At 57.8% G+C, this 115,343-nt stretch carries 97 protein-coding genes (1 of these 97 running past the window's edge); 52 read left to right on the top strand and 45 right to left on the bottom strand.

The window, feature by feature from the left end:
- The 5 genes from C8D82_RS05815 to C8D82_RS05795 form a co-directional block, all read left to right on the top strand.
- A protein-coding gene (locus C8D82_RS05815; RefSeq protein ID WP_116883336.1) for a right-handed parallel beta-helix repeat-containing protein crosses the window boundary here: on the top strand, nucleotides 1-1,401 show its 3' portion. The gene continues 459 nt to the left of window position 1, outside the view; the window shows 1,401 of its 1,860 coding nt (coding positions 460-1,860); the start codon falls outside the window, past its left edge; the stop codon is at nucleotides 1,399-1,401.
- Between the two features lie 15 nt (nucleotides 1,402-1,416).
- Nucleotides 1,417-3,087: a sialidase family protein gene (locus C8D82_RS05810; protein WP_116883335.1), complete on the top strand. Its 1,671-nt coding sequence runs from the start codon at nucleotides 1,417-1,419 to the stop codon at nucleotides 3,085-3,087.
- On the top strand, nucleotides 3,084-4,307 hold the full coding sequence (locus C8D82_RS05805; RefSeq protein WP_116883334.1) for an MGH1-like glycoside hydrolase domain-containing protein: 1,224 nt from the start codon (nucleotides 3,084-3,086) through the stop codon (nucleotides 4,305-4,307). Before C8D82_RS05810 ends, C8D82_RS05805 begins: the two co-directional genes overlap by 4 nt.
- Nucleotides 4,304-7,561 carry a hypothetical protein gene (locus C8D82_RS05800; RefSeq protein ID WP_116883333.1) on the top strand — a complete coding sequence of 1,086 codons (3,258 nt, stop codon included), beginning with the start codon at nucleotides 4,304-4,306 and terminating at the stop codon, nucleotides 7,559-7,561. Before C8D82_RS05805 ends, C8D82_RS05800 begins: the two co-directional genes overlap by 4 nt.
- A 201-nt stretch (nucleotides 7,562-7,762) precedes the next feature.
- On the top strand, nucleotides 7,763-8,482 hold the full coding sequence (locus tag C8D82_RS05795; RefSeq protein WP_207776072.1) for a D-lyxose/D-mannose family sugar isomerase: 720 nt from the start codon (nucleotides 7,763-7,765) through the stop codon (nucleotides 8,480-8,482).
- Here the strand turns inward: C8D82_RS05795 and C8D82_RS05790 are convergent.
- The gene (locus C8D82_RS05790; protein WP_116883331.1) at nucleotides 8,461-9,339 is read right to left on the bottom strand and encodes an AraC family transcriptional regulator; all 879 of its coding nucleotides are present in this window, start codon (nucleotides 9,337-9,339) and stop codon (nucleotides 8,461-8,463) included. The genes C8D82_RS05795 and C8D82_RS05790 overlap by 22 nt on opposite strands.
- A 177-nt stretch (nucleotides 9,340-9,516) precedes the next feature.
- Here C8D82_RS05790 and C8D82_RS05785 point away from each other — a divergent pair, with 177 nt between their 5' ends.
- From C8D82_RS05785 to C8D82_RS05775, 3 genes are all read left to right on the top strand, one after another.
- A complete protein-coding gene (locus tag C8D82_RS05785; RefSeq protein WP_116883330.1) occupies nucleotides 9,517-12,201 on the top strand; it encodes a hypothetical protein in 2,685 nt (894 codons plus the stop codon).
- 378 nt (nucleotides 12,202-12,579) lie between these two features.
- Nucleotides 12,580-13,323, top strand: coding sequence for a prepilin-type N-terminal cleavage/methylation domain-containing protein (locus C8D82_RS05780; protein WP_207776071.1), 744 nt, complete (start codon nucleotides 12,580-12,582; stop codon nucleotides 13,321-13,323).
- 10 nt (nucleotides 13,324-13,333) lie between these two features.
- Nucleotides 13,334-15,100 (top strand): sialidase family protein, encoded by a 1,767-nt coding sequence (locus C8D82_RS05775; RefSeq protein ID WP_116883329.1) that lies wholly within the window; start codon nucleotides 13,334-13,336, stop codon nucleotides 15,098-15,100.
- On the opposite strand, the gene C8D82_RS05770 is transcribed toward C8D82_RS05775, so the two are convergent.
- Nucleotides 15,101-16,126, bottom strand: a complete 1,026-nt coding sequence (locus C8D82_RS05770) for a GntR family transcriptional regulator (RefSeq protein WP_116883328.1) — start codon at nucleotides 16,124-16,126, stop codon at nucleotides 15,101-15,103. It lies immediately after the preceding gene.
- Nucleotides 16,119-17,165: a GntR family transcriptional regulator gene (locus C8D82_RS05765; RefSeq protein ID WP_116883327.1), complete on the bottom strand. Its 1,047-nt coding sequence runs from the start codon at nucleotides 17,163-17,165 to the stop codon at nucleotides 16,119-16,121. Before C8D82_RS05765 ends, C8D82_RS05770 begins: the two co-directional genes overlap by 8 nt.
- On the opposite strand from C8D82_RS05765, the gene C8D82_RS20610 reads away from it, so the two are divergent.
- Entirely contained in the window at nucleotides 17,148-17,405 is a 258-nt protein-coding gene (locus C8D82_RS20610) for a hypothetical protein (protein ID WP_133245079.1), read from the top strand. The two genes, C8D82_RS05765 and C8D82_RS20610, sit on opposite strands and share 18 nt — an antisense overlap.
- Before the next feature lie 459 nt (nucleotides 17,406-17,864).
- On the opposite strand, the gene C8D82_RS05760 is transcribed toward C8D82_RS20610, so the two are convergent.
- From C8D82_RS05760 to C8D82_RS05745, 4 genes are read right to left on the bottom strand one after another with little or no spacing between them, the layout of a single operon-like run.
- Nucleotides 17,865-19,337, bottom strand: a complete 1,473-nt coding sequence (locus C8D82_RS05760; RefSeq protein ID WP_116883326.1) for a hypothetical protein — start codon at nucleotides 19,335-19,337, stop codon at nucleotides 17,865-17,867.
- 3 nt (nucleotides 19,338-19,340) lie between these two features.
- On the bottom strand, nucleotides 19,341-20,891 hold the full coding sequence (locus C8D82_RS05755; RefSeq protein WP_116883325.1) for a hypothetical protein: 1,551 nt from the start codon (nucleotides 20,889-20,891) through the stop codon (nucleotides 19,341-19,343).
- A gap of 23 nt (nucleotides 20,892-20,914) precedes the next feature.
- Nucleotides 20,915-21,661 (bottom strand): type II secretion system protein, encoded by a 747-nt coding sequence (locus tag C8D82_RS21080; RefSeq protein WP_165832856.1) that lies wholly within the window; start codon nucleotides 21,659-21,661, stop codon nucleotides 20,915-20,917.
- Nucleotides 21,662-21,675: 14 nt separating this feature from the next.
- A complete protein-coding gene (locus C8D82_RS05745) occupies nucleotides 21,676-22,743 on the bottom strand; it encodes a substrate-binding domain-containing protein (RefSeq protein ID WP_116883324.1) in 1,068 nt (355 codons plus the stop codon).
- A 260-nt stretch (nucleotides 22,744-23,003) separates the two neighbouring features.
- Here C8D82_RS05745 and C8D82_RS05740 point away from each other — a divergent pair, with 260 nt between their 5' ends.
- Together C8D82_RS05740 and C8D82_RS05735 are read left to right on the top strand one after the other, a co-directional pair.
- Nucleotides 23,004-24,479, top strand: coding sequence for a mechanosensitive ion channel (locus C8D82_RS05740; RefSeq protein WP_116883323.1), 1,476 nt, complete (start codon nucleotides 23,004-23,006; stop codon nucleotides 24,477-24,479).
- 236 nt (nucleotides 24,480-24,715) lie between these two features.
- Entirely contained in the window at nucleotides 24,716-25,507 is a 792-nt protein-coding gene (locus C8D82_RS05735; RefSeq protein WP_116883322.1) for a sugar phosphate isomerase/epimerase family protein, read from the top strand.
- A 77-nt stretch (nucleotides 25,508-25,584) separates the two neighbouring features.
- Here the strand turns inward: C8D82_RS05735 and C8D82_RS20605 are convergent, their stop codons facing one another.
- Nucleotides 25,585-26,442, bottom strand: a complete 858-nt coding sequence (locus C8D82_RS20605) for a helix-turn-helix domain-containing protein (protein WP_165832855.1) — start codon at nucleotides 26,440-26,442, stop codon at nucleotides 25,585-25,587.
- A 103-nt stretch (nucleotides 26,443-26,545) separates the two neighbouring features.
- Between C8D82_RS20605 and C8D82_RS05720 the strand changes: the two genes are divergently transcribed.
- The 3 genes from C8D82_RS05720 to C8D82_RS05710 are packed head-to-tail and all read left to right on the top strand — an operon-like array spanning nucleotide 26,546 to nucleotide 31,158.
- Nucleotides 26,546-27,832, top strand: coding sequence for an FAD-dependent oxidoreductase (locus C8D82_RS05720; protein WP_165832854.1), 1,287 nt, complete (start codon nucleotides 26,546-26,548; stop codon nucleotides 27,830-27,832).
- Nucleotides 27,829-28,668, top strand: a complete 840-nt coding sequence (locus C8D82_RS05715; RefSeq protein ID WP_116883319.1) for a DUF1559 family PulG-like putative transporter — start codon at nucleotides 27,829-27,831, stop codon at nucleotides 28,666-28,668. Before C8D82_RS05720 ends, C8D82_RS05715 begins: the two co-directional genes overlap by 4 nt.
- A gap of 18 nt (nucleotides 28,669-28,686) precedes the next feature.
- Nucleotides 28,687-31,158, top strand: a complete 2,472-nt coding sequence (locus C8D82_RS05710) for a LamG-like jellyroll fold domain-containing protein (RefSeq protein ID WP_116883318.1) — start codon at nucleotides 28,687-28,689, stop codon at nucleotides 31,156-31,158.
- Between the two features lie 16 nt (nucleotides 31,159-31,174).
- Here the strand turns inward: C8D82_RS05710 and C8D82_RS05705 are convergent, their stop codons facing one another.
- From C8D82_RS05705 to C8D82_RS05695, 3 genes are read right to left on the bottom strand one after another with little or no spacing between them, the layout of a single operon-like run.
- Nucleotides 31,175-32,551, bottom strand: a complete 1,377-nt coding sequence (locus C8D82_RS05705; protein ID WP_116883317.1) for an MFS transporter — start codon at nucleotides 32,549-32,551, stop codon at nucleotides 31,175-31,177.
- Nucleotides 32,552-32,570: 19 nt separating this feature from the next.
- Nucleotides 32,571-33,278, bottom strand: coding sequence for a type II secretion system protein (locus C8D82_RS21075; RefSeq protein WP_147835301.1), 708 nt, complete (start codon nucleotides 33,276-33,278; stop codon nucleotides 32,571-32,573).
- 39 nt (nucleotides 33,279-33,317) lie between these two features.
- Complete coding sequence (locus C8D82_RS05695) at nucleotides 33,318-36,443, bottom strand: heparinase II/III domain-containing protein (RefSeq protein WP_116883316.1); 3,126 nt, start codon at nucleotides 36,441-36,443, stop codon at nucleotides 33,318-33,320.
- A gap of 155 nt (nucleotides 36,444-36,598) precedes the next feature.
- Between C8D82_RS05695 and C8D82_RS21070 the strand changes: the two genes are divergently transcribed.
- Nucleotides 36,599-36,763, top strand: coding sequence for a hypothetical protein (locus tag C8D82_RS21070; RefSeq protein ID WP_165832853.1), 165 nt, complete (start codon nucleotides 36,599-36,601; stop codon nucleotides 36,761-36,763).
- 53 nt (nucleotides 36,764-36,816) lie between these two features.
- Nucleotides 36,817-37,959: a GntR family transcriptional regulator gene (locus C8D82_RS05690; RefSeq protein ID WP_116883315.1), complete on the top strand. Its 1,143-nt coding sequence runs from the start codon at nucleotides 36,817-36,819 to the stop codon at nucleotides 37,957-37,959.
- Here C8D82_RS05690 and C8D82_RS05685 read toward each other — a convergent pair.
- From C8D82_RS05685 to C8D82_RS05660, 6 genes are all read right to left on the bottom strand, one after another.
- Nucleotides 37,940-40,027 carry a glucosidase family protein gene (locus C8D82_RS05685; RefSeq protein ID WP_116883314.1) on the bottom strand — a complete coding sequence of 696 codons (2,088 nt, stop codon included), beginning with the start codon at nucleotides 40,025-40,027 and terminating at the stop codon, nucleotides 37,940-37,942. The two genes, C8D82_RS05690 and C8D82_RS05685, sit on opposite strands and share 20 nt — an antisense overlap.
- The gene (locus C8D82_RS05680; RefSeq protein ID WP_165832852.1) at nucleotides 40,024-41,415 is read right to left on the bottom strand and encodes a family 43 glycosylhydrolase; all 1,392 of its coding nucleotides are present in this window, start codon (nucleotides 41,413-41,415) and stop codon (nucleotides 40,024-40,026) included. Before C8D82_RS05680 ends, C8D82_RS05685 begins: the two co-directional genes overlap by 4 nt.
- Before the next feature lie 19 nt (nucleotides 41,416-41,434).
- The gene (locus tag C8D82_RS05675; RefSeq protein ID WP_116883312.1) at nucleotides 41,435-42,925 is read right to left on the bottom strand and encodes a glycoside hydrolase family 71 protein; all 1,491 of its coding nucleotides are present in this window, start codon (nucleotides 42,923-42,925) and stop codon (nucleotides 41,435-41,437) included.
- Nucleotides 42,926-42,974: 49 nt separating this feature from the next.
- Entirely contained in the window at nucleotides 42,975-43,706 is a 732-nt protein-coding gene (locus C8D82_RS21065; RefSeq protein WP_147835303.1) for a prepilin-type N-terminal cleavage/methylation domain-containing protein, read from the bottom strand.
- A gap of 131 nt (nucleotides 43,707-43,837) precedes the next feature.
- A complete protein-coding gene (locus C8D82_RS05665; protein WP_116883311.1) occupies nucleotides 43,838-44,929 on the bottom strand; it encodes a winged helix-turn-helix domain-containing protein in 1,092 nt (363 codons plus the stop codon).
- 152 nt (nucleotides 44,930-45,081) lie between these two features.
- A complete protein-coding gene (locus C8D82_RS05660) occupies nucleotides 45,082-47,211 on the bottom strand; it encodes a glycoside hydrolase family 36 protein (protein WP_165832850.1) in 2,130 nt (709 codons plus the stop codon).
- 264 nt (nucleotides 47,212-47,475) lie between these two features.
- Between C8D82_RS05660 and C8D82_RS05655 the strand changes: the two genes are divergently transcribed.
- The 4 genes from C8D82_RS05655 (at nucleotide 47,476) to C8D82_RS05640 (ending at nucleotide 52,443) form a co-directional block, all read left to right on the top strand.
- Complete coding sequence (locus C8D82_RS05655; RefSeq protein WP_116883309.1) at nucleotides 47,476-49,065, top strand: ribulokinase; 1,590 nt, start codon at nucleotides 47,476-47,478, stop codon at nucleotides 49,063-49,065.
- Complete coding sequence (locus tag C8D82_RS05650; RefSeq protein WP_116883308.1) at nucleotides 49,058-49,756, top strand: L-ribulose-5-phosphate 4-epimerase; 699 nt, start codon at nucleotides 49,058-49,060, stop codon at nucleotides 49,754-49,756. The genes C8D82_RS05655 and C8D82_RS05650 overlap by 8 nt, the downstream gene beginning before the upstream one ends.
- Nucleotides 49,743-51,170, top strand: a complete 1,428-nt coding sequence (araA, locus tag C8D82_RS05645) for an L-arabinose isomerase (protein WP_116883307.1) — start codon at nucleotides 49,743-49,745, stop codon at nucleotides 51,168-51,170. The genes C8D82_RS05650 and araA overlap by 14 nt, the downstream gene beginning before the upstream one ends.
- 133 nt (nucleotides 51,171-51,303) lie before the next feature.
- Nucleotides 51,304-52,443, top strand: coding sequence for a uroporphyrinogen decarboxylase/cobalamine-independent methonine synthase family protein (locus C8D82_RS05640; protein WP_116883306.1), 1,140 nt, complete (start codon nucleotides 51,304-51,306; stop codon nucleotides 52,441-52,443).
- A 974-nt stretch (nucleotides 52,444-53,417) separates the two neighbouring features.
- On the opposite strand, the gene C8D82_RS05630 is transcribed toward C8D82_RS05640, so the two are convergent.
- A complete protein-coding gene (locus C8D82_RS05630; protein WP_116883304.1) occupies nucleotides 53,418-55,829 on the bottom strand; it encodes a homocysteine S-methyltransferase family protein in 2,412 nt (803 codons plus the stop codon).
- 244 nt (nucleotides 55,830-56,073) lie between these two features.
- Here C8D82_RS05630 and C8D82_RS05625 point away from each other — a divergent pair, with 244 nt between their 5' ends.
- The 30 genes from C8D82_RS05625 (at nucleotide 56,074) to C8D82_RS05475 (ending at nucleotide 95,211) form a co-directional block, all read left to right on the top strand.
- On the top strand, nucleotides 56,074-57,201 hold the full coding sequence (locus tag C8D82_RS05625; protein ID WP_116883303.1) for a GntR family transcriptional regulator: 1,128 nt from the start codon (nucleotides 56,074-56,076) through the stop codon (nucleotides 57,199-57,201).
- Nucleotides 57,202-57,690: 489 nt separating this feature from the next.
- Nucleotides 57,691-58,374 carry a type II secretion system protein gene (locus C8D82_RS05620; RefSeq protein WP_206212575.1) on the top strand — a complete coding sequence of 228 codons (684 nt, stop codon included), beginning with the start codon at nucleotides 57,691-57,693 and terminating at the stop codon, nucleotides 58,372-58,374.
- A 25-nt stretch (nucleotides 58,375-58,399) separates the two neighbouring features.
- Nucleotides 58,400-59,485 carry a hypothetical protein gene (locus C8D82_RS05615; RefSeq protein WP_116883301.1) on the top strand — a complete coding sequence of 362 codons (1,086 nt, stop codon included), beginning with the start codon at nucleotides 58,400-58,402 and terminating at the stop codon, nucleotides 59,483-59,485.
- Entirely contained in the window at nucleotides 59,482-60,330 is an 849-nt protein-coding gene (locus C8D82_RS05610; protein ID WP_165832849.1) for an MBL fold metallo-hydrolase, read from the top strand. Before C8D82_RS05615 ends, C8D82_RS05610 begins: the two co-directional genes overlap by 4 nt.
- Nucleotides 60,327-60,752 (top strand): hypothetical protein, encoded by a 426-nt coding sequence (locus C8D82_RS05605; protein ID WP_116883299.1) that lies wholly within the window; start codon nucleotides 60,327-60,329, stop codon nucleotides 60,750-60,752. Before C8D82_RS05610 ends, C8D82_RS05605 begins: the two co-directional genes overlap by 4 nt.
- 113 nt (nucleotides 60,753-60,865) lie before the next feature.
- Nucleotides 60,866-61,186, top strand: coding sequence for an NHLP leader peptide family RiPP precursor (locus C8D82_RS05600; protein ID WP_116883298.1), 321 nt, complete (start codon nucleotides 60,866-60,868; stop codon nucleotides 61,184-61,186).
- A gap of 11 nt (nucleotides 61,187-61,197) precedes the next feature.
- On the top strand, nucleotides 61,198-61,515 hold the full coding sequence (locus C8D82_RS05595) for a hypothetical protein (protein WP_116883297.1): 318 nt from the start codon (nucleotides 61,198-61,200) through the stop codon (nucleotides 61,513-61,515).
- Nucleotides 61,516-61,533: 18 nt separating this feature from the next.
- A complete protein-coding gene (locus C8D82_RS05590) occupies nucleotides 61,534-61,845 on the top strand; it encodes a hypothetical protein (protein ID WP_116883296.1) in 312 nt (103 codons plus the stop codon).
- Nucleotides 61,846-61,871: 26 nt separating this feature from the next.
- Nucleotides 61,872-63,167, top strand: coding sequence for a radical SAM/SPASM domain-containing protein (locus C8D82_RS05585; protein WP_116883295.1), 1,296 nt, complete (start codon nucleotides 61,872-61,874; stop codon nucleotides 63,165-63,167).
- The gene (locus tag C8D82_RS05580) at nucleotides 63,139-64,191 is read left to right on the top strand and encodes a GNAT family N-acetyltransferase (protein ID WP_116883294.1); all 1,053 of its coding nucleotides are present in this window, start codon (nucleotides 63,139-63,141) and stop codon (nucleotides 64,189-64,191) included. The genes C8D82_RS05585 and C8D82_RS05580 overlap by 29 nt, the downstream gene beginning before the upstream one ends.
- The gene (locus tag C8D82_RS05575) at nucleotides 64,115-64,456 is read left to right on the top strand and encodes an NHLP leader peptide family RiPP precursor (RefSeq protein ID WP_165832848.1); all 342 of its coding nucleotides are present in this window, start codon (nucleotides 64,115-64,117) and stop codon (nucleotides 64,454-64,456) included. Before C8D82_RS05580 ends, C8D82_RS05575 begins: the two co-directional genes overlap by 77 nt.
- A gap of 19 nt (nucleotides 64,457-64,475) precedes the next feature.
- A complete protein-coding gene (locus C8D82_RS05570; protein WP_116883292.1) occupies nucleotides 64,476-65,834 on the top strand; it encodes a hypothetical protein in 1,359 nt (452 codons plus the stop codon).
- Complete coding sequence (locus tag C8D82_RS05565) at nucleotides 65,807-67,738, top strand: RiPP maturation radical SAM C-methyltransferase (protein ID WP_116883291.1); 1,932 nt, start codon at nucleotides 65,807-65,809, stop codon at nucleotides 67,736-67,738. The genes C8D82_RS05570 and C8D82_RS05565 overlap by 28 nt, the downstream gene beginning before the upstream one ends.
- A gap of 12 nt (nucleotides 67,739-67,750) precedes the next feature.
- A complete protein-coding gene (locus C8D82_RS05560) occupies nucleotides 67,751-69,076 on the top strand; it encodes an NHLP bacteriocin system secretion protein (protein ID WP_116883290.1) in 1,326 nt (441 codons plus the stop codon).
- Nucleotides 69,077-69,079: 3 nt separating this feature from the next.
- On the top strand, nucleotides 69,080-71,242 hold the full coding sequence (locus C8D82_RS05555) for an NHLP family bacteriocin export ABC transporter peptidase/permease/ATPase subunit (protein WP_116883289.1): 2,163 nt from the start codon (nucleotides 69,080-69,082) through the stop codon (nucleotides 71,240-71,242).
- A 7-nt stretch (nucleotides 71,243-71,249) separates the two neighbouring features.
- Complete coding sequence (locus C8D82_RS05550; protein ID WP_165832847.1) at nucleotides 71,250-73,970, top strand: NHLP bacteriocin export ABC transporter permease/ATPase subunit; 2,721 nt, start codon at nucleotides 71,250-71,252, stop codon at nucleotides 73,968-73,970.
- A complete protein-coding gene (locus C8D82_RS05545) occupies nucleotides 73,967-75,196 on the top strand; it encodes an ABC transporter substrate-binding protein (protein ID WP_116883287.1) in 1,230 nt (409 codons plus the stop codon). The genes C8D82_RS05550 and C8D82_RS05545 overlap by 4 nt, the downstream gene beginning before the upstream one ends.
- A 122-nt stretch (nucleotides 75,197-75,318) precedes the next feature.
- Nucleotides 75,319-77,979 carry a valine--tRNA ligase gene (locus C8D82_RS05540; RefSeq protein WP_116883286.1) on the top strand — a complete coding sequence of 887 codons (2,661 nt, stop codon included), beginning with the start codon at nucleotides 75,319-75,321 and terminating at the stop codon, nucleotides 77,977-77,979.
- A gap of 179 nt (nucleotides 77,980-78,158) precedes the next feature.
- Complete coding sequence (locus C8D82_RS05535; RefSeq protein ID WP_116883285.1) at nucleotides 78,159-79,154, top strand: LacI family DNA-binding transcriptional regulator; 996 nt, start codon at nucleotides 78,159-78,161, stop codon at nucleotides 79,152-79,154.
- Between the two features lie 164 nt (nucleotides 79,155-79,318).
- Nucleotides 79,319-81,508: a hypothetical protein gene (locus tag C8D82_RS05530; protein ID WP_116883284.1), complete on the top strand. Its 2,190-nt coding sequence runs from the start codon at nucleotides 79,319-79,321 to the stop codon at nucleotides 81,506-81,508.
- Between the two features lie 79 nt (nucleotides 81,509-81,587).
- A complete protein-coding gene (locus C8D82_RS05525; RefSeq protein ID WP_116883380.1) occupies nucleotides 81,588-82,301 on the top strand; it encodes a prepilin-type N-terminal cleavage/methylation domain-containing protein in 714 nt (237 codons plus the stop codon).
- Nucleotides 82,302-82,429: 128 nt separating this feature from the next.
- On the top strand, nucleotides 82,430-84,730 hold the full coding sequence (locus C8D82_RS05520; RefSeq protein ID WP_116883283.1) for a sodium:solute symporter family protein: 2,301 nt from the start codon (nucleotides 82,430-82,432) through the stop codon (nucleotides 84,728-84,730).
- Nucleotides 84,731-84,778: 48 nt separating this feature from the next.
- The gene (locus tag C8D82_RS05515) at nucleotides 84,779-86,542 is read left to right on the top strand and encodes a glycoside hydrolase family 36 protein (RefSeq protein ID WP_116883282.1); all 1,764 of its coding nucleotides are present in this window, start codon (nucleotides 84,779-84,781) and stop codon (nucleotides 86,540-86,542) included.
- A 102-nt stretch (nucleotides 86,543-86,644) separates the two neighbouring features.
- Nucleotides 86,645-87,442, top strand: coding sequence for an alpha/beta hydrolase (locus tag C8D82_RS05510; RefSeq protein WP_165832846.1), 798 nt, complete (start codon nucleotides 86,645-86,647; stop codon nucleotides 87,440-87,442).
- A 50-nt stretch (nucleotides 87,443-87,492) separates the two neighbouring features.
- Nucleotides 87,493-89,490 (top strand): glutaminase domain-containing protein, encoded by a 1,998-nt coding sequence (locus C8D82_RS05505; RefSeq protein ID WP_116883280.1) that lies wholly within the window; start codon nucleotides 87,493-87,495, stop codon nucleotides 89,488-89,490.
- Nucleotides 89,491-89,777: 287 nt separating this feature from the next.
- Entirely contained in the window at nucleotides 89,778-91,361 is a 1,584-nt protein-coding gene (locus C8D82_RS05495) for a glycosyltransferase family 2 protein (RefSeq protein WP_116883278.1), read from the top strand.
- On the top strand, nucleotides 91,348-92,037 hold the full coding sequence (locus tag C8D82_RS05490) for a type II secretion system protein (RefSeq protein ID WP_116883277.1): 690 nt from the start codon (nucleotides 91,348-91,350) through the stop codon (nucleotides 92,035-92,037). The genes C8D82_RS05495 and C8D82_RS05490 overlap by 14 nt, the downstream gene beginning before the upstream one ends.
- Before the next feature lie 139 nt (nucleotides 92,038-92,176).
- Nucleotides 92,177-92,701 carry an ATP-dependent zinc protease family protein gene (locus tag C8D82_RS05485; RefSeq protein WP_165832844.1) on the top strand — a complete coding sequence of 175 codons (525 nt, stop codon included), beginning with the start codon at nucleotides 92,177-92,179 and terminating at the stop codon, nucleotides 92,699-92,701.
- A 15-nt stretch (nucleotides 92,702-92,716) separates the two neighbouring features.
- A complete protein-coding gene (locus C8D82_RS05480) occupies nucleotides 92,717-94,249 on the top strand; it encodes a 7TM domain-containing protein (protein ID WP_116883275.1) in 1,533 nt (510 codons plus the stop codon).
- A complete protein-coding gene (locus tag C8D82_RS05475; protein WP_116883274.1) occupies nucleotides 94,246-95,211 on the top strand; it encodes an alpha-L-glutamate ligase-like protein in 966 nt (321 codons plus the stop codon). Before C8D82_RS05480 ends, C8D82_RS05475 begins: the two co-directional genes overlap by 4 nt.
- A gap of 51 nt (nucleotides 95,212-95,262) precedes the next feature.
- Here C8D82_RS05475 and C8D82_RS05470 read toward each other — a convergent pair whose 3' ends face one another.
- Both C8D82_RS05470 and C8D82_RS05465 read right to left on the bottom strand, forming a co-directional pair.
- Entirely contained in the window at nucleotides 95,263-95,583 is a 321-nt protein-coding gene (locus C8D82_RS05470) for a CD225/dispanin family protein (RefSeq protein WP_116883273.1), read from the bottom strand.
- Nucleotides 95,584-95,643: 60 nt separating this feature from the next.
- Nucleotides 95,644-95,988 carry a DUF4190 domain-containing protein gene (locus C8D82_RS05465; protein ID WP_116883272.1) on the bottom strand — a complete coding sequence of 115 codons (345 nt, stop codon included), beginning with the start codon at nucleotides 95,986-95,988 and terminating at the stop codon, nucleotides 95,644-95,646.
- 176 nt (nucleotides 95,989-96,164) lie between these two features.
- Here C8D82_RS05465 and C8D82_RS05460 point away from each other — a divergent pair, with 176 nt between their 5' ends.
- Nucleotides 96,165-96,749, top strand: a complete 585-nt coding sequence (locus C8D82_RS05460; protein WP_116883271.1) for a phage scaffolding protein — start codon at nucleotides 96,165-96,167, stop codon at nucleotides 96,747-96,749.
- Nucleotides 96,750-96,771: 22 nt separating this feature from the next.
- Here the strand turns inward: C8D82_RS05460 and C8D82_RS20600 are convergent, their stop codons facing one another.
- From C8D82_RS20600 to C8D82_RS05390, 21 genes are all read right to left on the bottom strand, one after another.
- Nucleotides 96,772-97,062 (bottom strand): hypothetical protein, encoded by a 291-nt coding sequence (locus C8D82_RS20600; protein WP_133245077.1) that lies wholly within the window; start codon nucleotides 97,060-97,062, stop codon nucleotides 96,772-96,774.
- A gap of 392 nt (nucleotides 97,063-97,454) precedes the next feature.
- Complete coding sequence (locus C8D82_RS20595; protein ID WP_133245076.1) at nucleotides 97,455-97,961, bottom strand: hypothetical protein; 507 nt, start codon at nucleotides 97,959-97,961, stop codon at nucleotides 97,455-97,457.
- Nucleotides 97,962-97,968: 7 nt separating this feature from the next.
- On the bottom strand, nucleotides 97,969-98,202 hold the full coding sequence (locus C8D82_RS20590; RefSeq protein ID WP_133245075.1) for a hypothetical protein: 234 nt from the start codon (nucleotides 98,200-98,202) through the stop codon (nucleotides 97,969-97,971).
- Nucleotides 98,195-98,788: a hypothetical protein gene (locus C8D82_RS20585; protein WP_133245074.1), complete on the bottom strand. Its 594-nt coding sequence runs from the start codon at nucleotides 98,786-98,788 to the stop codon at nucleotides 98,195-98,197. The genes C8D82_RS20590 and C8D82_RS20585 overlap by 8 nt, the downstream gene beginning before the upstream one ends.
- Nucleotides 98,788-99,348, bottom strand: coding sequence for a hypothetical protein (locus tag C8D82_RS20580; RefSeq protein WP_133245073.1), 561 nt, complete (start codon nucleotides 99,346-99,348; stop codon nucleotides 98,788-98,790). The genes C8D82_RS20585 and C8D82_RS20580 overlap by 1 nt, the downstream gene beginning before the upstream one ends.
- Before the next feature lie 2 nt (nucleotides 99,349-99,350).
- The gene (locus C8D82_RS20575) at nucleotides 99,351-99,896 is read right to left on the bottom strand and encodes a hypothetical protein (protein WP_133245072.1); all 546 of its coding nucleotides are present in this window, start codon (nucleotides 99,894-99,896) and stop codon (nucleotides 99,351-99,353) included.
- Nucleotides 99,883-100,125 (bottom strand): hypothetical protein, encoded by a 243-nt coding sequence (locus tag C8D82_RS20570; protein WP_133245071.1) that lies wholly within the window; start codon nucleotides 100,123-100,125, stop codon nucleotides 99,883-99,885. Before C8D82_RS20570 ends, C8D82_RS20575 begins: the two co-directional genes overlap by 14 nt.
- The gene (locus tag C8D82_RS05445; protein WP_133245070.1) at nucleotides 100,125-102,272 is read right to left on the bottom strand and encodes a hypothetical protein; all 2,148 of its coding nucleotides are present in this window, start codon (nucleotides 102,270-102,272) and stop codon (nucleotides 100,125-100,127) included. Before C8D82_RS05445 ends, C8D82_RS20570 begins: the two co-directional genes overlap by 1 nt.
- Nucleotides 102,273-102,300: 28 nt before the next feature.
- Entirely contained in the window at nucleotides 102,301-103,080 is a 780-nt protein-coding gene (locus C8D82_RS05440; RefSeq protein WP_116883267.1) for a hypothetical protein, read from the bottom strand.
- 60 nt (nucleotides 103,081-103,140) lie between these two features.
- Entirely contained in the window at nucleotides 103,141-103,500 is a 360-nt protein-coding gene (locus tag C8D82_RS20565; RefSeq protein ID WP_133245069.1) for a hypothetical protein, read from the bottom strand.
- Between the two features lie 36 nt (nucleotides 103,501-103,536).
- The gene (locus C8D82_RS05430) at nucleotides 103,537-103,953 is read right to left on the bottom strand and encodes a hypothetical protein (protein WP_116883265.1); all 417 of its coding nucleotides are present in this window, start codon (nucleotides 103,951-103,953) and stop codon (nucleotides 103,537-103,539) included.
- Nucleotide 103,954: 1 nt separating this feature from the next.
- Nucleotides 103,955-104,656, bottom strand: coding sequence for a hypothetical protein (locus C8D82_RS20560; protein ID WP_133245068.1), 702 nt, complete (start codon nucleotides 104,654-104,656; stop codon nucleotides 103,955-103,957).
- Nucleotides 104,656-104,967, bottom strand: coding sequence for a hypothetical protein (locus tag C8D82_RS20555; protein ID WP_133245067.1), 312 nt, complete (start codon nucleotides 104,965-104,967; stop codon nucleotides 104,656-104,658). The genes C8D82_RS20560 and C8D82_RS20555 overlap by 1 nt, the downstream gene beginning before the upstream one ends.
- 84 nt (nucleotides 104,968-105,051) lie before the next feature.
- A complete protein-coding gene (locus C8D82_RS05420; RefSeq protein WP_165832843.1) occupies nucleotides 105,052-106,866 on the bottom strand; it encodes a phage major capsid protein in 1,815 nt (604 codons plus the stop codon).
- Between the two features lie 41 nt (nucleotides 106,867-106,907).
- Entirely contained in the window at nucleotides 106,908-108,029 is a 1,122-nt protein-coding gene (locus tag C8D82_RS05415; RefSeq protein ID WP_116883262.1) for a phage portal protein, read from the bottom strand.
- Nucleotides 108,013-108,390 (bottom strand): phage portal protein, encoded by a 378-nt coding sequence (locus C8D82_RS22085; protein WP_165832842.1) that lies wholly within the window; start codon nucleotides 108,388-108,390, stop codon nucleotides 108,013-108,015. Before C8D82_RS22085 ends, C8D82_RS05415 begins: the two co-directional genes overlap by 17 nt.
- A 5-nt stretch (nucleotides 108,391-108,395) precedes the next feature.
- Nucleotides 108,396-108,890, bottom strand: coding sequence for a hypothetical protein (locus tag C8D82_RS20550; protein WP_133245066.1), 495 nt, complete (start codon nucleotides 108,888-108,890; stop codon nucleotides 108,396-108,398).
- Nucleotides 108,891-108,924: 34 nt separating this feature from the next.
- Nucleotides 108,925-109,515: a terminase gpA endonuclease subunit gene (locus C8D82_RS05405; RefSeq protein WP_116883260.1), complete on the bottom strand. Its 591-nt coding sequence runs from the start codon at nucleotides 109,513-109,515 to the stop codon at nucleotides 108,925-108,927.
- Nucleotides 109,516-109,519: 4 nt separating this feature from the next.
- The gene (locus C8D82_RS20545) at nucleotides 109,520-110,461 is read right to left on the bottom strand and encodes a hypothetical protein (protein WP_133245065.1); all 942 of its coding nucleotides are present in this window, start codon (nucleotides 110,459-110,461) and stop codon (nucleotides 109,520-109,522) included.
- 220 nt (nucleotides 110,462-110,681) lie between these two features.
- On the bottom strand, nucleotides 110,682-111,029 hold the full coding sequence (locus C8D82_RS05395) for a hypothetical protein (protein WP_116883258.1): 348 nt from the start codon (nucleotides 111,027-111,029) through the stop codon (nucleotides 110,682-110,684).
- A gap of 85 nt (nucleotides 111,030-111,114) precedes the next feature.
- A complete protein-coding gene (locus tag C8D82_RS05390) occupies nucleotides 111,115-112,326 on the bottom strand; it encodes a DNA cytosine methyltransferase (RefSeq protein WP_116883257.1) in 1,212 nt (403 codons plus the stop codon).
- Between the two features lie 231 nt (nucleotides 112,327-112,557).
- On the opposite strand from C8D82_RS05390, the gene C8D82_RS05385 reads away from it, so the two are divergent.
- Entirely contained in the window at nucleotides 112,558-112,854 is a 297-nt protein-coding gene (locus C8D82_RS05385; protein ID WP_116883256.1) for a hypothetical protein, read from the top strand.
- A 54-nt stretch (nucleotides 112,855-112,908) separates the two neighbouring features.
- Here the strand turns inward: C8D82_RS05385 and C8D82_RS20540 are convergent, their stop codons facing one another.
- Genes C8D82_RS20540 through C8D82_RS05370 form a run of 4 tightly spaced genes read right to left on the bottom strand, consistent with a single transcriptional unit; the run spans nucleotide 112,909 to nucleotide 114,890 of the window.
- Entirely contained in the window at nucleotides 112,909-113,151 is a 243-nt protein-coding gene (locus tag C8D82_RS20540) for a hypothetical protein (protein WP_133245064.1), read from the bottom strand.
- Nucleotides 113,152-113,181: 30 nt separating this feature from the next.
- Complete coding sequence (locus tag C8D82_RS05380) at nucleotides 113,182-113,670, bottom strand: hypothetical protein (protein ID WP_116883255.1); 489 nt, start codon at nucleotides 113,668-113,670, stop codon at nucleotides 113,182-113,184.
- Nucleotides 113,671-113,691: 21 nt separating this feature from the next.
- Entirely contained in the window at nucleotides 113,692-114,204 is a 513-nt protein-coding gene (locus C8D82_RS05375) for a hypothetical protein (RefSeq protein WP_116883254.1), read from the bottom strand.
- 11 nt (nucleotides 114,205-114,215) lie between these two features.
- Nucleotides 114,216-114,890: a hypothetical protein gene (locus C8D82_RS05370; protein ID WP_133245063.1), complete on the bottom strand. Its 675-nt coding sequence runs from the start codon at nucleotides 114,888-114,890 to the stop codon at nucleotides 114,216-114,218.
- Nucleotides 114,891-115,343: the final 453 nt, after the last annotated feature.

Raw genomic sequence — 115,343 nt, 5'->3', positions numbered from 1 at the left:
CCGGTGCTGCCGCTGTGGCTGGAACGGCCCGGACAGGTCAAGGCGATCTTTTTCGACGAAAAGACCACCCGGATGCTGCCGACCCGGCTGGACTGGGTCTCCAGACTCGAACCGCTGGGGAGCCGCAGGTACCGGGCCGAAATCCGCAACAACAGCCCGTTCGTCGATCCCGGCATCGTGAAGGAGGGGGACACGCTGGTGCTGCCTTACCGGGGCTACCGGCAGGCGGTCGCACTGGTGGACTGTTCGGGGATCACGCTTGAAAACGTGACCGTCTACGGCTCCGGCCAGATGGCGTTCACCGAGGAGGGCGGCGAAGGGGGCAACGCCTACCGCCGCTGCCGGGTGGTGCGCCGTCCCGGCACGAAGCGGCTGATCGTCTGCTCCGCCGATATCTTCCACTCGACGAAGGTGGCGAAGGGGCCGCTGATCGAGGAGTGTGAGTTTTCGTGGGGCTGCGACGACCTGATCAATATCCACGGGATGTTTTCGCTGGTCAGCCGCCAGACCGCGCCGGACGAAGTGCTGGCCGCTTCGATCATCGCGCCGGAGAAGTTCGAGGGCGAAAAGCTCCGGTTCTACACCTTCGGTTCCCTGGCCCCGAAAGGGAGCGCGACGGTGGTGAGCGCCGTGCTCGAAAAAGACCCCGCCGCCCGCGCCGACGCGGCGAAACTGCCCGGAGAAATGGAAGCCGCCGGGATGCGCAGCGCCGGTTTCTACGGCCGGGAGTTCTTCCTGTACCGGCTGAAGTTCGACGCGCCGGTGAAACTGGGGCGGTACGACCTGCTGGAGAGCTTCGGCCACTCCGGTAACGGCGCTCGGATCGTGAACAACTACTTTCACGACGGCTTCACGCGCGGCATCCTGTGCCGGGGCGACGGCGTGACGATCGAAAACAACCGGATCGAGCGCATGATGATGTCCGGCCTCTACATGGCCAGTGAAAACTACTTCCTCGAAGGCGCCGGGCCGTCGAATGTGTCGATCCGCAACAACGAATTCCGCGAGGTCTGCATGAGCATGCAGGGGCGCAAGCACCACCTTGAAGGGGCGGCGATCCTGGTCTACTCCGCCGCCGCGGACTGGCACGCGGCGCGCGGCGTGCAGTTGTGCCGGGACATCGCGATCGAAAACAACCGGATCGTCACCGCGGGCACTTTCGGCATCTTCCTGGCCAACACCGATGGCGGCAGGATCGCGGGCAACACGATTGACGGCGCGTTCTTCGAGGCGATTCCGCCGGACGCGGACCGGCTGATCCGCGCGAACGCCGCCGCGATCTACCTGACCGAATCGAAAAACGTCGAAGTTTCCGGCAACCGGATTTCCAACTCCGGGCCGGATGTGAAAGCTCCGGTCCTGTATGGTCCCGGCACAATGGACTGCGGTCCGCAAAAATAGCAGAGGTTTGCAACCATGACTCTCCCGATCTACGATCCCGAAGTATCCTATAACCCGATCTACTGCCCGCGCAACGGCAAAAAGCCGTATCTGCGCTACAATCACGACGTGGACATCGTCCGCTTCCAGGGGAAGTTCCTCGCGTCGTGGAACGCGAACGAAACCGGGGCCGAAGGCGTGCCCGGCCAGTTCAACTTCCTGTCGGTGTCGGAGGATTTCATCCACTGGTCCACGCCGGTGAAGCTCTTCACCGCCGCCGCCGGCTGCCGCAATCCGGTCGAATCCGACAACCAGTGGCAGCCCGCTTTCATCAACTGGCGTGACGAAACGCTGTTCTGCGCGTGGTGCGACTACAAGGCGCGCCGCACTTTCGTCGCGCATTCGAGTGACGGGCTCCACTGGGAGAATGTCGAGGTGCCCGCTGCGCCGCCGGAGCTGGAGGGGCAGGTGGTCGGCTTCCCGACCAACCACGGGCTGCTCACTTCGGACGGGGCGATGCTGTTCCCGGCGAGCCTGCCGTATGTCGCCGATCAGTACGTCGTCGGCGACACCCGCTACGCCGCGCACCTGATCAGCCGCGACGGCGGAAAGTCGTGGCACTGGAGCCGTCCCGCCGAGGCGGTGGGCTGGGAGGAGCTCGGCGAGGACCCGGAGCGGCTGCCGGGCGCGAAATACCTCGGATTGTGGGAGCCGATGCTGTTCGAGCAGGGGAACGGCCGGATCGGGATGCTGATCCGCAACTCCAGTTCGCAGGACAACCGGGAGCTTGACCCGTTCATGAAACCGCACTGGATGATCCTGTACGCCGAAAGTGCCGACGGCGGCGAAAGCTGGCCGAAGTGCCGGCCGGTCGAGGTCGATTCGATCATCTGCCGCAACTACGCGGTCAGTCGCACCGGCGGCCCGGATACTCTGCTGATGGTGATGAACGACTGGGTGGTGAACCTGCCGTCGCGGATCGACCAGGACCGCTATTTCCTGTCGCTCTATGCGTCGCCGGTCTGCGAACCCGATCTGCTGCTGCCGGGGCCGGTGGTGCAGCCCGCCGGGGGGAGGGCGTTCTATCCGAACGGTTTCGCGCATGACGGCAAGCTCTATTTGGCCTACACCTATCCCAATTCGATCATGGGGGCGGTGGTGCAGGAGCTGCCGGATTTTTCCGGCCCGTTCCTGATGCCGCGCGGCGGCCGCACCGGCTTGATCGTGGACCGGAAGTGCGGCGTCGCCCGCTTCGGCCATCGCTGGGCGACGCTCGGCGTGGTGCTGACCGAATCCCAGACCCGCGCCGACGCGGTGACGGTGTCGGGGGAGTTGGAGCTGTTCTACCGGCGCGAGGAGGATTTCCCGCTGCTGACCGTCGGCGGCAAGACCCGTGACGGCGGAACGCTGCTGACCGAATGGTGCCCGGAACGGGCGCAGGACCTGCTGGTGTTCCGCGACGCCTCCGGGGAGAAGCTGGAGCTGGCCGTTCTGGAGATGCGCAAGGCTTTCCGTCTCGCGGTCACGCTGGAACGCGACCGGCTGCTGGTGCGGCTTGACGGCGAAACGGTGCTGGACCGCCCCGGCCGCATTCTGCGGAAGTTCGCGTTCGGCGGGCTGTATGAAACGCCGGAGTGGCCGATGGGCCGCGCGATGGTGCAGGAGGTCCGCCTGAAGCTGGATTCGGTGGAGGTGTCGGCACGATGACGGATCATCCGGTCGAACGGGCGCTCGGTGCTGAAACGTTTGCCCGGCTGCGCGCCCGGCTGCGGGAGACCAACGCGCTGATCCGGGAGCGCGGCATCCGCGAATACGAGGGGCGGCGCCTGGTCACCGGATATTCGAGCAGAGAGTTCTACGACTGGGACCTCTATTTCGAGAACCTTTATCTGGCGGCGTTCGGCGTCGCGGAGTTCTGCCGTTCCAATCTGGAGGCTTTTCTCGCGCGCCAGCTGGTGAACGGCTTCACCGCGAGGACGCTGCTGAAAATCCGCCCCTATCAGCAGTTCAAGCCCTTTCTGGCGCAGATCGCGCTGCTGTACTGCCGCCAGACGGAGGATTGGAGCTGGCCGGACGGGGCGTTGTGGGAGCGGCTGGTCCGCTATCTCGACTACTGGTTCTGGTACTGCGACTTCGACAAGAACGGCCTCGCGGTGTGGGACAGCGCCGACCACTCCGGCATGGACAACCAGATCCGCCGCGCCGGAGCTTACGGCGAACAGCGCGTGGAAGGAGTGGATCTCAACTGCTATTTACTGCGCGAACTGGAGGCGATGGCGATTCTGGCGGAACGGCGCGGCGACGCTCCGGCGGCGGAGAACTATCGCGCCCATGCCCGGGGGCTGCGCGAGACGGCCGGGAGGGTTTTCTGGGATGACGGAGCCGGATTTTTCTTCGACCGCGACGAACGCAGCGGCGAACGCATCCGGGTGAAGTCGGCTGCCGGATTCATTCCGCTCTGGACGGGGGCTGCGTCGCCGGAGCAGGCGGAACGGCTGGTAAAGGAGCATCTGGCCAACCCCGCGGAGTTCTGGCTCGCATGGCCGGTCGCGTCATGGGCCGCCGATGAGCCGGATTACGGTCAGGAACTGCACGACTGGGGCTGCAACTGGCGCGGCACGACGTGGATTCCGGTCAACTATATGCTGATGCACGGGCTGATCCGCTACGGTTTCCGGGAGTTGGCGGAGACGCTGGCGCGCCGCTCGCTGGAACTGGTGCTGAAAAATCCGGCGACGCGCGAATACTACAACGCCGAAACCGGCGCCGGGCTGGGCCTCGATCCTTTCTGGGGCTGGTCCAACCTCGGCTGCCTGATGCTGCCGGAGCTGCTGCTGGGGCTTGACCCGACCGATCAGGAGCGGCCTTTCCCCGCCGGCTGGGCGGCCGGGCTTTTTGAACTTCCATTCACGGAGGAGAAACCATGAAAAGAGTGCTTTTATCCGCGATGCTGTTCGTCGCGGCGGCAGCGGGCGGCGCTCCGCTCGCCTGGCAGGATTCGGAGTTCGCGCGCGTCGCGGAGACCGACGGGGAGTTCAGCCGGGTCGTCTACCGGAATCCCGAACGGAAATCCTTCACCCTGAAACTCGCGAAGCCGCTGGAACTGGCGCGGGACGTGCATCGGGTCACCTTCTGGTTCGCGCGGTTGAAAGGGGATTTCGAGCTGAGTTTCATCATCCGCGACGCCGCCGGCAAAGAGCATCTGCTCGGCGGCTACTCGTCGCGCCCTTCGTTTCACACGATTCACTACGACGCGATGCACGAGTTTTCGGTCTGGTGCTTCTATGAGAACAAAACCGACTTCTTCACGCCGGAGAATGTGACCGAACGCATCCGCGAGGAGGTGTTGCCCGGCATCGCGCCGATCGTGGAAAAACGGCTGTGGCCGAGGCCGTTCGAGCTGGTCGGGCTGCGTATTCAGCCCGCTCCCGGCCCGCAGACCGACGAGGCCAGGCACGATGTGGAGAACATCCGCGCCGGGCGCGGCGAATTCTGGCTCAAGACGCCGGAGTTTGTGACCGTCAACGGACTGGATGCGAAATACAACTGGTTCATGCGCGACCGGCTGCGCGCCGGGCTGGATGCGCACCGCCCGAAAATCTTTCCGGACGACCTGACCGGCGAACAGGGGAAAATCCGCTGCCGGATCGAGGTTTCGCCCGGTTACCAGCAGCCCGCCGTCTGGCGCGCCGAACGGGTGTTCGAGATCGACAAAAGCCGTCCGGTCGAACTGTTCAGACAGGCGGTCGAACTGCCCGAACTGGCCCCCGGCATCTACGAGGTGAAGGGCAAAACGTGGCGGGAGGACGGCAGCTTCGCGGAGGCGCGGCTGATGCGCCTCTATGTGAATTTCGGCAGCAATGCGCCGGAGGTCGCGCCGCTCGCTCCCGCCGGAACGTATTGGGAGAGCGGCCGCAAGGATCACGTGTTTCCCGCCGGGACGCGGCAGGCGGAGCTGGTGCTGAGAAACGCCGGAAAGAACGATTGCCGGATCGAGGTGCGCGACTGGCTGAAGCGCCCCGTCCGGTTCGAGGTCGTGCAGCGGCGGCCGGAGTGGAAGGTGCGCATCCCGGTCGAGGACGGCACCGACTACACGATCGCCGCCGACCTGCTGCGGGAGGGCAGGGCGGTCGACCGGGCCGAACTGCATTTCGGCGTCGCATCCCCTCCGGCTCCGGCGGAAATCCGTCCGGTTCCGGCGAATGTGACTCCGTATTGCGACTACTTCAAAACGGGCAATCTGTCGGTCGCGGCCGATTACTGGGAGGAGATGTTCTACTCCAACTGGGAATTCGGCGACTGGCCGAGGATCGATTACGAGTATGTGGTCGAACACTTCGACCGCTGGATCGACCGGCAGGTCGCGCCGCGCAGGAAGAACTTTTCCGCCGTCACCCTGAAACCGATCTGGCACGGCATGGAGCCGCTGCCGGGCGTGTTCCGGTTCAGCGAGATGGACCGGCGGATCCGGTTCCTGCGCGACCGCGGCATGAAGTACAATTTAATGCCGATGCCCGGCTCCGGCATGCCCGAAGTGCCGTGGTGGTGGCCGGACAACCAGCCGGTGCTGACCCAGTACGGCTATCCGCTGAACTATGGTTCGCGGGCGTGGTTCGGCCTGCAGAAGATGCCGACCCGGATGCCGTTCCAGAGCTTCGACGCAGCCTACCGGACCGGCTTCCGCACCTATTTCGAGGAGCTGCTGAAACGTTATGCGGCAGACGACAACCTGCACAGCTACATCCTGATCTACCCGAATTTCATGGATTACCCGTGGGGACGCGAGCCGACCTATGTCGATTATTCCCGTGCGGGGCAGCAGGGGTTTGCGAACTGGCTGAAGTCGCAGGGGCGCAAACCGGAGCCGATGCCGCGCGTGTTCACGCTCCCGGATGTCGGTGCGGGCGAAACCGGCCCGATGCTCAGCTCCGGGATGCGCGACTTCATGGAGTACCGGTTCAGCATCTACACCGAAGTCTACCGTGACGTGATCGCGCTGATCCGCAAATACGATCCGGTGCGGCCGATCGTGCTTTACAACCGTCACATGCCCAACGCGATCGAACCATTGCTGCCGGTATTGCGCGGCAAGGGCGTCGCATTCCAGCACGAGGATTCGCCGTGCGTGTCGTCGCTCGGACTGGCCAGCATGTGTTATCTGGCCGGAGTGCCGTTCCAGCGCGAAAACCACCAGTTCGTGCCGACCAGCACGCTGACGATCGATTCGGATATCTTCTACGGCAGCGTCTACCGCGAACCGTGGCTGTGGACTTACCGCTGGCACAGCCGGATGAAGGGGGACGGGCTGCGGGCGCTGCCGTCGCTGGATTATCTGGCGGCCTGTTACCCGGCGATCCGGGAGTGGATCGCGGCGGAACCGGACGAGCCGGAGGTGGTCGTGTACGCGAGCAAGACCGACCAGCTTTTCCGCAAGCGCGATACCACCTTCCAGAACATCACCGGCATCGAACCCTTCCTCGACCTCTTCAGCTACAAGCAGATACCAGTCCACATGAAGAGCGAATACACCCCGTGGGTGAAGCTGGACCGGTTCAAGCTGGCGGTCGTCAACGCGCCGCTGCTGCGTGAAAGCGCGATGCTGGAATTGGCGGAGTATGTGAAAAACGGCGGCAGGCTGCTGCTGATCGGCAACGCGGGGGAGTTCTGCTATGAAAAGCCGGAGCTGCGCCACGAGCTGACCCGGCTGCTCGGCAGGGAGAACCCCGACGTATTCCGCATTGCGGCGAAGAAGAATCCGCTGCCCGCGCCCGGCGGCGCTCCGTTCGGGGACTGGTTCTACGACCCGGAAACCTATGAAACGGTATTGGAGGCCGCAGGCGTGAAGCGCCGGATCCGGCTCGAACACCCCGACGGCACGCTGGACCGCGGCTTCGAGACGGTGCGGAAACAGAAGGACGGCGTGATCTACGCGGCGGTTCAGCGCCGTTCCGCCGGAGGCTCGAAGGCAATCCTTGACGAAGCCGCGGCGGAAAAGAAGTACGGCCGCGCCGCTACCCGTGTGGTGTTGTCCGGCCTGCCGGACGGCGATTATCTCGTGGAGAAGTTCCACCGGGAAGCCAGACGGATCGGTGTGCTGAAAAGCGTCGGAGGCCGTCTGGCCTTCGATGCCGACCCGGTGCGCATCGGTGAACTCCAACTCTACCGGATCACTCCGCAGTGACGGGGGTAATATCCATCAGTTTATGGGGGCTATGGGCAGTACTCCGCACCGGCAAGGTGCCGGCGCCGGGGGCGGTTTTGAGATTTTTGCTGTGCAAAAATCCCAAAACCGGGGTATATTAGCAATGTGCCGAGAAAACGGCACGGCTTCTTCCTCACAACGACATGGTCAGGAATGACAAATGATACAGGAGAAAACATTATGCTGAAACGTTCGACGATCAATCAAAGCATCGAAATCGCCCGGAGGGTATTCGCGGCGGCGGGACTGCATTTGCCCGCTTTCGCGACATGGAGCGTGGAGGAGTGGGACCGGTGCGGCCGCGAGGCGGATGAAATCCGCGACTGCATGCTCGGCTGGGATGTGACCGACTTCGGTTCGGGGGATTTCGCGAACATCGGGCGTACGCTGTTCACGCTGCGCAACGGCCGCCACAACGATTCGCGCTACCCGAAAACCTACGCCGAGAAATTCATCCTCGATCCGGAGGGGCAGCGCGCCCCGGCGCACTTTCACCGCAGCAAACGCGAGGACATCATCAACCGGGGCAACGGCCTGATCGTATTGGAGCTGACCGCTTCGGACCCGGAAGGCAACCCGGCGGGCGGCACGCTGCAACTGGCGGTGGACGGCGTGGCGCGCACGATCCGTTCGGGTTCGCGCGTCGCGCTGAAGCCCGGCGAAAGCATCTGCCTGCCGCCGCGCACGATCCACCAGTTCTGGGGAGAAGGCGGCGACGGCATGGTGATCGACGGCGTGAAATACGGGGTGTCGGGCGAAGTGTCGAGCGTCTGCGACGACCGCTCCGACAACGTTTTCATCCACGGCGGCAACCGCTTTCCGGAGCTGGACGAGGATGAGCCGCGCCGCTATTACCTCTGCCAGGAGTATCCGGCGGCTCAGCCGCCATGCCTTCGGTAGGTTGCCGGGGGCTGGATGAATATCCGGCGGAACTGCCGGGTGAAATAACTCAGGTTGTGAAATCCGGTCATTGCCGCGATCTCTTTGACCGGCTTGCCGGTATGGGTCAGTGCGGCGGCGGCGCGGCAGAGGCGTTGCCGAATGATGTACTCCTTGAGCGGCAGGCCGTGCTTTTCCGTGAAAAGTCGGTAAAGATGACGGCGGGAGATGCCGACGGTCCGGGCAATATCGTCGGCGGTAATGCGGCGGGTCAGGTTCTCTTCGATGTAATGGTCGACCAGTTCAAGCGGATCGAGGCTGCAACCCGCCTGTTGTTCTTCGTGAAGCTGCGCGGAAAAGTTGCCTGCGAAAAACTCCAGCAGGATTTCCGAGAGCAACAGCCGGAGCCGTTCCGCCCGGAACTGGCACTGTGACCGGAACAGGAGTTCAAGTTGCTCCGTCAGCTTTTGAACGGTGCCGCCGTCGATTTCCAGCAGCCGTTTTCTCAGGCTCCGCTGCAGCGCGGCGGAGTCGTTTTTGATTTTCAGCGCAAACCCCAGCAACAGCGAACCGTCAGCCAGCGTCCGGCGGCGATGCGGCAGGCCGGGGGCGATCAGAATCCAGTCGAGTCCGGGATGGTCGAGCGTGACGCTCTCGCCGTCGGGCTTTTCACCGGAGTAGTGCATCCTGCCGGCGAGCAGCAGCGAAAGCTCATAATGAGGGTGACGATGCTCAAATGTGTCAATTCCGGCATCGTCCTGCGTGTAATGGCACAGACCGGATTGCAGGATCGTTCCGCCGAACCGCAATTCGATTCCTCCCCGCAATGCTTGCAACAGAAGCCGGTTGCGTTCGATGATCTCTGATTGCGGCAGCATTGTTTCTTCCCTTTCGTCTTTTTTCAATATGCACGCAGCCGATGAAAAAACAAGTGAAAATGGCACGATTGTGTTAAATATGTCACAAAAACGGTCTTGGTGAATGAGGATTTCTGAGGTATAATAACAGTGAGAAACAGATCTGTGCCGTTGGAAACACAAATACAAGGAGTATCTATGGTCCGGATTTTATCACTGCTGCTGCTCGCAGCGGCATGTACCGCGGCGGCGCTTACCGTCGATCCGGCTTTGTCCGAGGGCCGGGTTACCGGGGAACTGCTGCCGGGCTGGCGGGAAAATTCCGGCTGGGCGAAAGCGTGGGTTCACTATACCGTGGAGCGCGAGAACGGCCGGGAGTTTCAGCGCATTGATGTGCGGAGGCTTGAGAACGGTTACTGCCAGTTCGATTTCCGGCTGCCGCCGGATTTCGAAGCCGGAACCTGGCGGCTCAGCTTTCGGGCCCGGCTGCAGGGGAGGGCACGGCTGAACACCGGAATACGGATGGTGAATGCGCCGTTTCGATGGCTGTTCAAGGAGGCGGTTTCTCCTGAACAGGAGTGGGGGACGTTTTCACGGGTATTCACGCTGCGGAGCCTGCCGAAGGGTGAGCCGCTGTCGATTTTCATGCAGCTCAACGGTACGGCGACGCTCGACCTGAGGGATGTCGAACTGGTTCCGGCTGAACTGGAAGCGGGAGAGGACGGCAACCTGTTCCGACAGCATTCGCTGGCGCTCGGATTGCCTGCAGCATGGAGCTGGCAGAACTGTTTTTCGGAGGGCGACCATGTCACCTTTTCCGAAGAAAACGGTGAAGTCGGCCCCAGCGGCATGCCGCCGCTGAAGATCGAAGTGCGTTCCGGGGTGATGACCAGCTACGATTACCGCGACTCGGTCACCGTCTGCAGCGCCCCGCTGCTGACTCCGCCCGCCGGACGCAGACTGACTGCCGGAATGATGTTGAAGGGCGCCACTTCCGGCGAGCTGGCCGTCCGGTGCGGCAGCCGGATGATTGCCCGGCGACCCTTTGAATTGAAACCGGAAGAGGGGTGGAAACGGGTCGCGGCGGAATTTATTCCTTCGCAGGCCGGCATCCTTACGGTCGAACTGACGTTTCGCGGCACGCTGTGGTGCGACGCCCTTTATGCGGGACTCCCGGAACGGCTCGCCGAAGCTGCAAGGGAGGGGTGGACGGAGCTTGCCCCGGAAAAAGGAAAAACGGCGGCTGCCGGGATTGTATTTGCCGGTGAACCGGTTCGGGTGCGGCTGCTGTCCAAAACCGCCCCCGGCGCGAAGGAGCTGGAGGTGAAGGCGGTCAACCTTTATGGGGACGCAGTAAGCCGCCGGATTCCGTTCCCCGGCGACCGCAGCGTGCTGCGGAATACGTTGACGCTGGAACTTCCGGCGGCGCGCCGGCTGGGGCCGTGGCAGGTGGAGGCGATCCAGCTCGACGTTTCCGGAAAACCGGTTGACGTTCCGGCTGTGGAGCGGGTGGTCAATGTGCTGCCGCGCCCGGTGTACTGGGGAAAGGATGCTCCTGACTCTCCTTTCGGCATTCATGTTCAGCCGGTCAACCGCCATCTGACTATGGCCAAAGCGATCGGAGCGAACTGGGCACGGCTGCACGATGCCGGGGTTCAACTGCTCGGCTGGGCTTATCTGGAACGGAAACCCGGCGAATGGAGCTTCGACGACGACGGCGTGCGACGTTACCGGAAACATCATCTGAAGCTGCTCGGCGAACTCACCACCGCCCCATCGTTCCGCAGTCACGCGGTAAACAGCAGCGTGCCGTATCCGACATTGCGGCAGTCGGTGACTTCTCCGTACTTCCTGCCGCTCTCCATGCGGGAATACGGGGAATATTGCGAGCGGATCATCACACGTTACGGCGGGAGCATCGACGCATTCGATGTCTGGAACGAACCATGGCTGCCGTTGTTCTTTCATATCGATTATGTGAAGAAACTGCCGGGAAATGCGAGGCGCTGGGCTTCCTTCGGCGGCGGCTTCTACCTGAGTCCGGACGATCCGGCCGCGGAGTTCTACAAGATGCAGAGACAGGTCCGGCAGGCCGTCCGCAACTCCGGCAGCCGGGCGCGGGTGCTCGGCGTGAACACCACCGACGGCCTCGGTCATGAAGGCCGGGTTCCCGGCCGGGAGTTTTCACAACGGATGGCCGAGCTGGGGGCGGCGGAGGATTGTGACGCGATCAGCTATCATCAGTACCTGACCCGGCTGGTCGGTTTCCCCGGCGATGAGGTGGAGCAGGGATACGAACGGGCGATCGGTCCGATCCGGGAGCACCACGGCAAGCTGCCGCGTCCGGTCTGGTTTACCGAGGGGTCGCCGCTCAATGAACCCTGCGACGGCTTCTACCGGACGATTCCGCCGGGGGCGTCCCGGTCGGAAATCTTCGATACCGGCGACCGGGTCGTGCGGTTCGTGACCGCGCTGCTCGGGTGCGGGGCGGAGAAGGTATTCCTGTATTCGATGGGATTGCATAACGGTTACGGCACCTTGAATCCGCATCGGCTGCTGATCACCGCCGCCGGGGAACTGCATCCGTCGGCCGCCGCCTACGCGAACTTGACCTCCGTGCTGGAAGGCAAGGCATTCGTCCGGCGGCTCCCGGTCGGCATACTGGTTCACGCTTATATTTTCAGCGACGGGCGGCGGAGTACGGCGGTGCTGCTTCCCGATCCCGCCTGCCGGGAGGCGGCGTGGAAGCCGGAACCGTCGGAGCAATGGCACGCTTCCGACTTGTTCGGCAACGCTTTTGTCGCCGGTTCGCCCTATGCCTCTTTCGTGACCGGAACCGGTTCCGCCGATGAATTGGAAAACTATCTGAAACAGGGGAAATGACAGGATGAAAAACAAATCCGCATTGATTGGAGCTTCCGCAATGAAAACTCATCAAAGATGCAATTCCCTTCCGTACGCCCAATTTACGCTTATTGAGCTGCTCATGAACACAACTTGTAAAATATACAATCAGTTCGCGGCTGCCGCTCTGCGTAAAAGAGAGGGGTTCGGGGGAGAGAAAGCGGCGATGAGCGCCGCGTCTCTCCCCGTACCAGACATCCCCAACTTTTCACATATTCCCGGCAAGCTCTTACGCCTCCGCCAATGCTCTGCAAGCGGCAAGCCGGAGCAAAAACTATTAGGGCTTTGCGGCTCTTCTTCCCACCGCCAACCGGTCGCGTCTTTACACTGCACCGCCCTGTACGCAGCACCGGCACCTTGCCGGACGCAGGGGGGGGCGGCGGACACGCCCCCGCATCGGGCCACGTAAGGCTGTTCACGCTTATTGAACTGCTCGTGGTGATTGCAATCATAGCGATTCTGGCGGCAATGCTGCTGCCGGCGCTGAATCAGGCTCGTGAAAAGGGGCAGAGCATCAAATGTCTGGCTTCCATCCGGCAGCTTGCCGGAGGGCAGACGATGTACCGGATGGACTACGACGATTATTATGCTCCTTCGCGTTACGGTTATTTCACCACTCCGAAAAAGGTGATGCAGAATCCGGAATTTCTCGCTCCTTATCTCGGATTTGCCGCCGGGACCGATATGAATGAGATCATGGCCCGGGGCGGGGTGTTCTGGGGATGTCCGTCGTGGCATCCGGCGACCAGATCACGCAGCTATACCGGTTACGGCCAGAATATGCGCTATCACAGCAACGGCGACTCCGTCACGATGGTCTCTTATGACGAGAGCAGCACCACGATGCCGTTTTACAAAGGCAGCCGGATCCGGCATCCGTCGAAGCGTGCGCTGTATGGCGATGCAACAAACTGGCTGATTTCGACCTATCGGGAGGGCAATGCTTCGGATCAGTTCAATTTCAGCTTTGACGGCAGCGGCCGTTCCGCTGATCCGACCCGTCATATGGGGCGGGCCAACTACTCGTTTTTCGACGGTCATGCCGAAAGTATCGGCGCACCGAACGCCTATCTTTATTTCTTCAAACCGGAACGTTTATAAGGAGAATTTTATGACACGCTCTGATTGGAGGCTGCTGGACAACGGCAGCCGGATTCCCGCTGAAAACTATGCCGACCAGCCCTATGTGGTCAGAACCGGCGACGGTGCGTGGCTGTGCTGTGTAACCACCGGCTCCGGTAATGAAGGGGCGCAGGGGCAGCATGTGTGCACCTGCCGCAGCACCGATCTCGGCCGCACCTGGTCCGAACCGATTTTCGTGGAGGAGCCGGGTGATGTGGAGAACTCCTATGCGGTGATGCTTAAGGCCCCGTCGGGCCGGGTGTTCATTTTCTACAACCGCAACACCGACAATGTCCGCGAGGTTGAGAAGCATGACCGGAGTGGCACATTCACCCGGGTTGACTGTCTGGGCAGCTTCGTATTCAAATACAGCGACGACTGCGGCCGCAGCTGGAGCCGGGAACGGTATGAGATTCCGTTCCGACTGTTCGACTGCGACCGGAACAATGTCTACGGGGGGCGGATCCGCTTCTTCTGGAATGTCGGCCGGGCTTTCGCGTTCGACGGCGCGGCGTGGGTTTCGCTGATCCGGGTCGGGGAGATGGGGGAGGGGTTTTACCAGCGTTCCGAGGGATCGCTGTTGAAAAGTCCCGATCTGTTCGATGTGGAAAACCCCGGCGAGGCCCATTGGATCACCCTGCCGGACGGCGGGACCGGATTGCGGACTCCTCCCGGCGGCGGGCCAATCGCTGAGGAACAGTGCTTCGTGCCGCTCGACGATGGCTCTCTCTATGTGACCTGCCGCACCATCGACGGCTATCCGGTCGAAGCGTACAGCCGGGATGGAGGGCGCAGCTGGCCGGAACTGCGCTATATGCGCCGGGCAAGCGGCCGCGCCGTAAAACATCCACGCGCCGCTAATTTCGTCTGGAAATGTTCGGAAGGACGCTATTTGTACTGGTTCCACAATCACGGTGGCCCGTTCATCCGCCGTCGGCCGCAGGCCGCTTACGAGGACCGCAACCCGTCGTGGCTGCTGGCCGGCATTGAAATGGATTCGCCGGAGGGCAGGGTGATCCGCTGGGGGGAGCCGGAACTTCTGCTTTACCACGATGACCCAATGGTCCGGTTCAGTTATCCTGATCTGATCGAGCAGCAGGGGCGTTACTTTGTGACGGAAACCGAAAAAAATCTGGCCCGTGTCCATGAAATTCCGGCGGATTTCCTTGAAACGATGTGGGCGAGAGTACGCGGCGAATCCGTGACTCCTGATGCCGGAATCCTGTTCGAGGCTCCCGGCGGGAGCCGGTGCGGCGCGCCGCCGGAGCTGCCGGAGTTTTACCGCCGCGATTATACGCAGCCTAACCACGGCGGGATGCTGACCTCCGACGGCTGTGCTTTTGAAGTCGAGCTGGCCGGAACGGTTCCGGGGAGTTTGCTGGAGGGGCGGGACGACGACGGGCGCGGCATTGCTCTAGAGCTTGATCCGGAGTTGCGTATCATATTGACGCTGGACAATGGCAATGAAGAGTGCCGGATGCGGAGCGAACGGATCTCGGAGCTTGCTTCGGGTGACATTCTCACCGTGAATGTGGACGGCGGGCCGGGAATTGTCAGCTTCGTGCGCAACGGGGTCTTTCTCGACGGCGGCGAAGAGCTGCAGTTCGGCTGGCGGCGGTTCAACCCGCGTCTGATCCGGCGGTTCAGTCCCGCACCGTGGCAGGTCGGACAACAAGTGAGGCAATTGCGCGTTTTCGACCGGGCGTTGATGACGGCCGAATGCCGCTGCCGGGAGTATCCGGCGGCGCAGTTGTAACTATTGTTCCCGGCAGGTCCGGCCGGGGATCAGCCGGGCCTTTACCGGCGTGTAGCAGAACGGACGGCCCTCCATCCGGGCCTGAAGTTCCTGGCTGATCTGGCCGGCGACTTCGGCCGGATCGATTTCGAGCCGGGTCAGCGGAAGCGGGAAGAACGGCTCCACGCCCCGGTTCACATGGGTGACCAGCCCGAGCGTCTCCGGAATCCGGCGTCCGGCGTCGAATGCGGCCTGAACCGCCGGCACGTACAGCGAATCCTCCAGTACGATCAATGCGTCGCACTCCGGGCGGGCGGCGAGGTGGCGCCGGACGAGCCGGTAAGCCTCCGCCGAACCGGACAGCGGATCGGCGGCGCAGAGGGTGACTTCCGTCTCCGCCGGAATCCGCGCGTGTTCCAGATCCGGCATCCGGCCGGGGAAAAGGGCGAGTGGATGCCGGAATCCGTGCTTTGCCAGATAGTGTCCGGCCTGTTCGAGCAGGTCGGCCGCATCGAGGCGAAAGAGGCAGCTTGAGAGCGGCAGCGGGCAATTGCGCAGCAGGGCCTGCCGGATGTTTTCGGGGATGCAGAATTCGATCGCCGCGTCGAGCTGGCCGTACTCCCGACGGAACGGTTCAAGTTCCTGCTCCGGCGTTTCCGAGTCGCGGACCGGAAACAGCCGGTAATTCCAGCCGGAATCGTCGGCGCGTTCGATCAGCAGCCGGAGCAGCGTGCCGAAAAACAACTGGTCGGGACGGGTGAAGATCCTCCGCCCGAATATGATCCCGACGCTTTTCTGTGCGAGGCCGCGGCGGATGAAGCTGCCTCGCCCGGGGGCGCGCTCCAACAGCCCCTGCCGGGTCAGGAGCCGCATGCTCTGCTGGATGGTTTCGCGGTTTACGCCGAACTGCCGGGCCAGTTCGGCGGTGGAGGGAAGCCGGTCGTTTTCCTTCAGACTGCCGTCGCTGATCTTCCGCTCGAAGTACGCGGCGATCTGGCGGTAGACCGGAGCCTGCCGGGTCGGTTTGAACTGCAGGGGGTTATTCATGTGCTTCTCCGCAGGTTCGGCCGGGAATCAGGCGGGGGCGGAGCGTGGGGCGCAGTTCGGGTTCTCCCCGCAGCAGCGCCTGCAGCTGGTTCCAGACCTGAAGGGCGACGTCGGCCGGATCGATTTCGAGCCGGGTCAGCGGCAGCGGGAAAAAGGGTTCCAGCCCCTTGTTGACATGGGTAATCAGCTTCAGTTCGCTGCCGATGTGCCGGCCTGACTGACAGGCGGCGGTCACCGTCTGGCGGAACATCGCATCTTCGGTGATGAAAAGCCCGTCGCAGCCGGGATGGGCCGGAAAGAATGCAGCGGCGGTGCGATAGACCTGTTCCCGGTCCGCATCATGGGGATCGACCGGCACGAAGTGGGCCCGCAAATGCGGATAACGGCCCGGATCGAGCTGCCGGATGCCCTGCCGCCACTCCGGTGCGGAGGAGTGCAGCACCAGCACTTCACGGCAGGCGTGACGGTCGAGATAGGCCAGCCCCGGCTCCAGCAGAGAGGGAACGTCCAGCTCGAACGGGATTTTCGGAGCAGGCACGCTGCAGGCCTGCCATAAATACTGCTCGATGAGCCGGTTGGCGCAGAGTCCGAGGACGATGCGGATCTCTCCGGCGCTGACCGCCTGCTTGAGGTCGTGGAAGCCCTTGTCGTACTCGGCGGCTTCGCCGGAGGCGAACAGGCGGCTGCTCCAGCCGCTTTGCCGGATCAGGCCGGTCAACTCCTCCAGCAATACCGCATGGAACAGCCGGTCGGGGCGGTAGAAGATTTCGCGTCCGAAAACGATGCCGACACAGCGCCCGGCAAGGCCGTGGCGGATAAAGGTGCCGCGCCCCGGAATCCGTTCGAGCAGGCCGCGCCCGGCCAGTTCCTTCATGGCGGCCTGCAGCGTTTCGAGATTGACTCCGAAGCTCCGGGCCAGTTCGGCGGTGGAGGGAAGCCGGTCGTTTTCTCGGAGCCGCCCCTCCCGGATTTCCTGCTCGAAATGATCGGCGATCCGTCGTGGAAGCGTCCGGGAGCGTTGATGTATCGGATGCTGCATGCTTCAACTACTTTCTGCGCAAGTTGTCATGCTTCAATCTATCATGATTATGCCCCGCTGTCAAAGGATTTCGGCAAGAAATTCTTTTTTTCAAGGCAGATGGCGGCAAGGTGGCGCTGCCGGGTGCGCGCTCTACACCCTTCGGGAGCGCGCGGCGGCTGGCTCATGCAGGTGAAGGTTGGTCTCCATAACCGTTTTTCTTGCACAAGTAAGCGCGGCAAGCGCCGCGAGCGAATGTGAGGGAATTATTTTGCAGCAGCAAAATAACGAGGAACATCGTGACGAAGCCGAACGCAGTGAGCGAAGCCCCCCCTGGCGTAGCCCGCAACGCGGGCGTTGAAGGGGTTGACGGGCGCAGCCCGGCAAGTAAGCGGCGAAGCCGCGCCCGCGAGCGGAAGTGCTTCGCAACCGGACCGGCCTCTGCCACCGGCGAGGGGGGCCGGGGGACGTGCGCGACGTCCCCCGGAGCCATCCGCAAATCGAAGGTCCCTTGCTCACTACCCTCCGGGCACCTTACCTGTTCTTGCGCTCAGGCAAAGCAGTCCCTCCGGACGCCATGCCTGTTATTGCGGCAATGACGAGTCAACCATAAAACTCACGTGTGACTTGAAAACGGAGAGAGATGAATCTCCGCACTCCAAAGACGCTTTGCGTCGGAGGAGCAAGCGCTTCGCATCACGTACGATCCCGAAAGCGGGATCACTTCAATTCGAGGAGCGTGTAGAATGCCGGGCGGCGCAGACTTTTCTCATTCAGGAACTTATCGCTGTAACGATTGCTTTCTTCTTCCGCCAGCGGAACTTCCAGTGTGACGCCGTCCGGGAGTGTTTGTACGGCAAGATCGCGCCTTTCGCCGAACACGCCGATGCGAACCGCAGAGTTCACCTGTTCGGTTTTCAGACCGGGAAAGGTCAGTTTCAGAACTTCAAGCCCTTCCTTCTCCTGATTTTCGCGGGTTTTCGCGTCGAAGTTGACCGCAACCAGAATTTTGTTGCCGAAACGGAAGCCGCTGATGCGGTCGCCTTTGTTGGCGAAGTCGAGCTTCGGGATGCTGACGATGCGGTCGTAGGCGGCAAGTTCTTCAGAACCAAAAATATCGGCCAGCGTCTCCAACGCCTTGCCGTGGGGTGTCAGGGTGGTTCCGGCGAGGAGGCACTTGCCGTAACCGTAGGCTTTCGGATCGTCGGGACTGCCGAAAGCGAAGAAAAAGAGCTTGTAACGGTCGATATTCTTCCAATTGTGGGTCAGGCCCCGGTAGAGCACATTCGGATAAATCTGCGCGACCGCGTAATAATTGCGGTGGAAGACGATTTCAGTCTGCCATACGCCGATGCCGGGATTGCCGTTTTCGGCGGCTTTGCGCCGCAGATAGTCCATACACCACTCGGGAAAGTAGTGTATGTCGATCACGTCGAGGGAATTCCACGCCTTCGCTTTGGTCAGGTCCCGCGCCAGTGCGTCGACGGCGCCGCAGCAGGGGTAGCCGCCGTAGACGACCTTGCCGCCCAGATCGCGGATTGCTTCGGCGGCGGGGAGGTGGATGTTTTTCAGATATTCCAGCATTTCGCCGTCGTAGAAGCCGCTTTTCGGATGGGCTTCGTTCCAGATCTGGAAGTATTCGAGACGGTACGGCTCGGCCCGCAGATCGGAGACCACGCGGCGGATGAACGCCTGCCACTTCGCGATATTTTCGGGGGCGAGCGGGATGCGCGGGTTGCGGACCGTTTTGTCGATCGGATTGCCCGCTTTGTCGGTCCTGGGAACCCAGCCGCCGTTCTTTTCCTTTTTGAATTCCCGCAGCCGGTATTCGTTGCCGCCGAGCTTGTTGTAAACCTTGCGGCTGTCGCCGCAGGTGAATACGTACTCGCCGTCCCGCGACGCCCAGCCGGGAGCATAGCCGAGCATCGGCAGCATTTTGACGCCCCGGTCGAGATTTTTCCTTATGCTGGAATAAACCTTTTTGAGATAGGCTTCATTGTATTGGCCTTCAACGGGTTCGGCGGCGTTCCACGCGATGTCGATGCGGTTCCAGCCGGCAAGGGTGTCCCAGTAAGGCAGCTTCAGGCTGCCGTCTCCTCCCTGGCAGACGCCGGAGAAGTCGCGGAAGGTCACGGCCGGGGCGAGCAGCGTGCTGCCGAATAGAAACGCGAACAGGAAAAAACGGTGAAGCATGGATTATTCTCCCCTGAGTGTGATTACGGTGTAGAACACCTCAGGCAGGAAGTTTTCCGGCATATCGGTGTAACGGAATTCCTTGCGGTCGGGTTCGCGGACCGGGACGTTCACCGCGCTGCCGTTCCCATCCTTTTCCAGACGGTCGGTCAGGTCGATGCGAGTGCCGTACATGCTGACCCGTTCGATTTTGGCGACGCGGGCCGGATCGAGTTCGGGGTACTTCAGGCGCAGCAGCGGGTTTTCGTAGTCGATGTGGATGGTGTCGAGATCGCCGTTCCAGTCCACGAAGATTTTGGCGTTGTTGTTGGGCAGCATGTGGACGGCGGAGACGATCCGGTTGCCTACCCGGAAGTTCTCAAGGCTGCTCAGCCGCTCATCCAGTTCCGGCTTCAGCGCCGGAACGCTGCGGACCGGTCCGTAGAGTTCGAGCGGCGCCCCGCCGAGGACTCCGGCAAGGGTTTCGAGGCTGCGGCCGCTGTAATTCAGCTCCCTGCCGAGCAGCAGGCCGCGCCTGTAGCCGTAGGCCTTCGGATCATTCGGCGTGCCGTAGGCGAAATAGAAGAGCTTGTACTTGTCGCCCCGGTCCCAGCCGTTTTCGAGCGCCCAGTGGAGAACGCGCGGGTAAAGGTTGCCGATGAAGTTCGCTCCGGCGGTGAAACCGAGTTCGGTCTGCCAGATGCCTTTGTCCTCGTACCCGCGTTCTTTGAGCGCCCGGGCCAGGTACTCCATTCCGGCGAGCGGGAAGTAGTGCAGGTCGAACACGTCGATCGAATCCCATGCGTTATGGCGGTCGAGGTATGCGACGAATTCGCTGATCGATTCGCCGCAGATCCAGCCGCCGTAGACGACCTTGCCGCCGAGTTCATGGATGATCTTCGCGGCGGGCAGGTGGACGTTCTTCATATAGGTGTCCATGTCGCCGTACCAGAAGGAGCTCATCGGATGGGCTTCGTTCCAGACCTGAAAGTATTCAACGCCGTACGGTTCGGCTTTCAGCGCGGTGACGGTTTTGCGCACGAACTGTTCCCAGTCGGCAATCTGATCGTCCGGCACGAACCGCTGGCTCATCCGTCTGGCGCTCACTTTGCGCTTTTCGATCAGGATTCGCTCCGGTCTGCCGTTGACCGTCTCCTTGTTGTAACCGGCCACGTCGAAATCGCCGTCGGGACGGCGGTTCACGGTGTAGACGCGCCCGCCCAGTTCGAACTCCTGTTCCGGGATGCCGTCGGCGGTCCAGCCGTTCCCGTAGTCGAGGATCGGCAGGAACTTCACGCCTTTGGCTTTCGCCGCCAGAATCCGCTGGCAGTATTTTTCGAGGTAGGCGTTGTTCCACTTGCCGCGCTGCGGCTGGAAGCTCTGCCATGAGAAGTCGAAGCGGTCCCAGCCGAGGGCGGTTCCCCACAGCGGCGCGGAGTTGACCGAACCGTGGCAGACGCCGGAAAAGTTCACGAAGGTGCGGTCCGCCGGAACCGGCTGAAGCGTATCGGTCGAGGCGCAGGCGCCGAGCAGCAGCGCCGCCCCCGCGGCAAAGGGAGTCAGGAGTTTATGCATGGTTTTCCTCTTGTTGAAAAAGATTACTTGCGATTGTAGCAGCCCATATAATGGGCTTCCCAGTGGTTGGAATTCGTCGAGGTCATTTTCATCATTTTAGCCTGGGAGATCGTCAGTGTTTCCGCATGGCCGTCCTGATAGAGAATGTTTCCGGCGTGTCCGTTATGCGCCCACTGCCAGCCTCCGGTGACTTCATTGGTTCTGGCGTTGTATTCGCGAAGACAGCCGTCCGCAATATAGGAGTAGCCGGGCTTTTGTTTCTTAAGGAAAATATAGATCGTTCTTCCCGGATAACCAAGGTTGACCGATTGCGTGGTCTGGGGATCGTAGGGCGCACCCTCTTTCGGAAGCAGGTAGTTGGAGGTGATGCCGTCGCTGCCGGTGTTGTCGTCGTACTTGTTGGACTGCTTGCTCTCCCACATTTTCGTCTGGTTTTCATAGCGGTTTTTCCGTTCGGTCGGACAGTAGAATGCCTTGGGGGCGGCGAGGTAGCCGATTTTATGCAGAAAACCCAGCCCGGCCGGCCAGCCGCCGGCATTGTTCCGGTACATCAGCGTGGAATCCCGGACCCAGATGATCGCTCCCTTGTCGTCGGCCGCGTAAGTAGCCGTCGCGATGCCTATCTGTTTTAAATTGCTCAGGCACGAAGCGGTGCGCGCCCGGTCGCGCGCCTTGTTCAGGGCCGGCAGCAGCATCGAAGCGAGGACCGCTATGATTGCTATTACAACCAGCAATTCAATCAATGTGAAGTTGGCGGCTCGGTTTCTCATTGCAATGCTCCTTCTTATTTGATGGCGGCAAAGGCCGCGGTTGAGTTTCGGACTGTCAGTTGCGGCTTGACCAGCTTGCGTTCATAGTCGAGCTGGGAGGCGGCCGCAAGGTTGCTCTTGAGAATACGGATCGTCTGCCGGACCATTTCGGAGATGTCGGTGCCGAGCGCGGTCAGGGCGGGGGTGAAATAGTCGAGCCGCCACGACTGGCCGATCGCGACCACGCTGAGCTCCTGCGGAATCCTGAGCCCGGTTTCAAAGCAGGCGCGGTAGACGCCGCTGGCCGAATCTTCGCACAGCGTGAAAAGCCCGGTGAAGTCCGGACGCCCGGCGGCGAACCGTTCGCGGAGGACACGGTACACTTTTTCCGGGCTGAAATCGCCGCTGCGGATGTCGCAGTCGATCACCTCGCAGCCGACGCCGTGCAGTTCGCAGAACTGGCGGAATCCCTTGATGCGCGAGAAGATACTCTCCGACTTCGGCTGCGAGACCGCCACCGCCAGCGAGCGGTGTCCAAGCTCAATCAGGTGGTGGGCGGCTTTGGCTCCGGCGTATTCGTTGTCGAGGCCGACGCAGTTCACGGCGATTCCGGCGAGGTCACGCGCGAAGATCACGTAGGGGAGGCGGTACTGGTTCATCCGCCGGATATTTTCGGCGGTCAGCTTCTGCGAATCGGCGACCAGCACCAGCGCGTCGATCTTGGTCTGCGGCAGGCTCTCCGGGGCGCCGACGCGCCAGTCGTAGCGCAGGACTTCGAGCTGATAGCCGAGTTCGGAAGCTAGGTCGAAGAAGTGGTGTTCGATGAATGTGTACCAGTCCGACTGCCAGTGCGGCATCGCCAGACAGACCACCGGCGGCGCGTCCTGCCGGTATTTGAGCACTTCGTCGGTGATCTCCATCTCCTTGCCGGTGTTCGGCTTGAGCAGTCCCTCGTCGATCAGCCTGCGGGTGGCGGCGGTCACCGTGGCCTGGCTGACGGAATAATCATTCATGATCGTGCGGAACGAATAGAAGGCGGAACCCGGCTCGCAGCCGATGATCCGGTTCTTCAACTCTCCGTAAAGCCGGTCCGATTTGGTCATTCTGTTTTCCTGAGCTTGTAGTAACGGGTGATTTCTGTATTTACTATAATTATACCATATCGATACAGTAAAGTCAATAGGAGAAGTCAAAAAATCGGAATAATTTGTGATGAAAATCTTCGAAGCGGCATAAGCATTATTATAAATTTTTCGTTTTATGATGCCATTGCTTTTACTGATTGGTTGAAAAATATCTTTTATGGGTTATATTAATTACCAGTTCACTACTAAACATCATAACAACAGAGGAGGAAAAGTATATGCAGGATTTTTTCAAGCAGATCTGGCAGGTTATTGTCGACAGTAATCTGTTGAATGTCGTCGGAGCCGTTCTGATCCTTCTGATCGGCTGGCTGATCGCTCTTTACGCTTCCCGCAGGATTTCCGGTTCATTACAGAAGCTGACCGTCCGGAAAGATATTCTGCCGGATGGGGCGGAAGTGCCGCGGATCAGTCACGCCGACACCCTTACCGGCAAAATCATCTATTACGTCATTATGATTTTTGCGGTGCTGGGATGCTTTTCCGTGCTGAACCTGAATGCGGCGGCCGCACCGCTTCAGGATTTCATTTCCACAGTCGCGCAGTATGCGCCCAATATCGTCGGCGCCCTGCTGCTCGCCGCCGTCGCCTGGATTGTGGCGGGAATCGTCCGCTCCGTTACGAAAGTGACATTGCTGAAAAGCAAGCTCAACGAACGTCTTGCCGCGCAGATCGGCGTCGAAAGACCGGAGGCGGTGGCCGAATATGCCGCAGGAACGGCCTATTGCACGGTTTTTCTCTTTTTCCTTCCGGCCATCCTGAATGCGCTGAAGATTTATGGGATCACCCAGCCGCTTCAGGCGATGTTTGAAAAGGTGCTGACCTATATCCCGAATCTGCTTGCCGCGGTTGCGATTCTCGTTGTCGGGCTTTTTGTCGCCAACCTGATCCGGAGGGCGGTTTCCGGGCTGATCGTGATCAGCCGCCTGAATGCGTTCGGGGAAAAACTCGGCGTTTCCAAGCTGTTCGGCAACGGCGGGCTGGCTTCGATGGTGAGCATCGTCGCGTATGTTCTCGTGGCGATTCCGGTGGTGATTTCCGCATTGACTGCGCTGAAAGTCGAGGCGCTGTCCAGCTCCGTATCCGGTTTTTTCGACAAGCTGCTGAATGCGACCGGCGATATCATCGGCGCGTCGCTGATTGTCTTCTGTGCGGTTCTGGCGGGGGGCTTCGTTTCCGGACTGCTGGCGCGGCTGGTTGCCGATTTCGGTTTCGACCGGCTGATTGCCGGAATGGGATTCCGCCGGGAAGGTGATGAAAACTCCGTTGCGCCTTCCGCGGTGGTTGGAAAACTTGCATTTCTCTGCATTGTGGTCCTGGCGGTGCTTGCCGCCTGCGAAATCCTCGGTTTTGAACAACTGGCCAACCTGATCCGGACTCTGGCGGCATTCGGCGGCAACGTGCTGTTGAGCATCGCGGTCCTGCTGATCGGTGTCTGGCTGGCGAACTTTGCGGCCGATTCGCTGAAAGGGAAATGCGGCGCCGTGATCGTCGCCGCCGTCCGCGTGGGCGTGATTGTCTTTACGGTTGCCCTGGCCATCGGCAATATGGATATCGGCGGGACCATTGTGGAGATTGCTTTCGCGCTGATTCTCGGCGCGGTCTGCGTTGCCGCGGCCATTGCGTTCGGCATCGGCGGCCGTGAGGTTGCCGCCCGGCTGCTTGGCGACTGGGCGGAAAAACTGAAAAAGTAATTCCCGGTTCAAACGGATGGCATTCTCCGGCGTTTTTTCTGAAACCGCCGGAGAATATTTTTTTGTTCCGGACTCTCCGCATTCCGGGCCGGTATTGGAAAAGCACCCCGGTTCAGACGGATTTTTCCGGAGTTTTGAACAATAATTCCATGCGACGCCTTGAAAAATGGAGATGGAGAAGTATCTTTCCGATGGAATTGGGAAGATAAGTACCGGAACATGAAGGAAGTTTTTTGATGCAGGATCAACACCGCTGGGGTATTTCCACGCTGGGGTGTCCGGAGCTGTCGCTGCCGGAGGCCGCCGCGCTGGCGGAACGCTTCGGGTTCCGGCTGCTGGAGCTGCGCGCGCTCTCCGGCAATTGCAAACTTGCCTCTAACCTGAAACTGCCGGAAAATGCCGGAGAGTTCCGGCGGCTGGCCGGGGAGGGGCGGATCACGCTGCTGGGCAGCGGCTTCGGACTCTCCGATCCGGAGGCGGATTTCTGCGAACTGGAGGAGCTTTCGGAGATCGCCGACGCGGCGGGCATTGCGCATATCCGGATTTTCGGCGGGATGCCGTTCGAGCATCCGGTGGACGATGCGGCGGTCGCCGCCGCCCGGCGGAACCTGAAACGCTATCGGGCGCTGGGACGCCGCTGCCGTCTGGCGCTGGAAACTCACGACGGCTACTCTTCGGCGGCGAAGTGCACCGAACTCTTCCGGCGGCTGGGCGAACCGCTGCCGGTGGTCTGGGATGTGCATCACACGGTCAACATCGGCGGAGAACCGTTCCGGGAGAGCTTCGGGCTCCTGAAAGAGAACGTGATCGAAGTCCATTTGAAGGACAGCCGCGTGGAGAGCGGCAGGCGGCTGGCCTGTCTGCCCGCCGAAGGGGATTTCCCGGCGGCGGATTTCCTCGCTTTCCTGGCGGAACATTCGCCCGCGACTCCGGTGATTTTTGAGTACGAAAAGCTCTGGGAGCCTCACCTGCCGCCGCTTGAAACGGCGCTGGAAGCCTTCCGGAAAAACTGGATGCGGCCGGCATAGGCGGGCCTTGCGGATGTTGCTTTCCGGTGAACGGCAGGTGTGGAGCTGGCGTGTGACCCTGCTGGCGGAAGAGGAGGTCAGGAACGGTCGTGGCGGTGATTCCGACGGTAGCGGCCGGGCGGTTCTCCGAAATACTCGTTGAAACGCCTGCTGAAATAGTGAACGTTGGCATAACCGGTGGCATCCGCGATTTCGGCGAGCGTCCGTTCGCCGGAGAGCAGCAGCCGCCGGGCCCGGTTCATCCGGACCTCGTCCAATAACTCGGAGAAGGATTGGCCCGTCAGTTCGGTGATCAGGTGCCGGGTCCTGGAATTTGAAATGAAAAGCTCGCGGGCGACATCGTCCAGCGTGATCCGTTCATGGGCGTGGTTGGCGATGTAGCGGCGAATCCGGGCCAGCCGGTTGTCCTCGGAAAGTTCAGTGGTTTCCAGCTCTTTCAACAGGCCGGTTCCGAAAGTATGGAGCAGCTCCGCCAATCCCGCCAGAATTTCGGGATCGGGTTCCGGCAGCGTCCGGTAGACGGCTTCGAAGGTCTCCGGCAGGTGGGAACGGCGCGGCTCCGAACCCTTGAATACCCCGGCGAATATGGTGATCTGGTGCACCTTCTGGTATTGGATCGGCACGACCAGCTCGCACAGCCCGGTCCAGCACTCCTTCAGGAACGGTTCCCGCCGCTTGGCGGCATGGAGTTCCGTTTCCCGGAAACAATCGTTCACGCAGCGGCTGTTCCAGCCCGGATTGTTCCGCCGTCCCCACCGGCAGCACTCCAGCGGGTGCAGGTGCCGCCCGAACAGCGGCGAGCCCGGTTCCGCCAGGCCGATTTTGCCGTACAGGTCGTGAATGGTGATGCCCACGCCGAATTTCGCTTCGATGGCCAGCAGGGCGGTTTCGTGCCGGGAACGGGAAGCAGACCTTTTTAACTCCGAAAAAATCATTTTTTCCTCCATGATAGCCGGATTGTATAAAAATACAGCCTTTTCGGAGATTGTCAAAAATTTTTTTTCCGGTATAATATCATATATGAAAAAAAGGAAAATCATGGATACCATTGAACTTGAACCCAAACATATCCCCGTCGCCGGAAGCGCCGACGTGGTCGTCGCCGGAGGCGGCCCGGCCGGAGTGTGCGCCGCAATCGCCGCCGCCGAAGCGGGAGCCGATACTTTGCTGATCGAGGAGGCCGGCTGTCTCGGCGGAGTGTGGACTTCCGGGGCGTTGGCGTGGATTCTCGATGCGGAAGACAAGCCGTCCGGAACGCTGCTGGCCCGGATCGTCAGGACGTTGCGGCGGCGCGGCGAACTTGAATTCGCCGGTGACGGCACTCCCGCCTTCAATATTGAAGCGATGAAGGCGTTGCTCGACGAGTTCTGCATGGAAGCGGGGGTGAAAATCCGCTGCTATACCCGCGTCACCTCGGCGCGCCGTTCTGCGGACGGAGCGATCGCCTGTCTGGTTACGGAATCCAAATCCGGCTGTGAGGCGTGGCGCGGCCGGGTATTTATCGATTGCACCGGCGACGGGGATCTCGGCGCCGCCGCCGGAAACCCGTTTGAACTTGGCGATCCGCAGGAACACCGGACGCAGCCGATGTCGCTGCTCGCACTGCTGACCGGCCTCGATGCGGCGCAGATGAGGCCGTACCTGATCCGGCGAGGCAACTGGGACGAGGCGGCGGACCGTTTCGCCGCACTGCTCTGCGAGGGGGATTACCGGCCGAGCTACCGGGGAGTCGCGCTGTTCCATCTGGGAAACGGACTTTTCATGCTGATGGCCAACCACCAGTATGGCTATTCCGGCATCAGTGCCGCCGACCTGACCGCCGCCTCGATCGCAGCGCGCCGGGAGATCGGGCGGCAGGTCCGAATTCTGAAAACGCGCGGCCCGGCCTGGGAAAATGTCCGGCTGGTGGCGACCGGGGCGCGGATCGGCGTCCGGGAAGGGCGCCGGCTGGCGGGCCGGTACTGCGTGACGCTGGACGATGTGATGAACGGGCGGCGGCATCCCGACGGCATCTGCCGGGTCCGGTTTGCGATTGATGTTCATGCGCTGTATCCGGATGGCGGCTGCAAACTGGAAGATGCGCCGCCGAAGGCTGAGTTTTACGAGATTCCGCTGCGCGCCCTGATCGCCGGGGAAGTGCCGAACCTGCTGATGGCGGGCCGCTGCATCAGTGGAGATTTTTTCGCGCACGCCAGCTACCGCGTGACCGGCAACGCCGCCGTGACCGGAGAGGCCGCCGGAGTGCTGGCCGCGCTCGCCGCCCGCAATCGTGTATTCCCGGGAAACGTTGATTATAAAGAAGTGATTCAGGAGATGAAAAAATGAATTTGTCCAGTTGCCGTTTCTTCCTTGACGAACTGTTCGCCAGACTTGCCGGACGAACTTGCAACGGCCCGTCCTTCCCCGCTCCCGCCGGGCTGCGCCTCTCGTCTTTCCCGAAAAAATGCTGTTTCACCCTTATTGAGCTGCTCATCGTCGTTGCGATCATCGCGATTCTGGCGAGCATGCTGCTCCCGGCGCTGAATCAGGCGCGGGAACAGGCGCGCAAGATCAAGTGCGTCGGGAACCTGAGACAGCTCGGTACCGCGATGACCATGTATGTGGGGGACAATCGGGAGTACTACCCGTATTTATGGCATCAGGCCGACAGCGATAAGACATGGGTCACGCTGTTGCTCGGCTACGCCGGGGCGCAGTGGGGGAATGCCGGTTCGCTGAGCATTTTCCGGTGCCCCTCCGATACGGCGGACCGCGACTACGGCAACGCCGCCTTCGCGGGACTGAAGCCGCGCAGTTATGCGATGAATTCCGGAGCGGACACGACCGGAAAAGACAACAGCCTGCAACTCGGCATCGGCTGGAGCAAGTTCGGCAAATCCCTGAAAAGTTCGATGGTGCCGCGTCCTTCGGAGCTGATCGCGCTCGGCGAAGTGAAAGTGCCGGCCGACCGGTTGCTGTTCTGCGGCAACAACCGGGTCATCAACCTGTACGCGACGGTTGCCTCCACGCCGGTCTCGCTGCAGATGCCGGAATATCACAACGGCAACAATAATTACCTGTTCGCGGACGGACGGGCGGTCACGCTCGACTATATCCGAACCATCGGCAAAGGCTCCGCCACGCTGCCGAAAGGTTTCTGGACCCGCGACGCCAACGACTGACAGGGGGAATCCATCGGAATGAAAATCGGCAGATTCTGTTTTTTGCTGTTCCCGCTGCTGCTTGCGGCAGCTGAAGAAAAAATGACCGTGGCCACCTATATGGGGTGGTATGTGCCTTATCACAGCGGCGCGGGGACGGTCACGCCGCGCGATTTTTCGGTGCTGCCGCTGCGGATGACCGGCAGGACATACGACGGCATCCCGGAACTGGCGGTCGCCGCCCACCGCGCCGAACTGGAATTGCTGCAGAAGCACGGCTGGAACACGGTCGGCGTGGACGGATTGTTCTACAACCACGCCGCGCTCGGCAACCCTGCCGCCGGACACCGGATCGACCGGCAGCTCCAACTGATGCGGTACATGACGGTCGCGGCTTCGGAGATTCCGGAGTGCCGGATCAGGATGATTCCGTTCCTTGAATTCATCGCCGCATACCGGCAGATGGGGCACGAAAAGGCGGTCGCGTTCTTCTGTGACAATATCGACCTGATGATGAAGGAGTTCGGGAACTCCCCATTCTGGCGGCGAATCGGAGGGCGGCCGGTGATCCTGCTCTACTCCACACATGAGTTCCCGGTGGAGTTCTGGCGCGAGGCGATCGCCCGGACGCAGGCGGCGGGACACGATATTTTCTGGATCATGGAGCTGGGCGGGCTGAGGCCCGCCTTGACCGGCGATTTCGACCTCGAAAAATACCGGCCGTACCTCGAGCTTTTCGACGGCGTCTTCAACTTCGGCTGCTCCGGGCTTGAAGAAGCGGCCACATTCCCGGGTAAGATGCAACGCCTCGGAGCGGGGTTGAAAGCCGCCGGATATGTCGGCGCGACGCTGTGGCCCGGTTATCTGAGCGACCGGCCCTACAACCGCAATTTCATCGATCATGACGGCACCGCTTTCCTGCGGAACGTATGGAGCCGCACCCGGGAGGCGTCTCCCGCTTTCCTGCACTGGGTCGCCAACGACTACAAGGAGGCGACCACGCTGCTGCCCTCCTTCGGCACTCTGACTTCGCGGCTGGAAATCGCGGAGCGATTTTTGACCGGTTTCAACGGACACCGGATCGCTCCGGCGCGGGAGGGCGAGGTGCAGTGTGTGCTTTCCTACCGCAAGGCGCTCTGTTCCGGCGAATTTCTGACGCTGGAATTCCTGCCGCTTCCGGCTTCCGGCATGGCCGGGCGCGCCGATGTGACGATCCGCCTGGCCGGGGAGCGCGGCGAAACGCTTGCCGAACGGACGCTTCCGGAGGTCGACCTGACGAAGCTGGAGGCGGTCCGCTGGGACGATGCGCTCCGGGCGGATCGGAGCAGGAGCCGGGTGATCCGGGTTTCCGTCTCCGTCTCCGCCGGGAAAGAGCGCCGCGACTATCCGAATCTGCCCGATGTGGCGGTGACGCCGCCGGTCGACCGGCATGACCAGCTTTACTACTCGATTCCTCTGCACCGGCTGGCCGGGCTGGAGCGGAGCGTGGAGCTTTCGGTGAACGGCAGGAATGTCAACGCCGCCTGGCACGACGGCCTGCGACGTCTGAACTGGACCGTAAAAGGAGCGGACCCGGCGACGGTCCGGTTCGCGGTCGCGGGCAACGGTCATCCGCTGCGGCGGATGACGCTGCCGGGGGAGGGGGGCGGCGACGATGTGCTTCCGGGACAGAACTCCGTGGATATGAAGCTTTTCAAGCAGAAACCGGATTACGGTTATCTCGACTGGAAACTGCCGGATTCCGTCGGTCGCGAGATTTACTATCAGGTGTTGGCGCAGTTCCCGGACGGCAGTTACGCTTATTCGCCGACGATCTGGAGCCGTCCGTTTTTCGGGCGGGACGAACTGTGCGCCCAGTGGATTTTCGCGCCCTCCGGCACGGAGCGCCCGTGGAAGATTGCCGATGCAACCGGAAATTTCGATATCGTTTCCGATCCCGGCTTCAAACGCTGGCCGTTCATTTCGCTCAAGCGCCGCGAAAGCCGGGCGTTGAAGTTCAACGGTGACCTGATCCTGCGGCCGCCGGCGGAAGCGGTTCCATATGGGCCGCTGACGCTGGAGGCGTTGTTTCGCTGCGACAGTCCGCCGGACGGCAATCGGCAATACATCGCGTTTCAGCACGGGGCGCAGGCAAATCTGCTGGTCAACGGGGATGGAACGGTTTCCGCGCAGCGGATGCGAAAGCACCGGCGCTGGCCGGATTCCAATGTGACCGTGACCTCGAAAACACGGTTGACGCCGGGGCGGTTCCATCATGCGGCGGTCACCTATGACGGCCGGGAACTGCGGCTGTACCTCGACGGCAGACTGGAGGCCTCCGCCCCGTGCGACGGCACCCGTTCCAACGAAGGCTTCTTCATCGGCGGCGTGCCGGAACGCCTGCACGATTTCGCCGGAGCGGGAAGCGGCCGCTTCCGTGGAACGTTGCTGCGGCTCTCCATCGCCGGGCGGGCGTTGACCGAAAGCGAAGTCGCCCGGATGGCCGGGCGGGCGCGGCTGATCGGCCTGTGAAACTCGAAAGCGGGCGTCAGGCGGCAATGTCGGGAGCTTTGTAGTTGGCGTCGCCGCCCAGTTTGAGAAATTCCCGGTAGACCTTGAGCAGGATCAGTACGCCGAAGATCGAAAAGATTCCTCCGGCGAACAGCGTGTAATGGTACTGGTGGCCGATCAGGTCGAGGATTTTCCCGATCACCGGCGTGACGATGACCCAGCTCAAAGACTGCAGAATCCACATCGCCGAATTGAACTGCGCGAACAGCATGCGCGGAAACAGGCGCGGCCCGAAAGAGGCGGTCAGGGTTCCGAAACAGCCGGCCAGCACCCCGTGCAGGATGAAAACGATCGCGAAAGAGAGCTGGTCCGTGATGAAAAAGCATCCGGTGAAGGCTACGACGCCGTACAGCGCGGTGGACAGAATCCCCATGCGTATCGGATGGAAACGGTCGGCGAGCACTCCGAGAAAGTAACTCAGCACAAAGGAGATGATATAGGTGTAGGCGAAATATTTCCCCAGGCTGTCCATGCTGACGTGCAGGCTTTTCGCATGGAAGATACTGTACGCGTTGAAGGGAATATTGGCGAGTCCCGCCACGGGAATCGCGAAAAGCACCCACCGGTAGTACGGCAGGGCGAAGCACTCCCGGAAGTAATCGCGGAAGATGAAGAGGATATTCCGGGGCGTGCAGGGCAGCGCGCGCTCCGCCGGCGGATACTCCCCCTCCTTGACCTTGAACAAAAGCAAAGTAAAGCCGAACGCATACAGCAGCGCAAGCCCCAGAAAAATCCACATGGAATGGCTCTCCGCGCGGCCGAGAAGAAAATAGTTGAAGATCACCCCCGCGGCCAGGCTGATCCCGCGGAAAAGCCCGAAGAAACGCCCGAGCAGGGAGGTCGGCACCACATCATTGACCAGTGCCGTGAAAATGGAGCTGGCCAGCGTATTCCCGAAGTCAAACATGATCCAGAACACTCCGAATACGATCAGCGAGGCCGTGTGGCGGGAGAGGGTGTCCGCTCCCGCGGCGTTGTGCAGCATTTCGCCGAGGAGAGGCGTGAAGGCCAGTCCCAGCATGCCGGTCACGATGAAAGGCACGGTGAACGCCAGAAACGGAATCCGGCGGCCGAAGCGCCCGCGGTGCCGGTCCGAAAAGTAACTGACCAGCGGCCCGAGAACGGCATTGGTGAAGTTCGGAAACGACAGGATCAGCAGCCCGAACATGAAGTCGGAAACGCCGAACGATTTCACCATCAGCGTGGCCACGCTGGTCACGGCCCGGTCTTTCATGGACCACGCGAAATCTCCCCACAGCAGCCAGAAGAACAATATTCCGATCCCGGCGGAGGTGTAGGTCAGCGTTCCCGCCGTCCAGCGTCCGGCACCCGGGGTGTGCGATTGCTTTGTCATGGTTCCGCCTGCTCCGGGGTTACGGGGCCGGAACCGTGATCCGGTCGCCGAGGTTGCGCCACACCGCCATGATCCGGGAGTAACCGGTGCCGGACTGGGCGGGCATCACCAGGTCCCGCACCCGCCCCTGCGCCTGCACCGCCTCCGCGTGGCCGTCCAGAAAAGCGATGTTCCCGGTCGCTCCGTGGGCGAGGTGGAAGTTGGCGTAATTGACGTTGTTCTCGTGCAGCCGGTAGTGCGGAGTGAGCATCCCGACGTCGAGTTTCGCCCCGTCCAGCACCAGAAACATGTTCGAGGCCTTGCCGTCCCTGACCGCCTGCTTGGTGTTGTAGGCGCTTCCTCCGTTCGGTGTGATGAAATATCGCGCCGCATAGGTGAAAAAGTGGTTGTTTTTGATCATTGACGGAGATTGCTTGCCTTTGGGACAGAACAGCGGCCCCCAGGTGATGTAATTGCCGTCCCGCAGTTTCAGCCCCCATGCGTAGGTCTGGCTGCTGAAGAAATACGAATCGAAGTCACTCATATACAAGTTGATGCCCAGGGCGCACTGTTTCGTGTTGCTGAGGCACTGGATGCTCATGGATTTCTCCCGCGCCTTGTTCAGCGTCGGCAGCAGCATACTCGCCAGAATCGCGATAATCGCGACGACAACGAGCAGCTCAATGAGGGTGAAACGGTGTTTTTGGCGATGGAACGGGAGGATGAGTTTTGTTACCGGAATTTCCATGATCGGCTCCTTTTCTATTGATAAATCTCTCTTGTCTGGTTACTTGTTACTGATGACGGTGTCGCCGGCAAGCAGGCCCCGGTTGGCGGCGCCGTCGTATCCCACGGTCAGGGAAAAGCGGTCGGGAATCCCCGGCTGTGCGAATGGCTCATCCGCGCAGAGGACGGTTGAGCCGGATTTCACGGTCAGCAGGCCCTGTTTGTCCGGTGAAGCGTCTTTCCAGCGGAGGTCGAAATTCTGCGGTTTCAGGAATCGTGAAGCCGACTGGAACCGGATCACTTTGTCGCCGAGCCTGATTTCGCCGTCGGTATTGTTGTTGAGGCGGAGTTCCAGCAGGGGTGAATTTCCGGCATTGAGGCGCAGGACTGCTCCCTGATTCTGGACGCCCGCCGTGCCGAGCGAGGTCCGGATGGAGCCGGAAGGAAGCGGCCCGAAGGGATAAACGGCTTCCGGCGTTCCCTGCTTGCCGTTGTTCCAGAGCTGCAGCAGCGGGGCGGAGGGGTGGATCGGCCGGGCGAACGGGTTGATCCGGCTCCGGACGGAAAACGCCTCGTCACTGTCGGCTCCCCGGTTGACCCGCCACCCCTGCTTTTTCAGAAATTCCACCGAGGCGAAGGCCGGGGAGGTTTTTGCCACTTTGGAGAACTCCAGTCTGGTGTTGACCGGCGGCGTGCCGTCTTTCAGGTGATCCTTGCTGACGAATGAGGGCCAGGCGATATCGATTTCGGGAGTGCCGGGGAACGTGTATTCCTTTCCGAGCATGTACACCCGGGTGGACTTGCCGTCGGCCCGGAAAACCGGGGAGTTGGCCAGAATCAGCCGGCTGACCGTGCCGTGCGGTTCGACGCGGACCACTTTGACGCCGTAGCCGCTGCCGTCGCTCAGCTCCGGGTAAATCCACCGGCCGTCCAGCCCGGCGAGTTTTTCGGGGGGAGCGTTGACGAGCAGCTCATTGCCCGAGATCTGCTCGGCGGCGGGCTGCCGTCCGGGAGGAAGCCCGACGACGCCCAGCCGGTCGGCGGGCTTGCCCGCCGCGAGGAAGCCGTCGCCCTTCACCCAGGCGCCGCCCCGGGTGTAGACCCATTGGACCTCGCCGGAGGAAGTCCGTCGCACGACCGCCAGCGGGCCGGAGAAATGCATCGTTCCGACGGTGCGCACCGCGGTGTCGTCGCTGCTGTAAATGAGGTCCGTCCCCATCTTCCCTGTGACGGTGACCGCGATCGCGCCGCCGTCCTGAAACCAGTCGACGGAGGTTACCGCCGCCGGTTCGCCTTTGCGGATCACTTCATAGAGCGCGCCGAATACGGTCAGCTCGTCCCGGGAAACAGGCCGGGTGCGGGTCAGGTGGTCGCCGCGCAGCTTGCCGAACGGAATCGCCCTGCCGCCGTCCTCCCGGCGGGGATTTTTGAATTTATACAGCCGCAGGTTCGGGATCGTGGCGAAGTAGCTGACGGAGCCGGGGACCGGGTTCAGGAATACATTCAGCCGGTTGCCGCTGTCGTTGCCGCGCCATTCATAGTTCAGCGGGCGGCTGCCGTCGGCGCTTTTGACTTCCCGGAAGAAGTGCAGATAGTTGTTGTAGTCGCTGCCGCGTTTCGGGCCGAGAATCTCTTTCAGCGTGCCGGTTTCGGCTTTCAGCGGCGCATCGGTTGTCCGGGTGCAGGGTTCGTCCTCGGTCTGGCGCAGGTAGCTTTCGTGGACCTCTCCGCCTTTCAGCCGGAAAAGGTCGAGCGTGTAGCAGGCGGCGTCATCGACCGCGATCTGGAGCAGCAGGCGCCTGCGCAGGGCGACTTTGTCCGCCGCGTCTCCGGGGGACGAGGCTTCGAGAAGCCGGAGGTTTCCGGCGCTGCCGCTGCCGTCCTCGTAGGCGAGCAGCCGGGAGCGGGAGGGCTTCTGATCCCGGTTGCGGTATGGCTCTGCCGAACGGTCCCAGGCGAACGCGGTGTTGTGGCTGCGCACCGTGTGATGAAAGTATTTGTCCGTGGAGCCGAAACCGTCGGCGTAGGCGGCGTAACCGGCGTCGGCGAGCCAGTCGGAACCCGCCCCGTAGAGGATCAGCCCCAGATTGTCCATGTGGGCATGGCCGCCGCCGTAGGGCGGCCCGTGCAGGATGGGGGCGAAGGTCAGATGGAGCTGCTGCTGCGCCGCCCCGGAACCGTGGTTCAGCGAAAAGTGGCCGGCGTGGTTGAATTCCAGATTCCGGGTCGGGCCGGTTCCCGGCGCTTCGTCGGCGGAGGGCGGGCAATGGGTGTCCCCCAGCGGAATCAGGCGGTTGTCCGGGAAGCGCAGGCTGTCGTCCGCCCGGGCGGCGAGCTCGTAAAGCGGCCACCGGTCGCGGAAGGAGTAAGTGCCGTCGAGCTTGAGCCCGTAGACCAGATCGCGATAGCCGGGCGGGTCGCGGAACTGCTCGAAATTGAACATCGCCGGGCGGAGGTGGTTCATCACCTGATAGTGGTAGGAGGGGGAGAAATCTTCGTAAATCCCATCCGACAGGAACTGGCCGGGGGAGAGGAAGCGGTCGCAGAAGCCGATCCAGCCGCGCATCAGCTCCGGGGAGTTCAGCACCAGCGCCGTCCCGGTTCCGCGCTGGATGGCGTGCGGCATCATATTGACCAGCTTTCCGGTCTGGGCGAGGCTGCGCAGCAAGGACCACGAGCTTCTGACGTACCACTCCTCCACCGTTTTTCTGGCATCCGCGGGCAGATGCTTCCAGGCGGGCGAGTCGTGCAGCTTGTCATAGGCGTAAACGGAGGGCGAAATCGTGGTGCCGGGGTTGAAAAAGGTCGGGCGGGTTTCAAAAATATCGCGGGTCTGCTCCGCGATCAAATAGAGGATCCACAGCGCGCGCCGGGCGTAATCCTCGTTCTTTTCCTGCAGCGCACGGTAAGCGAGCACATTGGCGGCGTCCTCGTAATCCCCGGCGCGCTCATCGACCGACCTGATTCGGGCGGCGGCGGTTCTCACTTGCTTTTTGAGTTCGTCGAGCGGCAGGGCGATCAGCCGGTCGGCTTCGGCGTTGTATTTGCCGCCGCTTTCCGGTATCTCCTGCAGATTCAGCTGCCATTCGCTCTGGGGGAGCACGGGATGCGTAAGGCCGGTTTCCGCCGCATGGATTGCAAACGCGGTTGCGATCGCCAGCATGACCGGCACGTATGTCTTTGCCATCGGGAGCCCTTTACTGTTTGCTGTTGACGATATTGATTGGGACAAGCCGGGGATTTCTCCGGTATCTGTCAATTAAATAATGCAACTGTACTATTTTAATTATACCAACATTTGCGGCAAATGTCAATGGCAAAATCGGAAAAAATGAAAAAAATATGGAAAATGAAGTGAAAAACGCCCTCTCCGTTTCCGGTATCCGGCCTGCCTCTGCTGAATCAGCTATGGTAGTTTACGGTGCAGATACAGGGAAAAATCCGCTTTATCAGGATGAAAAATGCGGAATAATCGGATGTCGCCATTGCTTTTTCGTATTGTTATGATATAATTATATAAAACAGTTGCATTATAAATATATCCCGGACAACACTGGAACATGGAAAATTCAAGACAGCCGAGACGCCGGACCAAGGCCGCCCGGGTTCAGCAGGAGATCATCGAACGCATCAACAGCGGCATCTATCTGGGGAAACTGCCGGGGGTGAATCAGCTTGCGCAGGAGTTCGCCGTCAATCCCCTGACGATCAGCAAGGTGCTGCGGAATCTGTCGGAGCTGGGGCTGGTGTATCAGCGCGAGAGGATCGGAACCTTCGTCGGACGCAAGCGCCGCATCGGTTTTCTGATTTTCAAAAGCGACCGCGACCGGCAGGGGAATCCCGACCACCTGATCAGCTATTACAAGATCATCCGGGGATGCGCCAGAGTGATGGAGCCGGAGCATCTGACCTTGCACTCGCTGGTGGCGGCCTCCAATGAGGCGGAGGCGATCGAACAGTTGAAGCGGGAGGTCGACGCGCTGGTCTTTTCCACCGCCGGAAGCGTCAGCGAGGAGGAACTGGCGATCACCGCCGGAGTGCCGCGGGTCCGGGTGCTCGGCGACTACCGGCAGAGAAGCGGTTATCCCCAGATCACTTATGACAACGACGCGATCGGCCCGCTGGCCGCGGAGTATCTGGTCAGGTGCGGCTGCCGCCGTTTCATCACTTTCGGGCCGCTGCCGGAAAATCTCAACGAGAGCCGCTACCGGAGTTTTGCGGCCCGGGTCGCCGAATTCGGCCATCGGGTGACGGAACTGCCGCTCGACCCCTATTTCCTGCCCTTTTCGGAATATATGGAACAGGGGCGGCGCCAACTGGCCCCGGCGCTCGAAAGCCGGGAGCCGACGGGGATTTTCGTGCCGAACGACCTCGCATGCACTCCATTGTACCAGATCATCTATCAGTTGGGGCGCAATCCGGCGGAATTCACGATCGTCGGGTGCGACAACAACGATTTTCACCTGCACGGGCTTTATCCCCGGCCGGTGGCGATCGATATCCGCATGGAGGATATCGGGCGCGACGCGGCGCATGTGCTGCTGGAGATCATCAACGGCCGCCGTCCGGCCGATGATTGCGACAAGATCATCAAAACGCCGGAACTGGTGATCCCCTCCTCATTCGTCCGCTCCGCCGCCGGTTACGAGCTGCAGGGCGGGGCGGCGGAGGCGGAACGCCGCGTCAGGCTCTCTCCACCGTAACCGTGCTGCACCGGGTGCGCAGTTGCTCGAAGGGGATCAGGCGGGTATCCGGCAGGAGCCTGCCGTTCAGCCGCAGCCGGAGCACCGGCCCGGAACCGCCGCGCTGGCGGATCGAGACGGAGGAGCCGCGCAGCGCAAGGCCGGAGACGGCGAAGCGCGGATCGGCGCTGTCGCGGAAGTGCAGCCCGCGTTCCGACAGTTCGACGCCTCCGGCGAAGCGGAACAGCGCGCCGACCCACGCCTTCACCGTGAAAAGCTGTTTGCGGCCGGGATTGTCCGGCGTGAGACCGTGGTTTTCGTATTCGCAGGTCAGCGCCTCGGGCAGCGTCAGGCGCGACCAGTTCCAGATGACGTCCGCATACAGCTTTCGCCGCGCCTGCGCCGGATCGAGTTTTGAGTGGAGTTCGCGGAACCAGAGTTCGGTGCACGGCATGTACATTCCCAGCTGATTGCCGTCGTACATCCAGCGGCTGTCGTCCAGCGGCAGGATCCGGCATCCCTGCCGGGTGGAGAAAAGGCCGCAGAGGGCGGCGTCGGCGGGCGTCAGAAGTTCGTCGGCGAACGGTGTTTCGTACAGGATGGCGTAGACCGGGCGATGGCGGCGCGGCGAAAGATCCGTTGCCGACAGCGAATCGTAAAAGCCCCCTTCCGGGGCGCGGAATTTCGCGAAGTCCCGGCGGGTCCGTTCCGCAAGCTGCCGGTATTCCTCGCATTCGTCCGCATCGCCGAGTTCGCCGTGCAGCCGCTCCAGCGTTCGCAGCGCCTGAAAGTAGATGCTGTTGTTGAAAACGCTGAGGTCGTTCCCGTCCTGTTCGAGATCCTCGGGATGGTCGGGGTAGAGCGACACGCCCCGGATCAGGCCGCCGATGGCGTCGGCTCCGGCGCGGCGCACCAGTTTGTCCGCGAAAACAATGTATTCGCGCAGCAGCGCACGGTCTCCGGTGAACACATAATAATAGTAGAGCATCACCGCGTAGAGGCATTGGGCCGGTGGCGCCATCGACAGGAAAGGCCGCCCGTCGATGGTCATTTCGTGGAAAATCCCGTTGACCGGATCGGCGGTGTCGCGGTAGAAGCGGAGCATTTCCGCCAGGAAGCCGGACTGGTTCAGCCAGCCGTGGGCGTCGGCGTGGACCATCCCGTCCCACCCCCAGATCCAGTAGCCGGAGTCGGCGGCGCGGATGCCGCCGGGGATGTCCCGGACCTTCAGCGAGTCGATGATGCCGCCCGCCTCGTGCAGAAACGAGTCGAGCGGACGGCTGCCGGTGTGGAAACGGGCCGTATTCTCCGCCGGGGGCGCGAACAGTTCCGCCCTGCGTTCGCAATACTCCGCGAGGCGCTGCTGCAGTTCCTGCGGGCCTTTGTGCCCGAAACCGAGCAGGAAGAAACATTCGCCGGACTCCACATCCTGCGCGTAATAGTGTTTGCGGAACAGGTGCGGCGTTTCGCGGAACCGCACCGGCCCGCCGCCCGCCACGCCGAATTCGGTGACCGCGCTCTGCACCTGCGGCACATACCGGTCGCCGCGCTGGGCAAGCGTCAGGTAGCCCGCCTCCTTTTCGCGCCGTATTGTTTCATCGGAGTAACGGTCGGTGATCCGCCAGTACGGGCCGTGCAGCCGCTCCCAGTGCCGGGTCGGCTTGTCGGTCCGGGTGCATCGGTCGGTGTTGATCAGTTCAAATTCGAGCGTGTGTCCGCCGGTTCCGGCGGGGAGTTTCAGCCGGAAGATCAGCGCGTCGTTGGCCAGGAAACATTCGTGTTCCAACGGCACCCCCTCCAGTTCGCAGCAACTTCGGTAGCCGGTCGGGTAGACCGACGTATCGTGAAATTCCAGCGCGTAGCGCCGCATTCCGTCGAACCGCACCATCGGCCGGAAGAGCAGCGCCCACGCCGAAATCGGGTCGGCCTGAAAGAAACCGGTGTCCCCGAACCGCTGCGCGCCGTAATAGCGGATCGCGGTCAGGCCGCCGTGGCGGGCGAGATCGGCGGCGAGGCGCCCGCCGGAGAAGGAGACGCGGTCGGCGCCGATGCCGTGTTTGAAAAAGGGATGTCCGCTGCGCCAGTTCATCGCGGTTCTCCCCGGTAACCGGCTTCCGACGCGTTGCCGAACACCGCGAAGTCGACGACTCCGGCGGGCTGCCCGCCCGGCGTGCCGGTCACGGTCAGCCGCACCTTGACAACGGAGCGCGGCTCGAAGGTTTCGTAGCGGATGTGTCCGTCGAATGTCTTGCCGCGGCAGTCGGCCAGCGGGAACCACGTTTCGCCGTCGAGCGTCCCCTCGACCAGAAACCGGAACCGGGCCGGAAGCACCTCGTGCGGCGTGAGCTTCTCATGGAAGATCACCCGGACCGCCGCCACGTCGAACTTGCCGAGCAGGTCGACGGTCAGCGTCGGGGCAGGGTCCTCCGGCGCGGCCTCGTAATAGGTGCGGATGTAGTTGTCGAGCGCGAGGTCCGGTTCGTGGCCGACGCGGAAGCTCGAAGCCTCGACCGGCTGGCCTGCGCTCAGCAGCAGCCGGCCCGTCGGAGTGCCGTCGATGCGGACCGGGGTTTCGCTCGGACCGTCGACGTACAGCTCGCCGTTTTCGTCGAAGTGCACCGGGTCCATGCCGATGCGCCGCTCCAGCCCCCGGAAGCGGCGCATCAGGATCGTGTAGAAGCACCACAGCCGTCCCTGTTCGTCCTCGACGATCGAATTGTGGCCGCAGCCGTTGATCATGCCTCCGCGCTGGATCAGCACCGGGTTGCGCTTCTGCGGCGTGAAAGGGCCGAGCGGATGGTCCGCCACATAGCAGCCGACCGAATAGTTGCGCCACTCCGCCCCGGCGGCGCTGTACTGGAGGTAGTACCTGCCGCCGTGCCGGGTCATCGACGCGCCTTCGAGGTGGGAGAAATACGGATTCTGGTTGCATTCGCCGAACCGCTCCCACCAGTGATCCGGGTTGAACTCGAAAAAGCAGGTCGGAGCCGCCGCAAAGCGGGTCGGGTCGCCGGAACAGAGCGGCACGCCCCGGAGGCCCCGGTTCACGCCGAGCGAATAGTAACAGTACATCGTCCCGTCCGCGTCGGTGAAGAGCGCCGGATCGGCCCATGACAGGTGTTCGCCCTTTTCATCTTTGATTTCGCCGAGGCACTCCCAGTGTCCCAGCGGGTCGGCCGTGGTCCAGATGCGGCTTCCCTCCCACGACGCGGTCAGGTAGAGCCGCCCGTCCTTTTCCGCCACGGCGGGCGCCCAGCCGACGTCGTTCAGGTTGATCTCGTGTTTTTGCCAGCGGATCAGGTCGGGGGAACTCCAGACCATCGCGCAGGAGGCGAACAAATAGTACATCCCCTTGAAGCGGATCACGCTCGGGTCGCCGAACTCCCGCCACCACGGCCCCCGGTATTCCGGGTTGAGCGCGACCCGGCTGACCGGAATTCCGGGGATCGCCAGCGGATTGCAGTAGGTATCGTTCATGATGGTTTGCTGTTTTTCCTCATCTGCCTGCGGTTGCATAGCCGGTCGTCGGCCAGTAGCAGTAAAATTCGATCGCATCCACGACCGGTTCGCCTTCGGCTTCGACGAGCTTTTTGCCGTCGCGCCACAGCGAGAACTGCTGGCGTCCCGGCTGGAACGGCACGACGGTCTGGCCGATTCCGGCGGGGACGGAATGGCGCGTTTCCCGGCCGCCGGAGTTCACCCGCAGCTCCGCGGGAGCGGTCAGCGCGGTCGTCAGGTAGAGGTCGTCGCCGACCGGCCCGTTGCCGATCTTCACCGGCGGGCGGTCCGGGTCGGCCGACGCGGCCAGTTTCTGGCTGCTGGTCCGATAGCACCAGAAGAGGCTGTCGGCGGTGATTTCCGGCTGCACGCCGGTCTTGTAATGCTGGATGAAGTAGCGGTTCAGTTCGCCCAGCCCCGCCATCGGCTTGTACCAGCCGCGCGGCGCGTCGGAGGTGCCGTTGGGATAGTTCTTGTAGTCGTCGACCGGCTCGATGTAGGATTCGTTGTAGTCGTTCCAGGTCAGCAGCATCACCCATTCAGGCTTCTGCACTTCCATCACCGAACGCCACTGCAGTTCCAGCCCCTTGCCGCCGCCGTGTTCGTAGTAGGTGCCGTTTTTCGCGAATTCCGGCTTCAGCGGGCGGCCCGGCATCCACAGCCACGAGGTCGGCACGCTGCGGTTGGAGCCCCACCAGTAGTGAAAACTGACGGTCGTCATCCACGCTTTGCCCGCCTTGTGCTGGGCCTGCGCCTGCCGTTCCAGCAGTTGCAGCCCGCCGCCGAACGGCGAGGTCTGGATCTGCCAGATCGACATCCCCTGTGCCAGGTCGCCCCATTCGGCGACCGACGCGTCCACCGCCTCCTGCCGCCCGCCCTTCCGGGCCTGCACGAACGTGGTCGGCACAAAGAAGATGTCCAGATTAGCCGCTTTCAGCGCCGGGGCGACCTTGTCGCGCCACCACTTCACGCTTTTGGAGGGATTCTCCTCGATCACCAGATCGACCCCGTAATAACCGGCGAGAGGCTTGCCCTGATACTGTTCGTAGCATTTGTCCTGCCCGTACTGTTTGAGCAGCGCGACCATGTCGGCGACCTGTTCTTCATAATCGCGGCTGCCGTAGTCGAACTTGAAGAACAGCTTGAAACCGCTGTCCAGCTCGCGCGCCGCCTGAAAAATTTTCGCGATCGCCTCCTTGTACTGCCGGTTCGGGCGCATCACGTCCAGCCCGAAGCCGTCGATGCCCATCGACTGCGCCATGCGGATCTGTTTTTTGTACTCCTCCACCGGCGCGTCCCAGCCGCCGTTGTAGGGGCCGATGCAGACCATATACCATGCGAATACCCTCCGGTTGTCCCTGAAGTCGGTATTCTGTCTGAAGAACGTCTCCTCCGGCAGCCGGAAATCCTTTTCCGGCGCCGGGGCACCGGCGATTCCCGCGGATGCGGCGATTCCCGCAAGCAGGCAGCTTAATTGCTTGAATTGCATGTTCGACTCCTTGATTTTTTACTGGTTATCCTGAATTTGCACGTATTTTTTAGGGATTCGGGTTGATGCCGCCGTACCAGAAGGTGATCCGGCGGTCGAAGTCCGCGTCGTTGATGTCCGGCAGCTCCTCGAAGCTGCGCCCGGCCACATGGCCGTCGACGAAGTTGATGTTCGCCCGGGTGCTGTGCCGGTAACCGAGGTCGGGGCGGTTGTCGATGCCGCGCTTCCGGCTGTCGGCGATGCCGAGCGTTTCGGAGGGACGCCGGATCCGGTTGACCTTGCGCGGCAGCTTGTTGGCGTCGGTGAGGCTTGAACCGAACACGTGTTCGTTCGCGCCGTAGGAGAGGGCGACGTAGGCCCACCGATCCGGGAGGCCCACCTTCGTCCAGATCTTATTTTCCGAATCCGCGCGCGCCTCCATCGGCACGCCGTCGGCGGGGCACAGGTAGAACTTCGGATTCACCGCCACGTAATCGCCGCTGGAGGAGAGGCTTGCCCCCAGCGTTTTCCCGAGCATGTATTCCTCGTAGTACTGGTAGCCCTTGAACGGGAAGAAGCCTTCGTTGCCGTCCGCGTAGCTCAAAACCGCGCTTCCCATCTGCTTGAGCCGCGACACGCAGCTCGCCTCGTGCGCCTTGCTCCGCGCCTGGTTCAGCGCCGGCAGCAGCATCCCCGCCAGAATCGCGATAATAGCTATCACGACAAGCAGCTCGATCAATGTGAAATTCCGACGCATCATGGCAGAGCCGTTCCGGTATCCGGTGTACTTTGGGTGTTGCATGTGCTTATCCTTTCCCGTTATGTATTTCCTGCCTCGGTTATAAGCCGGTTGTGTTTCCTTTGAAGGCCGCCTGCGGCGTGCACGATCGCCCGTCCGGTTCTTCCTGCTCGCCTCAACTTTCGCTGACTGCCTCAACAGGCGGTGCGCACTTCCGGCTGAATCCGGTATTGTCTGACCGGCCGCCGGTGACAGGCCGCGAGCAGGTTGTCGATCAACTTCCCGGCGCACTCGTCGATGCTGATGCCGATCATCGTCGCGGGCAGGAACAGCGGTTCCTCGATCTCCCAGTTGCGGTGCACGAAGAGCTTGAGCGCGGCCGGGACCGGAACCGGGTTCCGCATCACCGAGAGCATGATTCCGGTGATCAGCTGGTCGGGGAAGACCAGCAGGGCATCGGGCCGTTCCGCCTCCGGCAGCGCCAGCAGTTCGTTGCATTGCCGGAATCCGAATGCGGTCATCTGTTCCCCTGCCCGGAAATATTGCGATTCGTCGTGGATGCAGCGGATCAGCTGTTCCGGGCACTCCAGCTGGTGATGCTTCAACTCCGCATGCAGTGTGCGGAAAAATTCGGTTTCCCGCCACTTCCCCCCCGCCATGCGGTACCGCTCCGCGGCGGTGATTACCGCCGGGCGGCGGCATCCCGCCCCGGCCGCCGCTCCGATCGCTGTTTTCAGCCAGCCGGCCATGTCAAGCCCGACCGTATCTCCCGCCGCCACCGCCGCCGGCAGCGCCTGAAGCCGTTTCCGGGGCAGGATGGCGTTGCGGCTGCCGATGGGCACGATCACGCCCTGAACTTCACGGTTCTTCACCCATTTCTCCAGTTGCTCCATGCCGAACAGCAGCCCGTTGTCCAGCAGCAGCCGGGCGGCGATTCCCCGCTCGCGCAGCCGCTCCGTGATCCGGTCGATCAGAATCCGCTGGAACTGCGGCATATCGTCGAGATTCTCGCGGTACACATAGATCGCGACGCTGCGCAGCTCCTGCCGGGGTTCAAGCACCACCGTCCCTTTCCGGCGGTCGCGCAGGATCAGGCCTGCCTTGGCCAGCGGCACCAGCGCCTTGTGGACATTGGGGAAACTGGTGTCCAGCCGCTCCGCCAGTTCCCGCGACGACGGCAGCACGTCGCCGGGCTTCAGACGCCCGCTGCGGATCTCCTCCTCAAAGTAGAGGGTGATCGCTTCGCGCAGGCTCGCGGCATTGGTTTTGCGGATCTCTTCGACCATAATAATTACCGTTTGCGGTTAACACGGTTAACACTGACGATAATATTATACCATAAACGGCATTCGATGTCAATAGGCTGTCGAAAAATTTTCCGAATTTCCGGCGGAGGCGGATGCCGAAGCATATTTGCCGGTTCCCGCCGGAGGGACGATTATTCCAGCAGCAGCGCCGCGCCGGTGAAGGGAGCGAGGTTGCGCAAACAAAGCTCCTGCCGCGCCACTTCGGCGGTCACGCCGCCGGGCAGGAACGCCGCCGCGATCCGGGTTTCGCCCTTCAGCGGAATGCGGAGCGTTTCGGGTGAATCGGCGAAGGTGTGCACGACCGCGAGCGTCTGATTTTCACCGCGCCTCAGGAAACACTGGGTTCCGGCGGGCCGGGTCCAGGCGTCATTCATATCGCGCCGGAGTTCGATCGTGCCGCGCCGGATCGCCGGGACGGCCTTGCGGTAGAACGCGATCGCATCGTCCACGAGCCGCTGTTGGCGGGCATCGAGCCGGGCAACCTCGCCGGAGAGGCAGAGCCGCCCGAGCATTCCCGCCGCCAGCGAATAGCCGAGCCGCCGGTCGTCGTCGTCCGGATGCAGCACCGCCCAGATCTGGTTGTGGCGCATCGGAATCATCCGCGCGGTGTTCGCGGCGATGATCGGGATTTCGATCGACTCGTGCGCGTCCGAAAAGCTCGCCATCGTGCCGAGCTGCATCCACGCCGGGCTCAGGCGGTGGCCGCCGGAAGAGCAGATTTCGATCACCAGCTCCGGGAGTTCGCGGCGCATCCGGCGGAAGAACTCCGCAACGCCCTCAAGGTGTCTGCGCAGCTCCTCGGCGGGCGAATCGCCGCCGTCGCAGCCGAAGCCGGTCGGGGCGTTGTAGTCCACCTTGATGTAGCCGAAGCCGTTCTCCTTCAGGAAACGGATCACCTTCTGCGCCAGATGTCCGACTACCTCCGGCCTGCGGAAGTCGAGGAAACTGCGCGGCCCGGACTTCAATACTTCGCCGTCGAGATGGAGCAGCAGCTCCGGGTGTTCGGCGAAAAACTTCGAGTCCTTCGTGGCGACCTCGAACTCAAACCAGACGCCGGGGATGAAGCCGCGTTCGCGCAGTTTCGCGGTGAAGGCGGGCAGCCCGCCGGGATAGTTGCCCGCGCCGATGTTCCAGTCGCCGACGCCGGAAAGCGCATCGCCCTCCGCCTGAAACCAGCCCGCATCCAGCATGAAGTACCGGATGCCGCGGTCTTTGAGCGTTTCCGCGATCGGCAGCAGGTTTTTCTCGGTCGGCCGTCCCCAGGTGGTGCACCAGTCGTTGAAGATCACCGGCAGATCGCGGTCAATCTCCGGCACCGGGAACGCCTCCTGCCGGGCGACCAGCCGGGGCAGCAGCGCATCCACGCTCCCGGCGACGCAGCTCACGGTTGCGACCGGGCCGGTCAGGGTTTCGCCGGGCGCGAGTTCTCTGGTCCAGCCGCCGAATTCGCGGTCGGTCAGACCGCCGGAGAGGTTGAAGAAGTCGTTGGAACGGGCCGCCTCCAGCTCCCACGAGCCGACCGCGTCGAGCATCGCGCCCCAGGTGACGCCGGCGGCGGTGTCCTCGAAGCCGAGGAACGGAAAAAAGTCGCGCACCGGCATCGAACCGCGTTCGCCGAACCGCAGAGAGCGCACGCCGTATCCCTGCCACGACATCTCCATATTCAGTTCTTCAACCGAGCGGTTCTCCAATCGTCCCTCCGCGCTCCAGTTGGAGAAACAGCGGTGAATCCGGTAGCAGCCGGAGCCGTCGTCCGCCTGAAACGGCGACAGCAGCCCCAGAGAAAAGCTGGCGAGGTATTCGAGCTTGACCGTTCCGGTGCCGGTGTTGCGGATCGAGGTGGTGATCTCCAGACAGGGCTTCCCGGCTTCGTGGCGGACGATGTGGTCGACCGCCAGCCCGCGCGAATCGGCGAAGGAGGTCACGACCGCGCCGTTTTCTTCTTTCTGGCCGGTGAATTTCAGCAGGTCGACGCTGCCGGAGTTGCGCATGGTGCAGCCGGCGGAGAAGTTGTCCCAATAGGCGTCGCCCGCCGCCTTGAACTGCACCAGGCTCTCCGGCCGCACCGCCGGGAAATCGCAGCCGAGCGCCCGCACGGCTCCCCGGCAGCCCAGTGTCTTGCGCAGCGACCGGCGGTGGGTTGCGATCTGCGCTTCCATCCCGGCCGGAACCATCGTGAACATCACTTTTTCACCCTCTTTCATATAGAGGAGGGTCATGTCGCCGCATTCGACTTTCCGGAGCAATTCAAAGATTTTCATAATTGCGCTGTTCCCGTGTTGAGTTTCTGTGTCGCAGACAAGGTAGCCGCATTTTCCGCCGTCTGCAAGTCGCGGAGCGAAAAAAACATGTATCGCCTTGCTTTTTTCATTCGGCGCGGAGAGTTCGGCGATTTCGTTATCATCAAGCGCATGATGAGAGATTTCCGGGCGATCCGGTCGAAAGACGGCTTGCATCCGCCGCAATCCGGGCTATATTTCGATGGATCGAAGGGAATTTCAACATCTGCAGACAGGGGAAAAACGATGGAAAAATTATTGATCGGTCTTGATTTCGGCTCCGACAGCGTCCGCTCCGTGCTGGTCACCGAAAACGGCGAGCAGCTCGCCACCTGCGTACACAATTACGCCCGCTGGGCGGAGGGCAGATACTGCGACGCCGCGAACAACCGATTCCGCCAGCACCCGCTCGATTACCTTGAGGGAGTCGAGGCGGTGATCAAAGGCGCGCTCAAGGGGCAGGATGCTTCCCGCGTCGCCGGCATCGCGATCGACACCACCGGCTCGACCCCGTGCGCGGTGGACCGTGACGGCACGCCGCTCGCGCTGAAACCGGAGTTCGCCGACAACCCCAACGCGATGTTCATTTTGTGGAAGGACCACACCGCGATCGCCGAGGCGGCCCGGATCAACGAGTATGCCGCAAGCTGGGGCGGGACCGATTTCCGCATCTACGAAGGGGGCATCTATTCGAGCGAATGGTTCTGGAGCAAGATCCTGCACACGCTGAAGGCCGATCCGGAGGTCCGCGCCGCTGCGTACAGCTGGGTCGAGCACTGCGACTGGATCACCGGCGAACTGGCCGGCCGCACCGAGCCGCTCACCATGGTCCGCAGCCGCTGCGCCGCCGGGCACAAGGCGATGTGGCACGCAACCTGGGACGGGCTGCCCTCCGAGGAGTTCCTCGCCGGAGTCGACCCGCTGCTGGCCGGGCTTCGCGACCGGCTTTACACCGAAACCTGCACCGCCGACGTTCCGGTCGGCACGCTTTCGCCGAAGTGGGCCGCGAAGCTCGGGCTTTCCACGGACGTGGTGATCGGCGGCAGCGCCTTCGACTGCCATTTCGGGGCGGTCGGCGCACAGATCCAGCCTTATGAACTGGTCAAGGTGATCGGCACCTCCACCTGCGACATTCTGGTCGCCCCCGAAATCCCGCAGTGCGTGAAAGGCATCTGCGGGCAGGTCGACGGCTCGGTGGTGCCGGGACTTGTCGGGCTGGAAGCGGGACAGTCCGCTTTCGGCGACGTGTACGCGTGGTTCAAGCGGCTGCTCGGCTATGCCGGAGACATCTCTCTGCCGAAACTCGAAGCCGAAGCCGCCGCGATTCCGCCCGGCTCCACCGGCGTGATGGCGGTGGACTGGTTCAACGGCCGCCGCACCCCCGACGCGAACCAGCACCTCACGGGGGCGATCTTCGGGTTGAACCTCGGTTCGACCGCCCCGATGGTCTACCGGGCGCTGGCCGAAAGCACCGCCTACGGCGCGCGCGCGATCGTCGAACGCTACCGTTCGGAAGGGGTTCCGGTCAACGCGGTCGCCGCGATCGGCGGGATCAGCCGCAAATCCTCCTTTGTGATGCAGCTCTGCGCGGATGTCTTCAACCTGCCGATCAAGGTGGCGGCGGCGGATCAGGCGTGCGCGCTCGGCGCGGCGATGTTCGCGGCGGTCGCGGCGAAGGTGCATCCGGACCTCGGCGCGGCGATGGAGAAGATGGGTTCCGGCTTCGACAAGGTGTACGAACCCGATCCGGCGGCGGTCCCCGTCTACGAAAAACAATATCAGCGTTATCTCGCTTTCGGGAAATTGCTGGAGCAGGAGACGATGCGCCATGTATGAGGAGCTTAAGGCAATCTGTCATCAGGCCAACCTCGAACTTCCGAAGCTCGGGCTGGTGATCTATACTTTCGGCAACGTCAGCGCCGTCGACCGCAAAGCGGGCGTCTACGCGATCAAGCCCTCGGGCGTCGAATATGACCGGCTGCGCCCCGAGGACATGGTGATCGTGAGCCTCGAAACCGGCGAAGCGGTCGAGGGGAGGCTGCGCCCCTCCAGCGACACCAACACGCACACCGTGCTTTACCGCGCTTTCCCGAAGATCGGCGGGATCGTGCATACCCATTCGACCTATGCGGTGGGCTGGGCGCAGGCGGCCCGTTCGGTGCCGCTGTACGGCACCACCCACGCCGACCACCTCGCGGCGGATATTCCCTGTACTGAATTCATGCCCGACGAACGCATCGCCAATGATTACGAGACCGAAACCGGCCTCCAGATCGTCGAATGCTTCCGCAAAAAACACCTGAATCCGGATGAGATTCCGATGGCGCTGGTCGCCGGGCACGGGCCGTTCACGTGGGGGACGACCGCCGCGAAGGCGCTTTACAACGCGAAAGTCCTTGAGGAACTGTGCCGGATGGCCCTCGTGACCGAACAGGTCAATCCCGCCGCCGCCCGGCTCAAGGAGGCGCTGATCGAAAAGCATTACAATCGCAAGCATGGGAAGAATGCGTATTATGGGCAGAAATAGTTTGAAGAGTTACCGGATCTGGTTCATCACCGGCAGTCAGCACCTCTACGGAGAGGAAACTCTGAAACAGGTCGCGGAACATTCACGGCGGATCGTCGATTCGTTGAACGGTTCCGGTGAAATCGCTCTTGACATCGTCTGGAAGCCGACCGTCAAAACCCAGGCGGAGGTCACCGCGACGCTCCGGGCCGCTGACGTCGACCCAGCCTGCGCGGGGGTGATCTGCTGGATGCACACCTTCAGTCCGGCCAAGATGTGGATCAACGGCCTGAAGCTGCTGCAGAAACCGATGCTCCACTTGAATACGCAGGCCAACCGCGACATCCCGTGGGCGTCGATGGACATGGATTTCATGAACCTGAACCAGGCCGCCCACGGCGACCGCGAATTCGGTTACATCTGCACCCGCCTCGGCATCCGCCGCAAGGTGGTCAATGGCTACTGCGACACGCCGCGCGTGCGCGCCGCGATCGACGTATGGAGCCGCGTCGCCGCCGCCTGGCTGGATTCGCAGACGATGAGGGTCGCCCGCATCGGCGACAACATGCGCGAAGTCGCGGTCACCGAGGGCAACAAGGTGGATGCGCAGATTCAGTTCGGCTACGCGGTCGACGGCTACGGCGTCGGCGACGTGCTGAAGTATGTTTCGCAGGTCACGGATGCGGAAACCGACAAGCTGGTCGGGGAGTATTTCGACCTCTACGCGGTGCCGGACCGTTCCGATGCGGCGATGAAGTCGATCCGCGCCGCCGCCCGGCAGGAGATCGGCATCCGCGCTTTCCTCGAAGCTGGAAATTATTCGGCTTTCACCACCACCTTTGAAAACCTCTACGGCTTCGACCAGCTCCCCGGCCTCGCGTCGCAGCGGCTGATGGCCGACGGCTACGGCTTCGGCGCCGAAGGCGACTGGAAAACCGCCGCGCTGCTTCGCACCATGAAGCTGATGGCGGCGGGACGGCCCGGCGGCGTCAGCTTCATGGAGGATTACACCTATCACTTCGAGCCGGGCCGCGAGCGGGTGCTCGGCGCGCACATGCTTGAAGTCTGCCCCTCCATCGCGGCGGGCAAACCGAGCCTCGAAGTGCATCCGCTCGGCATCGGCGGCAAAGCCGATCCGGCGCGGCTGGTGTTCACGACCGCCCCCGGCGACGCGATCAACGCGACGATGGTCGAATTCGGAGCAGACTTCCGGCTGGTGGTCAACGAACTGGAAATCGTCGCCCCCGACGCGCCGCTTCCGAAGCTCCCGGTCGCCAGCACCGTCTGGATTCCGAAGCCCGATCTCGCCGAAGGCGCGAGGCGCTGGATTGAAGCCGGCGGCGCGCACCACAGCGTGAACGCCCCCGCCCTGACCACGGAATTCATGGAGGATTACGCCCGCATCGCCGGGGTTGAACTTGTCGTGATCCGCTGACCGGAACCGGAGGGGGGATTGCGGATTTATTTTTTTACCGGATGAACGCTGATTTCTGATTGCCGGGGTTCGGCCGGTGACGAAAAAGATTGAGGCGCAGGATGTGCAACCGGCAAAGTCAAGGAGATATCAGATGAAAATTCAGCCGATCCGTCAGCCGTGGCCCGGAACGATGACCGGAAGGGAACGCTTCCGCCGCCAGATGAACTCGCAGGGCGTCGACCGCTGCTTCAATATGGAGTTCGGTTACTGGGATGAGAATTTCACGGAGTGGAAGATGTTCCGCGACAACGGCATCCGCAGCAACGCGGAGGCCGACCGCTTCTTCGGTTTCGACCGGATCGAGTGCATCGGCGGCAACACGTGGATGTCACCCCCCTTTGAATCGAAGGTGATCGAAACGCGCGGGAGTTCCAAAATCCTGATCAACGGCGACGGCCTGCTCGCGGAAGTGCCGCTCGACGGGCACGACACCATCCCGCACTACCTCAAGGCCAGCATCGTGACGCCCGAGGACTGGAAGCGGTGCAGGGAGGAGCGGTTCCGACGCGACGATCCCGCTCGGAAAATCGACGTGGCCGCGCTGCAGGCGCTCCATCCCGAAACGCGCGACTATCCGCTCGGCGTCTACTGCGGTTCGATGATCGGCAAAATCCGCGACATGCTCACCTTTGAAGGGCTGGCATACGCGATGTTCGACTACCCGGAGATGGTCGAGGACATGGTGGAAACCTGTTGCGTGCTGGTGGAGGACGCCCTCGACCAGCTGCTGCCGCACTTCCGGTTCGATTTCGCGTCCGGCTGGGAGGATATCTGTTTCAAGAACGGCCCGATCGTGACCGTCGATTTCTTCCGCGATATCGTGATGCCGCGTTACAAGCGCATCCGACGGAAGCTCGACCAGTACGGCATCGACCTCTGGTACACCGACTGCGACGGCGACGTGCGACCGATCCTGCCCTATTTCCTCGAAGGAGGGATCAACTGCCTGTTCCCGTTTGAAGTGATGGGGTGCGCCCATCCCGGCGAACTGCTCGACCGCTACCGGGGGCAGCTGCGCATCATGGGCGGTTTCGACAAAATCCAGCTCGGCTCCGGCCGCGAAGCGATCAAAGCGTACATGGAGTCGCTCGTCCCCTATGTCGAACGCGGCGGCTACATCCCCTTCTGCGACCACCGCTGCCCCCCGAACGTCGACGAAAACGACTATCTGTATTATCTGGACCTGAAGCAGCGGATGTTCGGTCTGGATTCCCCCATGTTCCGCCGCTGACCCGGGGATTTCGCTGCTGATCGCAGCGACAAGGGCGCTTCGCCCCTTGACCCCGACCGGCAAGGTGCCGGCGCCGAATACTTGAGATCCGGAAAAGGCGTACCGCCTTTCCCTCCGGATGGGGGGAGGCTCTACTGTGGACAGGCAGGCGAGTACCTGAGCGGCACACCGCTCCGGTCGGCGACCGCGTCGGCTTTTTTGCCCGGAATGACGGGTACGGCGAAGCCGCACGGAGGAATGAAGGGAGGGGCCCACGAAAAGTACCCGCAGCTTTTGGGCTTTGCCCAAAAGTCCCGAGGCCCGTGGCCGAAGGGAGGCAACTTTTTGGGGAGGGGGCACTCCCTGCGCCTGCTGCCGCCGGAGGTCACGCGCGAAACCTCCAGATGCTGACCGGGTAATAGAAAGATACCCTGATGGAGGCTGATAAGAGCTAAACTCCCATATAGGCAAGGCGAGGTCAGGCAACAATACAATTGTCATATCACAGACAAGCATATCTTTGAATACGAGCCTTACTGAATCTTGCCTGTATGAAAAGGTAGGGAGAGTTCAGCCTCCATCAGAGTAACTTCAAATCAGATGGTTAGCATCTGGAGGTTTCGCGCGTGACCTCCGGCGGCAGCAGGCGCAGGGAGTGCCCCCTCCCCAAAAAGTTGCCTCCCTTCGGCCACGGGCCTCGGGACTTTTGGGCAAAGCCCAAAAGCTGCGGGTACTTTTCGTGGGCCCCTCCCTCCATTCCTCCGTGCGGCTTCGCCGTACTCGTCATTCCGGGCAAAAAAGCAGGCTTTGCGCCGACCGGAGCGGTGTGCCGCTCCTGTACAACCATGCCTGTCTCCATCAGGGCTCCCCCTCCCGGAGGGAAAGGCGTTCCGCCTTTCCCGGATCTGAAGTATTCGGCACCGGCACCTTGCCGGTCGGGGTGCAGGGGCGAAGCGCCCTGCTCGCTCCGTCAGGAGCGAAATCCCCAGGGGGCGTCAGATGAGCTTGAGGGCGGCGCGGACGGTGGCCATGGCGTCGGCGGCGTAAACGGCGCCGATGGATTCGGCGAAGGTTTCGTCGACGGCGGCGCCTCCGACGATCACCGGAGCGGTTACGCCGCGACTGCGGGCGAGTTCGACCACGGTGCGCATCTGGGGCATGGTGGTGGTCATCAGCGCCGAAAGGCCGATAAAGGCGGCTTTATGCTCGATTGCGGCATCGACGATGGTTTCCGCCGGAACGTCCTTGCCGAGGTCGATCACCTGAAAATGGTGGTTTTTGAGCAGCAGCGTCACGATGTTCTTGCCGATGTCGTGGATGTCCCCCTTGACGGTGGCGACGAGGAAAACCGGGCCGGCGGGAGCGTCGCCGGAATCAGCCTGCAGCAGCGGTTCGAGTTTTTCCATCGCCTGCTGCATCGCGGCGGCGCTCTGCATCAGCTGCGGCAGGAAGTACTCCTTGCGCTCGAAGCGGTTGCCGACTTCGGTGATCGCCGGGATCAGGATGCCGTTCACGATTTTACCGGGATCGGCCCCGGCGGCGAGCAGCGCGTCGAGCCGCTTCAGGGTCTCCTCGCGCTTGCCGCGCAATACGGATTCGGTCAGGGCGGCTTCCGGAGTCAGTTCCGCCGGAGCTTGCGCTCTGGCTGGCGCGGTTCCGGCAGGGGAGGGGGCTTTGGCGGCGTGGTAAGCCAGATAGCGTTCGAGCCGGTTGTCCTTGCCGTTCAAGGCGTCGGAGGCGACGACCATGTCGGTCAGGCCGGGGGCGGCGGGATTGCTGATCGCGGTATTCAGCCCGCGCCCGAGCGCCATGCCGAGGAATGCGAGGTTCACGGTCGGACGGCCCGGCAGGCCGAAACTGACGTTGGAGAGGCCGCACACCGTGCTGATCTTGAGCTTCCGCGCGCAGTATTCGATGAAGTCCAGCGATACCGCTGCCGCTTCAGGGCTGGCGGAGATGGTCATGATCAGCGCGTCGGCGGCGTAGTCGGCAGGGGTGTAGCCGTATTTGGCGGCTTCGGCCATGATGGCTTCGAGCACCCTGATCCGTTCGCCGAGGGTTTCGGGGATGCCGTCGTCGGTCAGCGGCAGCAGCACCAGCATCGCGCCGTATCTGGCGGCGATCGGCAGCACCTCCTTGATCCGCTCCTCCTCAAGCGAGATGGAGTTCAGCAGCGCCCGGCCCGGATAGAGCCGCAACGCGGCTTCGACAGTGGCCGGACGGGTGGAGTCGATGCAGAGCGGGGTCGGGCAGGCGAGCACCAGCTCGGAAACGCCCCGCCGCATCATTTCGGTTTCGTCGATGCCGGAGAGGCCGAAATTCACGTCGAGGACCGCCGCGCCGAGTTCGGTCTGTTCGCGGGCGAAGGTTTTCACCAGTTCGAGGCTCCCGGCGCGCAGTTCGGCCTGAAGCGCCTTTTTGCCGGTCGGGTTGATCCGTTCGCCGATGATCGCGAAAGGTTCGTCGAGCGCGATCCGGCGGAACTGCGTGCCGGAGGCGATCACGCCGCGCCTGACCGGCGCGGCCGGCAGCGGTTTGCGTCCGCGGAGTTTTTCATGCAGCGCCGCGAGGTGGGCCGGGCTGGTGCCGCAGCAGCCGCCCATCAGGTTGGCCCCGGCTTCGGCAAGCTGCATCGCGGCTTCGGCAAATTCAGGGGCGGCGAGGTCGAACACGGTCTTGTCGCCGACGAGGTGCGGCATTCCGGCGTTGGGCTTGGCGGCCAGCGGGATTTCGGCGTAGGGCTTCATTCGGCGGATCAGTTCGGCCATCGCTTCGGGGCCGGTCGAACAGTTGCAGCCGAACGCGTCCGCGCCGAGCGCCTGCAGCGTGACCAGCGCCGCGACCGGATCGATCCCGGTCAGGGTTTTGCCGCCCGGCTCGAAAGTCAGCGTCACGATCGCGGGCAGGTCGCAGAGCTCGCGCACGGCCAGCAGCGCCGCGCGCGCTTCCTGCAGGTCCATCATCGTTTCGATTGCGAAGCCGTCCACGCCGCCCTCCAGCAGCGCCGCGATCTGCTTTTTGTACAGTTCGACGCACTCCTCGAAGGGGAGGGGGCCGAAAGGCTCGACGAGCTGTCCGGTCGGGGCGATGTCGCCGAAGATCAGCGTTCCCGAAACCGCCCTGCGGGAGATCGCGGCGAGTTCCGCGTTGATTTCGGCAGTGCGGCTTTCGAGGCCGAATTCCGCCAGCTTCAGCGGGTTCCCGCCGAAGGTCGGCACATAGACGATATCGGAACCGGCCTTCACGTAGGCCTGCTGCACGTCGGTGATCGCTTCGGGGTGTTCGAGCACCCAGAGCTCCGGGCAGACTCCGGCGGGCATGCCGCGCTTGATCAGTTCGGTGCCGGTGGCGCCGTCGAGCTGGATGATTTTCCGGGAGGCGAGTTCGCGAAATTCACTTCGTTTCATGTATGCGGGGTCCTGACTGGTGGTGTTTTTTCTTGTTCTTATCCTTATAAAGTACCACCGGAACCGCTGAAAATCAATGATCCGCCGGAAAGAAAAAAACGCCTCCCCTTTTTCGGCGACGGTTGAAAAATCATGAAAATATTCCGGGCGGGTCTTGACATCAGATATAAAGTTTGTTATAATTAAAGCAGGATGATTAGCATGTAGAACGGATGATTAGCATCCATGCGACAATGGAACCGGAATGAATTCGAGACCTCATAATCTGAAATCCGAACAGTTGGAGAATCACCTGCTCCGGGAAATCCTGCCGCAGTACCGTCCCGGCGAACGCGTTCCTTCCGAAGTCGAGATGGCGCGGCAGCTCGGCACCTCGCGCACCACGATGCACAAGGTTTATTTCAATTTGATTTCGCGCGGATTGCTCTACCGGCAGAGCGGCATCGGTACGTTCCGGGCCGATCGGGCGGAAGAACCCGCGCTGCGCATGATCACGGCGGTGATGCCGTCGCTGCATTTGCTGAACGCCAGTCAGACGCCCAATTGGTTCAACCACCAATATACGCTCGAACACTTCGCCGATGCGGCGCGGGAGGACCATTTCATGCTGAACGTCAGCTTTTTCGACCACGATCGCTATTCGGTCGACGAGGCGGAGCGGCTGTTGAACCGCGGCGACGTGCCCGCTTTCCTTTTTCCCGCGCTGGTGCCGGAGCTTGAACCGCTGATCAAACGGCTCCGCGCGGCGGGCAAGGTGTGTGTCGGGCGCTACTTCAAGCCGGCCGGTTTCTGCGATTCGGCCTGGTTCGATATCGAAAACGCGATGGAGCAGGCGGTCGCCCATCTGGCGAATTCCGGGCGCAGGAGGATCGCACTGCTCGATGAGTGGAGGCCGGAGCTGCCGGAAATTCCGCACTACGGCTATCCGGTCGACCGTTATCATGCGTTCCGGCGGGCGCTGGAGAAGGCGGAGCTGCCGTTCGTCTCGGAACTCTACCGGTTCTGCCTGGGAAGCGGCGCCGACGGCGAATGGGCGGTCCGGCGCATGCTGGAGGAAAAACAGAATTTCGACGCGGTGTTCTGCGGTACCGACCGCCGCGCGTTCGGTGCGATTGCCGCGCTGCGCAAAGCCGGACTGAGGGTGCCGGAGGATGTGGCCGTGGTCGGCGTGAACAATGAATCCGGTTCCGTGGGATGCGATCCGCCGCTGGCGACGATCGACTGCCCGTTCGACCGGCTCGCCCGGATGCTGTATGAGCTGATGCGCGACCGGTTGAACGCCCCGGAACGCAGCGGTACGGAAAGCCGGGCCTGCACGGTCAGTTTTCTATGGCGGGAATCCGCAGGAGGTGCACCGCCCGCAATCGTATGACATGCAGATCAAGGAAGAGGCCGGAGTATGCTGCAACACGCTCCGGCCGGTCCGAAGCCCCGAAATACCACCGGAACGCCGAACATCAGAATATACAACGGTTCGGCGTCACAATCAACCCATTCATGGAGGTTTGACTGAAAAATGAATCGAAAACGCCGAAAAAACACCATCCGGGCAACAGAATGCGAATCACCGCATTCTTCGTTCTCATCCTGCCGGGGAGCGTTGCTCCCCCGACCCCCCGTTGCCGCTCTGCGTAAAAGAGAGGGGTTCGGGGGAGAGAAAGCGGCGGCTTGCGCCGCGTCTCTCCCCGTACCAGGCAATCTGAACATTTTTCTTATTCTCCGCAAGCTCTCACGCCTTGGCCAATGCTCTGCAAGCGGCAAGTCGGAGCAAAAACGTGACTCTGCACTTCCGCAGAAAAGCGGGAAGACAGCTTCACGTTATTGCGGATCTTCTTTCCCCGTCGGCCGACCGCGCCTTCGCTTGTCGACCGTCCCGGCACCGGCACCTTGCCGGACGCAGGGGGCGTGGGGGGCGGCGGATACGCCCCCCACATCCCGCCACGTAATGCCATTCACTCTTATTGAGCTGCTCGTGGTGATCGCGATCATCGCGATACTGGCGAGCATGCTGCTGCCGGCGCTGAATCAGGCGCGGGAGCGGGCGAATGCGATCAGCTGCGTGAACAACCTGCGCCAGCTTTTCACCGCCAATTCCTTATACATGGCCGATTACGGTTACTATCCGGCGGCCTGGAGCGGCAACTTGCCGGAAAAGAACTGGAAAACCGATCTGGTCGGCTATGTGAAAGAACGGCGTTCGGATGTGAATTCCGCCGGAATTTACGCGGACTGCAAGGTTTTCATCTGCCCGTCGGCTGCCATGGCGGCGCGGCGGAGCTGGTCTTACGGGATGAGCTACCGGACCTATACGGCTTCACAGGGAGTCGGGAAACCGGTGCGGCGCGACACGTGGGGGCGTGGCAAAAGCAAGCCGTTAATCATGGATATCGACCTGAACGGCCATTATATCAGTCCGTATGCGACGACGCCGTGGTTCGGGCGCCGCCATTTCGGCAGTTTCAACGTGGCGTTCGTCAACGGCAGCGTCCGGCCTGAAAAAGATATGTCCGCCGCGAGCAAGGTTCTCGACTGGTCGGCCGATTAAAAAAAAGTACAGGAATCATGATACGATGAATCACCATATTTTGTTTGCGGGAATTTTCGCGATGTCGCTTTGGGCCGCCTCCGCCGCGGAACTGCCGAAGCTCGACCGGCAGCCCAAGCCGGGCGTGTATGCACTGACCAACACCAGCAACTATGTGACCTCGAACGGGAAACGGGTCAATCTCTTCGACCTGCCGGTGGATGGCGTGACCAACTATACGACCTGGCGGATGGTCCAGCCGGAGGAGGGAGCGATCCGCTATCCGGGACTTGACCGGATGATGGGGGAAGCCGTCGCTTCCGGTAAGTACCTCTCCTACGGCATTCTCGCCGGAATCCACACGCCCGACTGGGTTTACGAAAAGGGAAAGATTCCCCGGTTCCTGGTCGATCCCAACCGGAAGTGGCACAGCTACCTGCCGTGGATCGAAGTGAACGGCAAACGGAAGCTCAACACCCCCTTCCTGAACATCTGGAATGAAACGGTCAAGGCGTTCGCCGCCCGGCTTTATGCCGATCCGCACCGCGACCGGATCAACTATGTGCCGGTCACCGGTTTTCCGTTCGGCAACGGGCTGGAGCTGTATGTGCCGCTGGCCGAACCGGAGTTCAGGGCGCTGCGCTACGATGGTGAAGCGCGCCGGCTCTATGTTGAATTCTGCTGCCGGGTGATCGATATTTTTGTGGAACACCTGCCCGATTTTCCGCTCGGCATCGCGTTTACGGACTGGTACGGCACCGGCCCGAAGGGACATATCCGCGACGTCACCGAAAGTGCCGCGATCCTCGACTATGCGATCCGGAAAGGGCGTTTAAAGGGCGTGACGATCGTGCCGATGGGGTTGTGGATGGGATGGAAAGGAATATGCGACAATCCGGCGCATCCGCTGATGCGCACCTGGCTTTCCCGCTCCCGGCAGGCCGGTTCCGGCGCGTGGGAGGGGCAGATGGGAAGCTGCCGGCTGAAGTGCCTGCCGCTCGCGGAGCAGCTGGAACTGGCCGAACGCCATAAGGCCGTCTGGGTTCAGCTCTGGCATCACGACTGCCTCTGCCCGGAATGCGTGGCGGTGCTCGAAGCATACCGGGCCCGGAAAGGAGCTTCGGCAAAATGAGACTGCAATTCCTCGGAAGCGCGGCTTCGGAGTCGATTCCGGCCCTGTGGTGCGAATGTGAAAACTGCCGGAAGGCGGCGCGGCTCGGCGGCAGGAACCTCCGGCGGCGTACCGCGTATCTGGTCGGCGATCATACTTTGGTCGATTTCGGGCCGGATGCGAACTGGCAGGCGAAGGAGTTCCGGCTCGATCCGTCCAAAGTGGAGCGTTTGCTGGTCACCCATTCCCACGTGGACCACTTTTCGCCGGTGGAACTGCTGTGGCGGAGCCGGAATTTCAGCGCCGTGAACCGTCCGCTGCGGCTGTTCTGCAACGAGGCGGTGTTGCGGGAGCTGGAAAACCGGGTTCGTTCCTGCGGCATGGGTTCAGGCGCCGCCGACGTGCGGGTGGAACCCGTACCGCTGCGCCCCGGTGCCCCGGTCACGGACGGCGCGCTGGAGATCCTGCCGATCCGCGCCTCGCACGGCGAAGGGGAATGCGCATTGAATTTCCTGCTCTCCGAAGCGGGGCGGAACATCCTGATCGCCAACGATACCGGCTGGTGGCCGCCGGAATCGTGGGAGCTGGTGAGAGGACGGAAGCTCGATGCGGCAGTGATCGAAATGAGCATGGGCATCCGGCTTCCCTACGCTTTCGAGCGCGGCAAACACCTCGGTGCGCAGGCGGCGATCGCATTCCGTGACCGGCTGGCCGAACTCGGCGCGGTCGACTCCTCCACCCGGGTTGCGATGACCCATATCAGCCACCACGTCGGCGCGACCCACGAAGAACTTGAAGAATACTTCCGGCCCTGCGGCATCGAAGTCGGCTATGACGGGCTGATTCTGGAAGGAGGTGCGCAATGATCGCGGCGGTATATGATGCGCCCCCGCTGCCGGAGCGTGAAACGGTTCCGGCGCGGCTCCTGCGGATCGAATGGGAGGAGGCGGAGCCGTTCTTCCGCTTTTCGCGCGATACGCTCCGGTTCCGTGAGTTCCGGCTGCCCGGTTTTGACAGCCGGATAATCCGGGTCGACCGCGCGGAGTCTCCGGCGGATCTCGTCGCGTTTTCGCAATTCCTGTACGAACACCCCGAACGGCGGCGGGCGGCGCTGATCGTGATCGGCCTCGCCGCGCCGGACGAACAAATGATGAATGCTTTCGTGGAACTTTTTCCGGACTTTCCGCTGCTGCTTCCCGCTTCCGTTTCCGCGCCGTTGCGCGACTATGCGGCGATGCGGGCCGAAATCAAAGGCGTGACGCTGTTGTGCGGGAAAATTCATAAATAAAACAATACACTGACTTGATTTCCGCTGCTCCCGATTGTATGTTACGGCAGACGTTCCGGGGAATTCCCGGGGCGATGGCGATGAATGAGGAATATTGAATGTAAGGAGGGTGGATGATGGCCTGGACTCAGAATGAAATCGAAGCGTGCATCGAGAACTGCAAGAAAAAGGCGGCGGTCGACGCGGAATTCCGCAAAAAACTGATGGACGATCCCGCCGCCGCCGTGAAAGAGGTCTCCGGCAAGGAGATCCCGGCCGGCTTCAAGATCAAAATCCTCGAAAACGATCCGGCGTACGACGCTACTTTCGTGCTGCCGCCGCTGGTTTCCGGGAATATCTCCGACCGCGAGCTTGACGAAGTCGCCGCCGGTATCTGCGGCATGCAGACCTGCGCGATGGACGCCTGCGGCGTGGCCGGCAACTACTCCAAGTAAGGAGTGGCGCGATGAACTGGACGCAGCGGCAGATCGACGAGTGTATCGAAGCGTGCCGCAAACGGGCCGCCGTCGATGCGGAGTTCCGCAGAAAACTGCTGGCCGATCCCGCCGCCGCCGTGAAAGAGGTTTCCGGCAAGGAGATCCCGGCCGGTTTCCGGATCAGGGTGCTGGAGAGCGACCCGGCTTACGACGCTACTTTCGTGCTGCCGCCTCCCGCGGCGGGCGGCGTGTCGGACCGGGAACTCGACGACGTGGCCGGCGGTGCGGTCTGCGGCAGTTACGCCTGCGACCCGCATGCCTGCGGCACACACGGCAGCCCCAAATAATTTCAGGAGGAATACAATATGGCCTGGACTCAACAGGAAATCAACGATTGCATCAACTCGTGCAAACAGAGGGCGGCGACGGATGCGGAATTCCGCGGGAAGCTGCTGGCCGATCCGGCGGCGGCGATCCGGGAGGTGTCCGGCAAGGAGATTCCGGCGGGCTTCCGCATCAAGGTATTGGAGAGCGATCCGGCTTACGACGCGACGTTCGTGCTTCCTCCGGCGGCCTCCGGCGACGTGTCGGACAAAGAGCTTGACGGCGTGACCGGCGGCAGTCTGCTGTGCGCCTTTGAGACCTGCGCCGCGAACGCCTGCGGGGCGGACAAGTGACGCCGCCGCACGGCGGATGCTGATTCATGCTCTGGTCGAGATACAACCATCTGTTCCGGTCGGAAGGGCGCGGGCGGCTGCTCTACAATGCGCTGTCCAACTCCTTTCTGGCGCTGCCGGAGCCGTTCAGCGAAAAGTTCGCGGAACTGCGCGCCGGGGATGAGTTCCGGTGCGACGATCCGGGCATCACGCTGCAGCTGATCGCCGCCAAGGCGGTGGTCGATCCCGGCGAGGACGACCGGCTGCGCGACGTGCTGCGCATGAAGCGGCGGCTGGCGGACCTGAGTGAACGCATGCTGCTGCTGACGGTCGCGCCGACGCGGAGCTGCAATTTCGCGTGCCCGTACTGCTTCGAGGCCAACCGCGCCGGAATCGACATGAACCGCGAAACGGAAGAACAGCTGGTCCGGTTTGCGGAGCGGTTCCAGCCGGGGCATATTTTCAGCGTGACGTGGTTTGGCGGCGAACCGCTGCTGCGTTTCGGGCAGATCCGGCGGCTCTCCGAACGGTTCCGGGCGCTGGATTTCCGGCGGTACGGCGCTTCGCTGATCACCAACGGCTATCTGCTGGATGCGGACAAGGCGGCGCTGCTCGACGAACTGGCGGTCCGGGAGGTGCAGATCACGCTCGACGGCCCGGAGGAGGTGCACGACCGGCGGCGCACGCTGGTCTCCGGCGGCGGGACGTTCCGGCGGATTCTGGAAAACATCGACGCGCTGTTCGCCTCCGGCTGGACCGGCCGGCTGCTGCTGCGGGTCAACGTCGACCGGACCAACGCGGAGGAGTACCACCGCATCTACGAATTTCTGTATGCACGCTATTCCGGTTACGCGAAGCGGCTGCACGTCTACCCCGGCATCGTGCATGCGATGGGCAAGGAGAATCCGGATACCGCGTGCCTTTTCGACGTGGACGAGGCGGCGGATTTCCAGATCGAACAGTTCCGGCGGTACGGGGTGCGGAACCATCCGTTCTACCCCGGCCGCAAGCTCTTCAACTGCATCGCGGCGCGGCGGAACGGCTACGTGGTCGGCCCCGAGGGCGAACTTTACAAGTGCTGGAACGATATCGGCGTCGCGGAGCGGATCGTCGGCCACGTCGACCCGGAAAAGCCGTGGAACAACGCGCTGCTCGCGGAGTGGCTGGAAGGGCAGAACGCATTGAACGACCCCGCCTGCCTCTCGTGCGGACTGATGCCGGTGTGCGACGGCGGCTGCCCCGCGCTGCGGCGGGAAAAGGCTCCGCACTGTTCGCGTTACCGGAACCGGCTGCCTGAACTGTTGGAGGCGCACTATGACGCGACCCGGAGCGGAAACGATTGAGATTGAACCGGTTCACCTGTTCAACCTGAAGGATTACCGGCCGTTGTTCACGGCGCGCCAGCAGGCGTTTTTCGGGGATTCCGTGCCGGGCGGCGGGCATTTGCTGTTCGGCGCGCGCTGCGGAGGCGAACCCGCAGGCGCGGTGTGGGGCGGCCCGGACCGGAATCCGGGCGGGCTGTTTTTGTTCCACTTGTACGTGCCGGAGCGTTTCCGGCGGCGCGGCGTCGGGCGGCGGTTGCTGGAAACGGTGTGCGCCGCCGCGTCGGAGGCGGGATTTCGCGAGGCGTATGTGCGGTTCCGCCGCCGGAACCGCGCGGAAAGCGCGTTGCGGTATCTGCTGGAAAAGTTCCCCGGCCCGTGCGTCCGGCTGGAAACGGCGTTCCGGCTGGAATTGCCCGCCGGAGCGGAGCGCGAACTGCACGTGCGCACCCGCTCCGGGCGCTGGCGGCTGCTGCCGCTGGAGGAGGCGCTGGCCGCTCTCGGCGACGGGGAGCGCGCGGCGATGGCGGAACGGGAGCGGCGTTTCCGCAGAGAGGTGGAGCGGCTTTCGCTGACGGACCCGGCGGCGTGGCGGAGGTTTCTGCGCGACGGGGTTTTCCTCGCTCCCTTCGGGGAACATTCGGAACTGCCGCAGTTCGGGCGGGCCTGTGTGGAGCGCGGCTCCGGGCGGCTGGCCGGATGGATTTCCGGCCAGCTGGACGGCGGCGAACTGCATGTGCGGCGCGCCTTCGTGGAGCCGGAGTTTCGCGGCGGCGAGGTGATGGCGCTGCTGGCGGAGGAGGTCTACGAATGGATGCGGCGAACCGGCGGCGCGGTCCGCTGGGAGGTGAAATACTGGAACCGGGTGTTTCAGCGGGGCTGCCTGCGGTACGCCGGGCGTTTGAAAATCAGTGAATCGATCGAGGATTGCGTAAAAATTATACCGGTAACAGATGGAGGCGGTGAAAATGAACAAAATCGAAGAGAATCTGGTGAAGTGGAAGGAGATCGAGGCGAAGGTGATCGCGCGGGCGCTGACCGATGAGGCGTTCCGCACCCGCCTGGAGCAGGATCCCCGCGAAACGATCGAAACCGAGCTGCAGTGCAAGGTCAGCGGCGACGTTACCTTCAAGGTGCGCGAGGAGGAGAATCCCGGCGAAATGACCATCCTGCTGCCGAAGCTCCCGAAAAAGGAGATGGGCGAGCAGTTGACCGACCGCGAGATCGACGACATCGTGGCGGCGGGGAACATCGGCATTGCGGTCGGCATCGTGACCACCGATATCGTGCTGGTCAAGGGGATCGCCTGACCGCCGAAGGAGAGCCGGATTGAATTTCGCCGATTACAAGCGGTTCCTGGAATGCTATATGGGGGACGACGGATTCCGGGAGCGGTTCGACCGCGCCCCGGCGGTCGCGTTGCGCGAAGCGGCCCTGAGCCCGGAGTGTCCCGTGGAGTTCCTGCAGGCGATCGCGGCGGGCTGCCGCAGTTATAATTTCCGGCCGGTTTTGGAGCGGTTCTCCGCCGAACTGGCGGAGCTGCGGAATTTCGCGGCGGCACTGGAGGAGTCCAACCCGTTCACGGTGCGCTGCCGGAGCGCCTGCGGCGGCAATGCGCGCTTCGAGGCGTGGCGGGAGCGGCGGCGCCGGGCGAACCGGGCGGTGCTTCAGCCGCTCTATTTCGACCGCTCTTTCAATATCGCGGTCGCGTATGAATTGGGAGTGGGGTGCTCCGGGCGGTGCGGCTTCTGCTGCTTCGACGCGCCGCCGCTGCGGGAGAATTTCCGGTACACGCCGGAGAACCGGGGGCTGTGGCGCGGCGTGCTGGCGCTCTTTCGCGAACTGCTCGGCGACCGGGCGGGGGCGGCGGCGCTCTACTGGGCGACCGATCCCTTCGACAACCCGGATCTGGAGAAGTTCTACCGGGATTTTTACGAATTGAACCAGGTCTGGCCGCCGATTACCACGCGCTGGCCGCTGCGCGACCCGGAACGGAGCCGCCGCTTCGCCGGGGAGGGGCGTGAACACGGCCAGCCCGGCTGCCGTTTTTCGGTGACGGAGCGCGGGGAGCTGCGCCGCTTTTTCCGGGAGTTTTCGGCGGAGGAGGCGATGGACTGGAGCCTCGTGCTGAACAACCCGGAGTCGCTGAACCGCTATTCGGCCAGCGGCCGGGCGCGGCAGGCGGAGCCGCAGGAGTGTCAGGAGGACACCACCAGCTGCTGTCTCTCCGGCTTTCTGGTGAATTTGTGCCGCCGGAGCGTCCGGCTGGTGTCGCCGTGCGTGCCGGATGAGGCGAATCCGTACGGCTTTCACCTGTGGAGCGAGGCGTCGTTCCGCGACGCGGCGGAGCTGGAACGGGTTCTCGGCGGGATGCAGGAACGCTTTTTCCCGGAAGGGCCGGAGGCGCTGCCGTTCCTGCGGCTGCCGCCTGTCTGGAATCTGGAGATTGCCGGGGGGCGCGCCGAACTCACTTCCCGCTATCTGGTGCGGCGTTTCGAGGTGTCGCGACAGGAGGCCGCGCTGCTGGAACGCCTGAAACGCGGCCTCTCCCGGCGGGAGTTCGACCGGGAGTTCGGCGGGGAGCTGGCGTTTTTCGGGAAAACGCATGGATTGTTGGAAATGCTGTGGAAATCCGGCATGCTGTCGGAGGAGGAGGAGAGTTGGACCGGTTCGATATCACTTTGGTGAATATGCCTTTCGCGATGCCGCTGATTGCGCCGCTGGGCGTCGGCGTGCTGTGCGGGGCGCTGCGCCGGGCAGGTTGGCGCGTCCGCTGCCGCTTCGCGAATATCGACCTGGCGGAACGCGTGCCCGAGGAGCTCTACGACTATCCCGCTTCGAACGGATTGAATGTGGATGTGATGCTGGCGGACTGGCTGTTCACGGAGCCGCTGTTCGGGCCGGACCCGGAACGCGACCGCCGCTTTTTTGAAATCCTGCAGGAGGAGTGTGACCACGGCCGGCTGGTCTGGAACGGGCGCTACCGCTCGCCGGAGGAGCTGCTGCGCGACATCCCGCTGCTGAAGCGCGAGGCGGCCCGCTGCGTGGAAAAGACCGCCGCCGCGCTGGCGGACGGCTCCACCCGGATCGTCGGCTGTTCGAGCACCTTTTTCCAGCGGCTCGCTTCGCTGGCGCTGCTGAAGCGGATCAGGGAGCTGAATCCGGGCGTGGTGACCTTTCTGGGCGGTTCCGACTGCGAAGGGGAGGCGGGGATGGAGGCGGTGCGCAGTTTCTCCTTTGTCGATTACGTGTTCTGCGGCGAAGGCGACCTGACCGTGCCGGAGATGACCGGCCGGGTCCTGCGGGGTGAACGTTCTGCGGAGCTGCCTTTCGGCGTGTTCGACCGGGCCAAGGCGGAGCGGGGCGTGCCGGAGGTCGCCTGCGTGCCCGGCGGTGCGATCGCCGAACCCGATTCGAGCGACTACTACGAGCGGATCAAAGGGAGCCGCCTGCACCGCGCCGCGGTGCGGAAGTATTTTCTGGAAAGTTCGCGCGGCTGCTGGAAAGGGCAGAAGCAGCACTGCAGTTTCTGCGGCCTGAACGGCGAGCGGGTCGCCTACCGGCGCAAGGACCCCGCGCAGGTGCTGGCCGAACTGCGCCGGGGTTACCGGGAGTTCGGCTGCCGCATCTTCCTGACCGCCGACACGGTGCTCGACCTGAATACGATGCGCGACACGCTGCGCACTTTCGGCGAGGAGGCTCCCGACGCGGTGATCAGCTACGAGACGGTTTCGACGCTGACCGAGGAGCAGGTGCGCTTCCTGGCCGACTGCGGCGTGATGGTGATCCAGAGCGGGATCGAAACGCTGCACCCGAAACACATCCGGCTGCTGAACAAGGGCAACGGCACGCTGTCGAGCATCGCATTGCTGAAGTTCACGCTGGAAAACCGCATTCAGGTGCTGTGGAACATGCTCAGCGGCATCCCCGGCGATTCGCCGGAGGAGTACCGCTGGGTGATGGAGCTGATTCCGAAACTCGCCCATCTGCCCGGCCCGAACTGGGGCGCGATCCGCTTCGACAAGTTCAGTTTGTACTGGAAGGAGCCGGAGCGTTTCGGCCTGAAACTGGTTCCGATGAAAGGCTACCGCGCGCTGATGCCGGAGGATTCGGTCTGCTTCGAGCGGTGGGCGCTCTTCTACGACAACCTGAATCCCGCCGCCCGCACCGGCCAGCAGGAGATCGCCGACGTGCGCAAGGCGGTCGAGGCGTGGTATCAGGACTCGCACCCCGCGAAGTACCATCTGGAATTCACCGCTCCCGACCGGCTCCGCGACACCCGCCCCGGCGCTCCGGCGGCGGAGTACCGGCTTTCCCCCGAAGAACAGGCGGTGCTGCAGGCGGCGCGTTCTCCGGTTGACCGGGCCGCCGTGGAGGCATTGCCCGGAAATCCGGCGCGGGCGATTGAAAAAATGAAGGAATACGGTTATCTTATCGAAGTGGAAAACCGGCTGCTGGCGCTGCCGCTGATCCCGCCCGGCGCGGAGCGGATCGAAAAAAGCAGGGTGCGCTACCGCAGCCTTTTCCGGGGACAGACGCTTCCCGCCGCGACGGCGTGGGAGGAAGGCTCTTTCATACAGGTCGGCCGTTGAACAGGGTGAGGGATGAACAGGAATCTTTTCCGCAAAAACGCGATGCTCAAAGTCGCTTCGCCGTTTGAACTGAACCGGCTGGTCTCTATTTTCAGCGGGCGCGAGGCGCTGGCGCTGCTGGCGCTGGGCGTGACGGTGGTCGCGGCGCTGGCGTGGGGAATCTGCGGCGTGATCTACGAACGGGTCAGCGGGAATGGAATCGTGATGCTGCAGAGCCGGTTCGACACGATCCAGGCGCCCGCCGGCGGCGTGCTGATCTCCTTCGACCTCGAAACCGGCGACTTCGTCAGGCGCGGCCAGATGGTCGGGCGGCTTTTCTCTTTTTCGGACCTCGAAAACCTGCGCGAAAGCTACCAGAAGCTCAAGATGCTTCAGGGCAACCTCGAAGAGGTCCGCCGGTACACCGGCTGGCTGAAGAAGGGCAAGCAGAACCATTTTCAGAAAAGTTCCGAGGTGCTGGACGAAACGATCGGCCGCCTGAATGAGGAGCTGGAGTGGCTGAGCCGCTACGTGGACAAGGGCAGGGGCCTCTCCGAGCGCGGCGCGATTTCGCAGCAGCAGTGGCACGAGGAGCAGGAGAAATACCACGCCAAGCTCAAGAGCCGCGCCGACTACCTGCTCAGGAAACTTGAGGAGGAAAATTCGCTCTCCGAAGCCGACTTCACCCTTGCCAAGGAGGTCATGTCCGTCGAGGTCGAAGTGAAGTCCGCGCTTTATGAGGTGGAGCTGCTGCGCAACAAGCTCGAATACAACACCCGGATCGTCAGCACCCACTCCGGCACCGTGACCAGCGTGAACTACACCCCCGGTTCGATCGTGGCCGCCGAGGCCAACCTCGCCAGCCTGATCGACCTCGACGACCAGACCGACGAAACGTGGGAATTGTACGCGTACTTTTCAGTCGCCGACAGCAAGAAGATCCGGCCCGGCATGAGCGCGATCGTGACCCCGTCTTCGGTGAAAGCCGAGCGCGACGGTTCGATCCGCGGGACGGTCACCCATGTCGGGACCTACATCCTGCCGGTCGAATCGATCGACCGCACCTTCCGCAACGCCGCGTTCGCGCAGTATCTGCTCAAGCAGTGCGCGAATATGCCGGTCGAAGTGCGCATCCTGCTGTCGCGCGACCGCAGCTCCCCGAACGGTTTCCGCTGGACTTCCGGCTCCGGCCCGGATATCGAGGTCAGCGCCGGGACGCTCTGCGCGGCCAGCGTGGTCGTGGACAAGGAGCCGCCGCTGGAACTGGTCTTTTCCGGGCTGCGCAAATTCATGTTCGGCCGGGGCGTGATGGAGGAATTCCAGCTCAGGAACGCCCGGACCGGCGCCGGAGGCGAGTGAGCCATGGCGCTGCGGAAAAGGCGGGTCGAATGCCCGATGGTGCTGCAGATGGAAGCCGCCGAGTGCGGCGCCGCCGCGCTGGCGATGGTGATGTCGTATTACGGCGCGGTCGTGCCGCTGGAACGGCTGCGCGACGAGTGCGGCGTCTCCCGCGACGGCAGCAAGGCGTCCAGCCTGCTCAAAGTGGCGCGCAATTACCGCTTCAGGGCGCAGGGCTACCGCGAGGAGGAGCTTGACGGGCTGGAGCGCCACGCGCTCCCGCTGATCCTTTTCTGGAACTTCAACCACTTCGTGGTCTACACCGGGCGCAAGGGACGGAAATACTGCATCAACGACCCCGCCCTCGGCCCCCGGCTGGTGGATGCAAAGGAGATGGATGAGTCGTTCAGCGGCGTGCTGCTGGAGATCACCCCGGGCGAAGGCTTCGGGCGGTTCGGGCGCGAACCCTCGCTCGCCGGCTCGCTGTGGCGGCGACTGGAGGGATGCCGCGGCACTTTTTTCCTGCTGCTGCTGACCGGATTGCTGCTGGTGCCGGGCAATCTGCTCACGCCGAACCTGTCGAAGATTTTCATCGACAACTTCATGATGGACCGCTTCTACAACTGGGGAACGCCGCTGATCACGCTGGCGCTCCTGACGCTGCTGGTCACGCTCTTTCTGACCTGGATTCAGTGCGGCAGCCTGGTGCGGCTGAATCTGAAAGTGGCGCTGGCGGGTTCGGCGGCGTTCCTGTACCGGGTGCTGCATCTGCCGGTGAGCTTCTTCGCCAGCCGCCAGAGCGGCGAACTGGCGACCCGCGTGCAGTTGAACGACCGGGTCGCGGCGTTCCTCTCCGAACAGCTTGCGGCCAATCTGCTCAGTCTGATCACGCTCTTTTTCTACGCGGTGGTGATGTTCTGTTACGACGCGGTGCTCGGCACGCTGGCGGCGGTGATGGGCGCGGCGGTGCTGCTGCTGCTCCAGCGGAAGCTCAAATCGCGCAAGCTGCTCGGCCAGAGCATCCAGTCGGATACCGGTATGCTCTACGGCACCAGCGCGACCGGCGTGATGCTGATCGAAACGCTGAAAGCGTCCGGCGGCGAAAACGACTTCTTTTCCGGCTGGAGCGGCTTTCAGGCCCGGAGCCTGCTCGGGCGGCAGAAGCTGGAGGCCTCCACCGTGCTGCTCGGCACCTTCCCGAACAGCGTGCAGAAGGTCACCGTCGCGCTGGTCACCGGGCTGGGGGCGCTGCGGATTCTGGCCGGCAGCATGACCGGCGGCGCGTATCTGGTGTTCCAGCTGATCCTCGGCTACTTCTTCGCCCCGCTCGAACAACTGGTGAACCTCGGCAATTCGCTGCAGGAGATCGACGCCGGGCTGAAGCGGCTCGACGACGTGATGACCTGCCGCGAGGACCCCTACGCGCTCGAAGCGGAGCCGCGCCGCGCCGGCGGGCCGGTGCCGAAGCTGGAGGGGCTTCTGGAGCTTCGCAATGTGACGTTCGGCTACAACCCGACCGCCGAACCGGTGCTGCGCGACTTCACGCTGACGGTGAAGCCGGGCGAACGGGTCGCGATCGTCGGCCCGTCCGGTTCGGGCAAGTCCACGGTGGCGAAGCTGATCGCGGGGCTGTACCGGCCGTGGCGGGGGGAGATCCGGTTCGACGGCGAACCGCGCGAATACTATTCGCACACCGAACTTTTCAACTCCTTTGCGATGGTCGACCAGGATATCTTCCTGTTTCGCGGCACCATCTGCGACAACCTGACCATGTTCGACCGCTCCATCCCGATCGCGGAGGTTGAGCGGGCCGCGCGCGATGCTTGCATCCACGACCAGATCGCGGCGCGCAGCTTCGGCTATTTTTCGGAAGTGGGCGAGAGCGGCGGCAACTTCAGCGGCGGCGAACGCCAGCGGCTCGAAATCGCGCGGGCGCTGGTGTCGAACCCCTCCTTGCTGCTGCTGGACGAGGCGACCAGTGCGCTCGACCCGGAAACGGAACTGCGGATCGACCGCAATCTGCGCCGCCGCGGCTGCAGCTGCGTGATCATCGCGCACCGCCTCAGCACGATCCGGGACGCGGACCGGATCGTGGTGCTGGACCGCGGCGAAACCGTGGAGACCGGAACTCACGAGGAACTGCTGGCGAAGGGCGGCTTCTATGCCCGGCTGCTCGCGAACATCTGAAGAAACCATGAATACAGACCGCATCGGACAACTGCTGAACTCCATCGCGACCGGCGAATACGCCTTCTCTGGCCGCGCCATTTTGCTGGACGACCCGGAGAGCTGTTGGATCGTGCTTTCGGGAGCGCTCGACCTCTTTTCGGCGCGCATGGCTCCCGACGGCTCCTGCGGTGCGCGGCAGCCGGTGGGGACAGGGGACTGCCCGCTGCATAGTGTGGTTCCCGGCGTCGCGCCCGCGGCGGACGGGGACGGGCGGCGGATTCTGCTGGCGATGCCGCTGCCGGGCACGCGCTGCGTGAAAGTGCCGTCCGCGGCGCTGGAGGCGCTCTGCCGCCGGGAGCCGGAATCGGCGGAATTCCGCCGCGCCGGGCTGGCGCTCTGGCTGGAGGCCCTCGGCGAGGAGTCCGGGGAGGGGCGCGAAATCGAAGAACGGGCGGAAACGCTCCGCCGCGCCCTGCCGGAGCGCTGCATCGAGGCCGCCCGCCGGCTGCATGAACAAGAGCGCGAGCGGCTTCAGGCGAAACTGCGCGAAAAGGAGGAGAGCCGCCGGAACGCGCTGGCCCGCATCTGCGATGTGCTGCGCCCGAAGGAGCGGTTCCGGCTGCCGCCTCCGACCGGCGACGCCCTGTTCGATGCGTGCGCCGCCGCCGGGAGTGTGGCGGGGCTGGAGCTGCGCTGTCCGGGCCGGCACTTCTTTTCCGGCGATGATTCCCCGGAGGAACGGATTCGCCGGATCTGCGACTACAACCAGATCCGCTGCCGCAAGGTGGAGCTGGAGCAGGGGTGGGAGCTGCAGGATTTCACCGCCTTCGTGACCTTCCGCCGGGAGTCGGGCGAACCGGTCGCGCTGCTCGGACGCAGCGGCGACGAACCCCGGCTGTTCGACCCCGCCCGGGAGCGGCCGCGCCGGATCTCCCGGCAGGAGGCCGCGGCGCTGGCGCCGGAGGGGTGGTGTTTCTATGCGCCGTTCCCGCCGGGCAGGATCACGCCGGGGCGGCTGCTGGCGATGGCGTTCCGGGGGGCGCGCGGCGACCTGTCGGCGCTGCTGTGGCTGATGCTGCTCGGAGCGCTGTTGAGCATGGCGGTGCCGATCATCAACGGCGTGATTTTCGGGACGGTGATCCCGACGGCGGACCGGGTGCTGCTGATGCAGCTCTTCGGGATTTCGCTGCTTTTCGCGGTCACGCAGGGAGTGTTCGAGTATGTGGAGTCGATCGCGATCCTGCGCATCCACGTCCGGGCGGAGTACACGCTTCAGGCGGCGGTCTGGGACCGGCTGCTGAACCTGCCGGCCCGCTTCTTCCGCGCATTCAGCACCGGCGACCTCGCCACGCGCAGTCTCGGAATCATGCAGATCGGCGAAATACTGTCGGTTTCCACGGTCAAGGCGGCGGTCGCGGGCTTCTTCTGCTTTCCGTCTCTGGTGCTGATGCTCTACTACGATCTGCTGCTCGGGGTGATTTCACTGCTGATTCTGCTGGCGGTGCTGGGCGTTTTCGCGGTGCTGGCGGTGATGATGGTGCGCCGCCACACCCGCATCCTGGCCGAGGAGGGGGAGCTGAACGGGGAGCTGGTGCAGTTCTTCAACGGCATCTCCAAAATCCGCACAGCCGGGGCGGAAAACGCCGCCTTTGCGCGCTGGGCCGGGCGGTTCAGCCTGAAGAAGCGCATCTACCGCTCCTTCGCGAACTGCCGCAGCTTCGCGACCGTCGTGAACGCGGTGATTCCGGTCGTGACCATCGGGACGGTGATCGCGATCGTGACCTGGCAGTATTTCCACGCGAAGGACGCCGCTTCGCTGATGAGTTCCGCCGATTTCGTCAGCTTCGTGTCGGCGCTGGGGATCGTCAGCGCGGCGGTCGGACAGATGGTCATGTCGCTGATTTCGGCGGTCAGCGCGATTCCGGTCTACCGGCGGCTGCGCCCGATTCTGGAGGCGGAGCCGGAGAACGACGCGGCCAAGCCGCCGCCCGGAAAACTTTCCGGCGCGATCGACGTCAGGAACGTATCGTTCTGGTACGGGCCGGACCAGCGGCAGATTCTTTCCGGCCTTTCGATGCAGGTGAAGCCCGGGGAGTTCGTCGCGGTGGTCGGGGAGTCCGGTTCTGGCAAATCCACCTTGCTGCGGCTGCTGCTCGGCTTCGAGACGCCCGGCAGCGGCAGCATCGCCTACGACGGGCAGGATGTCAGCCACGTGAATCTGCAGGCGCTGCGCTCCCGGATCGGCGTGGTGCTGCAGGACAGCCGGCTGCTGCCGGACACCGTGCTGCGCAATATCATCGGCCACTCCGGCAAACTGACCGTGGATGACGCGTGGGAGGCGGCCCGTCTGGCGGGCTGCGAACAGGACATCCGCGAGATGCCGATGGGGATGCACACGATGCTCTCCGCCGGCGGCGGCTCCGTCTCCGGCGGCCAGCGCCAGCGCATCCTGATCGCGCGGGCGCTGGCGAAGAAGCCGGCGGTACTGCTCTTCGACGAGGCGACCAGCGCTCTGGACAACGAGACCCAGGCCGCGGTCAGCGCCGGAATCGAACGGCTCAGGGTTTCGCGGCTGCTGATCGCCCACCGCCTCAGCACCGTGATGAATGCGGACCGGATCTACGTGCTGCACGAAGGGCGCATGGCCGAGTGCGGCACCTACCGGCAATTGATGGAAAAGGACGGTGTTTTCGCGCGGCTCGCCCGGCGGCAGCTTGCGGAAGCCGGGGAGGAATTCGAGGAATGAAGAAAAAATACGTATGGTTTTTCCTGCTGCTGCTGGCGGCGGCGGTCGCGGTCGGCTTCCGGAGCGAAGTCGCCGGTTTCCTGCGCCGCAATTTCACGGCGACCTTCAGCGAAGTCCTGCCGTCCGATCCGGCGAAGCTGCGGGCGCTTTATCTGAAAAAGCATCCGAAAGAGCTGAATATCGCGGTTTTCGGGCCGTGGAACTACTATGCGAAGCAGGGGTTCATCCTCGACAAGGCGATTCAACTGGCGGTCGACGAAGTGAACGCATCGGGCGGAATTCTCGGCCGGAAGGTCAATCCGGTCTGGGTGGACAATGAAAATTACAGCGCCGTCGCGCAGGAGCAGGCCGAAAAGCTGGCCGCCGATCCGTCGGTTTTCGCGGTGATCGGGCCGGTCACGTCGGGACGGGTGCTGCAGTTCAACTCCCTGTTCGGGGACGCCGGGATGCCGGAGGTGGCGCCGCTGGCGCAGAGCGAGCGGATCAACCGCGAGAACACCAACGCGCTGCTGTTCATGCCGATCGCCTCCGATCTGGACGAAAGCCGGGCGCTGGCGGCGTGGGCGCAGGGCGGCGGGCGGAACAACTTCCTGATTCTGAATGACGACAGCCGCTTCCCGATGAGCTACGGCAGTTGCGTGGAGCAGTCGTTCTATGAAAAGGACCTGCTGGTGTACGGCCGGGTGCTCTTCGACCAGAGCAGCAGGAAAAACTACATCCGCGATCAGGTGCTGCAGTATCTGGACTATTTTCCGGTGCAGAACATCATCTATCTGAGCAAGACCGGCGACGCCTCCGACTACGCGGATCTCGCCGGGCGGATTTTCGCGCGGCTGCCGGAGGGGACGCTCTACTTCAACGAATTCACGACATTCGACCGGCTGCTGAAAATCCGGCTCGACCGCAACCGGGTTTTCGTGCCCGCCGCGATTCCGCTGAATGCGGCGAACCGCGCCGAGTTGCGCAAATTCCTGAAGATCGAGGGGTATGAGCGCGATTTCCTGTCGCTGATCGCATACCGCGGCGTCCATATTTTCGCGGATGCGGTCCGGCAGGCCGGTTCGCTCGACCCGCGCCGAATCGCCGAAACCATGCGTACCGGGGTGATGAAAACGCCGCTGGGCGAGTTCCGTTTCTCCGCCGGCGGCTTCGAGGCCGGCCCGCCGCTGGAGATCCTTTCGCTGGAGGAGCTGGAGAAACGCTGGCGGGCGATCGCCGCGGATTGACGCGCCGGTTGCGCCGAAATTGCGGAATTTCCTGAAATCCCGGCTGAATTTTCTCCGAACGGTGCTATATTATACAGATTTTTCAGAATTTTTCAATCAATATCGATATGGAGTTTACAGCGATGAGCAGTCACGAACCTTTGCCGCGCGCCTACGAACCGGCGGCGGTGGAAGCCAAGTGGTTCCCGACATGGGAGAAGGCCGGGAATTTCCACGGCGAACCGAATCCGGATAAGAAACCCTATTCGATCGTGATCCCGCCGCCGAACGTCACCGGCATCCTGACTCTCGGACATGTGCTGAACAACACGCTGCAGGATATTCTGTGCCGCTACCACCGCATGAAGGGCGAGGAGGTCTGCTGGTTCCCCGGCACCGACCACGCCGGCATCGCGACCGAAGCGCGGGTGGAGAAGTACCTGCGCAAAGAGGAGAACACCGGCCGCGACGAACTCGGCCGCGAGGAGTTCATCCGCCGCGTATGGCAGTGGAAGGGCGAATTCGGCGGCAAGATCATCCGCCAGCTCCGCACCCTCGGCTGTTCCTGCGACTGGGAGCGCGAGCGCTTCACGATGGATGAGGGATTGTCCGAGGCGGTGAAGAAGGTTTTCGTCGAGCTTTACAACAAGGGGTACATCTACCGCGGGCAGCGGATGATCAACTGGTGCCCGGTCGCGAAGAGCGCCCTCTCCGACGAGGAGGTGATCTACAAGGATGTGGCGGGCCATTTCTGGCACTTCCGTTACCCGCTGGCGGACGGCTCCGGCTATCTGGTGGTCGCGACCACCCGCCCCGAAACCATGTTCGGCGACACCGCCGTTGCGGTCAACCCCGCCGACGAACGCTACAAGCACCTGATCGGCAGGATGGTGAAGCTGCCGCTGACCGACCGGGAGATCCCGATCATCGGCGACGAGCACGCCGATCCGGCGAAGGGAACCGGCTGCGTGAAGATCACCCCGGCGCACGATCCGAACGACTTCGAGGTCGGAAAACGCCACAACCTCGAAGTGATCAACGTGATGAATCCGGATGCCTCGCTGAACGCCCGCTGCGGCGCGGCGTTCGAGGGGCTGGACCGCTTCGAGGCCCGCAAGCTCTGCGTGAAGATGATGGAAGAGCAGGGGCTGCTGGAGAAGGTCGAGGAGATCAGGCACGCGGTCGGTTACTCCGAGCGCGGCGACGTGCCGATCGAAACGCTGGTCAGCTACCAGTGGTTCTGCAATATGAAGGAGCTGGCGAAACCGGCGATCGAGGCGGTCAAGTCCGGCAGGATCAAGTTCTATCCCGAACGGTGGAGCAAGACCTATTTCCACTGGATGGAGAACATCCAGGACTGGTGCATCTCCCGCCAGATCTGGTGGGGCCACCGCATTCCGGCATGGTACAACGACGAGAACGGCGAAGTCTACGTCGGGCTGGAAGCACCGACCGCGCCGGGCAAATGGCGGCAGGAGGAGGATGTGCTGGACACCTGGTTCAGCAGCTGGCTGTGGCCGTTCTCGATCATGGGGTGGCCGAAGGAGACGCCGGAACTGAAATACTTCTACCCGACCTGCGACCTCGTGACCGGGCCGGACATCATCTTCTTCTGGGTGGCGCGCATGATCATGGCGGGCTGCGAATTCATGAAGGAGATCCCGTTCCGCAACGTGTACTTCACGAGCATCATCCGCGACGAGCAGGGGCGCAAGCTCTCCAAGTCGCTCGGCAACTCGCCCGACCCGCTGGATGTGATCGCGACCTACGGCGCGGACGCGCTGCGCTTCACGATCGTGTACATCGCTCCGGTCGGCATGGATATCCGCTACAGCAATGAGAAGTGCGAAATCGGCAAGACCTTCGCGAACAAGCTCTGGAACGCCTGCCGCTTCCGGCAGATGCAGGGCGAAGTGTCGAAGGAGTTCCGCGAACTCCCGGCCGATGTCGCGGCGAACCTCTCCGGCGACGAACGCTGGATGCTCGCCCGCCTCGACGCAACGATCGAATCGATCAACGCCGCGCTGGCGGAGTTCCGTTTCCACTCGGCGGCGCACGAGCTGTACGAACTGGTCTGGACCAGTTTCTGCGACTGGTTCATCGAAGCCGAAAAGGTGCCGATGCGCGCGGGCGGTGCGGAAAAGGAGCGGGCGCTGACCGTGCTGGATTACGCGCTGTTCCGCATCCTGCGGCTGCTGCACCCGTTTATGCCGTTCATCACCGAGGAGCTGGCGCACCAGATGGGCTTCGTCGCGGAGGGCGATTCGATCATGTACGAACCCTATCCCGAAAGCGACTCCTGCGCCGCGGCCGATCCCGCCGAACTCGAACGGATCGACGGCAAGTTCGAGCTGGTCAAAGGGGGCCGCTTCCTGAAGGCCTCCTACAACCTGCCCGACGGCAGGAAGGTGAAATTCCACATCAAGGCGGTGGACGCCGCCGCGCTGGAGTTCCTGAGCCGGGAGGAAGCCTCGCTGAAGAGCCTGCTGAACGCCGAAGCGATCGAATTTTCGCTGGATGAATTCGACTTCGCGAAGCACGGCGCGGCCCCGTCGCAGATCTGCAAACTCGGCACGGTCTATCTGCCGCTGGCCGACCTGATCGACGTCGCCGCCGAGCGGGTCAAGCTCGAAAAACAGAAGAAGGACCTGGAGGGATGGATCGCCGGTTCGAAGGCGAAGCTCTCCAACGAGCGTTTCGTGTCGAAAGCTCCCGCGCAGGTGGTCGCCGACGCAAAGCTCAAGCTCGCCGAGATGGAGGAGAAGCTCGCGCGCACCCTCGACCTGCTGAACTCGCTGAAATAAGCGTATTGCCGAACCCTGAAGGGGGCCTGCCCGCAATGGCAGGCTCCCTTTTTTCGTGGCGGACGTATTCGCTTCGCCGTATTATTTTTCAATTTTTCGGCTTTGGCTCTTGACATCGCGTGCCGTCTGTAGTATAATTAATGTAGAACGATCTACAAGAGTATTGCAAGGACATTACGATGCCGGAACGACAGAAGCGGGTTACACTCAAGGATGTGGCGGACTACTGCGGACTTTCGCGGAGTCTGGTCGCATTCATCATCAGCAATTCCGGCTACCGCAACAGCACGCCGGAGAACCGCCGCAAGGTGGCCGAGGCGGTCAAGGCGCTGAACTACCGGCCGAACACCGCGGCGCGGGAACTGCGGGCGCGGAAGTCCTCGACCATCGGCGTGGCGATGCCGATGTCCGGCACCGGCATCTACGGCAACATGGCGCTGGAATTGCAGCGTGAAATCAAAAAGCGCGGCTTTACGAGCCTGTTCTCCTTCTGGGGCGGCGACGATTCGGAAGAACTGCACGCGCAGACGCTTCAGACCTTCTTTGAGCGCAATATCAGCGGCGTGATCAGCTGGGACGCCTCGCCCTGTTTCCGGGAGGAGAAAATTCCGGCGGTGGTGTACGGATACCGGAACGAATTCTACGATTATGTCGTTCTCGATGAAGAACAGATGATCATCCGGGCGCTGGAGCACCTGAAGCGGTTCGGCCACCGCCGGATCGGTATTCTGAGCGTGGGGGAGCGCAACCGGTTCTTCCGCGAACATGTGGGCCGGTGCGGGCTTGAATCGAAACCGGAGTGGATTTTCGAGTTGACGTTCTGGAGCCGCCGCCCGCTGGATGCGTTCGGCAAGTTTTACCGGGAGTGCGGCGGAGTCATTCCCGATGCGCTGATCTGTCACAGCGACACCGAAGCGATCGCGGCGCTCTCCAGTGCCGCGAAACTCGGAATCCGGGTGCCGGACGACCTGTCGGTGATCGCGCTGGACAGCTCGTTCATGACTGCGTTTCTGTGTCCCGCGCTGGACTCTTTCGATCTGGATTTTTCGGAGATCACCGAACAGCTGGTGAAGCTGTTGCTGGCCAGAATCGACGAGCCTGCCGCGCCGCTGCGTTCGGTCAGGATTTTACCGCAGCTTGTTCATCGCGAGTCGGTCATCGACTGCCCGCGCTGATCGCGATTGCGGAACAGGCCGCGTGAGCGGCCGGGGATTTCTGTGCGGAAACCGTATTCTGGCGGAGGGCGATTGCTTCCGCCGGGAGTTTTTATCTTGCCGAAAGTACTTCCATTGGCGATCGGAGTGGGAGGCGGTTCTAATACAAAGGAGATATGCAAAACATGAGCAAGTATCGGAAGATGGCGGCGCTGAATCCGTCCGCCTTTCTGCGGCGTTGCGCGGCTCCCGTCGCGGCGCTGCTGGCGTGCACGGCGCTTCAGGCATCTGCGGAGATCGTTTACCACGAGGATTTTGAGGGAGATCCGGCGAAGTGGCCCATCTCGGTCTTCTACCGTGGGCAGAAACCCGGGAAATGGATTCATGTTCCCTCGAAGGAAGCGGCCTTCGGCAGGCGGGCGCTCTATCTGGAAGCCTCCGATGAAGCGCAGTGGATGTTCCTGCTGGCCGATATTCCGGCGGAGCGGCTTCACGGCAGGAAGATACGTCTTACCGCATGGTGCAAAAGCGATTTCCCCGGAAAAGCCGAGATCGGCCTGGCGAAAGGCCACTCCTATTCCGCCGGCCCCGGCAAGGTGGGGATTAAAACCACCGAAGGAAACGGCTGGGAACGGATCGTGGTGGAAGGCGAACGCGCGCCGGGAGAGATGGTGAGCCTTGCCGCCGGAATCGGCTATGGAGCCACGGGTGCCGGCATGCTGATCGACGAAGTGACGCTCGAATGCGCCGATGAACTGCCGCCGCTGCCGGAACTGAAGGCGCCGGGCACGAATTTCGTGGAGATGCGCAGGATGCGGTCGCAGCGCAGGCGTTTCGACGCCCTGGCCGACAGCTACAGACGCGACGCCGCCCTCGGGCTGCCGGTCGACGGGGAGCTGCTGAAGCGGCTGGTCACTGCGCAGGAAAACTACCGGAAAGAGAGTCTTACCCCGGCGGATGCCGCGGTGATCGCCGCCTGCCGGCAATACGCTCTGGAAGCCCGCCTGATCAATCCGTCGGTCGAATTCGACGTCGATACGCCGGTCTCCGCGAAAACGGAGCCGGAAGTGGATGTCACGATGCCCGTGAACGGTTATGAGGCGAAAATCCTGCTCGTGCGCAACCATTCCGGGCGGACCCAGTACTTCCGTCCCCGCTGGGAGGCGAAGAACGCTCCGGCCCCGCAATTGCGGCGCATGATTCCGGTCGAGGGATTTTTCGATGCGATGCCGCCTTTGCCGTTCGACAGTGTGTTCGAAGTGGCGGACGGCGAGACGAAAGGAATCTGGATCGATCTGCGCAGCCGCGACCTGAAGCCGGGCATCTACCGCGGCACTCTGGTCTTAACTCCGCTGGACCCGGCCGCCGTGACGGAACTTCGGGTTCCGGTCCGTCAGGCTGTGGCGGCAATCGAATCCCCGAAAGAGCTGCCGGTGGCGGTGTTCAACTGGGATTACGGTGTGACGAAGGATCAGGCGGATTACGAGTTCCTGCGCAAGGCCCGCGTCAATGTCTTCCATGTCAATTGCGGGAACGATGCGAAAGAGGCCGTCAACTGGGAAAAGAGCAACCTGAAACAGGTTCTGGATCAGGTCGATGCCAACGGCGACCGCGGCAAGGTGATCTTTTTCCTGGAAAACTGGTTTACCAGCGCCGCCGACAAGTGGAACGGCGATCTGGACAACTACTATCTGCAGCTCGCCGCCTATATGAAATCCCGCGGCTACGATTACGATCAGTGGATCGTCCACTGTTTCGACGAAGTGCTGGGCGACAAATTTCTCAACGCCGCGAAGAACATCAAGCGGCTGGATCCGCAGATCCGGATTTTTTCCGATCCTCCGCCGGCAAACGCGGATCAGCTGCGTCCGTTCCTTCCCTATCTGGACTACTTCTGCCTGGGATCGTGGTTCCTGCAGGAGGACGCGAAGAACGGCAATCAGGCCCTCGAACTCCTGCGGAGCACCGGGAAGCCGCTCTGGATTTACGAATGCGATTCGCAGCCGCGGCATCCGCTGGACAACTACCGCCGCATGGCGCTGAATTCCCTGCAGCGCAAGTGGGACGGGTTCACGTTCTGGAGTCTGACCGGCCTGCAGTTCCGGCACGCTTCGATCACGCCGCCGGCAGGCGTCGTCAATTACGGCATGACCTATCTGGACGAAAACGCAGTGCGCTATCCCTCCCGCCGCTGGGCGCTGTGGGAGCTGGGAGTCGATGATTACGCATTGGTCACCGCGCTCCGGGAAAAGGGGATCGACGTCGACGGTGAGATCCGGGCGATGTACGGCACGAAAGGCGCCGTCGCCCTGGATGACGCGATGGAAGCATTCAAAAAAGAGAAATTGAAGGCTTTTGTGCCCGTGGAAAAATAAACGGAATCCAGGGACCGCATCCGTTTCTCCCCTCATACCGGGAACGGGTGCGTCCCCAATCAACATAAAGGAGTGATCTATGAAACTGTATGGTGGAAAGAGGGGATACGCGCAAAAAGTGTCCGAATTTACGCTTATCGAACTTTTAGTAGTGATTGCGATCATCGCGATTCTCGCTTCCATGCTGATGCCCGCCTTGAACAAAGCGCGGGCGGCGGCCCACAGCGTCAAATGCAAGGCGAACCTCAAGCAGATCGGCACCTATTATGCGTTGTACTCCGATGAGCATGCGGGCATTATCCTGCCAAACAGTATGAAGACCGATATTCATCCGGCACTGCCGTGGTGGGAACTTCTTCTGAAATCATATATCGGCCATTACGGAGAAGAGGCCAAGACCAGAACCGTGCTCAGTTGTCCGGCCGATACCGGACACGATGCCTGGCAGGTGAGCCGGACGGCTCTGAGTTACGGTTACAATGAGTTTATGGGCGATAATGCCTACGGACCGGCTCCGCGGGAGTGGTTTATCCTCAACCAGACTGAACTTGGTCGGAAAAGCCCGTCTAGGATTATCTGCATCGGCGACTCCTGGAAGCGTTTTTGGATGGAGAATCCGGATGCCGCCTGGTTCACCGAATACTATCTGTGGCGCACGAATGTGCTGAACGTCGGTCCCTTTGCTGCCCATCCCGGCGGTATGAACGTCTTTTTCGGTGACGGGCATGTCGCGGAGCTCAACAAACCGGGATATAAGATTCTGGATGACTGGCTCGAAATAACCGGCAAATAGTCATCTTTCCCCGGCTCCCTCCGATACGCGGAAATGCCGTCCTTCCCCTGGCGGCTTTTCCGTGCCGTCGCCGTTTGCATAGAGCAGGCGGCGGGAGTTTCTAATAGATTGTTTAAGGTTGCGGACCAATGACTCTTTTTGACTGGCTGATCGTGATAATTCCCGTGCTTTTTGTGATGGGAATGGGATTTTATTCCCGCAAATATGTGAAAAGCGTGGCCGATTTTCTGGTTGCGGGGCGGTTGTGCGGACGGTATGTGATCAGCGTCGGCGACGTGGCCAACGCGCTGGCGATCATCGGGCTGGTCGCCTATGTGGAGGCGCAGTACAAAACCGGATTCGCATTGAGCTTCTGGAACGGTTTCGCGATGCCGCTGAGCATCGTGATCGCGCTGACCGGCTACTGCACCTACCGGTTTCGCGAGACCAAAGCGATGTCGCTGGGACAGTTTCTGGAAATGCGTTACAACCGCCCGCTGCGCATTTTCGCCGCGACGCTGCGGTCGCTTTCGGAGATGCTGGCCAATATGATCATGCCGGCGGTGGCGGCGCGTTTTTTCATCTACTTCTTCGACCTGCCGGAATCCATCGGACTTTTCGGCTGCCAGCTGCCGACTTTCATGCTCCTGGTGGTGCTGGTGCTGGCGATGGCGATTACCCTGATCTGCTGCGGGGGGACCCTGACGCTGGTGATTACCGATGCGATTCAGGGGATGTTCTGCTATCCGCTGCTGGCCGTGATGATCGTATTCGTGCTGTGCAAATTCTCATGGAGCACGGAAATCGTGCCGGTGATGATGGACCGGGTTCCCGGCGAAAGTTTTCTGGATCCCTTCGACGTCGGCGAATTGCGTGATTTCAACGTGTTCATGCTGATCGTCACTTTCACCACGATGATCGTGCATCACGCCAGCTGGATCGGCGCCGGGATCACCTCCGCCGCGAAATCTCCGCATGAACAGAAGATGGCGGGGATGCTCGGCACCTGGCGCAATATGCTCGGATTGATCTTTTATCTGCTGATCGCGGTTGCGGTGATCGTCGTGCTCAACCACGGCAATTTCTCCGGGGAGGCGCGCGAGATCCGCACCCGGCTTTCGACCCGCATCGCGGATGGGCTCGTCGAGGATGGCGCGCTGCGCGCCAGGCTGGTCGCCAACCTCCGCGATATTCCGGAGCAGAAGCATGTGGTCGGGCGGGACGCCCCGCTTTCCGACCGGAGCAATCTCGATACCGTCTACCTCGACACCGCGCACCGGACCCTGCTGGAAAATGAGAACGGCAATGCCGTGTTCCAGCAATTCCGCACCTTGTATTACCAGCTGATGCTGCCGGTCGCCATGCGCGAACTGCTGCCGCCGGTGATCCTCGGACTTTTCGCGCTGCTGATGGTGCTGGCGATGCTCTCCACCGACGATACGCGCATTTACAGCGCCTCGCTGACGATCACGCAGGATGTGGTCGTGCCGCTGTGCGGAAAGCCGCTGAAGCCGGAGCAGCACATCCGGGTGATCCGGCTGGTATCGGTCGGCGTCGGCGTCTTTTTCTTCTGCGGCTCGTATTTCATGTCGCAGCTGGACTACATCAATCTGTTCGTGACGCTGATGACTTCCATCTGGCTGGGCGGCTGCGCTCCCGTGATGATTTTCGGGTTGTACAGCCGGTTCGGCACCACGGCAGGGGCCTTCACTTCGCTGATCGCCGGAATGGTCATGGCGGCGGGCGGCGTGCTGATCCAGCGGAACTGGGCCGACACGGTCTACCCGTTTCTGGACGCCAACGATCTGGCCGTCGCGGTGGGGAATGCGCTTGAGACGCTCTCCGGCCCTTTCAATCCCTGGATCGTCTGGAAAATGGATGCGGTCAAATGCCCGGTCAACTCCTATGAATTCTATTTCCTGACCATGATCGTGACCGTGGTGCTCTATTGCGCGGTTTCGTACCTGACCTGCAAGGAGCCGTTCAACCTCGACCGCATGCTCCACCGCGGGAAATATGCGATCGACGGGACGAAGAAGTACAAGCTCCACTGGTCGCTGCGCGAATTTTTCGCCAACGTGATCGGCATCACGCCGGAATACACCCGCGGCGACCGGGTCATTGCATGGAGCCTTTTCGGGTACAGCTTCGTCTATTCCTTCTGCCTGGCGTTCCTGGGGGTGCTGCTCTGGAATTTGTTCTCGCCGTGGCCGCTGGAATGGTGGGGACACTACTTCTTCGTGGTTCAGCTGGCGGTTCCGCTGGTACTGGCGGCGGTGACCACCGTCTGGTTCGGCGTCGGGGGAGTCCGTGACCTTTTCCGGCTGTTCCGGGACCTCGAAAGCCGCACTTCCGTCAACGATCTCGACAACGGCGTCGTGGAAGGGCATATCTCGCTCGCCGACAAGGTGGAACTTGAAGCCGTCGACCAGGGCGGACCGGAAAAATGAACCCGCGCCGGAGCGAAGGCCCGCGCGAACAAGAGAGAAAAGCAACTTATGGTGATTGAAAGTATTCTTGGAACCCTGAATCTGAATGGAGAGACCGGCAGCTGGAGAATTGCCGTTTCCGGCCGGACCGTCGAACCCGGCCTGGAACATATCCGTATCGCAATGGAAACCGCTGCGCCGGCTCCGCCGCCGCGCCTGCTGCTCGAATGGCGTGTGCCGCTGACGGAGATGCACTTTTGCTGGCATCCGGCGGGAGGTTTCAACCGCAAAATCCCCGCCGACTGGACTGCGGCGCTGCACTCCGACCTCGCCACCTCCGCGCCGGTGCTGCTGCTCGGGAGCCAATCCGGCGAAAACCGCCTGCTGTTTGCTGTTTCCGAGGCGATGCGCCCGGTGAAAATCAAAGCCGGAGTCCATGAGGAAACCTGCGAGGCGGCCTGTTCGGTCGAACTTTTCACCTGCCCGGAAGCGCCGATCGCGGCTTATGAACTCCTGCTCCGGCTCGATATCCGGCCGCTCTTTTATGCCGAGGCGATCCGGGAAGCCTTCGGATGGCTCGCCTCTTTCCCGGAATATGAGGCGGCCGCCGTCCCGCCGGCCGCGTATGAGCCGTTCTACTCCTCCTGGTACAGTTTCCACCAGAATCTTTTCGCGCCGGAGCTGGAACGCGAATGCGCGCTGGCCGCGCGGTACGGCATGAAGGGCGTGATCATTGATGACGGCTGGCAGACCGACGACAACCGGCGCGGTTATGCGTTCTGCGGCGACTGGGAGATTTCCGAAAGGCGTTTCCCCGACATGCGCGCCCATGTGGAACGGGTTCACCGGCTCGGGATGAAATATCTGGTCTGGTTCTCCGTCCCGTTCATGGGGGACAGGAGCCGGAACCGGGAGCGGTTCGGAGGGAAGTTCCTCTACCGGCTTGAGGAGCTGGGGACGGCGGTGCTGGACCCCCGTTTCCCGGAGGTGCGGGAGTTTCTGATCTCCACCTATGAAAAGGCGCTTGTGCAGTGGGACATCGACGGCTTCAAACTCGACTTCATCGACAGCTTCCGCTTCGACGGGGAAGACCCCGCTGTCCGGGAGGATTATGCGGGCCGGGACCTCCGATCCCTGCCGGAAGCGGTGAACCTGCTGTTGTCGGAAACGCGTTCCCGGCTGGAACGGATCAAGCCGGGAATCCTGATCGAATTCCGGCAGAGCTACATCGGACCGGCGATCCGGAAATACGGCAATCTGTTCCGGGTCGGAGACTGCCCGGGGGATTTTCTGTCGAACCGGCTCGGTGTGATCGATCTGAGGCTGACATCCGGCGACACGGCGGTGCATTCCGACATGCTGGAATGGAACAGCCGCGACACGGTTGAAAACGCCGCGCTGCAGTTGCTGAACGTGATTTTCAGTGTGCCGCAGATTTCCGTGCGGCTCGCCGATCTCCCGGAGGAGCATCGGGAGATGCTGAAATTCTGGCTGGATTTCATGCACGTCCATCAGGAGGTGCTGCTGCACGGAAAGCTGACGCCGTATCACCCCGAACTCAATTATCCGCTGGTCGTCGCGGAAACGGAGACGGAGATGGTGATCGCCGTTTATGGCGGGGATCTGGCGGTGCCGGTTCCCCCGAGGCCGGGAAAATGCTGCTGGATCATCAACGGCAGCGGTTCGGGCCGGCTGCTGCTGGAGCTGCCGCTGCCGGTTCGTCAGGCCGTCTGCTTTGACGCGGCCGGGCGACAAAGTCCCGGTGCGCCGCCTGTCGCGGGGCTTTCCCGGGTGCGGCTGCCGAAATCGGGGCTTCTGGGCATTCAGTTCTGATGGGGCGGGCGGAATTTATGGTTTGAAATGGAGGATTTTTTGATGAAGAACAATGATGCCCGCCCAAACGGGCCCATCCCCTGCCGGAGAACCGGCGCAGATATGTATGATCCGGAGTATTCCCTGTGGAACGCGGCCGTTCCTTTCGGCGGAACGGAGGAGCGAGCCGCTGCGGAGCGTTTCCTGGAACCTGTCGACGGGATTGACCGGCTGACGGATGTCGCGCGCCCGACGCTGACCTTTTTTCCGGTCAGCGGCCGTGGACCGCATCCGGCGGTGATGGTCTGCCCCGGCGGCGGCTATGAGTTTCTGGCGTGGAATCACGAGGGACGCGATATCTGCGGCTGGCTCAATTCGATCGGATTCGCCGCTTTCCTGCTGAAGTACCGCTGCCCGGACCGGCGGAAAGCCGCGCGCGCCGACGCCGCGAGGGCGATGCGGTTCATCCGCTTCCATGCGGAATCGTTCCGCATCCGGCCGGACCGGCTGGGTTGCCTCGGCTTTTCGGCGGGAGCCCACCTGACGGCGTCCATCGCCGCTCCGGCGGAACCGGTGCCGTATGAGCCGGTTGACGAAACGGACCGGATGCCGTTCCGCCCCGATTATACTTTGCTGATTTATCCGGCCTATCTGTGCGGTGACGATCTCGCCCCGCAGCCGGAGTTCCGCATCGGTTCCGGGACTCCTCCCGCCTTTCTGGTTCAGGCGGAGGATGACCAGGTCCGTGCGGAGAATGCGCTTGGCTGGTTCCTGGCCCTGAAGCGGGCTTCGGTTCCGGCGGAGCTTCATCTCTTTGCCGAAGGGGGGCATGGATACGGCATCCTCCGCAGCGGCCGCCCGGTATCGGATTGGCCGCAACTTGCCTCCGGCTGGCTGCGGCGGCAGGCGAACCTGTCCTGACCGTGGGAACGGCAATCTTCAACCTCCTTATCAGAAAAGGATTTTTCATTATGACCCGACAAATGCGTTACCCGGCCGTCCCGCTGGTCGTGCACGATCCCTTTTTCAGCGTCTGGAGCTTTTCCGACCGCCTGACCGAAAGCTGGAGCTGCCATTGGGGCGGAGCCGACAGCAGGCTCTCCGGCATCCTGCGGATCGACGGCCGGAGCCGGCGTTTCTGCGGCCTCGACGGCGGTGAAGCCATGGAACAGACCGGTTGTGAAGTACTGCCGACGCGGACAATCTATACCTTCGCGGCGGACGGCGTCGAGCTGAAATTCACTTTCCTTTCGCCGCTGCTGCCGGATGATCTGGAGCTGCTCAGCCGACCGCTCTGCTATCTGGTGCCGGAAGTGCGTTCCGTCGACGGCCGGGAACACAGTGTGCAGTTCTATCTGGATTGCGGCGCCGACTGGACCGTGAACGGAGCCGGGCGCCAGGTGGCCGGAGGCCGCGGCGAAGCGGCCGGCCTGAAACTGGCGTTTGCCGGCGGGTTGAATGACCACCCGCTCCGCGAATGCGGCGATATCGTCAAGATCGACTGGGGAAGACTCTATCTGGCCGCCCGGCACGACTCGCCCGTCACGCTGCGGTATCAGAAAGCCGGAATCCTGCGCGAAAGCTTCTGCCGGGACGGCTCCATCGGCGGCTGCGACGATCTCCTCGACCCGATGACCACCTTGCAGTACGCCTGGCCGGTCTGTGCGGCCGCGCATGATTTCGGCAGAGTTGGCGCCGAACCGGCGACGCTGCTGCTGGCGGTGGCTTATGACGATGTCTTCGCACTTGAATTCCTGCATGAAAAACTGGTCGATTACTGGCGCAGGGACGGAGAAACTTTCGGCGCCATGCTGAGCAGGGGCCTGGCCGAATATTCCGAAATCGAACGCCGCGCGGCGGAATTCGACGCCCGGCTGCTCGCCGACTGCCGGAAGCTCGGCGGCGAAAACTATGCCGTGCTCTGTGCGGGGGCGTACCGGCAGGCTGTCGCGGCCCACAAGCTGGCCGCCGACCGGCAGGGCAGGCCGCTGTTCTTCTCCAAGGAGAACCATTCCAACGGCTGTGTGGCAACGGTGGATGTGACCTATCCTTCGGCGCCGCTGTTTCTGCTGATGGCGCCGGTACTGCTCGAAGGCATGCTGATTCCGATCTTCGAGTTTCTCGATTCGCGACGCTGGAAATTTGAGTTCGCCCCGCATGACCTCGGCACGTATCCGCTGGCCAACGGCCAGTACGACTGCAATCCGAAAACGCAGATGCCGGTCGAGGAGTGCGGCAATTTGCTGATTCTGACCGGAGCGCTGCTCAAGTTCGGCGGACGCCGCGACTTTGTCCGCCGGCACTACGGACAGCTCAGAAAATGGGCGGTTTATCTTGTCGGCAACGGCATGGACCCGGCGTCCCAGCTTTGCACCGACGATTTCGCCGGGCATCTGGCGCACAACGCCAATCTGGCGTTGAAAGCGATTCTCGGCCTGGGGGCCTTTGCCCGAAGCGCCGGCGCACTGGGCGAGGCGGAGGATGCGGAATATTTCCGCACCATTGCCGAAAAGTTCGCCGGGGAATGGCTGAAAGCCGCCGACGGCGGCGAATGCACCCGGCTGGCATTCGACCGGGAAGGCACCTGGAGCCAGAAGTACAATCTGGTCTATGACAAACTGCTCGACCTGAATCTGTTCCCGGAATCGCTGGCGGAACGCGAAGTCGCTTTCTATCGGGCGCACCAGAACCGTTACGGTCTGCCGCTCGACAGCCGGGCTGACTACACCAAACTGGACTGGATTCTCCACTGCGCCTGCCTGACGGGCAAAGACGACGATTTTCAGGCCCTGCTGGCGCCGGTGATCGATTTCCTGAAAGAGTCGCCCAGCCGGGTGCCGATGACCGACTGGTATGATACCCGGAGCGCGGTGCAGGCCGGTTTCCAGGCCCGTTCCGTGGTCGGCGGGTTGTTCCTCCGGCTTCTCTACGACTCCGAAACCGTTGCCGCATGGAGGCGGAGCCGCTGACTCCGGGAAGGCTGGAAAAATCGGGAAATCAGGAGCGTCAGACGGAATATACGCCGTATGCAAGTTTCCAGAAATGGGATTTCGCTCCTTTTGGAGCGCCTTGGTCGCCGAAGGCGAAATCCCGGTTCGAGAAACTTGTACACGGTGTGAATATGATCGCCTGAATGTGCGTTAATGGCTGCAGAGGGATGCGGCGGTTCGGATTCGTAACAGAAAAAAAACGTTTTTTTCGACGTATTTTATTTGAGATATCCGAATTATACGCTATCTTTATACGTTAAGCGCATATGAAATTCGATCTGACACAACTCGACCCGATTACAAGGGAATTTGTGCAGAGCAATCCGGGGGGATCTGCGATTCAGGTGTCGAGCCGCGGCCAGCGGCTCTATTATCTGGCGGTCGTACTCCTGCTTTTGTTCCTGCTGAAATTCCGCTGGGATTATTTTGTCTTTTTCGTGACCGGCTACTTGATGATCTGGTACGCGGCTGCGGTGTTTTTCCGCGGCGGCGCGGCGGTGCTGTCGTGGTTCGGGCAGGGCGAGGAAATCGTCTCCGATGCGGAAGTCGCGGCGCTCGACGAAAAGGAGCTGCCGGTCTACACCATTTTGCTGCCGCTCTATCACGAGGCGAATATCGCCGAGAAGATCGTCCGCAACATGGGCCGTCTCGACTACCCGAAGGAGAAGCTTGACGTGAAGCTGCTGCTCGAAGCCGACGACGACGAAACCCGCCTCGCGCTGGAAAGGACCGGGCTGCCGCCCTATTGCGAAGTGGTGACCGTTCCGGACGCGCCGCCCAGGACCAAGCCGCGCGCCTGCAATTTCGGCCTGCGCCGGGCGCGCGGCGAATTCAGCGTGATCTACGACGCCGAGGATGCGCCGGAGCCGGACCAGCTCAAGAAAGCGTATATCGTATTCCGGCGCGACCAAGAGAAAAAGGTTTTGTGTGTGCAGGGCAAGCTCAACTACTTCAACGCCCGGCACAATTTGCTGACCCGGCTGTTCACGGTGGAGTATTCGACCTATTTCGACCTGACGCTGTCCGGTTATCAGCTCTTCAACCTGCCGCTGCCGCTCGGCGGCACCAGCAACCACTTCCGCACCGCCGAGCTGCGGGAGGTCGGCGGCTGGGACCCCTTCAACGTGACCGAGGATTGCGACCTCGGCATCCGCATTTACGAGCGCGGTTACAAGACCCGGCTGGTCAATTCCACGACCTACGAGGAGGCCAACGCCCATGTCTGGAACTGGATCCGGCAGCGTTCGCGCTGGGTCAAGGGATTCATCCAGACCCATCTGGTCCACTATCGCAATCCGTTCCTGACGGTGAAGCGGCTGGGGCTTTACGGGGCTTTCGGCGGATTCCTCGCGGTCGGCGGCAGTGCGATGATGATGCTGACCAACCTGATCTTCTGGACCGTGCTGCTGATTTACGCCGGGCTGCTGATCCACGGCTTCTCCCACGGACTCGGACTCTACGACCAGATCGTCGGCCCCCATCTGCCCGGCGGCGCCTACGAGGGAATCCGGCTGGGCGGCATGAGCTTCCGCGCGTGGCCGCTGGTCTATTACGGGCAGGGGGAGGACCCGTTCTGGGCGGTTTTTTCTCAAATATTTTTCGCAGGCTCCTTGATTATGCTGTTCGCCAATTTTATATTCATCGGTATCGGGGTGGCGGCATGCGTAAAACGGAAATTTTATTACCTGATTCCGGTTTCATTGCTGATGCCGTTCTATTGGCTGTTGATCTCCATCGCGGCATGGAAAGGATTCATCCAGATTTTCACCAAACCGTTTTACTGGGAAAAAACCATACATGGCCTGACCACGGATCCAATCACGGAGGAGGAACTTCATGAAACCACGTAAGCCGTTTACACTCATTGAGTTGTTGGTCGTTATCGCGATCATCGCAATCCTGGCCGGCGTCATGCTGCCGGCCCTGAACAAAGCGCGGGACAAGGCGCGCAACACCGCCTGTTTGAACAACCTCAAACAGTTCGGGCTTGCCTTCGTCGCCTACCGGGGGGATTTCAACGACCGGATGCCGCCGTGGATTTCCACGATCTATCCGGACTATATGAGCGCCGAAAAGAGCTATCACTGCCCCAAGGACGGCAACGGCCCCGGCACCGCCGCGAAAGATTGGAAAGCGCGCGAGGACAATGAATATCATGCTTCCTACGACCGGCCGGGCAACACCGGGGTGACGCAGAATCCCAACACCGACGTGGACGCCAATCCCGGAAAGGCGGTGGATAAGATCAGTTATTTCTACGAGTTCAGCGATGCGTTGTGTGAATTCGGCACGGATGCGGATAAAACGAAGAGCTGGAATGCGAAGAAGGAGTCGGACATCCGCCACGGCGTCTGCACGGAGACGGGGGAGTACAAGGACATCCGGTACTCCACGATCCTGAGCTTCTTTCCGACGCTGCGCTGTTTCTGGCACCTGACCGACAAGAACAAGCCGGTGCAGAATGTGTCGTATTCCGGCAATACGTTCTTCAGCCCGTTGAAGTGGGAAGACGGCTCCTGGCGCTGACCGCCTTGCCGCCGGGGTGCGAAAAGATTGCCTGATTGTCATCGCCGCCGTTCCGGGGGCGGATTGACAAATAAGCAGAACACCGCTATTTTATATACAGGAAATTGCGGTGTTCTTTTTCTATTTCATGGAGTACTATATGAACCTGGTCCTTTTGTTGCTGCTGTCCGTTGTCCTGTTCACGCTTTCCGGCTGCCGTGAAGCCGTTTCCGGCGTCCCGGAGGCTCCGCCGCGTCCGGCGGCGGTCACCGACCTGCCGCTCGGCATCATCGGCGAAACCGAGGCGGTTTATCTGGACGGTTTCAAGGCTCCTTTCGAGGCGCGGATCGACACCGGCGCGACCACCAGCTCCATCGATGCCCGCGAGGTCCGCACTTTCGAGCGCGACGGCAAGAAGTGGGTCCGGTTCCTGGTGGTCAACCGGACTTCGCAGGAGAAACGGAACTATGAGCTGCCGGTCGCGCGCACCGTCCAGATCAAGCGGCATGAAGCGGAATCCACCACCCGGCTCTCGGTGATGCTGACCTTCCGGATCGGCCACCTGACGCTGGAACGGGAATTCACCCTTGCCGACCGTGAAAAATTCGAATATCCGGTGCTGCTGGGCCGCAATGTGATCAGCGGGCTGGCCGCCGTCGATCCGTCGCGCCACAATACCCTGTAATTAAGGAAACCTTCCATGTCCGAACACAACCGTCACCGCCGCCTGCTTTACTGGCTGGTCGGCATCCTGTTCCTGCTGGCTGCCGCGATCTTTTTCGTGAAATTGCGCTACTTCGACTTTTCGCTGGACAACCGGGCAGGTTTCTTCTACCGGGCGGATGCTTCGGTGTCATTCGATCCCGAGCCGGGCAAGGAGATCCGGATCTCCATCTCGCTGCCGAACCGCCGGACCTCCGGCTACAGCGTCGATCCGATCTCCGGCGGCGAAAAACAATTCCGGACTGAACTGCAGAACGGGCTGCGTCGCGCCGTGCTCGAACTGCCGCCCCGCTCCGGCCGCCAGACCGTTTCATACCGGTTCCGGCTGATTCCGCGCGCCCCGGTCGCGGAGGCTCCGGCAGCGCCGCCGCCGGTCGATTCCAAGCTGTTGCCGAATGAGGTCGCCGCCGCCCGCAAAGCGATGCTCGCTGCCATCGACCCGGAAAACAAACTCGCTCCGGCCGCCCTCGTCACCGCCCTGCTGCGCGCGCTCGGCACCGCTTCCGCCGTCGAACGCCAGCCTTTCACCCGGCAGTCAGGCGTCGCCGGCACCGTTGAAGCGGCGATCGCGATTCTCGCCGAACGCGGCTGGCCCGCCCGTCCGCTGCGCGGCATCTTTCTCAACGAAAGCAAGATCCAGCAGCAGCCGACGCTGTTTCTCGATGTCTGGTATGACAACGACTGGCACGTGTTTCAGCCCAACACCGGCAAGCCGGGGCTGCCGGAGCATTTCCTGGTACTGCAGCGCAAGGACAGTTCGCTGTTTGAGGTCTCCGGGGCAAAGAATTCCTCGATCCGCTTCTCTGTAACCCGTGTTCCCGCCGGGGCGGAGCGGCTGAACCGCCTCCGCGCCGACATCATCGGCGAGCACGACCTCGGCGGCTTCACGCTGTTTTCGCTGCCCGCGTCGCAGCAGAATCTGTTCAAGCGCCTTGCACTGCTGCCGCTGGCGATCCTGCTGATCGTGGTGACCCGCAATGTGGTCGGCATCCAGACCATGGGAACTTTCATGCCGGTGCTGATCGCGATGGCGTTCCTTGAGATGAAGCTGCTGCCCGGCCTGATCAGCTTCCTGCTGATCCTGACCATCGGGCTGGCGATCCGGGCCTGGCTGACGAGGCTCAATCTGCTGATGGTGCCGCGAATATCCGCGGTCGTGGTGGTGGTGATTCTGCTGATGCAGGCGATCAGCATCGGCGCGAACCTGCTGGAACTGCCCGACTTCATGGGAGTCGCGTTCTTCCCGCTGATCATCATCGCGTGGACCATCGAACGCGCCTCGACCACGTGGGAGGAGGACGGCGCGGTGACCACGTTGAAGCAGCTGGCCGCCAGCCTTGCGACCGCGACGGTCAGTTATCTGGTGCTGGCGAGCGGCTATCTGCAATATCTGCTCTATACTTTTTCGGAACTGAACCTGATTATCCTCGGCGTGATTCTGCTGCTCGGCACCTACACCGGCTACCGCTTCACCGAGCTGATGCGTTTTCAACCGCTGGTGAAGCAATGAAATTCAGCCTGAAACTTCCTCCGATCGTGTCGCCGCGCCGGTTGCGGGAGGCGGGCGTGCTCGGCATGAACCAGCGCAACCACGCCTATATCATGCGCTACAACCGCCGCGCCGACTATCCGGACGTGGACGACAAGCTCCGCACCAAGGAGCTGGCGATCCGTTACAACGTCTCCACCGCCGGCCTGATCGGCAGCATCGCGTATCAGTATCAGGTCAAGGGGTTCCGGCAACTGGTCGAAAACGTGCCGGATTTCGTGATCAAGCCGGGCCACGGCAGCGGCGGGCGCGGCATTCTGGTCTTTACCCGCCACGACGGAGTCAATTTTTACAAGCCCAACGGAACCGTCTGCGACTACGGGCTGATCTATGAACATATCTCCAATATCCTGAGCGGACTCTACAGCCTCGGCGGACAGGTGGATTACGCGCTGTTCGAGCGCTGCATCGATTTCTCGGATGTCTACAGCCGGTTCAGCTATCAGGGTGTGCCGGATGTGCGGCTGATCGTGTTCCGGGGCTATCCGGTGATGGCGATGATCCGGCTTGCGACGAAGGAATCCGATGGCCGCGCCAATCTCCATCAGGGGGCGGTCGGCGTCGGCCTGAGCATTCGCGACGGCCATCCGCTTTTTGCCGCCCAGCACAATCGGGCGATCACCCACCATCCCGATACCGGAGCGGCGTTTTCGGAGCTGCATGTGCCGCACTGGGAGGAACACCTCAACCTTGCGGCCCGCTGTGCCGAAATGACTCCGCTGGGCTATTTCGGGGCGGATATCGCGACCGACCGGCAGCGCGGGCCGCTGCTGCTCGAACTCAACGCCCGCCCCGGCCTCGCGATCCAGATCGCCAACGGCCACGGCCTGCTTGCCCGCCTCCGGCTGGTTGAATCTCTGCCCGCCGGGGCGCATCCGACCTGCGCGGAAAAGATCGCGTTCGCCCGCGAAAACTTCGCCTGATTTGTCCGGGAGATGCGGGAAATGTCGGAACGCAATTCCCAGCCTTCCGCGTCAGCTTGCTGCAACCTGCAAAATAATATTGAGCAGAATCACGACCAGGCCGATACCAAAACCGATCCAGGACCACATTTTCGACTTTGAGGCGGCTTCCTGCGCTTCCACGATCTGTCCGGCGGCAGCCAGGCCGGGCACTTTGGCCGCATAAACAATCGCGACGATGCCGAACGGCAGGCAACAGCATACCGTCACGATGATTGCACCGATCAAACCTGAGTTGATCTTCACCGGCTGGATGCTCCCGGCGTTTCCTCCGCAGGACGGGCATACCGCAGTTCCTGCCGGAAGTTCTTTTCCGCATTTGGGACAAAACATTTTTCTTTCTCCTTTTTTCAGGTCCGCATACCGACAAAAACAGGCAAGCAGCTCCGTGCGTTAAAGGCAGGCGCTGATCACCACTCCAATAATAAGCATGAATACACACAGGACAGTCAGGGCGCCGCCGATAATTCCCACCCACGCGTGCACTTCGCCGCGCGCTTCCGGATGCAGCTTCGCATACCTGAGGCCCCGGATTCCCATGACAATCGCCGGAATGCCGGTAATGCCGCAGAGCAGCGAAGCTATCCCCAGATAATACGCCCACAATGCGTCCGGATTTGGCGGGAAGTAGTTCAAATCCTCCGGCACCACCACTGCCGGCGGTCTGATCATTGTACCGCAATACTTGCAAAAGCGGTTGTCGTCCTCATTCGCTTTGCCGCATCGATAACAGAACATCGGACACCTCCCTCTTCCCCTTTGGAACTTATCTGCAATATAACAGGCGTCTCCGCGTTTGCAACTCCGATTTTCCAAAAGGTTGACAAAATTTCCCAGTATGACGCGCGGCCGGTCAGACGGGAACGGCCCGCGGCGTCAACGATCCACGAACCATTTGGAAAGGAGACCACCCGATGGACCTGATGGAACTCATCAGAAAAGCCGCCTCGGGCGGCGAGCTTGACGAACGCGAAATCGAATTCGTCAAATCGTGCCGCCCCGGCGGCGGCAGCGGCGAACTTGAGGCGCGTAACGCCGAGCTTGCCGAACGCCTTAAACTTCTGGAAGCGCAGTTGGCCGAAACTGAAAACCGGTCGCTGCCGGAGCAGGAACGGCTGAAACGAAAGTTCGAAACCGAACTGGCCGCTCTCCGCAAACAGGCTGAAACCGCCGGCTCCGAACGCGACGCCGCCCGGCAGGAGCTGAACCGCCTGCGCTTCCGCAGCCAGGTCGACCGGCTCGCCGAAAAACACAACTTTGCCGACCGCGACTACCTGGAGTATCTCTGCGGAAAAGCCGGTATCGAACCGGATTCCGGCGAAGCCGCCGATGCTTTCATGAAAGAGCTGCGCGAACAGTCGCCCCGCTTTTTCAAGCTCGACCTGACCCCGGGACCGGGAGTGCCGGCCCCCGCTCCCGCACCGGCCGCACCGGCATCCGATCCGGCCGAAGCCATCGCCAGGCTGCTCGATGAAGCGCCCGGTGTGGAAACGTTTTAACCCGATATACAGAAAGGAATTTTCATAATATAACACCTTGATCTCCATTACTGTTATCAATACCGTCATCTAATGTCCTCATCATTGGAACTGTATTTACATCAAAATCAGTATCTACAGCCGCTTTCCAAGCGACACCTTTTGAAAGATTGACGGGAACGACTTCAGCATTTTCAATATCAACAGTTACAAAGCGTATTTCCCAAGTTGGTTCTGCTTGATATGAGATGGTTGGTTTTGCGGATAATTGACTACCATTAGAGTTAATCAATTTACCTGTATCAATATTGTAATATAAAATTTTGTCACTCATAAAATCTTACCTTAAATCTTTATTTCTATTTATTTTTTCTCTAAGTTCAGATGTTTTTGTCTTTCCCTGACTTCAGGGTGATCCGTAACAAAATTTGATCTTATCATATTCAATAGAACATCCCACTTATCCCCGATCTCATCAAATTTGACCTCTTCAATGGTAACTGCTAAATCCCTTGCTAATAAAGCGGTCTCTTTATAACTCCACATAAGATGATCCGCCGCCAACCTCAACTGACCTGTAATAACATCTAAATTATCGTTGGTATAGGTAAATTCATTGAAAAGATTCCACGCTTTTACAATGTGTTTTTTAGCACATACAGTACATTGTGAATATGGCGAAACCTGTTTTACAGCGATTCCGACTTTTTCCGTGACAATTACAACTCATAACTCAAATTCCTCATTGTGATAATCTTTATTTTCACTCATTATAATATCTTTTATGTAAAGATCGTTCGGAACTTCTCTCCACTCAACGGTAGTAGCCTGAACGATTTTTCTTTGTTCAAAATCTTCCTCAGGTTGTTTTGTAGCATAAAAAACTTTACTTCCAAAGGTAGCCGCTTTATAAGCAGGTAAACCGTCAGCAATCACTTCAAAACATTTGTCCAATCCTGTGTGATGAGCGATAGAAAATAGTTCACCGTTTTTCTTTTGACCTGAGATCAACATAAGATCGGGACAATCCGGAGAATAACTTACTCTGTATAGAAATTCAATCTCATCGGATAAAACCATTTCATACCTTGTTGAATCATCATAAACCATTATTGAAGTTTTAGGATCAGCATACACAAGTCTATATTTCCAAAGATACCCGACTTTAGCAGGTATGGTCAAAAGCGGTTCAGAATCTCCAAGACCGATCTTCTCATATAAAAAGTAGTTCAAATTCTCATCAAATCCGCCCTCCAATGAATGAAACCCTCCAACCGTCTATTGTCCACTCGGCGGTAGGCGAACATTCTGTAGCATCCTCTGGAAGACCTGTATAAAGTCTTTTCCATATCCCATCTTCAAAGTGATGGATCTTCCACTTATCATTTACTTTCAAACAACAAAATTGTTTTGGTTGACCGTTTTCATCGTAAGCGATAAATGGCATATGTGAATATTCATTGATATTAAACATTTTTTTCTCCTTCAAAAAAACCTGTTGATGTTGTATTGCTGTCAGGAATTTGATTACTCAAATAAGTTATGTAATTTCCATTATTTTGTAGGGTAAATGGACTATAACTATTAGTAAGAGTTGTTAAACTTCCACACGATGTATAAAAACTTCCATTGTCTTTCAAACACGCTTGTAATAGTTGCATATGTCCATCATAACTATAACCTGTTTGAAACCATTGAGGAAGACCCCAAAGTTTACCATTACAATCTATTGGTCCATATCCATAGGTTGATCCACTACAACCATTAGTTGGATTTTTCCACCTTGAACTTCCAACATCTCTAATTAACCACATTCCAAAGGGTACCCCTACACCATCACCCCAAAACTCTTTCAAATTCCATCTATAAGGATGATCCGAACGACCTTCAACACATCTATCAGAATGATTGTCTTTGTTGGCATTTTTACCAATTAAAATTTGTTGTCCAATTACTTTCATTTCACAGCAGGGACATTCTGAGGTTACAAGGAACATTTTCGCAGGAGTTGGAATAACTAATTCCCCGCTTTCTTTTGATCTCCAAATGAACCCAGCCATTATTTTTTCTCCTCAATAATACAATCTTTTCCAATTAAGAGTATAGCAACAGGTGTAGCGAAACATTTTATCGCTTTCGCTTTGGATTCTTTGTCTATTGAAACTTCCCCTAAAGGATAACATCTATTGTCAATCTCATCTTTTTTTACGATCTTTATTTCAGGGTCTTTCCATTTGAAAGCATTAGAACCATTGGCGGTTAATTCATCAAAGACACAAATGAAACCTTCAGATAAATTTTCAGGTTTTCCCATATTCTTTTCAGGAACTACAACAAGTTCACCATTTCTACTGAGGAATCCTTCTTTAATTATCAATGAACCATTATCATCATAGGTAAAAGCGAATGGACCATCATAGGTATAACCTGCGGATTGAGATCCTGAAGTCTGTCTGATCGCTTCAATAATCTTACCACCTCTTAATGAACTTACTTTGATAGTGCTAGAATCACCTCTGACCTCAAGGGATGGTAGAAAATCTATAATCTGACAAACGGAGTCATACAATGCTTGTAACGCCTTGTCCCCTCTCTGGGGTTTTCTTGGAAAACAACTCATAATCAATCCTCATCATATAAATCTCTATCCCAACCTTTAGGAGCGTGGGCGTAACTACAAGAAGCAATCCAATTTTTACCATCGTATTGAACTGTTCCACCTTCACATAACCAATTTCCGCCAAGTTTGGAAGTTATATTAAAATCACCATTCTTTGGTTTTGATATTTTTCCTGATTTTTGAGCAACCGCCCACCCTGCTGATTTTGATGAACTATGTTTTGAATTTTCAGTAAGTTCATAGATCGGCAACTGCCAACATTCTACACCCGGTTTGGTCTTCTTTTTGATGATTTTCCATCCCTCAGGAATTTCCCCAGGTTCTCTTATCCAACGGTATTTGTCAGCATCAGCATCTGATAGCGTTAATTCTTTTGTACTTGACCACCAACTAGGAACGGTTGAAGTACCTTTTTTAGCGGCTAAATGATAGTTCCAATTAGTTTTATATCCTTTTTTATTCTCAAGCGGCATGGCCATCATTCTAACCGTTAAAGTAGAATATTTTGGTCCATAGGATGAACCTTCAGGAGATTCATTTCCGATCATCGTCCTTTTCGGTTGACCATTCTAAGGTTACGATCCAAAAAATACCATCATCTTGTTCTATTTTTACTGATCTCAATGTTCCATAATCGCTTATATCACCAATAGTATAATCTTCCGCAAATGTTTCACATTGATCTTTTGTTCCAATGTATTTTTCTGTGGTATATTTCCCATTTTTATCAATGGATTTTGAAAATCCCTGATACTTTTTTGATATGTTTTCGCTCATTATCTTATAACTCCTATACTATCCATTTTACCATTGATGTTTGATAAAATGTTGTTCTGAGATTTTTGAATTTGTAATAACTGCTGATTGATTGATCTCATTGGATCAGAAACAACAGAACTGGTAAATCCACCTCTTCGGGCTAAATCATTAGTCAATTCACCACGGATGTTCAATGTTTGTTTGTAACCATTTGATTCACTTTTTCCGCTTCTATTTTGTAACTTCCATTGTCTATCAGCAAGTCTTTCAGCGTTTTTTATTTCTTCTTCCGTTAATTTTCCACCTTTGATTTTTTCAGCATTTCTTAAAATTTCTAATCTAAGAGCCTCTTTTCCCTGCCCATTCGCCTTCTTCTCTTGAATATCTAAGGATTCATTTTGATTTTGAAAATAGTCCTGTAATTTTAATCCGCCAAGGGCTTTTTTCTTATCCATTATTTTCTGAAGGTCTTCATTGGATAATTCAATACCTTTACCCTTGAGTTGGTTTATCAATTCAAGTTTTGCGGCTTCTTCATCAAGACCTTTTAATCTAAGAGATAAGATACTTGATTCATTATCCAAAGCGGATACCATATCATCTATGTATTTTTTTCTTTCTTTCTCAATAGCATCCTTTTCCTGAGCGAGTTTAATTTCTTCTAATTCATGCTTTTTGATATTGGCTTTACAAGTTTCAATCTTGAGGTTGAGATTAGCACTTTCTTCAGTTAAACTAAGTAACTCTTTAGTCTCTTCAGGAGTAATTACACCGTCTTTTTGTTTCTTCAACAAATCATTGATCTTTTGCTGAACTGGTACTAATTTTTGTTCCAAGTCCTTCAATGTGTTTTGGGATTCTATTTTAAGATCAGCAACCACCTTTATTTTTTGTTCAACTTTTTTGAGTTTATCCCCACCTGAAACATCCTCAATTCTTTGATTTTCTCTTAAAGTATCAGCATCTTCAGAATATTGTTTTTGTCTTTGTCTTTGGGCTTCAGTATCACTTTGAGTTTTAGAAACTTTTGCGGTATGATTAGCGATTTCTTCAGGGGAAATTGTACCTGTTTTATCACCTTCTCTTGTTAAATTATTGTACTCTTTTTGTTTCAATATGAGTTCTTGAATAGCAAGGGAAGCATCTCTCCATTTTTGGGATAATTCAGCATCTCCGGCGGTTTGTGAAGCCATTTTTTCAGCAACTTCTAATTTGAGTTGTAAGCGGATGAGTCTTTTCATTCCGTCTTCTTTGGCTTGAAGAATCTTTAAGGCTTCAGGATCATTAGTTTCCTTCATTTTTTCTCTTAAATCTAAGACCTGTTTAGCCATATCTTTGATTTTATTTGAACTCAAAAATGATGTGGCTAAATCTTCTATTCCACCTTTATTTGATACATCATATCCAGCCCATCTATGAGCCATACTTGTTCCAAAAGATTTTCCACCAAAATCAGCAGGGGTAAAACCTGAGTTCAATCTTTTTCCTTTGGATATTAAACCGATCTTTGAATCAGCAACATTTTCTGCTTTATTCAATTCAAGTTTTTTGGCTTCTTTGGAAAACTCAAGCATCCTTTGATTAGCCTTAGTCATCCCCTGCTCTAATCCAATGATCTTCCCGGTGGTCAAATCAATGGAAATACCAAGATCACCGTATCTATCGGTTAAGGATTGAATAATTGAAATCGCTTCTGCTTTTACAGCATTACTTATGTTTTCTTCCTGAGATATTTGTTTTAATCTATCCAAATAACCAGTATCTTCTTTTTGTTCATTAGTTAAATCGGAAAACTTTTTCTGAGCCTGTTCAAATTCAAAGGATGCTTTTTGAGCATACTCTTCAGCACTCATAGTTAATTTATCCCATAACTTTACACCAACAGCAACCAACGCTGTGATTGCCGCTATTGCCGCTGACATAGGATTTTTTACCAAATCAATTAAATCACCTGCCAAGCCTGATATACCTGTGGATGCTTGACCTAACGCCCCACCAACTGAATCAATAGCACGAACCGCACGATCAGCATTATCACCAAAATTATCAAGTTTTTTAGTAGCATTTGACATCTCCTGTCCAGTCTTTTTTACAGACTGTTCAGCAGAGTTCAATCCCTTCTTTAATTCAGATGAGTCTAAAGATATTTTTGCTTTTATTGACAATTTTTCACCTCATCAATGTATTTTATTTCTATTTATTATTGGGTAATGTCATCATTTCTTTTTTCCACTTCGCTTTTTCTTCCGCAGGGAATACATTGAGTTCAATTAAACGATAACAAATCAATTCACAACATCTGTCATCTTGAAGTAGAAGGATCTCTTCATCAGTTCTTTTGTAAATCGTATCATCACCTAAAAGTCTTCTATGTTGAGCGAAGTAATAGCAGGCGGAAGTCAAGGAAAGTTCCTTCATTATGTAGTCGGGAGAATAGCCGGTAACAGCGTGAACTTTTGAAATCAAACAGGTGATCCAATCACAATCATAAATTGGTTTTGAATTGTTTCCACCCATCCTTGGAAAGAGTTTGAGAGGTCTGAAGGCTATCTTTATTGAAAGTAGTATAATATCCACGGCGGTATTTAGATCAATCTCAGACCTCTTACAATAGTCTATAGACTTCATAAACAGTTCAACTGTGTCCATTTCTTCCAATCCATTATCAAGAATATACATAAAAATATCCACATCGGAAGTAGAAGGTGTCTTAGAACTATCTGTAAATGGGGATTGACATATATAGAGAAATGTCCACATTGCAGGGGTAAGTAAAAATACTTCACGATCTTTGAGTTTGATCTTTTTATTCATCAAGGCCAAAAATGATTGGTATTCCTCATCGAGATTTTCCTTCATCTCATCAATTTCATCAAGGATTTTATCAGTTCTGAATCTTCTTTGAAATTCCTCATCTTTAGTCAACTTTAATATAGCAGTTTGAATATTTTTGGGTAAAGTCTTAAAATACATTTTTGTTTTCCTCATTAAAAAAGGGGACTAAATTTGTCCCCTGTGTTAAGTATTATTTCTTTATTCGCCTTGAACTTCAGTAATTGGATGTAAAGTAGCATTATCAGCAGCACGAGCCTGAATTGAACCTTCTTGGAAAGCGGTATTACTTTCAGTTTTGGTTGAACTTGTAACCAAATAATCCTTATCCCCGATAGTAACAACTGTACCGGGTTCAACTCCTGATCCAACAAAGACACCATTTACATCAACGGTTTCTTGTTTTGAATAAGCAGCAATATCAATAATTTCACCTTTTTCATTACGGGCTTCAGCACTTTCAACTGATTTGTTGAAGGTTAATGAATTAGCGATAAGACCTGCGGCTAACCCTGAAACATCAGATGTTACTCCGAAAACTCTTGAATTTGTATCTGACATAGTAAAAATCCTTTTTATAACTTTTATTTCTATTTATTATTTAATCGGAAACGATGCGAAAAGTGAATAACGGAAGGTTGTTCTATTACTCTCAGCGGTAATTGAAAAATCACTTCCATCAAACAGAATACCGACTATAGGAATGTCCCCAAACAAAGCGGTGTAATTGGGATTTTTTCCATTAAGGTATGGATATAAAACTTTCTCAGTTTCCTCAGATATTCTATTAAACTCATTACCTGTGTTGTCATCCGCAATAAAACAATCAACGGTGATTTCCAAATCATACTTATAATCAGGTAAACCAACATTCACTTGAGTTGTATTTGTGATCCCAATAACGATCATATTGTCAGTTCTTTCATCCTGAAACTCATAGGATGCTATTACTGATGTGTTTTCAATCGTTTTGAAGGATTTTATAAGATAACTCACAATCTCTTTTTCTTTCATTTTATACCTCTTTATCTTTAGCCACCATCTTTTTTAAGTCTTTCATAATGGCGTTCATAATCTTTTTGAATCCTTGTTCTTTTCCCAACCTAGCAATTCTTTCAATAAACTTAGCGTTGTTTTCAAAGATCAAAGATGTTTCATCATTGCTATTTATCACCGATTGAGTGGAGTAATTCATTGTAGCGATAGCAGGTGATTTCTTCATTAAACGAAGAATGGAATTGGGGGTCTTTGATCCAATAGATTCTAGTTTCTTACCCCACATCACCCTTGCTAGACCTCTTGTTTGTATCTTAGAAAGTTTTTTGGCTTGACCTTTTGTTTTACAATAAGCGTATGCTGTCCCCTTTTTAACTCCGGTCTTGGTATTCAATACTTTATAGACCATTTTCTTTCTGAGTTGAGCAATGTCTTCTTGAGTTGGTTTGAAATCAGAATAACCACCATTGACCAATCTTGACAAAACTAAAACAGGTCTTTCATATCGTGTTTTGTCAATGGTATTTTTACCTAATGTTGGTGGAGTATATTTTGAAGCCGCTTCAACGAACTTTGGAGCGTTTCTGATTAGAATTGACTTGGTATCTTTCTGAAGTTCAGTTCTAACCTCTTCAAGATTTTTTTCAAACTCATCTGTGTCCCAATCAAATTTAATAGATCGTGATGAGTTTGCTTTAAGTCCTTTAGGAATATTAGCCATTATCCAATACCCTTTGATAAAGCGATAATATGAATCTTTATTGAAGTGTTTGCGGAATCCGTTTCAATGAATCCGATCTTATACCATTTATCTCTGAATTTTACCTTGTCATTTTGTTTTGGATTTTTTCTTACAGGAAGTTTTATATCAAGAGTAAAATTCTCTTCATCTACAGCACCAACTTCAGAAAAAGAAACATTATCAACTATTGGAGAAGTTATACACTTATAAGGAGTATTCCCTATTAAACAATCTTCTAAAAAATCATCACACTTATAAATGTCTTCCATCATTTTTTGAAAAGCGTTCATAATTGACATATCCTTTTATTTCTATTTATTTTTGATACAAAAAAGGCGGTAATTAAACCGCCTTGTATTTTTTTCAAATATTGATTATGCTGTGGTAACAGTAAATGATTTTGGTCTGCGAACTAAAGTATCAAATGCTTCAGTAGCGATGACCTGAACTGCACCTTTCTTAACGAAAGTTATATCGTCAACCTTTAACATAATTCCATCAAAAGGAGTGATAACTAATTCATCAAAGTTACCTAAGATAACAGTATTGTCATCTAAAGCGTTGTTAATAACTGCTTCGTAACCATTGATTTTACCATCTTCTAAGAGGTATTCAGCACCAGCAACATCATCTTTTAATGTGGTTTTGAATTTGTTATAGTTGGTTGAGTTCATAACCCAGAAGAGAGTTTCTGTCATATCATTGGAATCACGGATAAGTTTTTCTGCTTTACAAACACCTTCCCAAGTAAAGATTTCATCAACACCCATAGTATTGACACCGGCTGTTTTAGCGATACCAGTTGGTTCATTGTTTTCACCTGAACCGATTAAAGCCATTTCATCTTTTAACTCATCAAGGGCTTTAACAACATCATCGGAAACCATAGCATCAATTTCAGGACGAGCCTGTAAAAGTAATGAATATGGAATTGGAACACAAACACCACCCTTACGAGGTTTGAGTTCTTTGTTAGCAAACTTGAGATCGCCATCTGCTAATTCACCATCTAAGGAATACATTTGAGCCTTAGCACCCTGAGTAACAACAGCGAATGAAACAGCGTGACCAGTTGAAGGAATTAAACGATAACCAGTTTTGCTTAAAGCGGTTGCAGGGCGTAAAGCGGGGGTAAATTCCTGAGGTAAATATTCACCTGCGATAAGTTCTTGACCATTAGTAGCGGTTGGAGCTAATGCTCTACGGGAAACAACAATATCGTATTCTTCGCCAATACCGAATGCTCTTTTATTATCAGCAATAATCTGTGTTTCAAAATCCTTTGAAACATCACCTTTGTATTGAGAACAGGCGTTACGAATTGCCTTTGAAATTGAAAAATACTTTTTCATTTGGATATCCTTTTTATCATTTTTATTACTATTTATATTTCTTTTTGATTTCACTAAGTTTTTGAAGTCCTCTAAAGATTTTTTACCTTTAATACATTCTTCGGCTAATTCTTCTTCACCTGCTAATTCACCTGCGGCTCTGATCTCATCAGCTTCATCAGTAATTTCTTCATCTTTAATAGGTTCTTCAACAACTTCCTCTTGAGTTTCTTCAGTAATTGTTTCTTCTGCTTTTTCTTCAACAATTTCCTGAGTTTCTTCTTTTACCTCTTCAGATTTTGTTTCAGTTTCTACAATTTCTTCCTGAGGTTGTAATTCTTCATTTTCCATTGTTTTTAATCCTATTTTTAAGTTTCTATTTATTCCAACAAAGGGATCGGCAGGTGTACTCACAATGCTGACCTCGTAAATAGTGAAGTTCTTTACAAGCATTGTGGGAATATCTGCTTTATTTTCTATCATTTGATAATCATTTATGATGTACCCGATTGAAACATTTCTACGAATATCATCTTTAATATCGGTCAATATTTCTTGAGCAAATTTTGACTTTGAAAAGCGAACAGCAACATAGAGTTTTTCATTCTCAATCCATGCTTTATCAACCACACCAATCTGTCTTTCCATATCGTGTTCAAACAACAATGGTGATCTTTGATCTACAAGTCGGGTGAAGTCTATTGAAGAATCGGAGATTTCCAATACTTCATTGTAAACAAGATCATCCATTTCTCTTGTATAAGGAGCAGGTGAAGCACAAGAAAAAACCAATTTGTTTGCTGAATCATTTTCAGTAACATTGTCAATGCTTAAACTTCTTATATTTGTCTTATTCATAGTTACCATAATTGATTTTATTTCTATTTATATTTTCTTCTTTATTCATCCTCAGGATGACTTGATTCTTCGTTGAATTGGTTTACCGCATCCAAAGGTAAACTCTCTCCATCATCCTTGAATGTAATATTGTGGGTCTTCAATAATTCATTCCATCTTACCCAGCCCTGAACTACCTCTTCAGGATCATACCCCATAGATTCCAATTCAATAATTGGATTTGAAAGACCTAATTTTAATCTTCTTTCAACAGCAATAATTTCTTTGGCAGGGTCAAATAAACCGTCTTTACGGCAGATGAAATTGTAATTGAGATAGTCTTTAAGTTTGGATGGTTTTAATGAAGTATCAAAATTCATTAGATATGACTTCAGGAAGAGTTCATATTCAAAGGTTTTCCAATTATCCACAAAGAATTGTTGGATGTTTGAATATGTTTTCGCTTCATCTATGGATGCTTCTCTCAATGATGAGTAGTTTACCGCTTCGTAATCGTGGGCTAAACGGTTATATGAAACACCAACGGAAGATGCTATTCTTTTGACTATCGCTTTGACAAATCCTGAGAAGTTTGTATTAGGATGATTGGGGGAGATTGATTTTACTGTATATCCCTTTGGAACAATAGAAGATTCTCCGGGACTCATAGCGGATAAAAATTCACCTTTGTCTTCACCTTCTTCCTGATCCATCCAATCACCGGCAGTATTACCAGTTCTTTCATAGAATACATTTTGACAGGCGGCAATTTTAGCGGCGAAGAGTTCAGCAATAGCGTAATCATCAAGTTGTTTCAATGAATCAATAGAAGCACAGATTTCTGAAAAACCTCTAACTTGACCAATGAACTCTTTTTTATAGATGTGGATTATTTGATCGGCAGGGATGATCTCGGTTTGACCTGTAGCGTAATTATCTGTATCGCCTTCTTTGTAATAGTATCTGACCGGGCGGTAATCTTTGTCAATTTCAATCCCTGCGACAATAGCGTTCTCATAATTGGATGAAGGACGGTTTTTCTCAAAGTCAATACAGAGTGAATCAATGAGTTTGAATGAAATCCCATAGGGATTTTTGGAATCTTTGATGATCCTTATAAACACCTCACCGTCTATGATGAATGTTCTAAGGATAAGAGCATCAAAATCACGATCTCCAAACAATCCGACATTTAGTTATATAACCGTTTGATCTTTTACCGAAGTCATACCACGCTAATTCAAGTTCATCATTTACAGCGGTGTTCAATTCACCTGAATCACTTTTAACCAATGATTGAAGACGGAAACCTTGTTTCCCAATAATAGACTTCTCAAGGTTGTTCAAATGAGATCTGAACACCTCATTATTTTTGGACAAATCTCTTACCCTTGAGATCAGTTGTTTGAACTCATATTTTGTATCAACATTGATCTTTGTAAAGGAGTTCAAAAGCCAGTTGGTAAAGCGAGTTTTCAACGCTCCTTTGAATCCTCTTTGTTTCTTCTTTTCAGGTTCTTTTTTGAATATGTTTAATAGTTTCATTATAGTTACCTCATTACCCATTTATGAAGGATTTTACCACCTTTTCCAGAGGTAAACTTTCCTTTTTCTTCAGCAATTTTTTCTTTAGCAAACTCTCTTAATTCAAGTAATTCAGTAACGGACATATAACCGATTGACTTATCACCTACAGATATATTGGTCTGGGCTTGGGTTGCTTTACCTGCCAATGTATTTTCAACCGCTTCTAAAACAACTTCCCAATGTGATCTAACAGATTCACCTTCATCCATTAAAGCGTAATTAGGTAATATTTCAATATCCCCTGAATCCTCAACTCCGTCATCATTTAGTATCTGATATTTGAATGATCCAACTTCCCATTTTTTAGTCTCATCCGCAGGTTCGGAAATGTAATAACCATCCTCTGAGGAAACAATGTTTTCACAGGTGTATTTTACATAATCACCTTTGATAATCAACTTGGATGTATTGGTCTTCACTCTATATCTAAAGTTAAATCCTTTTGTAAACTTGATCATCTTTAATCTCTTTTTATGTTAAATCTATTTATTTTTATTGCTTAAACCAATTTGATCTTTCATCATCTATAAGTTCTGTGGCGGTAACTCTTTTGATCTCATTTTCCGCTTTGGTTGAACTTTCCCATCGTCTTCTCAAGGATGGAGATTGACAGAATCGCCACCTCTTTTTGGACATTGTTTGAATAGCGAAGTCAACCGCTAAATACGCCATTTTAATAACATCAAACCAGTCGTGGACAGCACCACCTTCAGGTTGCCAATTTTCAGGTGAATCGCCAAACTTTTTAGTGGGATCAGGTTTAACACAAACGATCTGTTTTATAACATCATCGGTTGTTTCAGGATGGAAATACAGATAGTTTTCTTTTCGCTTCTTTTGAGTATAAAGTTGATAGATCAAAACACTCTGCCAATGTTTAGCCGCACCAAGGATCAATCTTCTATTGTTATCTGACATTCTCCAAGTGGCGGTGGTCATTGAAGTTCCTTGATACATCATCACATTTGAAGTCTTTTCCGCAAAGTATTGAACTTCTTTGGTTCTGTGTCCCTGACGGTCAATTAAAGCGAAGGTTGGAACGATCCCCACATTGTCTTTTATGAGGTATGTTTTCTTCAGCATATCTTCAGTTTCTGAAGAAATTTACCACGCCGGAGAATAATATTGGATCATTGTTTTCATCTTCCCATTTGAGATTTCTTTTATTATCTCTTATGGTGGATAATATGAATTTGTTGAAGTATGGTTTAATTCTATCTCGGTTTTCTTTGGTGATCGGTAAATTGGTCTCTTTCAAAGCATCCGTATAGATGTCGTTCTCCATAATGTATTTTCTATAGGATTCAACGGTTTCATCCTTCAAATGTCCTTCAATGAGGACTCCAATCAATGTAGGATAGCAATGAGATATATCAAATACCTCTGTGATGGATGATCCGCAAAGTTTGAGTGTCTTTCTGATCTCTCTTTTCATTGTGTGGAATTTTGAATAGATTCTTCCATCTGTATATTGTCCATAATGTGGTAATTCTTCCATAACCTGTTTTCCTTCTGAGTTTGTCAAATGATTATACCATTTGTTTTCTGTGTGGTGTTTTTCTTCCGCTGAAAAATTTGGTGTAACATTTATTTGTTTAATATACTGTTTTAATTTCTTTTTATATTGTTTTATTCTATTTGTTTTTATATAATTATTTGTTTTATATTGTTCTATTGTTATTGAATCTAATTTATAAAATGAAGAAAAAGATTTTGAATAATCTCCTTTATTCTTGTCTGAGAATCCTTGATTTCCGTGGATTAAAGACCCGGACTTTGAAGTATAAAAGTAAATCAAACAATCATTATAAAGATCATTCAAAACATCTTTATAATTACGATATGTATCTTGGAAATTATCTCTATGGATTTGTACGGAACTTTCAAGATCGGAAAGTTTGGAGAAAATCAATTCAAATATTTCAACATACTTTGATTGATATTTTTGGTTATCGTTTTGTCTTTTGAATGGAGAATGTTGTTTAGATAATTCAACAACAAATTGTTTTAATTGTTCATTTATAATCATTTTATCCTTACCTTATTTCCTTACCAATAAAATAAAAACGGCAACCGCGGTAAGGTTTCGGCTGTCCATTGGTAGCTACTCCGAATGTGAGCCGTTTTTGTTAACAAAACTATTTATATAAATGAATATAAATTTTTCTTTGTTATTTTAATATTTTTGAAATTTTTTCACAAAAAAAAATCCATACCTGTAAACAGATATGGATTGATGATTATTTTAATTATTCTTCATCTTCAATCCAAGGATTACCTTCAATAACGATCTCGGAAAAACAACCACTCAAAGAATCCCAAAAATCAACAGCGGATTCGCAACCTTCCGCACAGCAGTAAACCATCTCCCAGAAGTATTCTTTATTTTCTTTCCGTTCATCAATGAACCCCCGGATGTGATCCCAACTTCCATACCAAGTAGGTGCCATATAATCTTTAGTATTGATGGCTTTTTCAACATCGTAACCGAAGTTTTCAGCATACCATTTAATTCCTGCTTCATAAGAATCAAAACTGAGTTTACGAACTCCCAAATCCGCATCTTCAAGCATCAGCATTGCGATTTCATTAGTCATTTTCAATTTCCTTTCATTTAATTGTTATTGGTTATATTATATTATAACATTAAAGGATCGGCGGTAAACCGATCCTGAAGGAAAATTAAAATTTTATCTTTGATATTTGATCTTTCTTTCGGTGATCCTGAATAAGATATTCATTATCAATATCTAATGTTGTTTTATTAGTTCCGTTGAGTATTTTCTCAATCTCTTTTGACATAACCATTGAAGTTGACATACAAACATTCTGAGCGATGTGGTTACGGTTGCTGTAAATGTTTCCAATTAGTTCAAAATCCTGTGGCATAGCCATTACTGAAAGAGCTTCTCTAAAAGTCAAATATCTACATTCGTAAGGATGAATGAAAAACATAACTTGATCCCCAACGAAAGCAGGGATGAATCCACGATCAATTTGTGGACCTCTCAACCAAGCACCTTTACCCATAGCGAATTTTTCCTTTATGGCTAAAACTCTTTTTCCCCACTTCTCATACCCTCTTTGGAAAAACCAATCAGATAACCCATCAAGATTTTTCTCATTCATAAAAACGGTTTGACCTATAATAGAAGGTGTATTAGTTTTGTTCAAAGTAGTTGGAGCGATCTTCAAAACTAAATCACGGTGATTCTTCGCTTGATAGTGTTCATATAAGTATTGGTAAAAAGGATGATCCGCCGGGGAAGAGAGATTATTGATCGGTATATTCATTGGATCATTTGGTCTATTCTCAACCTTTGAAAGCAGGTCTTCAACAGAAAGGTATTCATAAGGAAGTGTATCTAATATTGGACATTTTCCTTTGAATGTATCATTTCTGAAGTAAAAGTAAAATGTTCTTGGTCTCTTCTGAGGATTTCCGTGAAGTTTGTTTTCAGTAGCGTAAATTAAAAATGTATATCCGTATTCCCTGCCGATCTTGGCTAAATTGTCTGCTACAGGTCTTCCTTTGTTGGATGCTAAAAAGATTGAATTTTCTCCCCAAAAGATTTTTGGTTTTACCTTATCCAATACAAATTTTGAACATTTATACATCCAATCATTTACAGGTGAATCCGCCTTTGAAGTTGTTGATAATGAACTCAACCCAGCACAGGGAGCAACACAGCCGACTACATCTACTTCACCTATAGATGAAATTTGAGAGTAGTTTACCGTATCTGGGATAGTTTTATTGGAACAATTATCAACCGTGATGTATTGACCCTTCCAACCGTTTTTTCTCAGGTGATTGATATAATGTTGATCGTTGTTTTGAAAACCATCAAAGGAAATTACATATTGAGGTTGATTGTTAAAGACTTTCTCCATACCAAGGGGAAGTCCGACCGATAAGAGGAATAATTTGTGACCATTTAATCATTTGTTTTCTGATCTCCGTTTTTGATATTATATATACTCGATTTTCGGAAACACCTCATCTCCGCCGAAGTGGAATAATTTTTCCAATTTTTTTGAATTTGAGTTTACTTTCAATACCTCATCGTTATATTGGAATATGAGATCTCAGGACAAATCAAAAACAAAGAAAGGATATAGAATATGAGTAAAACTTTTATGAAGGAATCTGAACTTCAAGAATGGATGGACAAATTCATCCTCAATGGTGGAAAAAAACTTTCCTTTGTTATTACTGAAACAGGGAAGGAATATCTTCTTGAGGTGGCGGATTCAGGTGAATGTAAATTGACTTCGGAAAATGAAGAAAATTACTTTTATGTAGATTACTACAAGGATAGTATTACCTATCTTGGATTTCCGTACCGCATCCGCCGTAATTACGAAAAATCTATTGATGGTTTGAAGTTTGTAAATGAGGAATCAGAAAAGGTTCTTTAAGAATTAACCACAAAAAAAATCCCCCCAATGATGGAGGGATTTTTTGTATTCAGATTATTTCAGAGTGGACAGATACTCTTCAATTTCCGCCTTACTGAACTTGGAAAGTCTGCTGATTTTTCCTTTGGTCAACTTGGTGGAGTTTTCCTTTTTAATCAGGGCTTCAAGGTCATTCAAAGCGGATTCAATTCTTTTACGAATTGCTAAATATGACCGCTGATCTAAACCTTTACCTTTTTCATCCACTTTGTCCAAAACAATCTGAGTCAGACTTCTACGGATTCTTTTTTCTGCCATCTTTTTAATCTCCTATATTGATGGTGGTTATTAGTCTTCCAACTTACAATGATATGTACCGTGTTGAACAGAGTTTCCAAAGATTTCAATTTCTTCAGCTTCCTCATCTTCTTTTACTATGGCTTTCAAATACTCAACCGCTTTAATGAAGCCAAAAGAAGTATCGTCCTCAATTAAACTTTCAACAAAATTCACAGCATAGGATTCATCACTATCCCATACCTCATCTTCCTCTTCAACTTCTTGGTCATAGATGAAATTGAAAATACCGACATCATCCATCGCATCAAATTCCGAAAGTTCATCTCCCTTTATAAAAGCATCTATTGACTGCGAGGAAAGTTGAATAGTACCATTATCCCCTTCGGTATAGGTCAACCACTCTTCATCTCCCTCAAAAAGAGAATTGATTTTCTCTATTGCGATTTCAAAATCCGGTCTAGGTTTGAAGTAGGAAGTATAACACTTCATCTGCTCTTTCGGACAATCCACGAAAAATAAACATTTTTTTGGTTCCATTTTCTTTACCTCATTCAGCGGTTATTTCAATTCCATATCCCAACATCCATCCTGAAAACTCTCAACATAGATTTTCGGAACATCGCCTGAACTGAGTTTTGTTTTTTCAACATCTATGTTCATCTTTTTGTTCTTCAGGAAGTCTGTAACTGTCATATTGTCCATATAGTCAGTTACAGCATCTACAATCTCTTCAACATTGTCTTTGATGACCTTTGAATATTCAGATTCAATATCATCATAGTCAAGATCAAAGAGATCCTCTACAATTTCCTCAATGTCTTTCTGAACTTCATCATCGTTGTCAGGATCATAGACTTCTTCATCCATCCTGAACTCATACCCTTTACCCCATACAGTCAACTGATTATATGGATCAAGGTGATATTCAAAAGAAAAATCCCCATCGTTAAAAACGATTTCCAACGCTTTCAACCAATTCAAAGTTTCTTCTTTTTTATCCTCTTTGATGAAGAATTTATTTGTCTTCCATTCCCATATTACTTCTTCATCACACCAATCAATGAAACTCATTTTCCGCTCCCTTACTGATTATCCCAAAGATATTCACCATCTTCATCCAAAGCGGCAATCCACATAGTACAACCTTCATCCCACGGAAATTCAAAATCATTGATGATCTTATTTGTCCATTCTCTGATTTCATCCTCAAATTCCCATTCACAGGTTCTACCTTCTTCATCATTTTCAATGATCTCAGAAAGTTCTTCTTCACCACAGAAGATCATCCAAATTTTTGATCCATATTCTTTTCTGAAATTGGCTTCAGTTTCCTTAGTGGCTTCTTCATCATCCTCATCTATATAATCTTCCATATAGTCTGAGATAAACTTATCAAAAGCGGTATCAGAAAGTTTTTTGACAAATGTAAATGAACCATTATTTTCTTGAGAGAGATAAAAGAGTTTTACATTGACAATAGATACCCCTGCGGATTCAGCAATCTCATCCAATTCAGCAAAAAACTCATAGACATTATCTGAACCAATATCTCTTCCGCTTGCTTGATAACCGATCCAAACCTCTTTATCAACATTACATACAGGTACATCCCCATCAGCACTTATTAAAAGACCGCCAGTTTGAAATTCAACATCAAATTCACCACAATTATTTTCATTCAAATAATTGGATAACTTTTCAGCATCTTCAACATTCTGACATTCAATATGCAGATTCACATCCCAATGAATACTCATAATCAAAATCTCCTTGGTAAAAAATTTATACACAATCCTATTATACCACATCTTCATTAAAAAGTCAAGTCTTAATAAATAGCATTGACGAGGTGTTTTCTCATAATCTCCGGTTTTTTGTTTTCCTCATAAAAAAAGGCGGCTGTTCCTCGCCCAGCCGCCTAATTTTTGACTTGTGTTATTCACTAACGATTTTCAAAGATTGTGATTCATATAATGTTTTTCTTTCTCCTGTATGATACACAATTTTTGATGATCCATATAATTCTCCGTAAACTTCCCAAGCAGGTAACGCCTTTTGTGATCTTCCAAACCTATCAGATTTTGTAACAGATTTTCTCGGAAGATCAAATTCTTTGATAATGTCCCAAATTTTGTGATGGGATGTGTTGTTTGACAAGGTTGCATCTGCCTTTTATTTTGAGTAACTCAAAATCTCAACATAAAGGGAAT

Source organism: Victivallis vadensis, assembly GCF_003096415.1.
Classification (GTDB): domain Bacteria; phylum Verrucomicrobiota; class Lentisphaeria; order Victivallales; family Victivallaceae; genus Victivallis; species Victivallis vadensis.
The sequence above is the reverse complement of the archived record's forward strand: the minus strand, read 5'-3'. Positions and strand labels throughout refer to the sequence as shown.

Coding starts and splice junctions, on each gene's coding strand:
- C8D82_RS05810 (WP_116883335.1), top strand. CDS start 1,417: ATGACTCTCCCGATCTACGATCCCGAAGTATCCTATAACCCGATCTAC.
- C8D82_RS05805 (WP_116883334.1), top strand. CDS start 3,084: ATGACGGATCATCCGGTCGAACGGGCGCTCGGTGCTGAAACGTTTGCC.
- C8D82_RS05800 (WP_116883333.1), top strand. CDS start 4,304: ATGAAAAGAGTGCTTTTATCCGCGATGCTGTTCGTCGCGGCGGCAGCG.
- C8D82_RS05795 (WP_207776072.1), top strand. CDS start 7,763: ATGCTGAAACGTTCGACGATCAATCAAAGCATCGAAATCGCCCGGAGG.
- C8D82_RS05790 (WP_116883331.1), bottom strand. CDS start 9,339: ATGCTGCCGCAATCAGAGATCATCGAACGCAACCGGCTTCTGTTGCAA.
- C8D82_RS05785 (WP_116883330.1), top strand. CDS start 9,517: ATGGTCCGGATTTTATCACTGCTGCTGCTCGCAGCGGCATGTACCGCG.
- C8D82_RS05775 (WP_116883329.1), top strand. CDS start 13,334: ATGACACGCTCTGATTGGAGGCTGCTGGACAACGGCAGCCGGATTCCC.
- C8D82_RS05770 (WP_116883328.1), bottom strand. CDS start 16,126: ATGAATAACCCCCTGCAGTTCAAACCGACCCGGCAGGCTCCGGTCTAC.
- C8D82_RS20610 (WP_133245079.1), top strand. CDS start 17,148: ATGTATCGGATGCTGCATGCTTCAACTACTTTCTGCGCAAGTTGTCAT.
- C8D82_RS05765 (WP_116883327.1), bottom strand. CDS start 17,165: ATGCAGCATCCGATACATCAACGCTCCCGGACGCTTCCACGACGGATC.
- C8D82_RS05760 (WP_116883326.1), bottom strand. CDS start 19,337: ATGCTTCACCGTTTTTTCCTGTTCGCGTTTCTATTCGGCAGCACGCTG.
- C8D82_RS05755 (WP_116883325.1), bottom strand. CDS start 20,891: ATGCATAAACTCCTGACTCCCTTTGCCGCGGGGGCGGCGCTGCTGCTC.
- C8D82_RS21080 (WP_165832856.1), bottom strand. CDS start 21,661: ATGAGAAACCGAGCCGCCAACTTCACATTGATTGAATTGCTGGTTGTA.
- C8D82_RS05745 (WP_116883324.1), bottom strand. CDS start 22,743: ATGACCAAATCGGACCGGCTTTACGGAGAGTTGAAGAACCGGATCATC.
- C8D82_RS05740 (WP_116883323.1), top strand. CDS start 23,004: ATGCAGGATTTTTTCAAGCAGATCTGGCAGGTTATTGTCGACAGTAAT.
- C8D82_RS05735 (WP_116883322.1), top strand. CDS start 24,716: ATGCAGGATCAACACCGCTGGGGTATTTCCACGCTGGGGTGTCCGGAG.
- C8D82_RS20605 (WP_165832855.1), bottom strand. CDS start 26,442: ATGATTTTTTCGGAGTTAAAAAGGTCTGCTTCCCGTTCCCGGCACGAA.
- C8D82_RS05720 (WP_165832854.1), top strand. CDS start 26,546: ATGGATACCATTGAACTTGAACCCAAACATATCCCCGTCGCCGGAAGC.
- C8D82_RS05715 (WP_116883319.1), top strand. CDS start 27,829: ATGAATTTGTCCAGTTGCCGTTTCTTCCTTGACGAACTGTTCGCCAGA.
- C8D82_RS05710 (WP_116883318.1), top strand. CDS start 28,687: ATGAAAATCGGCAGATTCTGTTTTTTGCTGTTCCCGCTGCTGCTTGCG.
- C8D82_RS05705 (WP_116883317.1), bottom strand. CDS start 32,551: ATGACAAAGCAATCGCACACCCCGGGTGCCGGACGCTGGACGGCGGGA.
- C8D82_RS21075 (WP_147835301.1), bottom strand. CDS start 33,278: ATGGAAATTCCGGTAACAAAACTCATCCTCCCGTTCCATCGCCAAAAA.
- C8D82_RS05695 (WP_116883316.1), bottom strand. CDS start 36,443: ATGGCAAAGACATACGTGCCGGTCATGCTGGCGATCGCAACCGCGTTT.
- C8D82_RS21070 (WP_165832853.1), top strand. CDS start 36,599: ATGGAAAATGAAGTGAAAAACGCCCTCTCCGTTTCCGGTATCCGGCCT.
- C8D82_RS05690 (WP_116883315.1), top strand. CDS start 36,817: ATGGAAAATTCAAGACAGCCGAGACGCCGGACCAAGGCCGCCCGGGTT.
- C8D82_RS05685 (WP_116883314.1), bottom strand. CDS start 40,027: ATGAACTGGCGCAGCGGACATCCCTTTTTCAAACACGGCATCGGCGCC.
- C8D82_RS05680 (WP_165832852.1), bottom strand. CDS start 41,415: ATGAACGATACCTACTGCAATCCGCTGGCGATCCCCGGAATTCCGGTC.
- C8D82_RS05675 (WP_116883312.1), bottom strand. CDS start 42,925: ATGCAATTCAAGCAATTAAGCTGCCTGCTTGCGGGAATCGCCGCATCC.
- C8D82_RS21065 (WP_147835303.1), bottom strand. CDS start 43,706: ATGCAACACCCAAAGTACACCGGATACCGGAACGGCTCTGCCATGATG.
- C8D82_RS05665 (WP_116883311.1), bottom strand. CDS start 44,929: ATGGTCGAAGAGATCCGCAAAACCAATGCCGCGAGCCTGCGCGAAGCG.
- C8D82_RS05660 (WP_165832850.1), bottom strand. CDS start 47,211: ATGAAAATCTTTGAATTGCTCCGGAAAGTCGAATGCGGCGACATGACC.
- C8D82_RS05655 (WP_116883309.1), top strand. CDS start 47,476: ATGGAAAAATTATTGATCGGTCTTGATTTCGGCTCCGACAGCGTCCGC.
- C8D82_RS05650 (WP_116883308.1), top strand. CDS start 49,058: ATGTATGAGGAGCTTAAGGCAATCTGTCATCAGGCCAACCTCGAACTT.
- araA (WP_116883307.1), top strand. CDS start 49,743: ATGGGCAGAAATAGTTTGAAGAGTTACCGGATCTGGTTCATCACCGGC.
- C8D82_RS05640 (WP_116883306.1), top strand. CDS start 51,304: ATGAAAATTCAGCCGATCCGTCAGCCGTGGCCCGGAACGATGACCGGA.
- C8D82_RS05630 (WP_116883304.1), bottom strand. CDS start 55,829: ATGAAACGAAGTGAATTTCGCGAACTCGCCTCCCGGAAAATCATCCAG.
- C8D82_RS05625 (WP_116883303.1), top strand. CDS start 56,074: ATGAATTCGAGACCTCATAATCTGAAATCCGAACAGTTGGAGAATCAC.
- C8D82_RS05615 (WP_116883301.1), top strand. CDS start 58,400: ATGAATCACCATATTTTGTTTGCGGGAATTTTCGCGATGTCGCTTTGG.
- C8D82_RS05610 (WP_165832849.1), top strand. CDS start 59,482: ATGAGACTGCAATTCCTCGGAAGCGCGGCTTCGGAGTCGATTCCGGCC.
- C8D82_RS05605 (WP_116883299.1), top strand. CDS start 60,327: ATGATCGCGGCGGTATATGATGCGCCCCCGCTGCCGGAGCGTGAAACG.
- C8D82_RS05600 (WP_116883298.1), top strand. CDS start 60,866: ATGATGGCCTGGACTCAGAATGAAATCGAAGCGTGCATCGAGAACTGC.
- C8D82_RS05595 (WP_116883297.1), top strand. CDS start 61,198: ATGAACTGGACGCAGCGGCAGATCGACGAGTGTATCGAAGCGTGCCGC.
- C8D82_RS05590 (WP_116883296.1), top strand. CDS start 61,534: ATGGCCTGGACTCAACAGGAAATCAACGATTGCATCAACTCGTGCAAA.
- C8D82_RS05585 (WP_116883295.1), top strand. CDS start 61,872: ATGCTCTGGTCGAGATACAACCATCTGTTCCGGTCGGAAGGGCGCGGG.
- C8D82_RS05580 (WP_116883294.1), top strand. CDS start 63,139: ATGACGCGACCCGGAGCGGAAACGATTGAGATTGAACCGGTTCACCTG.
- C8D82_RS05575 (WP_165832848.1), top strand. CDS start 64,115: ATGAACAAAATCGAAGAGAATCTGGTGAAGTGGAAGGAGATCGAGGCG.
- C8D82_RS05560 (WP_116883290.1), top strand. CDS start 67,751: ATGAACAGGAATCTTTTCCGCAAAAACGCGATGCTCAAAGTCGCTTCG.
- C8D82_RS05555 (WP_116883289.1), top strand. CDS start 69,080: ATGGCGCTGCGGAAAAGGCGGGTCGAATGCCCGATGGTGCTGCAGATG.
- C8D82_RS05550 (WP_165832847.1), top strand. CDS start 71,250: ATGAATACAGACCGCATCGGACAACTGCTGAACTCCATCGCGACCGGC.
- C8D82_RS05545 (WP_116883287.1), top strand. CDS start 73,967: ATGAAGAAAAAATACGTATGGTTTTTCCTGCTGCTGCTGGCGGCGGCG.
- C8D82_RS05540 (WP_116883286.1), top strand. CDS start 75,319: ATGAGCAGTCACGAACCTTTGCCGCGCGCCTACGAACCGGCGGCGGTG.
- C8D82_RS05535 (WP_116883285.1), top strand. CDS start 78,159: ATGCCGGAACGACAGAAGCGGGTTACACTCAAGGATGTGGCGGACTAC.
- C8D82_RS05530 (WP_116883284.1), top strand. CDS start 79,319: ATGAGCAAGTATCGGAAGATGGCGGCGCTGAATCCGTCCGCCTTTCTG.
- C8D82_RS05525 (WP_116883380.1), top strand. CDS start 81,588: ATGAAACTGTATGGTGGAAAGAGGGGATACGCGCAAAAAGTGTCCGAA.
- C8D82_RS05520 (WP_116883283.1), top strand. CDS start 82,430: ATGACTCTTTTTGACTGGCTGATCGTGATAATTCCCGTGCTTTTTGTG.
- C8D82_RS05515 (WP_116883282.1), top strand. CDS start 84,779: ATGGTGATTGAAAGTATTCTTGGAACCCTGAATCTGAATGGAGAGACC.
- C8D82_RS05510 (WP_165832846.1), top strand. CDS start 86,645: ATGTATGATCCGGAGTATTCCCTGTGGAACGCGGCCGTTCCTTTCGGC.
- C8D82_RS05505 (WP_116883280.1), top strand. CDS start 87,493: ATGACCCGACAAATGCGTTACCCGGCCGTCCCGCTGGTCGTGCACGAT.
- C8D82_RS05495 (WP_116883278.1), top strand. CDS start 89,778: ATGAAATTCGATCTGACACAACTCGACCCGATTACAAGGGAATTTGTG.
- C8D82_RS05490 (WP_116883277.1), top strand. CDS start 91,348: ATGAAACCACGTAAGCCGTTTACACTCATTGAGTTGTTGGTCGTTATC.
- C8D82_RS05485 (WP_165832844.1), top strand. CDS start 92,177: ATGAACCTGGTCCTTTTGTTGCTGCTGTCCGTTGTCCTGTTCACGCTT.
- C8D82_RS05480 (WP_116883275.1), top strand. CDS start 92,717: ATGTCCGAACACAACCGTCACCGCCGCCTGCTTTACTGGCTGGTCGGC.
- C8D82_RS05475 (WP_116883274.1), top strand. CDS start 94,246: ATGAAATTCAGCCTGAAACTTCCTCCGATCGTGTCGCCGCGCCGGTTG.
- C8D82_RS05470 (WP_116883273.1), bottom strand. CDS start 95,583: ATGTTTTGTCCCAAATGCGGAAAAGAACTTCCGGCAGGAACTGCGGTA.
- C8D82_RS05465 (WP_116883272.1), bottom strand. CDS start 95,988: ATGTTCTGTTATCGATGCGGCAAAGCGAATGAGGACGACAACCGCTTT.
- C8D82_RS05460 (WP_116883271.1), top strand. CDS start 96,165: ATGGACCTGATGGAACTCATCAGAAAAGCCGCCTCGGGCGGCGAGCTT.
- C8D82_RS20600 (WP_133245077.1), bottom strand. CDS start 97,062: ATGAGTGACAAAATTTTATATTACAATATTGATACAGGTAAATTGATT.
- C8D82_RS20590 (WP_133245075.1), bottom strand. CDS start 98,202: ATGTTTAATATCAATGAATATTCACATATGCCATTTATCGCTTACGAT.
- C8D82_RS20585 (WP_133245074.1), bottom strand. CDS start 98,788: ATGGCTGGGTTCATTTGGAGATCAAAAGAAAGCGGGGAATTAGTTATT.
- C8D82_RS20580 (WP_133245073.1), bottom strand. CDS start 99,348: ATGAGTTGTTTTCCAAGAAAACCCCAGAGAGGGGACAAGGCGTTACAA.
- C8D82_RS20575 (WP_133245072.1), bottom strand. CDS start 99,896: ATGATCGGAAATGAATCTCCTGAAGGTTCATCCTATGGACCAAAATAT.
- C8D82_RS20570 (WP_133245071.1), bottom strand. CDS start 100,125: ATGAGCGAAAACATATCAAAAAAGTATCAGGGATTTTCAAAATCCATT.
- C8D82_RS05440 (WP_116883267.1), bottom strand. CDS start 103,080: ATGTATTTTAAGACTTTACCCAAAAATATTCAAACTGCTATATTAAAG.
- C8D82_RS20565 (WP_133245069.1), bottom strand. CDS start 103,500: ATGTCAGATACAAATTCAAGAGTTTTCGGAGTAACATCTGATGTTTCA.
- C8D82_RS05430 (WP_116883265.1), bottom strand. CDS start 103,953: ATGAAAGAAAAAGAGATTGTGAGTTATCTTATAAAATCCTTCAAAACG.
- C8D82_RS20560 (WP_133245068.1), bottom strand. CDS start 104,656: ATGGCTAATATTCCTAAAGGACTTAAAGCAAACTCATCACGATCTATT.
- C8D82_RS20555 (WP_133245067.1), bottom strand. CDS start 104,967: ATGAACGCTTTTCAAAAAATGATGGAAGACATTTATAAGTGTGATGAT.
- C8D82_RS05420 (WP_165832843.1), bottom strand. CDS start 106,866: ATGAATAAGACAAATATAAGAAGTTTAAGCATTGACAATGTTACTGAA.
- C8D82_RS22085 (WP_165832842.1), bottom strand. CDS start 108,390: ATGAAACTATTAAACATATTCAAAAAAGAACCTGAAAAGAAGAAACAA.
- C8D82_RS20550 (WP_133245066.1), bottom strand. CDS start 108,890: ATGATCAAGTTTACAAAAGGATTTAACTTTAGATATAGAGTGAAGACC.
- C8D82_RS05405 (WP_116883260.1), bottom strand. CDS start 109,515: ATGCTGAAGAAAACATACCTCATAAAAGACAATGTGGGGATCGTTCCA.
- C8D82_RS20545 (WP_133245065.1), bottom strand. CDS start 110,461: ATGATTATAAATGAACAATTAAAACAATTTGTTGTTGAATTATCTAAA.
- C8D82_RS05395 (WP_116883258.1), bottom strand. CDS start 111,029: ATGACTAATGAAATCGCAATGCTGATGCTTGAAGATGCGGATTTGGGA.
- C8D82_RS05390 (WP_116883257.1), bottom strand. CDS start 112,326: ATGGAGAAAGTCTTTAACAATCAACCTCAATATGTAATTTCCTTTGAT.
- C8D82_RS05385 (WP_116883256.1), top strand. CDS start 112,558: ATGAGTAAAACTTTTATGAAGGAATCTGAACTTCAAGAATGGATGGAC.
- C8D82_RS20540 (WP_133245064.1), bottom strand. CDS start 113,151: ATGGCAGAAAAAAGAATCCGTAGAAGTCTGACTCAGATTGTTTTGGAC.
- C8D82_RS05380 (WP_116883255.1), bottom strand. CDS start 113,670: ATGGAACCAAAAAAATGTTTATTTTTCGTGGATTGTCCGAAAGAGCAG.
- C8D82_RS05375 (WP_116883254.1), bottom strand. CDS start 114,204: ATGAGTTTCATTGATTGGTGTGATGAAGAAGTAATATGGGAATGGAAG.
- C8D82_RS05370 (WP_133245063.1), bottom strand. CDS start 114,890: ATGAGTATTCATTGGGATGTGAATCTGCATATTGAATGTCAGAATGTT.